Raw genomic sequence first — 115343 nt, 5'->3', positions numbered from 1 at the left:
CAAAATGTCCACATTATCAGCTGATTGCGTCAGTTGGTCGATGCGGAAGCCGCCTGAGAAACTAAGCTTAATTTTGCTCGAACCTTTGAGCGTACCGATACGTCCACCCGAATAGCTGATTTGACCATCGAGGGTTTCTACTTCGCCGATTTTCATTTTGCCAAACTTGTTGTTGAGCGTGATATTCTCCGCTTTTTCGAGTTCGAGTGTTGAGTACGAAATGTCAAGATTTCCGTTAGAAATTTGCTGAATTTCGGCTTTCCCGTACGATACATCTATGTCGTTTTTACTACCTAGCAAATCGTTGGCCATAAAAGTCCCGTACTTAGAAACGACCACCAACGGCGCTTTGAACGTAGGGATGTTGGTATTTCCAAAACGATTTTTAACCGTCAAAGGCGTATTTTTGGGCATCGACACATTGTAGTCGATTTGCACATAATTCTTTTCGTTGTTGGTGTTTTTCCAGCTCCAGCCGTTTGAGTTGTTCGATTTGTTGATAATCGTGCGGACATTGATTTGGTTGCCTTCCCGTTTGTCTTCAATCACTACGCCGTCGAGGTATTCTTGGGCGCGGTCGTCGCTGCTTGAGTTAGCCACAATATGAATATCAATTCGTATCTCGTTTTTGTCCCAAAGGTTGACTTTTACCTGCCCAAACTGATTGTCGAGCAATAAATTGTCTTTGGATGAAGTATCGTAAATCTTAATCACCGATTTTTTCTTTTCGATGGTGCCCCATTCGTGCGCCGTTGCTCCAAAGGCCGAAAACAGACAGAAAGCTACCAAAAAGATACTTACTAACTGCCAATTACATGATTTTATCGTTTGCATGGTTGTTCTTGTTTTTGATGCGCTGGATGATGTCCAACTGTTGGTTTAATAAATCAATTTGCCACTGTAGGTTCTGAATCATGGCCTGAATCACCACTTCTTGGTTGGGGTTCTTCGGAAGGTCGGATTTCAGGTTTTGGTATGAGCGCTCAAGCTGATCCAGTTCTACGGCAAATTCTTTATACAAATTAGGGTTACTTTCGGTCATTTGGCGGAGCTCGCTCCGCTTGTTATCAATGAGTTGGGTATATTGACTGACCTGTTTGGCAAAAGTGGGGTCGGCCATCGCTACTTCGGGAGCTTCTGTGATACCGTAGTTTTGGTTGATGCGGTACCCAAACCATCCAAGTCCAGCGACCAGGGCAATCGACGCCGCTACGCGCCAGTTGAGGTTTTGCCACGTACGTTTGAAGGGGTTGTAAGCATTCCCATTCTTGGCGTCTTCATTGACTGTTTTAGGCGCCTCAGCCACTGGAAGTGGGGGCGCAGTTATTTCTGGATCGCTAGTGGTTTCTCCGACGGGTAGTTGTTGGTTCAACCGATTCCAAAGGTCGTCGGAAGGTTCATATACATCAAACGCCTCTCGGTTGTCTCTTACGAATCGTTGCAATTTGTCTTTCATCTTCTTTGGTATTTAACGCGGCTCTCTTTTCTCTAAAACGGTGTGTCTTTTTTAAGAAACTCAAAGAGGGCGTAACATTTCTAATAATTTTTTTTTCCCCCGCATGTACTGCGTACGCGAGGTGCTTTCGCTGATACCGAGGATCTCGCCGATTTCTTCGTGGTCGTATCCCTCAAACAAATAGAGTGATAAAACAACACGGTAACCTTCGGGGAGCTGCTCAATGCACTTACGAACCCGTTCTACATCCATCTGAATCCCTTCCTCGTCGAAAGGGGCATCGTCGGCTATGTCTTGGTCGTCGCTGCCGTAGCCCTCAATATCAACCAATTGCATTTTACGTTGGCGGAGGTGATTGATGGCTTTGTTGACCACAATCTGCTTCAGCCACGCCCCAAACGTGGACTGCCCCTTGAACGTATGTAAGTGGCAAAAAGCATCCAAAAATGCCTCTTGCAGTACGTCTTCGGCCTCTCCGATGTGATTGACCACCCGCATACAGATGTTGAACATGGACTTTGAGTACAACTTATAGAGTTCGTACTGCGCCTTGCGCTCGCCCTGTCTGCATCTTTCTACGAGTTCGACGTGTTTGTCTATGTATAGTTTAGATTCCAATTGGCTGTAATTTCGTAGTAATGACAAATCTGATTTAAAAGATGTTGCATCTCGCTGAAAAAAAAATCTTGTATTTGAGCAATTTTATAAAAACCTATGAGCTTTACAAGCGTAAACCTTATAGGTTTCATCAACCAAATCACTAACTTTGGCGCAAATGCAGTGAGGTATGGTACGTATTTTTTATCGTGAAGGAAAGCAAATCAAACGCGAAAACGACGTTCGCGAGATTGGGAACATCAAGCACATTTTGTGGATAGACTTGCAGTCGCCTACGCAAGAAGAAGAAGAATGGGTCGAAACTAAGTGTGATATTAGTTTTCAGACGCCCCAAGAAATTGTCGAGATTGAGAGTAGTTCACGGTATTTTGAGCAAAACGATACCATCAACGCCAACTCTAATTTTCTGAAAATCAACGCAGATGGCTACGCGATTTACCCCGTTTCGCTCCTGATTCGGGAAGGAGTGCTGTTTACCTACCGTAATGGCGATTCAAAGACGTTTGCCGATACAGTTCGCAAAATGAAAGTGAGCCAAGAGACCTTTCAAAATGGGGTTGATATTCTCCTCCTTTTGCTCGAAACGCGTATTGAAAGCGATGCCGACGTACTAGAAGGACTTTCGCGAGATATTAGTACAATAAGTAAAGACCTTAATCGAGAGCAAAAAGCGAAACAAGAAATTCTGCTGAAAATCAATATGATGCAGGAGAATACCATGCTTTTGCGCGAAACTATCATTGATAAACAGCGAGTATTATCAGGAATTTTACGAAGCCAGTTTTTCCCAGATGACCGTAAAGAACGTCTTCGTATTGTATTGAAAGATATTAGCTCACTTTTGGAATACAGTACCTTCAATTTTGAACGACTGGAGTATTTGCAAAATACGTTCATGGGTCTTATCAACCTCGAACAAAACCAGATTATCAAGATTTTTACGGTCTTTACCATCATCTTTATGCCTCCTACGCTGATTGCGGGCATTTTTGGCATGAACTACACCATTTTACCCAGTAGCAGCCATCCCTATGGATTTTGGTTCTCGCTGTTGCTGATGGTGTTTTCGATGGCGGCGATGTGGTTCTTCTTCAAACGCAAACATTGGATATAGAAAACAAGGAGGAGTTTGTCTAGCAAAATCGGTAAGCCATCTATCAAAATCAATGATCGGTATAGTTCTTTTTTGAATCATTCAGAAAAGAAATACTTTCGTTTCAGTGATTGTTAGCTACTTACTCTTTTTTTAATCAAACCTTTTAGTAAAATGATGAATGTAAGCGCATTTCTTCCGCTCGTGTTGGTAGGCGTATTGGGAAGTTTTCTCCCAACAGCCACTCCGACGCCCTCCGAAATTGTTATTTGTCACGGTGAAAGTACGCCCGAATTTACAACTTGGGCTCCTACCAATACCAACTTTGCTGTTTCTCCCATTGACCTTGACCCGACAAAAACGTACTCGATGCCCTTGTTGGCCGAAACGACCAAAGGAGAGCTGATGCTATCGTGGACTGAAAAAGATGCTTCAGGAATGACCTCTTTCTGTGTAGCTTTCTCAAAAGATAAGGGTAAAACCTTCTCCGAAAAGAAGACCATTTTTAGCGGTAACGGCATTGGTAATAGTCGAATGATGCGTGCGAAAGTGCTTTCTAAAAAGGACGGTAGCTTCATTGCTGTGTTTTCAAATCGCGGAGAAGCTGGTGCCGCACCTGCTTCGGGGCGCGGCGGAGGACGTTCTTCTAACATTGTGTATTGTATTTCAAAAGATGGTGGCAACACTTGGACTGCCCCCCAATCGGTGGATTCTGACCCAAAACAAGGAATTGTTCGCGGCTTTTTTGACGCAGTGATTCTTCCCAATGATGAAATCGCGGTGGCTTATTTGAAGGATGTGGCCAATAGCACCAAACACGAAGAACGGGATTTGCGCTTGGTCGTCTCAAAAGATGGCGTAATGCAGCCTGAACGTTTATTGGATGCTGTGGTGTGCGATTGCTGCCCTATCAATTTGTCGGTGGATGCAAGCGGAGCTTTTACGGTAGTGTACCGCGACAACAACGATGATATTCGCGACATGGCTCGTTTGATTTCGACAGATAATGCGACCACGTTTTCAAAGTCAGCGATTGTCTATAACGACAATTGGAAAATCATGGGCTGCCCTCACAGCGGTGCGATTTCTGCCCAATACGGCAAAAGTGAGCTTTTGGCGTGGTTTTCGGGTTCAGACCAAGAAAAAGGCATTCGCCTGACGACCAGAGAAGGTAAAAAATTCTTTGTCTTGACGGATGCGTCAGCTAAAAACCCTGCTTTAACTAGCGGTGCCAATTCGGCAGTGATGCTTTGGGAGCAAAGCAAAGGCGAAGGTACGCCTACGCAACTCGCGTATCGTAAAATTGCGGAGGGGCAAGTGTCGGAAACGACGTGGATAGCCGATGCTACCAATGCGACCAATTCAACTGGGATTATTCTTGGAAATCAGTTGGTTGTGGCTTACGAAGCAAAGCAAGCCGATGGTAAAAACAGTTTAAAATTCAGCTACGTATCACTATGAAAAATAAAATCTTGATTGGATTGGGCGCTGTTTTGGTTGTCATCCAATTTATCAGACCTGAGAAAAATATTTCTGACGACCGTACCTACGATGTATCGACCAAATATGCCGTTCCTGCGGACGTAAAAAGCCTTTTGAAAGTGGCTTGCGACGATTGCCACAGCAATAAAACCGAATATCCGTGGTATTCAAATATTCAGCCTGTGGCTTGGTTTTTGGATCACCATGTCACTGACGGAAAACGCCACCTCAACTTTTCAAACTTTACGTCGCGCTCGGTGGCGTACCAAAATCACAAGTTTGAGGAAACCATCGAGATGATTAAAGAAGGAGAAATGCCGCTGGAGTCTTACACTTATTTTGGACTCCATTCGGGAGCTAAATTGACCGAAGAGCAAAAACAAACGCTTATCAACTGGGCACAAACCAACATGGACTCGCTCAAAGCACAGTATCCTGCCGATAGCCTCGTGTTGCGCCGCCCGCAAGGAAAATAGTGAGCGCCGTGCGGCTTACCGTGCGGAGGGTTGCTCACAACCCGATGATAACGTGTGAAAGGCTGCCCATAACCCGATTGTCGTGCCGAGGGTTGCTCACAACTCGACTATTACGCAAAAAAATAGAATCAAAACCCCTGTTTTCACCCTAAAAGCCTCGAAAAATTACATTTTCGGGGCTTTTTAATGAGTACAAAACCGTCATTCCCTTCTTTAACACAGTATGATGAAAACGATTATCCCCACCCCCTTTTTTGTAAAAATTGTTGTTTTAATTAGCCTATCATGGCTAAGCCTCACTTCTGTTCAAGCCCAGAATGCCCAGAAATTGGCGAAAGTCAAGGGCACCGTGACTGACGCACAAACCAACGCGCCGTTGTCTTATGCAACCATTAGAATCCTAAAAAGTACGGACAGTACGCTCATTTCGGGCGCTATCACCGACGATAAAGGCCAACTGACAGTGGATGTACCCTATGGACAATTCTATGCTGTAGTCGAGTTTATTGGTTATAAACCGTTTAAAACCAGTGTATTTGCGCTTTCCAAAGAACAGCCTTCACACGACTTAGGAACGCTGAAAATAGCCGCTTCGGCCCGAACGTTAGATGAAGTGGTGGTACAAGCCGAAAAGAGTTCGATGGAATTGGCATTGGATAAAAAAATATTCAACGTTGGTAAAGACCTAGCCAACGCGGGTGGAACAGCAATTGATATTTTGAGCAATGTTCCTTCTGTGTCGGTCGATACGGAAGGAAATGTGAAACTACGCGGAAGCGATGGGGTACGGATTTTGATTGATGGAAAACCGTCGGGCTTGGTGAGTTTTAAGGGGGGAGCGGGTTTGCAGCAATTGCAAGGAAATCAGATTGAACGGATTGAAATTATTACGAACCCCTCGGCGCGGTATGAGGCAGAAGGCTTGTCGGGGATTATCAATATTGTTCTTAAAAAAGAGCGGAAACAAGGCATCAACGGTTCCTTTGAAGTCGTGACAGGTTTTCGACCTAACTACGGAGTGGCGGCCAATATTAATTACCGCAAAAACAAGCTTAATTTATTCCTCAACTACGGCATTGCGTATCGTGTGCCGATTTCAGCAGGACGGTTATATCAGGAGGTGTATGGCAAGGATACCACGGCGATTTTGCAACAAAACACCAGCGGAAACGTAAAAACCATTGCCAATACCATCCGTGGGGGGTTGGATTACTTTTTCAACGAAAAGAACATCCTGACGGCCTCGTACCAATTCCGTCGAACGGACGTGCTGCGGATTACTGACAATACGTACAAAGACTACATCAATTCGTTGTCGAACTTGCGCACCATCACCGACCGCCAACAACGTGAAACCGAAGCCGAGCCTTATTCAGAGTATTCGGTGTCGTACAAAAAAACGTATAATCGCAAAAATCAGGAATTGATTGCGGATGTGCGTTATTTGACGTACTGGGAGCGCTCCGATCAAACTTATACCCAAAACAGCAGATTTGCCGACGGAACGCCTAATGCTAATGGCTCATTACTCCAAAAATCGCTGAACGATGAGTACGAAAATCAACTCATTGCGACCTTGGACTATGTGCAGCCCATCGGGAAAGATGGTAAATTTGAAACGGGGATTCGTTCTAGTTTTCGCGATATGGTCAACGACTACATCGTGACCCAACAAAACGCCCAAGGCGGATTTGACGCCTTGCCAGGCTTGGACAACTACTTCATTTACAAAGAAAACATCCACGGGGTTTACGGGATTTTGGGAAATAAAACCAAGAAGTTTAGCTACCAAGCGGGTTTGCGGGCAGAGATTACGGACGTAACCACCATTCTGCGGGAAACCAACCAAACCAATCCTCGTAAGTACAGCAATTTGTTCCCAAGTGCGCATTTTACCTATAACCTCAACCAAGACAATGCGTTTCAGGTGAGTTATAGCCGCCGCGTGCGCCGCCCAACTTACAACGATTTGAGCCCGTACGTGACGCTATCGGACCAACGTAACTTTTTCTCAGGAAACCCCGATTTGAACCCAGAGTTTACTAATTCGTTTGATTTAGGACATATTTATTACTTTGAAAAAGGCTCGTTTACGTCGTCGGTCTATTACCGTCATACCAACGGGAAAGTACTTCGGATTCGTCGGGTGGATGCGCAAGGCATTTCAAACACTCGTCCCGAAAACTTGGCCACGGAAGATGCCTACGGAGCAGAGTTTACGAGCAACTACACGCCGTTTAAGTGGTGGAAATTAGACTTGAACTTTAACTTCTTCCGCGCCATTACCAACGGTCAAAACCTAGATGCAACCTTCAAAGCGGATACTTACAGTTGGTTTGCCCGCCAAACCTCTCGTTTCAATTTAAGCAAAGGAACTGACTTACAAATCCGTGCCAACTACGAAGCGCCTCAGCAACTTCCGCAGGGTAGCCGCAAGTCGCGCACGTTTGTGGACTTAGCCTTTAGCAAGGAGATTTTGAAAGGTAAAGGTACGCTTACTTTTAACGTCATTGACGTGTTTAACTCGCGCTACATGCGTACGATTACCGAAGGGCTTAACTTCTATTCGGAGGGAACGTTTGGAATGCGCGCTCGCCAAATCAACCTGACCGTCATGTACCGCCTCAACCAAGCCGCAGGTGCCAAAAAACAAAAAAGCTTGATTAGCGGCGAGGAAGGGTAGGAGAAGACGAGATAATTACGCCAAAAAAGAAAAAAGACCTGCGACGCGTGATGCCTTTTTGGTACGTATTTTTTTGGAGTTAATAGCAATCTCTAAGCTGACTGAAAATTCCTTTTCCGTTTGATGAATCAGTAAATGATGGCGATTGGGGTAAAGAAGCTCTAATCGTTTGCGGACATTGACCAATCCGATGCCCGAGGAGTATTTTTCGGGGTCTTGGTCGCTGCGGGGGTGTAGGCTGTTATTGACCGTAAAATGGAGCTTTTCGGTGTCGCAGTGCAGCTTGACAAAAATCCACGAATGATTGCGCAAACTAACCCCGTGTTTGAAGGCATTTTCCACAAAAGGAATGAGCATCATGGGCGCCACCGAGCGCAAACACAGCGAGTCGTCGAGTTCAATTTTTAACTCAAATTTGTCGGATTCGCTGATTCTAAGGCGTTGTAAATCCACGTAATTGCGGAGGTACTGTACCTCCTGTCGAATGTCGATTTGGTCTTGATTGTTTTCGTGCATCATAAACCGCATCATGTCCGACAGTTGCTGAATTCCCTGCGACGTGCGTTCGGCATTTTCTTCAATAGACGTGGCGTAAAGGGTATTCATGGCGTTAAATAAAAAGTGTGGGTTGATTTGCGCCCGTAACGCCGACAACTCCGCTTGGTTGCGATTGAGGCTGGTTTCCAATGGTTTCACCATCACCTGCCGCATAATGGTGACCACAATCGCCCCTATCCAAGCAATCAGACTTAGCAGGAAAACATCATCTACTTCCACAGGCCATACCATGTAGGGGTCGTAGATGTGGAATAAAAAATAGGCAAGATTTCCAATGAAACTTGCTACCAAACTGGCTCCAAACAGAAGCAGTACTTTTTTTACCGCTGCTCGACTTTCGGGGTAGCGGTAAAAGCGAAAACCTCTCCAGCGCAAAAAATGATGGTGGTACAAATAGGTGTGCAGGTACGAACCAATCACCCACATAGAACTTGGAATAATAAAGAAGTCGTTGATCAGAATTTGAAAACTTGAAAAAGCGAAAAACCCAACCAATGCCAAAATGCTTCCTTCTTTGATGATTCGATGAGTGAGTGCGTTTTCCTCGTCGGGCTCGTGTTGTAATACCCACTGGTACAGCTGTGAAAGAGTGACGTAAATGGATGTAGAAATAAAAAGCCCGCTCGAAATCATGGCCACGTTGCGCAGACGAAACAGGTTGTAGAGTTTAGCCCCGATGACGTTGTAGTTTTTGTCGTGACGAAACTCCAATTCATCATGCAAAAACAAATAACTCCAAACCCCTGCCAACAGTACAATGCCTGCGGCAGTAAATGCCAAGAGCGCTTTAAGTTGCTCATCCCGTTGCCATAGCCTGACGACGTACTGAGATTGGATAAACCAACAACTCCAAACCCCTATGCCAAGGTTTAAAAAAGGCAAAAAGCCGTTGAGCCACCAGTTGTAATTCAGAAAAATGCGGTGTTCTTCGTCAGCATTGATAACGCGCAATACGTTGATATACTGGCTGTAATCGGTAGAAACGGAAATGAGTACATAAATGCCAGCTAAAAGGCTGAGTCCCCAAAGTTCTAAAGTGCGAAAACGTTCGATGGTCATAGCGGTGATTGGTTAAGAAAAAAATGGCTGTTAATTGGTTAGACAGCTCAAAAGTAGAACCAGTAAGCACGTTGGGGCAAAATCTGTGACGAATCCTGTCAAATTTGGGGCAGAAAGGGGAAAAACCAAAACGGTACTTACTTTATGACGTAAAATTCCAACGAAAGAGCCCTCTCAAACGTCCTTTAAGAAAAGAGACGAAACCCGATGAGATCATTTATTTTTTTGCTGTTGATTGTGGTTTTGGGAAGCTGTAAGCCCAAAGCTGTTGTTCCCGAAACCATCGCACCCTTGGTAGGGAAGTGGCGTTTGGATGCGTATGAAACGACTGTAAACGGGAAAAAAGAATGGACATTGACCAGTATCAACGCTTCGACGGCGAACTATATTCAGATTCGAGAAGATGGTGTGCTACTGACAGGCAATGGCCTGCAGCTCTGCTGTGCCCCTTCGTCGTTGACAGTCAATGGCAAACGTTTTGAAATTATCCCCAAAAGTACGATTCCCGACAACCCTATGTGTGCGTTGGTAGATTGTATTGGTTGTGCTACGTGGGATATTGAATGGACGGCAGATACGTTTGTTTTAAGCCTGTGTATTAATTCTAGCCGAAGTAGGTACGTGCGAGAGAATTAGTCTAGGCCAATGGAATACCTGTTTCTTGGGCTATTTTCATGATAAACAACCGCGCTTCGTCGTATTCCTCGGGTGTGCGTAGGTGTTCTAACATGAGCGGAACGCGCTGTGGAAGTGCGGTTACGTTGCGTAGATAAGTTACGTAATCCATTCCACCCCGACCTGGCAAGGTTTCTGCGAAATGGACATCTTTTCCTACCACGTCTTTTGCGTGGCAAGAGACAATCCATCGCCCGAGTTTGCGGAATGTATCGTTAATGAGTTGGGTATTTTGGTAAAAACGCTGGGGGGAATTGATGATATTGGCAATGTCGATGTGGGCAGCAAACGCGGGGCGGTCGATGGCTTTAATGAATTTTAAGCATGAATCAGCATCGTTGGGTAAGCTCCACCCCATCATTTCTAAGGCAAATTTGGCTTTTTTAGGCTTGACGGCGTCGATGACCTTACGACAATTTTCGATGGTTGCGTCAACGTATTCTTTGGTAAGGTTGCGGGCGTCGGGGCCATCCCACTGTTTGGGATTGTACGAACCCGCGATGTTGATGCAGGTCAACGCCCCAATTTCTTCGGCCAACGCAAGACGCTCAATGACGTAATCCATGTTTTTCTTACGTTTTTCGCTATCGGCGTCGAGCATATTTACCCATGCTCCAACTTCGGCAATCACGACTTTTTGTTCAGCAAACGCTTTTCGCAGTGCTGTGATTCTAACAGTATCTTTCAGTTCTACCTTGGGGACGTAAGCAGCACTGTAGCCTAAGCGTCGATGCTCCTTCGCTAATTCTACGGGGTCTTCGCTTTTTAGAAAAATAGGTCCACCAAGGTACAGTGGTTGTGTGCTTTTTGGAAACGAAAAAAGAGGCTTCATAAGCGCGAAACCACCCGCAGACTGCAAAAAACGACGACGCGAAAGCATTTTGAATGTGTATTTGGGTGTTATTTAGTTTAAGCCAATTTCTAAAGTGTGGTATCAAGTTTCTATACGCATCATTGATAATAAATTTTAAGTTTAATCGTTTTATTTACGTATCCCTTACTTACTCAAAATGAAAAAGATAGCTTTTATAATGTTATTGTTTGTATGTTCTTTTAGGGGTAATACACAAGAACGTTTTTTTGTTGCGCGTAATTCAATTCAACTGGAAGGCCCAAGCCGTACAATTTATTCTTTAAGCTATGAGCGTATTTTGAGTGAAGGTAAAAAAATAGCGTGGAGTAGTAAAGTAGGCTTAGGAGTCAAAGGAGGGAAACCACTGCGTCAAGGTATTTATGTTGATTTTGGAGGGATTACTACAAGAAGTAAGCATCATTTTGAAGCGGGCTTACAACTTGCTTATTTTAGAGAAAAAACACCACTGCCTACGCCGCAGTTCACCACTGCAAAACCCTTTATTCCCAGTATTTCGGTTAATCCTCGGTTAGGTTATCGTTTTCAAAAACTTAATTCAGGTTGGATTTTCAGGGCTAATGCTGTGTTTGATCTTGTACATAGTGATTATATTGAAGGCCGTATAAAACCTCAAATTTCTGTTCCTATTCCATGGCCTCTTTTAGCTATCGGTCGAAGTTTTTAAATAGTGTTATACTACTATGTTTTAGTTTTTCTTAAGATGGATGGGTTCAAATTTTGAGATAGAACTACTGCTAAAAAAAATCCCCTATTCGCCGAGGCAAATAGGGGAGGGTATGGTTATTTCTAAAGTAGGTTAGTATGCTCTTACTACACCTCGTCCTTCATAGAAGTTAACGTAGGCTTTGTTCACAACGCGGTTACCCCCTGGAGTTGGGTAATTTCCTGTGAAATACCAGTCCCCGCTGTGGTTGGGGCAGGCTTTGTGCAGGTTTTCTACCGTTTGGAAAAGAATAGTCAGTTCGGCTTTGAGATCTTTGGGGCGAACGATTTCGGCTACTTTGCGCGAAACTTCGTCGTCCGTAAACTGATCAAAAAGGGCTTTGACGTAGTTTTGTTGGGTGGCATTACCTGTTTCAAGGGCGGCAACGCACTGGGCATACACTTCTTCACGAAGGTTGTCGAGCCCACGTTCTTTGAGTAACTGCAATGCCGCACGGAAAGCCACAAAATCTTTCACCTTCGACATGTCGATACCGTAGCAGTCGGGGTAACGGATTTGCGGCGCCGACGATACAATGATGATTTTCTTCGGTCCAAGACGGTCGAGCAAACGTAAGATACTCTTTTCGAGGGTAGTACCTCGGACGATAGAATCATCAACAACGACGATTGTATCTACGCCTTTTTTCACCACCTCATAAGTCATGTCATACACATGCGACACCATTTCGTCGCGCGCTTCGTCGCTCGTAATAAAAGTCCGTTGTTTAACGTCTTTTGAGACTAACTTCTCGATACGCGGGCGGAACGAAAGAATTTTATCCAGCTCTTCGGGGGAAAGATTGCCATCGGCAACGGCCTTTTTCCGTTGTTTAGCTAAGTAATCTTCCAAGCCTTCGATTAGACCAAAGAAAGCGGTTTCGGCCGTATTGGGTATGTAAGAGAAGACGGTATTTTCGAGGTCGTAATCTACCTCTTGCAAAATTTGAGGAATCAGAAGTTGGCCAAGTTGTTTACGCTCGTGGTAAATATCTGGATCCGAGGCCCTAGAAAAATAAATCCGCTCAAAACTACAAGAACGTTTTTCGAGCGGCTTTAAAATTTGGTGCTGATCGTACTCGCCATATTTGTCGATGATGAGCGCATGACCAGGTTTTATTTCTTGAATATCGGCATAGTTAGCGTTGAATGCGGCCTTGATGGCAGGTTTTTCGGACGCAACTACCACGACTTCATCGTCGGCATAAAAATACGCAGGACGGATACCCGATGGGTCGCGAACAACAAACGCTTGTCCTGAGCCTGTCATGCCACACATGGCAAAACCACCGTCAAAATCGCGACATGAGCGGTGAAGAACGCGCACCATGTCCATGTTGTCTTCGATGACGTCCGAGAGATCAGGGTTTTCGTAGATTCCTTTGAAACGGTCAAAAACGCGTTGGTTTTCTTCGTCCAAGAAGTGCCCGATTTTTTCCATCACCGTCACCGTGTCCACGCGGTCTTTGGGGTGCTGTCCCAGCGAAACAAGCTTATCAAAAAGCGTGTCAACGTTGGTCATGTTGAAGTTTCCTGCTACCACCAAGTTGCGGCTACGCCAGCTATTTTGACGGAGCATGGGGTGGCAGTTCTCGATTTCGTTAGCCCCGTGGGTACCATAGCGAAGGTGTCCGAGCCAAACCTCACCCGTAAATGCCACGTTTTCTTGTAGCCATTTAGCGTCGTAGCGAAGGTCTTTATCGTCGCCTTTGAGTTCTTTGAAAGCCTTTTTGAATTTCTTCTGGACTTTCGAAAAAATCTCTGCTACAGGTTGTTGATCGACCGAACGGTAACGGCTAATGTAGCGGTGCCCAGGTGGAACTTCGATTTTGATGTTGGCCACGCCCGCGCCATCTTGACCGCGGTTGACCTGTTTTTCCATCAAAGTGTGTAATTTGTAAACTGCGTAGAGGGGTGTGCCGTATTTGTCAATATAATATTGAAACGGCTTCCGGAGGCGAATGAGGGCAATGCCGCATTCGTGCTTGATTACGTCGCTCATCAGAGGGTATGAAGTGTGTGACGGATTGTTAACACAAAGTTAAGAAATCAGATTCCAAAACCTTGTGTTAAATTACAAGAAAGTTGAAAAATATAAAAAGGTAGCTGATTAATGCAATTTAACGGACAGCGTAATCTTCAATCAACGGGCGACGGTAAGGAGCATGAAATGCCAAAACAATATCCTTTTTGGGAATTCCATGTTCTTCTAACTCTAGGGCTATACCTCTTTCAGTCCAGTCCTGCTGAATATATACTTTGTCCCCAATAACATCTATGTGCAAATTAATACCGTGTAAGCGCTTGTATTGCTGCCAACCTACTCCCATAAGTAAGTAATGACCACGCTCGTCATCAACAATTAGTTGTTCGCTATATTCCTCTGTATTCGGCATTTGATACCCAGATGCGTGTTGATGGAGTACTTTTTTTATGATTGCTTTGTATTCTTCTATTTTATCCATTTTGAAATATCTTTTTCTAGTGGTCTGAATAAAATTAGTTTGAGGTTCTCTTCTTCAATAGTCAAACGACCGAAATCATCGTTGAGAAGGACATTATAAACGTCTTCGGGCATCGCCAAGTAAAGTGATGATGTTTCGCCTATGAGCTTGAGAATACGGCTATAGTTTTTGTATTGACCTAATGCTCCATGAAATTCATAAAAAGCAGAAGCAGTCAGAAAACTTTTAACTTCTACTAAGATACGCTCAATTCCTTTTTCTGCCAAAATCATTTCTGCTTCTAAATCAATTTCAATTTTACGCTCACCATAACGAGCTATAAAAGGGTCGTTTTTTATAACCCATCCGTCGTTTTCAAGAGCTTCTCTAACTATAAAGTGAAACTTGTCGCGTGCCATATAGGTATGATTTAAATCAAAAACAACTGCCTACAAATACGGAACAACGGTCTCCAATCCCATTCCTCTTGAGCCTTTGATAAGCACATGGGTGTTTTGTTGAGGATGGTCAATAACCCAGTTGTGTAATGAGAATTTATCTGGAAAATAATAGGCTTTTGGTAAAGCAGACAAGGCATCTTGCATGAGTTTCCCCGCCAAAATGACAATGTCAAATTTTTGTGCTGCTACCAATTTCCCTAGTGCTAAGTGTTCCGCAGGTGATTCGTCGCCTAGTTCGAGCATATCACCCAAAATCACCATTTTACGCTCGGCTTTGAGTTTACCAAAGTTCTCAATCGCGGCGGCCATCGACGATGGATTGGCATTGTAGGCGTCCATGATGACTGTATTGCTCCCTTTTTGGATAATTTGTGAGCGGTTGTTGGTCGGATTGTACTCCGCAACGGCGTCGTTGGCGTCTTGGTCCGAAACGCCAAAATAAGCGCCAATTGCCAAGGCTGCGGCGATGTTTTCAAAATTGTACCGACCCGTCAGGTGAGTATGAACGGTTTGTTGGTGAGCATCTTTATAAATAACCAAAGGAGCATCTTCCAACAGTTGAGGGGCAGTCGCATCGGCTAGGTACAAGACTTTCTGACTAAATGTGCGCTCGTTGGCCATTTCTTGGAGGGTAGCGTTGGCTTCGTTGACAAAAACCGTACCGCCTGACGCTGAAAGCCAGTCAAATAGTTCTCCTTTGCCTTTACGCACCCCCTCGATGCCGCCAAAACCTTCCAAATGGGCTTTGCCAATGTTGGTAATCATGCCGTGGGTAGGCTCGGCAATACTACTGAGTAGCGCAATTTCTTGTTGGTGGTTGGCTCCCATCTCCACCACCGCGATTTCATAACTTTTGTCGATAGCCAATAAAGTGAGCGGGACGCCAATATGGTTATTAAGGTTGCCCTTGGTGGCGTAGGTACGGTATTTTTTGCTTAGTACAGCTGCAATCAGCTCTTTGGTAGTAGTTTTTCCGTTGGAACCTGTTAAACCCACAACAGGGATGTTGAGTTGACGACGGTGGTGGTTGGCCAACTGTTGCAGTGCTTCCAAACTATTTTCCACCAATAGAAAACGGTTATCCACAGCGTATTCGGAGTTATCCACAATGGCGTATTTTGCTCCTTTTTCTAGGGCATCTTTGGCATAGACATTTCCATCAAACTTATCACCCCGCAGGGCTACAAACAAACAACCTTCAACAATCTGTCGAGTATCGGTTGAAATGCCATTACAGGCCAAAAAGCAATCGTATAATTGAGAAATCGTCATTTGAGTTTAACTTCATTTTATGTTTTTAAAAAGGGCTGCTGCGCGGAGGGTCGGGTTTTGAGAAACCCTCTGCACGCTTGCGCGGAGGGTCGGGTTGTGAGCAACCCTCTTCACAAAGGGTCGGGTTTTGAGAAACCCTCTGCACGCTACATTTGCCTTTTGCTTATTGCTCCTTACTCCAGACTTCATAAATTTTAGCTCCTGCACTGCTTAGGCCACTGTGGTGCCAATCTTTACCGTCTTTGAGTTCGTAATCAAAGGTGAGGGATGCACCTACACGGCTGTTGTCACGACTGAAAAATTCGATGGTTTCGGTGTATTTACCATCTTTGATGACGTAACTACCACCTCCTGTACCCGAAAACTGCTTGGTTTCGGGGTTGATGGCAGCCCATTGAAAACGTGTTCCTGTGAGCATTTTGAGGGTTTTACGAGGGCCGCGTTGCATTGGCGAAATGTTGCCGTCGTTGCCCATGCGTCCAGTTATGCGATATAAAGCTGAAGCAGGGGTGCTGCCATCGTCCATTTGTTGCCATTCCCCTACGTTTTCAACCGATAATTTTTTCCCCGAGATTGTTATTTTGAAATTTAAGGTCTTGCCAACTCTGGAGGTATCCGCAGAATTAAATTCACTTTTGTAAGCAATGGTGCCGTTGGTGATTTTGTAGGTTCCGCCTTCGGTATAAATAAACTCTTTTTCTTTGTAACGGGTCATCATCAAGTAGTCATCCGAGCAGATGAGCGAAGTGATGGTTCCATCGTCACCTTTTTGCTGCCAAGTGCCTTTTAATTGGGCAAACACGGGGGAGCTGAGCAAAAGCCCCAAACCTAACATCCAGCAAGAGAAGCGAAATAGTGTTTTCATACGAGTGAGAGGGTTTTTTATTTTGAGCAAAGTTAATCCAAAACCTCCCAGAAACAATAAAGCAACCCTCACGAATGAAAGTTGCTTTATTGGGGTAATTTATTTTTTCACTTGTATTGTCAGCGATGAAAGCGCTTTGAAAAATTAGACGTTCATGAGTGATTCGCGGCGGCGCATTTTACCCGCAGGAATACCAAACATCATTTTGAAACGGCGACAAAAATACGCCGTGTCTTTGTAACCTACTTCGGCTCCAATGGCGCGAATACTTTTCTTCGACGTACGAAGCAAGTTAACGGCTTCTTCCATGCGCTGGTATTCGATGTAGTCTTGTGGGTTGATTTGGGTCAACATTTTGAAATACTGACCTACGTAGTCTTCCGAGACGTTGGCGACGTTGGCCAACACCTTGTTCGACAAATCGCCTCCCAAGTTGTCTTTGATGTAGGCAAAGATGTCAATCAAACGAGGATCTTTGAAGTAGGTGCTGTTGGTGACCAATTGTTCAACAAACAGACGGTTTTTCAAAATGTAGCGAATAACCTCAATGGCAAGCTCTTCGGTTTTGATTTTGATAATTCGTCCGCGACCAGCAACGTCGTTGAAATCTTCTTGTAAGATTTCACCAATCAATCGACCAAGGTAGGTGTTGTGCTTGATGATGAATGGCGGAATGTCCAACGACGTAAAGAAGTTGACCGAGTCGAACACCTTGGCGTCGAAGGCTACCAACCCAAACGAGTGCGGTATTTTGCCCACTTGCGAAGAGTCGCGGAGCGTATCAAAATACAATTCGCGGCGGGTTAAGAACTCTTCATTGCTAACAACCTTTGGCTGAACGTTATCTCCGCTGCTGTAAGTAACAGTGGCGTGCTTTCCTCCAGGTATAAAAAGCATGTCCCCAACGTCGATTTTTTCATTGCCAAAAGATACCTCTCCGTCATAGAGAATCATGAGTGAGTTCTCTACGTCGTAAAAGTTTTTAATGGTAATAGTTTGTAACATCCGAATGTGACGAGCCTTGATAAACTTCACACCCAGTGATTCGATGATTTTATTATAATCTTCCATTTGAAAATGGGTTAAGTGCTTCCCGATTAAGTAAATGCAAAATTAGCGTTTTTCTGAAAATTTGTACAAAAATTGTAATTGTACAAATCTAATACAAGTGTGGAATTTTTTTCAATATAAAAAAAAGTGCGCGAATCCTGCAAGGAAACGCGCACTTTTTTTTTGAAAAACCCCCTAAAATTGGATTATTCAGGCTTTTTGCAATTCTCGGGCTATTACCAATTTTTGTATTTCTGAGGTACCTTCGTATATCTGAGTTATTTTTGCATCGCGCATTAATCGCTCTACGTGGAATTCTTTGACGTAACCATACCCTCCGTGAATCTGCACGGCTTCGGTCGTGGCCCACATCGCTACATCCGAAGCAAAGAGCTTGGCCATCGCGGCGGCTTGGACGTAGTCTTTGTGTTCGTCTTTGAGGCGGGCGGCTTTATATACCAATAAACGAGCCGCTTCGATTTTAGTCGCCATTTCGGCTAGTTTAAACTGTATCGCTTGGTGTTCAAAGATAGGTTTGCCGAAAGCCTTGCGTTCGTGGGCGTACTTGAGTGAAAGCTCCAGCGCTCCCGCCGCAATGCCGAGGGCTTGGGCCGCAATGCCAATTCGCCCACCGTTGAGGGTACTCATGGCAAATTTGAACCCAAAACCATCGTTTCCAATGCGGTTCTCTTTCGGCACTTTCACGTCAGTAAACATCAATGAATGCGTATCCGATGCCCGAATCCCCATTTTGTCTTCTTTTTTGCCCACTACAAAACCATCCCATCCTTTTTCCACAATAAGGCAGTTGATGCCTTTGTGCTTGAGTTCGGGGTGGGTTTGGGCCATCACTAAGCATACTGACGAAATGTTGCCGTTGGTAATCCAGTTTTTTGTACCGTTCAACAGATAAAAATCGCCTTTATCCTCGGCAGTGGTATGTTGCGACGTCGCATCAGAGCCCGCTTCAGGTTCAGAGAGGCAAAAAGCCCCAATGATTTCACCCGCTGCGAGTGGAGCTAGGTATTTGCGTTTTTGTTCTTCAGTACCGTAAGCTTCTAAACCATAGCATACCAAAGAGTTATTGACCGATACCATGACCGAAGCCGACGCGTCCACTTTCGACAATTCTTCCATCGCCAGTACGTACGAAACGGTATCCATTCCACCTCCGCCGTATTCGGGCGAAACCATCATGCCCAAAAAGCCCAGCTCACCCATGCGTTTGAGGAGTTTGGGGTCAAACTTTTGTTCGTTGTCGCGTTCAAGAATTCCAGGAAGAAGTTCGTTTTGGGCAAAATCGCGTGCCGCTTCCTTAACCGCCAAATGCTCTTCGGTCAAGTTGAAGTTGAGTCCTTCTAATACCATCGTGCGTTACTGTTTGTGAAGTGTAAGAGTTTGTTTTGACTTTGGGTCAAAAATACAATTTTGAAAAATAGTATGCAAGCATACTTTTAAGCAACTCCACCATTTACACTCAACGTATGTCCATTGACATATCCAGCTTCATCGGAGGCCAAATAAAGGTAGGCGTTGGCGATGTCTTCGGGAAGTCCCATCCGTTTTACTGGAATGCCCGCTACAGTTTGGTTGCGGACTTCTTCGGGAATCAGATCAGTCATTTCGGTTTTGATGAAACCAGGCGCCACGGCATTGGCCGTGATGTTGTATTTACCGAGTTCTTTAGCCCACGTTTTCACCATTCCAATAATGGCCGATTTGGTAGCTACATAGTTGGTTTGGCCAAAATTGCCCGTTTGGCCTACTACGGAAGAGGTACAGATGATGCGGCCGTATTTTTTTTCTACCATGTACGGAACAATGGTTTTGGTACAATTGAAGACCCCGTTGAGGTTAATATCAATCACTTGTGCCCACTCTTGGTACGACATTTTGAGCAACGATTTGTCGCGGGTAATGCCTGCATTGTTGACCAAAATATCAATTTGTCCGTAGCGTTCGTAAATATCGCGGGCGGCGGCTTCAATGGCAGGTACATCCGTGACGCTGATTTTTGTAAATTCGGCAGAAAAGCCTTTACCCCGCAGTTCTTCGGCGGTTTGCTCGCCTGCGTCGAGCATATCCCAGATAATCACTTTGGCGCCTTCGCGCGTAAAAATTTCGGCAGTGGCTTTACCGATTCCTCGGGCACCTCCCGTAATGATGGCAACTTTATCTTGTAAACGCATGACGATTGGAAGCCCCCCGCCCCAATGGGGAGTTATTGGGTTGATATTACACCGACTTTTTGGGGTAAAGCCGTTTTAACAGTTACTCAAAGGCTAAACTTATCATTTCGGCGACACAGGCAGGTTTGGAATGTCCTTCTATTTCAAAGACAAGCGCCATGGTAGATTTTACGCCGTTGGGTTCTTGGTCTTCGACTTCTTTGAGGGTGGCGTGCATTCGCACGCGGCTGCCTGTGGGTACGGGCGAAGTAAACCGAACTTTGTTGGTGCCGTAATTGAGCCCCATTTTTGCCGATTTGACTTGGTACAATTCATACATGAACTTGGGCGCTAACGATAGCGTCAAAAAACCGTGGGCAATGGTCGTTTTGAACGGGGAGTACTTAGCGGCCATGTCGGTATCTACGTGAATCCATTGGTGGTCGCCAGTGGCTTTGGCAAAATCATTGACCATTTCTTGGGTAATTGTCACCCATTCACTTGTGCCAATTTCTTGGCCTACGTGAGCCCGAAATGCGGCGAGGTTTTCAAAAGTCAGCATGTGTCTTTAAGGTTTATTGCTATCGACTTTAATTCGTTCATCGCGGTTAGAAAGCTCCCACGCAGTATGAAAAACAAGCTGAACAATTTTTGACTGCTTGTCAAACATAATCTTCTCGACATCATCGCCTGGGCGGTGGTAGTCTTCGTGAACCCCCGTAAAATAAAAGATAACGGGTACTTTGTTTTTGGCAAAGTTGTAGTGGTCGGAGCGGTAATAAAAACGATTGGGGTCGGTGGGGTTGTTGTACGTATAGTCTAGTTTGTAGTTGGTATATTTTTCGTTGGCGGCTTCGCTGATGGCGTGAAGCTCCGACGAAAGTTTATCAGAACCAATCAGATAGACGTATTTTGGGTCACTTTTGTGAGCGGCATCCACGCGACCAATCATGTCGATATTGAGGTCACAGACAGTATTGGCCAACGGAATAACAGGGTTAGAAGTGTAATATTCGGAGCCCCAAAGTCCTTTTTCTTCGCCCGTTACGGTCATAAACAGAATGCTACGGCGGGGGCCATTTCCTGCGGCTTTGGCTTTAGAAAATGCCTCGGCCAATTCAAGAATAGACACTGTCCCTGAGCCGTCGTCGTCGGCGCCGTTGTTAATTTGTCCATCCGACGAAATGCCAATATGGTCTAAGTGCGCTGAGATGACGATGACTTCGTCTTTTTTGTCGGTGCCTTCTAAGAACCCAAGGACGTTCTCGGTCATTATGATATTGTCTTTGCGTTCGGCTTTGAGACGAATGGTTTTTTCAGAAATAGCGTTTACGGGTGGTTGGCCCGTTTTCGTAATTCCCTGTTGAATTTTTGACCATTTTTTTTCTTTGATTCCCAGTAAATCAAGCGCCATTTTTTTTGAAATGGTAAAGGTGGCGTAGCTGCTAGGGGTTTCGGTATAGGGCTTCATCGAAAGACGGTTAAAGCGTTGGCTCATCAACATTCGACGGTTGAGTTCTTTGGTAAAGTCGTCGCCAGTGAGTTCCGAAACAATCAACACGTATTTGGCTCCTTTGCTGCTAGCGAGGTTGGCTTTGCGCTGCCACGCCATGTTGTCGTTGCTCCATTTAGTGGCTTTATCGTTGCCCGAAAGCAAAAAGTTCCCTTTGCTGTCCTTCGGCTCGCCTTCCCAAATAAGCACAGCTTTTCCCGTTACATTGAGGTTGGCGTAATCGTTGTATTTTTCAGATTCGATGCCGTAACCAGCAAAAACAACGGGGACTTTTTCTTCCGAAAGTACATTAATGATGCCGTTGAGGTAAAAATCGTCTTGGAGTTCATAGCGTTCTTTTTCAGTGGCTAAATACACTTCGCCCCAGCTTTTTTGGTAGAGGGCATAGGGTTGAAAGTACGATTTTGAGCCGTCAACGGCGGTAACAATCGGCTGTAGGCCGACGGATTTGAAGAAATTGGCGACATAATTGGCCGCTTTTTTTTGTCCTGGCGAGCCCGTATCGCGTCCTTCGAGGCTATCGTGCGCAATGACCCTCAAATGGCGTTCGAGGTCTTGGGCCGTGATGGTTTGGGCAAATTGGGTAGAGGCGTCTTGGGCAATTGCCTGTGTAAAACACAGTGCCAATAGAGGTACTGCTTTCAAAAAAAGTTTGTTCATGGTTTTTGGCTTGGATGAATGAAAATATCAACTAAAACAACCGCCAAGAGGCTATTTGGTTGATAAAATTAGGAATAGATTCGGGCAGAAGGAAGGCCATAAATACGATGCCGAAAAGCGCACCGTACAGGTGGGCGTCGTGGTTGATGCGGCCACGATTTTGGCGAGATTCGTAAAACGAATAAGCCATGTAAATTCCTCCAAAAATGAAACCAGGTACGCAAATCGCGAAATAGAGGCACACTTTTTGGAGTGGAGCCAAAAGAATAAACGCAAACAAAAGCGCCGACACGCCGCCCGAAGCGCCAAGGGAATTGTAATTACTGTTGTTGCGGTGCTTCAAAAATGTGGGAATGTCAGACACCACAATTCCTGCCAAAAAGAGAAGGAGGTAATAAATGGTTCCGTTGCCGCCAAAATACCCCTGCAAAAACATCTCCATCGCTTCCCCAAAAAAGTAAAGGCTGAACATGTTGAAAATGAGGTGCCCCACGTCGGCATGAATAAAGCCCGAAGTAAGAAAGCGGTAGTATTCGTTGTATTTAGAAACACGAACGGGGTTAAAAACCCATTTGTCGAGCAACGAAGGGTTTTGCCAAGCGTACCAGCTTAGACCAATAGAAACAAGAATGATGACGATAGTAAGCGACATTACAGCGAGGGTAGTTCAAAAAGGTGTTGAAATTGATAACATTACAACACAAACATAATGGAACTACCGTAAACCGCCAATGTTTCGTTATTTATTGCGTCGTCGCCAGAGATAGACCCTACTTTCGCTGCCGTTGAAGAGCCGAACGATGTTTTTTTGGTGGGTTAAGACCACAATCGCAAACAAAAGAAACCCAAAAACGATTAAAAGAGTACTGGCTTGCCCAAAGACTCCCAAGACCAACATCATTGGGAAGGCAAAAGCGGCGACGATGCTGCTCAAAGAAACGTAGTTGGAAGCCAATAAGACCAATACAAATATGGCAATACAGACGGAAGCAACTTGCGGGTCAATCGCAAGCACCATTCCCAACGAAGTCGCAACCCCTTTTCCACCTTTGAAACGCGTGAAAACGGGATATAAATGGCCTAAAACCGCCATTACACCGAGTAAAAGCTTGAATGTCAGAATTTGGGGGCCGTCGATTACCTCTAAGAAAAAAAGAATGTTGGCGAGCATCGTCGCTGTCCAACCCTTTAAGACGTCAATCAAAAGAACAATGGTTCCTGCGCGTTTCCCCAAAACTCGAAATGTATTGGTGGCACCTGCATTTCCACTACCAAATTTCCGAACATCAATCCCAAAATACGCTTCACCGTACCAAATGGCAGAGGGAATAGATCCCAACAGGTAAGCGGTCACAAAGGCCGAACACACGTGCCAGAAATTCATGAAAGAAGTGTAAGTTTTTTAAGTTGAATCAAAATCGTATTTATGAGCTAAATATTGCTTTTTATTCTAAAAAAGCCAACAAAAGTAAAACTTTATCTTAACCTTTGTTTAACGAAAATAACATTTTTTTAAGATGACCCCTATTGTAATTGTCAGTGGAGGAACAAAAGGAATCGGGCGGGCAACCATAGAACGCTTTATGGAAGCAGGATTTGACGTGGCCACTTGTGCACGCCGCGAAGCCGATTTGGTGCAACTCCAGCACGAACTTCAAACTAAATTTCCCCAACAACAACTATTTTATAAAACGACTGATATGGCCATAAAGTCTGAAGTAGAGGCATTTGTGGCATATATTCATAGTTTGGAAAGGACTATTGCGGTTTTGGTGAACAACACGGGCTTGTTTGCTCCAGGGCAAATTCACAACGAACCCGAAGGTACGCTCGAAAGCATGATTGATACCAATTTATACAGTGCCTATTACCTGACGCGTGGGGTGATTGAAAAGATGATTTCAGCCAAAAAAGGCCATATTTTTAATCTCTGTTCTACGGCAAGTATCACCGCGTACACCAACGGCGGGTCATACTGCATTTCAAAGTTTGCCCTTTATGGCATGACCAAAGTTTTGCGGGAAGAACTGAAGCCGCACGGGCTCAAAGTAACGGCTATTTTGCCAGGAGCTACCCTAACGGCAAGTTGGGAAGGAGTAGAATTGCCAGAAGAACGCTTTATTCAAGCGAGAGACGTGGCAGAATCCATTTGGTCGGCCTATAACCTAACTCCTGGAGCGGTGGTTGAAGAGATTTTGATACGCCCGCAATTAGGAGATATTGGATGATTTTAGGAATTTTGGGTCGAAAATTGGTAACTTGCGCACTTAGTCTCCTTTTTTATTATCATTCACCGATAACGATTTACACGCACTGATGGAACAATACTTGGGTATAGACGTTGGTGGCACCAACGTTAAAATGGGCGTTGTTGACACCGAAACGGGTCGAATTTCTAATTTCTACAGCCACGATACGGCAAGCTGGAGAGAAATGGGACACTTCGAAAAACATTTAGGTGACGCTATTGCGATTCAATTGCACGAATACCCCAACATTAAAAAAGTAGGTATAGGTCTCCCTGGGATGATTAACCGCAAACGTACCGTACCGTTAGAAATTACAGCTATCCCCGAAATTGATAATGTTCCGTTGGTAGATTACCTTTCTGGCCGTTTTGAAGGAGTACAGTTTTTCCTTGAAAACGATGCCAATGCGGCGGCACTTGGGGAGTTTTATTTTGCCGAAGAAAAAATCGACGAAAATTATATTTTCATCACCCTGGGAACAGGCGTAGGCGGAGCAGCAATCATCAACCGCAAGGTATTTGTGGGTGGCGATGGCAACGCCATGGAGCCTGGGCACGTTCCGTCGAAAAACGGGAAAGTGTTGGAGCGGAACATTGGTAAAAAAGAACTGCTCGACCTTGCCAATGACATGCGCCGCCGTTACACTGGCGAAACTCAGTTGCCAGGCGATGGGTCTATTTCGACAACAGGTTTGGTAGCCGCTGCCGCAGAAGGCGACGAATTGGCCCTGAATATCTGGAACGAAGTAGGCGAAATGCTGGGCGATGGCTTGGTGGCGATGATTCGCATTTTGGATATTAAGTTGATTTTGATTGGTGGTGGCTTGTCCGCGTCGTTTGAGTATATCCTCCCAGCCGTGGAGCGCCGTCTCAACTACTGGCTGACGCCATATTATTTGAAAGACCTGACGATTAAACGTGCTACATTGGGCAATGATGCGGGCCTTTTGGGCGCGGCGTCTCTTTGCTTCGACTAAGTACGTTTTTATACTTCTTCAAATCCCGTAGAAAAGTCAAAGTGCTGGCTTGCTCTACGGGATTTTTGTGTTTTAGTAGGGTAAAAATGCGAAAGAAAGATGTTTGTGGAAATATCAGGTTGTGAGCAACCTGATACACAACGGTGAGCAACCTGATGCACGAAAATTCGACACGTAAAACCATGAAACAGCTATTACTTGTTCTGAGCCTAATAAGCTCATTGTCATTTGCCCAAAAAACACAATCGTGGATGATTGGGCCTTTCCAAAAAGCGGATGCCGCCAATCCTATCTTGGAGGCCAAAGCAGGTACTACTTTTAAATGTCCTGTGCGAAACGAGGTAGTTAATTGGGAAGAAAAGGATGTTTTCAACCCAGCAACGGTGGTGCGAAATGGCAAAGTGTATATGGTGTATCGGGCTGAAGATAAAGTGGGCAAATATGCGGGCACGTCGCGTTTGGGGTTGGCCGTTAGTACGGATGGTATCCATTTCAAACGAATGCCCGAGCCCGTTTTTTATCCTGACAACGATTTTATGAAAAAGTACGAATGGGAAGGAGGATGCGAAGATCCGCGTATCGTTGAAACCGAGGACGGGCGCTATGTAATGACTTACACTTCTTACGATGGTAATTTGGCGCGTTTGTGCGTGGCTTCATCGGCTGATTTAATTCATTGGCAAAAACATGGATTAGCTTTCGGAAACTTTATCAAATCAACCCGCGATTTTTGGTCGAAATCGGGGTCAATCGTTTGCCGAAAAGTAGGGGATAAAATGATTGCGACTAAAATCAATGGTAGGTACTGGATGTATTGGGGAGATCAAGCACGTTTGTACGTGGCAACCTCCGACGATTTGATTAACTGGTATCCTGTTACGCGTCCTTTTCAACCAGATTATAAACCATTGGACGTCTCGGATGTCAATGGCGTACCCGTGGCTACTACTCGTAACGGTAAACACGATTCTCGGTTGTTGGAGTCGGGGCCGCCTGCATTTTTAACCAAAGATGGGATTGTGTTGATTTACAACGGAATGAATTATAACCAAACGGGAGACGCTAGCTTGCCCGAAGGTACCTACGCCGCAGGACAATTCTTATTTGACCCCGAAAACCCAACTCAGTTGAAAGACCGCTCGGAGAATTACTTTTTAAAACCCGACAAACCTTACGAAATTACGGGGCAAATCAACCAAGTGTGTTTTGTGGAAGGTTTGGCGTCGTTTAAAGGAAAATGGTTTTTATATTACGGCACGGCCGACTCAAAAATCGGGGTGGCTGTGAGCAAACAGAAATAAGTTATGTTCGTTTTCTGGATTTTTGCATTCATTTTTGGGTTATTCGGCTGGCTGGTGTATGGCAGCAAAAAACTCATTGAAGGAGTAGAAAAAGACTACGAACTGGTGGGGCAAGTAAAAACCTATGATATTTCGGATAAACAGTATTGGATATGTTTTGATACCATCGCTGGGGGACTTTTCATTTGTCTGGGCCTTGTATTCATCGTGATGTTTCTGACCCATCTCCCAAGGAACAATAGCACTGAAATAATGATAGTCGCAGGCTTCGTTCCACTGATGTTGTTTGGCGTAGCTGTATTGCTTATTTACCCGAATTACCATTATCGGGTATTGACCAAAAACCGCCCCGTCACTTTTGATCCCATCCATAAAATGATGGGAGTGGGGGAGGCGGATAGGGAGCGTGTTTTTTCGGTGAACGAAATCGAAAAAATAATCATTCATGCAACCGATTCACGCCTTGCTCTCAGTTACTTGGAAGTGAAATTAAAGAACGGTGAAACGCTTTTGCTCGACCCCCGCTTTTGGATGGGAATGGCAACCGAAAAGTTTTTTGAGGGCGTTCCCCAAGAAAGGGTAAAGTCTTGGATTCCGTGGTTTTACCAAAAAAGCGAGTAAAAGAACTTATAATAGTAACTTTAGCAGAAAACTAAAACCCAATTCATACGAAAGATGAAAAAGAGTCGTATTGCATTATTCCTCTCATTGATGATTGTTGGGGCTACTGCGCAGGCAACAAAGCCAGGGCCTTGGAAAAATTTGTTTGATGGAAAAACTACCAAAGGTTGGCATACCTACGGGAAACAAGGAGTAACGGGCTGGATGGTCATGGATGGTTCGTTGATGACCCACGGAAAATCGGGTGATTTGGTGACCGATGAAGAGTTTGAAAGTTTTGAGCTAGAATTTGAATTTAAAATTCCAGCGAAGATGAATAGCGGGGTAATGTACAAAGTCATTGAAGATCCTAAACATCCGCCATATTACTCAGGCCCAGAGTTTCAAGTGATTGACGATGAAGGGTATCCGCCATTTAACGATAACGGTAAAATGGTGAAAATCAACGACAAGCAAAAAACGGGGGCTAACTACGACATGCAAGCGCCGAGTAAGTGGGTGGCAAAACCTGCGGGTCAGTGGAATAAAGCTAAAATTGTAATTAACGGAAATCACATCGAACACTGGGTAAATGGCGTAAAAGTGGTTGAATACGAGTACGGTGGCGATGCGTGGAAGGCGCAGTTGGCCAAAAGTAAATTTACAAAATGGGCCTACGCGACTCCGCACGCCAAAGGTAAAATCGCGCTCCAAGACCACGGGGATGAGGTTTGGTACAAAAATATGCGCATTAGAAAACTTTAAAAAATGATAGAAACCTTCTTACAACACCTGACGTACGAAAAGCGGCTCAGTCAGCATACGCTTACGGCGTATGCTAAAGACTTGGAGCAGTTTAAGGAGTTTTTGGAGAAAACCTACCAACTGCAAGACTTGGCCAAGGCCGATTTTCGAATGATTAGAGGGTGGGCAGTAAGCATGGTGGAAGCCGAATTACACCACCGCAGCGTGAACCGAAAATTGGCCACGCTGCGGTCGTTTTATGGGTATTTGTTGCGATGTAAAGCCATTACGATTAATCCCATGCTGCGGGTGTCGTCGCTCAAGACTGATAAACCATTGCCGCAGTTTGTGGAAGAAAAAAGCCTACAATTGCTTTTTGATGAAATGACGTTTCCGCTCGATTTTGAAGGCACGCGCGACCGCTTGGTGTTGGAGTTGTTGTACGGCACAGGAATGCGTTTGGCCGAGTTGATAACCCTCCGCGACGGCGATGTCAATGCCTATGACCAAACGTTGCGGGTCTTTGGAAAACGTAGCAAAGAGCGTGTGGTGCCGATTTATAAAGGCTTGGTCGAGATGATTAAGCAGTACCAACAATTTAGAAACGAGCAGTTTTCGAATCCTCCAGGTCAAAGCCTGATTTTGACCAACAAAGGCGAACCCGCCTATCCCGTGCTGATTCAGCGCATTGTGAAAAAATACCTATCGGCGGTGACGTCGCTCCAAAAACGTAGCCCACACGTGCTACGGCACACCTTTGCGACGCACTTACTCAACAACGGCGCTGATCTCAATTCGATTAAAGATTTGCTTGGGCATAGTAGCTTGGCGGCGACCCAGGTTTATACCCACAATTCGATTGAAAAACTCAAAAAAATCTACAAACAAGCCCATCCCAAGGCATAAATCTCCCGTTGCTATGCTTGCGCCTCCCAAAAACCTCTTTCAGCGTTTTCGTTATTTAGGCCCTGGTTTTATTCTTTCGGCGGCTATTGTGGGGTCAGGCGAGCTGATTGCGACGACGGCGTTGGGAGCCAAAGCGGGTTTTGTTACTTTTTGGGTGGTGTTGGTGAGTTGTTTGGTCAAAGTAACCTTGCAATTGGAGTTTGGAAAGAATGCGATTTATACGGGTGTGCCTACCATGCAATCGCTCAATCGCCTTGATGGTAAAAAGTGGGGAAAAGCGCACTGGAGTATTTGGCTGTGGTTGTCGCTGCAAGGCTTAAAACTGCTCCAAGTGGGTGGTATAGTAGGGGGCGTTGCCATTGTTCTCAACATGGCGTTTCCGTTTTTGGGAACAAACCTTTGGGCGGCGATTGCAGCACTCGTTACGGCCGTTTTGGTCTATCGTGGTTTTTACAAACCCGTTGAGCAAGGGGCTTTAATCATGATTATTCTTTTCACTATAACGGTTTTAATTTCCCTCGTTTTGCTGCAATTTACTCCTTACGCCATTAGCTGGGAGCAGTTGAGTAGTGGGTTATCATTCTCGCTTCCTCCTGCGGTGACAGGTGTGGCGATTGGCGCTTTTGGAATCACGGGCGTAGGAGGCGACGAAATCATGTTTTACAATTATTGGTGCATCGAAAAAGGCTACGCGGCTTATGCAGGCCCCAACGACGGCACGCCCGAATGGGCCGACCGAGCCAAAGGTTGGATAAAAGTGATGTACTTGGATGCCGTGTGTTCGATGGTGGTTTATACCCTCGTTACGGCCGCTTTCTATCTGTTGGGAGCGGCATTGCTGCACCAGCACGGCGAAGTCCCCGAAGGCTACGCCATGGTCGAAACCCTTTCAAAACTTTTTACCCAAACACTGGGCGAATGGGCCAAAGTGATTTTTTTGATTGGTGCTTTCTTTGTGCTTTACTCTACCCTCTTTACGGCTACGGCCAGTTGGTCACGGATTTTTGGCGATGCGTTTGGGCAATTAGGCTGGGTCAAATTCGACGACGAAGCCTCGCGCAAACGCGTGATAGGAATGCTTTCGTGGGCTTTTCCTATTATTTGGTGTTTGCTTTTTTTGGTGATTCAAATGCCTGTGACGATGATTCTTTTGGGCGGAATTGCCACTTCTATTCTGCTGCTATTGGTGCTTTGGGTGGCGTTGGTGTTTCGCTACCGAGAACTGCCCGCGTCTCTTTTCCCCACATCTACCTACAATTTTTTCTTTTGGCTAAGTGTCTTGTCGATTTTGATGGTGAGTGTGTACGGCGTTTGGCAAATTTTGAAATAGGTCAAAGTACTTCTTCTAGTTCTTGTTGGTCTATTTCTGCCAATTGGCCTTGCAGTCAATCCGCTTCTACGAAGTGCTTTTGATTTTTTGACAAATTATGAATGCTCCAGTCGATGTCTTTTTTAAAGGCTTTACTCCGCACGGGGCAGCCTTCGAGGCGGCAATATTTGCAGCAGTCGGGGAGACAAGGGTCGGCATGGATAAAAAGCTCGACGTTGCCAACGTAATTGGCTTCAAGTGCGTCTTCAAATTCGTGAACGGCTTGGTGTACTTGTTGCAAATCCCAGTAATAAGGCAGCGTTAAATGGCAGTCGATGTGGAGGTCTGAGCCATACTTTTGAATCCGCATGTTGTGTACGTCCACCCAATAGTCTTGTTTGTGGTTGCGCAGAATATCTACGGCGTGTTCAAATAATTCGGGGTCAGTTTCGTCCATCAATGCTCCTACTGAGGTACGAATGAGTTTAAACCCGTTATAAAAAATTACCAATGAAAGCACTAACGAGGCGGCGCTGTCAATCCACTGGATTTTGGTAAGCATCAATAATCCCAATCCTACCAAAATCAGAACGCTACTCAAACTATCAGTAACAAGGTGTTTGCCGTCGGCAATGAGGGCTTCCGAGCGGGTTGTTTTTCCAACTTTTTGTAAATAATACCCCAAAGCCCCGTTGATGATAACGGTCAACAAAATAAGTAGAACGCCCCAGTCGAGGTGTTCTACGGGCTGAGGATGAAGTAGATGTTGAATGGCTTCGACGGCAATCCACGCCCCCGCAATGATGATAAGTGCACCTTCAAAACCCGACGAAAAGAACTCAATTTTCCCATGGCCATAGGGGTGGTCGTCGTCTTTGGGTTGAGAAGAAAGGTAAATACTATAAAACGCAAAGGCACTCGCAATGACGTTAATGATGGATTCAAGCGCGTCGCTAAGAATGGCGTTGGAATGAGTTAAATAGTACGCTGCGAACTTGATACTCATCAAGATTATGCTCAACACAAGGGAGACGATAATCCAGCGAAATTTAGAATTTTGGCTAACTTGCACGACTTTTTCAAAAGTAATTGGCCGCAAAGGTACGAGTTTCGGGGGAAACAATTGCCCTGCCCAATACTAATTCGACCATTAAAACTTGTTAATAGACCAATCGTATGTCTTTACCTAACGAACTTATTAACCCTTGGAAAACCCTTAAAAGTCAGGTAGTTTATGACAATAAATGGATTCAGGTACGGCACGAAGACGTGATAAATCCAAGTGGGGGTGAGGGGATTTATGGGGTAGTTCATTATAAAAACAAAGCCATTGGGGTAATTCCTATCGATAGTGAAGGCTACACTTATTTGGTGGGGCAGTACCGTTATCCATTAGACGAATACTCGTGGGAAATCCCCGAAGGTGGTGGCCCGATGGACGAAGACCCTATCGAAGGCGCTAAACGAGAATTGCTGGAAGAAACGGGCTTAATAGCGGCCAAATGGACCAAAATCGCTCGGGTTCACTTGTCTAATTCTGTAGGCGACGAAGAAGGTTTTCTGTACATAGCCGAAGAACTCACCCAAGCGCAAGCCGAGCCCGAAGATACCGAACAGTTGCACGTTCGGCGAATACTTCTTACCGAAGCCATTGAGATGGTCATGCGCTCCGAAATTACGGATTCACTCAGCGTGATGGGTTTATTAAAAATAGCCCGACTGCGAGGAATTTAGAAAGTAGATATTCAACAACAACTAAAAACGAATGCTTATTGCTGCACTTTATGGCCTCGTCACGGGGATTTTACTCTGTCTTACTTTTGGAACTGTTTTTTTTTCATTGATTCAAACCAGCGTTGAGCGCGGCTACCGAAGCGGAATTCAAATCGTTTTAGGTGTGGTGGCGAGCGACGCTTTTTTTTGCTTTACAGCCATTTTCGGAACATCATTTTTACCCCAAATTGAACATTTTGACAAATGGGTAGGGGCCATTGGGATTATTTTTTTGGTGGTTTTGGGGGTGAAAAACTTCTTTCGAGTCCCGACCATTGCGTCGGAAGATAAAGAAGACGAACCGCGTAGTAAGCGTTCGATGGTAAAATTGTTTTTAAAAGGCGTGGCCCTCAATGCCCTCAACCCCGTCAATTTTATGTCGTGGGCGGCCATTGCTACGTACCTTCGCACCAAAGGTCGTTATGATCTGACCGAAATGGTTATCTTCTTCAGTATGAGTCTCGTAGGGGTGTTTGGTACCCAGACAGCCCTAGCTGTTTATGCTCAACGCCTTCGTCAGTTTATTACGGTTAAGCGGATGAAGTACGTCAATGTCATTACGGGCGTGGTATTTTTGGGTGTAGCGGCCAAGTTACTTTGGGAGCAGTTTTTGAAATAACCATACCTTCCCGAAAGTTCAAAACTTTCGGGAAGGTAAAGAACTTTCGGGAAGGTGCAATTCTATCTCTTTTTCACCCAATTAGTTACTAAATCAAGGGCTTCGACGGAAAATGTTTCTTCCAAAAGACCGTATTCGGCGGAGGTACACTTGGTACATTTTTGGAACAAATGGTTGAGTCCAGGCAGTTCAATCGTCTCAAACTGTTTATTGCCAGCAGCCGTCAAACCGCGTTTAAAACCCTCTAAATTGGGTTGAGAAGCCACCTGAACGTCCTTGCTGCCGTTGATGGCAAGGACAGGAATCGTGATTTTCGACAAAACAGGCTGCGGGTCATATTTGATAAAATACCGATACCAAGAGGAGTTCATGGCTTCGATTTGCTTCAGAAAACCCTTGCGACCTTGTTCAGTTCTGTAGCCAAGTTGCCCCAACACACGCTCGGGTTGGGTTTTCACCCATTGGTCAAAAGTGGCTTGGAGACTATCTTTGATGTCGCCTTCCAGCGGTAGCCGAGCAACCGTTGAGTAGATGATTTCGTTAAGGCTACGCACTTGATTTCGGTAGGTTTCATTGCTGCCCATTTGTTTCAAAATATCGTCGCTCTGGCGGAGAAGTAGTTCTTTTCCACTCATTCCCAAACCCGCCAAGGAGACAATAAACGCCACGTCTTTTGATTGTACCGCTGCAAGAGGTGCAATGACACCGCCTTCGCTGTGGCCGATTAAACCTATTTTTTTATGATGAACTTCTTTCCGCGTTTTGAGGTAACGAATGGCATTTAAAACATCTTGGGCGTAGTCGGCCGACGTTCCTATCGAACCCGTCGTTTCGCCTACACCTCGGTCGTCAACGCGCAACACGGCAATGCCTTGTCGGGTTAAGTGGTCGGCGATGACCCAGAACGCTTTGTGCCCAAAAAGGCTTTCATCACGGTCTTGCTGGCCAGAACCTGAAATAAGTACCACGGTTTTGAATGGGCCTTTTCCTTGGGGCAAAGTGAGCGTTCCGCCAAAAGTAATTGAACCATCATTGTTCGTAAATTTGACCTTTTCATCGCGGTACGGAAAAGGTGCTTTAGGCATTTGGGGGCGTTTAAAGAACGATAGTTCTGCTACCCGTTTTAGATGCAACGGTGTAGGAAAACCATTTTGTTTCCACTGACCTTCAAACGACAAAGAATCCATTTTTCCACTCAGCAAAACATTGGCACTTTTTAACTCACCTTGCAAACTATCTCTCTGAAATACAGTGTTTTTTAAGGGCTGTTCAAACATGCCTTGCTCAGGAATAAAAACCTGGATGGTTTGGGGATTCATAGTTATTTTGAGCCCAAATTTGAGCGTTGAGATTGTACCCTCGTACCACGTTTGCGAAAAACTCGTGTGTCCAATTCCTAAACACAAGAGTACTTTTATCCACTTTTTCATTTTTTTTCTTGTTGATATACACGGTATGAATACGCCACAATCCAGATTGTTGAGCCAAAAATTAACCCTAGCGTCCAAAAAAGTTTCCACAATTCGGGCAGCCAGATTACCACGAAAGCCCCTAATAGCCCCATCCCAAAGTACAATTTGGCGGCCAATTGGTGGGTTTTACGCCACACGGTTTCGCTTTCGAGCGTCCATGGAGTACGGAAGCCTACAAAATAATTGGACTTGATGGTGTTGAAGTAATTCCCAATCCCTGCAAACAATAAAAATACCCCGACCAGCAAAATCGTCGTAAAGCTCTCACCTGCCATTTCGGAAAGGGAGGCGCGAATAACCAAGCAATGTACCAAGGCCAGAAAGGTCACAATGAGCAGTACTAATTTGGGATAATGTTCTGATAAACTAGCTTTGTTGAGACGAGGATCAAGCTGAGGAACGTACCGCAACAAAAAATATACGCCAATAGAAACCGCGCTTAATATTGTAAGCGTCCATTTGGGTCCGTAAGCATCGGGTTTACCACTTGGGCCAAAGTGCGTTGGGACGATGTCGGGAAGTTGATTCCACACCAAAAACAGATAAACAAGGGGAAGCACAATAGCGACCCAGGCGAGGTATTCTAAGGTCTTTTTCATTGGTTTTTAAGGGTGAAAATCCAGGATAATAATTCGTCTAAAACGGTAGTATTGGGGGTGTAAAGTAAGTTGAATGGCGGAGAATTAACGATTTTTAACAAACAAATAGCACTAATCTTTTTTCAGAGACGTTATTCGGGCGAGTAAAAAGAATCTTTGCTAAGACCATGAAACGACTACGCTACACTTTTTTATTATTCTTATGGGTTTCATTTGGGGCGATGGCTCAGAAAATTACCACGTTAAGCCCCTACGTTGAAGAACAATCGCAGCCCGAAGTGGCGCTTACCAAGGTGGAGCTGACCGATGACTACACGATATTGCATTTTAGGTTTGAGTTTACACAGCGCACTCCCTCCCTTCGCGATTTTTTTGGCGAGCGTCAAGGAAATTTAGACAGAAACTACATTGAGGTTGACCCTAAAAGCCGCTTGTACGAACCTAAAAATACAGCAAAGAAGTTCAAATTTATCAAGGCAGTAGGGATTCCCGTAGCCCCAGAAACCCGCACGGTTTACCCAGGCGATGTGGTGAAATTTTCGGTCTATTATGAAAGATTAGACCCTGGTATTGAGGTATTTGATATGTTTGAGGGAAAAGATTACGGAACAAAACGGTATTGGAATTACTTTGGTGTACACATTCGTAACCCAAGGAGAGTGCCGCCTAAACCCAAGCCTGAACCTAAAAAAGAAGAACCGCCCGTTATTGCCAATACACCCACACCCGTGCCGCCAATTGGGAGCAAACCAGAAGCTCCTGTGGCCAGAGTGGTCACATTGCGGGGAACGGTGATAGATGCTAAAACGAAAAAACCTATTGCCTCAAAAATAAGCTACGTCGTTCCGAGCGAAGACAATGGGCTGGATTCGATGCAGTTGGCTGCGTCGTCGGGGAAATTTAAAATTAGCTTGGATGCGGGAAACAAGTACGCGTATGTAGCCGCCGCTAAAGGGTATTTTCCTGCCAGTGGTGCATTTGATTTGACCCAAGCTAAGGCAGGAGAAGAAATCACGAATGAAATTGTGCTCAATCCCGTAGCGGTAGGAGAAAGCATCACGCTCAACAATATTTATTTTGATACGGGTAAGTATGATTTATTACCTGCTTCTTCTTCAGAGCTTGACCGCCTTGTTCAGCTCATGCGCGATAATACCAACATGGAAATTCGAGTGGAAGGTCATACCGACAACCTTGGTGATTTTGATAAAAATGTAGAATTGTCGCAAAACCGCGCCAACGCCGTGAAAAAGTATTTGGTAGCCAAAGGAATTGATTCCGCGCGGGTGGGAGCAAAAGGCTTGGGTTCTACCAGACCCGTTTCCAAAGGAACATCCGAAGCAGAGCGCCGTCGCAACCGTAGGGTTGAGTTTATCGTAGAGAAACTTTAAGCTAATATTGGTAGGCACTGGTACTGTTTGTAATAAATTCACACAATATTTTTGGAAACTTTAAATAACTTTTCTAAGTTTTCCAAAAAATACACATCAACATGCTCGCTGAAGAACTTATTAACGCTACGACACCCGTGTTACGACCGTATGATTCGGTAGGGCAGGCGGTTGACTTAATGGACGAGTATGGCCTACGTCAGTTGGCCTTGGTGGAAGAGGAAGTATATAAAGGCTTGCTCAGTGAGGACACGTTATTGAGTTTACCTGACGACGAAAAGCAGCTTTCGGACTTAAGCCTTCCGCCAAACCCAGTTCATGCCACATCATTTCAACACATTTTTGAAGTAATGGGAATTGCTACCCATTATCAATTAGATACGGTTCCCGTACTGGACGAAGACAATTTGTACGCAGGTACGATTTTGGTAAGCGATATGATTTCTAAGTTTGCCAACTTACTTGGGGTCCAAGAAAAAGGAGCCGTGGTTGTGCTTAAAATGGCCAATCGAGATTATTCATTGACCGAAATTAGCCGATTAGTAGAATCCAATAGCACAAAAATTATTAGCAGCTTTTTTTCGGGAGCTGAATACGGCGCGCTTGATGAAGCCACGCTGACTTTGAAGCTAAATCGTACGGAAGTGTCGGCCGTAGTAGCCACCCTAGAGCGCTTCGGCTACACGGTAGAGAATGTCTTTGGCAATGCACCCGTGGAAAACCCTGACCGTCATCGTCTTGATTTATTGTTACGTTATTTAGAAACCTAATCGTAGAAAGTTCTACCTTTGCGTCCTTACATATTTGAGAAGCGATACCCATGAAAATCGCCATTCACGGACGTATTTTTACCACAGAAACGCAGCCTCACGTACAGGCTTTATTTGATATACTTCAACAAAAAGGGGTAGATTTCTCAATTTCTGCGTCCTTCTACACGCATCTTCTTCAAGCAGGAGTAGCGCCACATACGCCCAAAACCTACCCCCATCCGCACGGGGCGCCCGATGCTGATTTTATTTTTAGCATAGGTGGTGATGGTACGTTGTTGGAGTCGGTCATGCAGTCTCGTTCGCGTCAAATACCTATTTTGGGGATAAATACGGGGCGTCTAGGCTTTTTGGCAACGGTTTCACCCGAGTGTATTCCTGCCCAATTAGCAGCGCTTTTTGAAGGAAATTACCAAATCGAAGAGCGGGCATTGGTTAGTGTAAATTCGGACAACGATTTATTTGAAGATTATAACTTTGCCCTAAACGATTTTACTATTACAAAAACCGATACTTCGTCGATGATTACCATTCACGCGTATTTAGACGGGGAGTTTTTGAATTCTTACTGGGCTGACGGTCTCATTGTTTCTACACCTACGGGCTCGACTGGTTATTCGTTGAGCTGCGGTGGACCTGTTGTATTACCAACCAATGATGTTTTTGTCATCACTCCCATTAGTCCGCATAACCTGAACGTTCGCCCCATGATTATTCCTGATGGGAGCCAATTGACTTTTCGGGTAGAAAGCCGTAGTAATAATTTCCTTGTTTCGCTCGACTCGCGGTTTCGGATTGTGGATTCTACCATTGCTTTGACCGTAAAAAAAGCTGTTTTTAAAGCGCGCCTTGTCAAGTTTAAACAAGATAATTTTGTACAAACCCTACGCACAAAACTCCACTGGGGGTTAGATGCCCGCAATTAATCTTAGGCGCGATTTTTGTGGAGATATTCAATAAAAAGGTTCATTTTTGCGTTGAACACAAAGTCACGCATCAATCAGTAAAGCGAATGAATTATAAGATAATTGTTGGAACCGTGTTGTTTACGCTGTTTGTGACGCTCCAATCGGAAGCACAACGCCGTCGTCGAACGCCATTTGAGCAGTACGCTACCGTGAGTTTTGGGGCGGGGACGTCTAGCTATGCGGGTGATTTGGCTCCCTATAGAAGCCCAGTAAATACGTTGTTTAAAACCATGCGTTGGAACATCAATGCCGCTTATACTAAGCATTATACTCCGCATTTGGCAGCGCGTTTGGGGTTTACATGGGCACAAATTTTTAGCGATGATGAGTACTATAACCGAGGAGGAACGCCATTTTCAGGTGCTTATGTTCGGAACTTGCACTTTCGTAACAACCTCAAAGAATTTAGCTTAGTAGGTATTTACAAATTTTGGGGAGATGGGCGTAGCCCCAATCGTCGTGCAAAGTTTACTCCCTACATTTTTGCAGGGATTGCTTTACTGGCGCATAATCCGAAAGCAATGGTTCCTGATTCAACATCTTATGACAGGTATCCTAAAAATAAACGTTGGGTAGCCCTGCAACCGCTTGGTACTGAAGGGCAAGGGCAACCAGGCTTTGAGAAACCTTACTCATTGGTAACATATTCTATTCCTTTGGGATTGGGCTTTACTTGGAAAATCAATGACCAGTGGAACGTTGGGGTAGAAGGTGGCTTTCGTTTTTCTGGGTCAGATTTTTTGGATGATGCAAGTGGTTTTTATCCAAATCCTGACATTCTTAAAAATGACATGGCACGGGCCATGTCAAATCGTACACTAGAACGAATTGCAGCACGCACTGGGCGTGATAGAACCTCTACGGTAGCACAAATAGTAGATCCGAATAATCCGACCGCTGATCCATTTGCGGGAGGCCCTTTGGGCGGTTGGCAACAAGGGGACTTCAGAGGAAACCCTGTTCGAAAAGACACATACATGCTTTCGAGCATCACAGTAACCTATGTGTTACCAACTAAAATTAAATGCCCGCCGCTTCGTTAAGTTATTGGACTTCGTTAAAAGTTAACAAGGGCAAAAACCAAGAATTCATCATACGTGGATAGCAAACTGCACACTTATTTTATCGGCTTCCTTTTGGGAGCCTTTTCTTTACAGGCCGAAGCTCAGCGGTGGAATGTTGGCGCTGGACTAGGAGGGTTTAATTACAAAGGAGACTATGCTCCCTTTTTTAACCCTAAGAACTATTTGCCTGGAGGTCATGCTTTTGTGCGTTACAATGCGTCGCCAGCAGTTTCGTTGCGACTAGGTGGAAACATGGGAATCATTGGGGCAAAAGACAGTCGCTCATCTGATCCTTTCAATCAGGCACGGAATGGCTCGTTTCGCTCTAGGGTAACTGAAGGAGACTTAATACTTGAGTATAACTTCCTGAATTACTCGCAACGCCGCAAAGACGTCAATTGGACGCCCTATCTGATGGGCGGACTGGGTTTTTATAAATTTAAACCGCGCACAAAAACAGCTGACTACAAAACAACCCAAATGAATATCCCTTTTGGGGCAGGGGTCAAGTGGGAGTTCAAACGACCGTGGAGTTTAGAGTTTGAGTTTGGAACTCGGGTACTCTTTACCGATTATTTGGATGACTTAGGAGATAATGTACCTTTAGCTCAAAAAATACAACTCGGAAACCCAACTACCCGCGATAAATATTACTACACGTCGATTACGCTCAGTTACACGTTTTATAGTATTATTTGTCCGCCAGGATTTTCAACGGACTAACCAACGCAAAGAGGAGAGAAAAGAGTTACTTTTGTCTCCTCTTTTGTTTTTAGACGTATGCAGTTACACTTTCATCGCTTCGACTTACGGCTTCGCCATACTTTCACCATCGCACACGATTCGCGCGATGTACAGCCGACCCTCATTGTAGAACTCCGCGAAGGAAATTTTCGTGGCTTTGGAGAGGCTACTTCCAACAAATACTACGGCATCACCATCGATGGAATGATAGGCCGCCTTGAGCAACTAAGAAGCGTGATTGAGAACGATGCGTTACAGTCTCCTGAAGCGTTTTGGCAGTTGACAAATCAATACCTGCACGATATGCCGTTTGCGCAATGTGCTTTGGATGAGGCGGCTAACGACCTTTGGGCAAAAAAACAAGGTAAAAAGCTCTACGATGCTTGGGGGCTCTCGGCCGACGTAATACCGATTACCGATTATACGATTGGGATTGATACCATTGATAAAATGGTGGCAAAAATGAAAGAATTTCCGTGGCCATTGTACAAAATTAAATTAGGTACCGCCGAAGATTTGGAAATAGTCCGAACCCTACGGAGCCATACCGACGCAGTGTTTCGGGTAGATGCGAACTGCGCTTGGACGGCCACGCAAGCCATTGAGTATAGTCACGAATTGAAAGCACTCGGCGTGGAGTTTATTGAGCAACCGTTGAAAGCGGACGATTGGACGGGAATGAAACAAGTTTATGCCGAAAGTGCCTTGCCTTGCATTGCCGACGAAAGTTGCATTGTAGAAGCAGATGTGGCCAAATGCGCGGGTTACTTTCACGGAGTAAATGTGAAACTGACCAAATGCGGTGGCCTTACGCCCGCACGGCGTATGCTGACCCAAGCCAAAGCCCTTGGCTTGAAAACGATGGTAGGCTGTATGAACGAAAGTAGCGTTGGAATTTCGGCCATTGCGCACTTGCTGCCGATGCTCGACTACGTGGACATGGACGGTACGTTGCTTATCGCTAACGATCCTGCAACGGGGGTTCAATTTGATTTTGGAAAAATTATTTTTGCCACCGAAAACGGTACAGGTGCGCAATTGCATGAACACCAATGTTGATTTGTTTTGAATTCTGCTAGTTATCACCAAATCACCCATCTGCCTAATCGGACGATTGAGCTTGAGGGAAAAATGTACCTCTTTTTTAGCGGTACGGCGTACTTAGGTTTGCCGCAGCATCCTACTTTTCAAACACTGATTCAAGAAGGATTGCGCGAATACGGTAGCGTGTATGGAAGTTCTCGCAATGGTAATCTTCAGTTGGGTATCTACGAACACGCTGAAGTCAAATTGGCTGCTTGGACAGGCGCTGAGGCAGCCTTGACGTTATCGTCGGGAATGCTGGCAGGACAGGCAGCGATTCGGCAGCTGATATTGGATGGGTATGAGTTTGTGTATTCACCCGATGTACACCCTGCGGTGTGGCATGTACCTCAGGTGTCGATTCCAGCGGTGAGTTTTGAGGATTGGGTAGAAAGCTTAGTGAAATCATCGTCTTTTCAGGATACTGCTAAGGTATGCTTAGTCACTAATTCCGTGGATGCTTTACGCGGGAAATTATATGCGTTTGATTGGATAACACGCCTTCCGCAAGACCGAGAATGGGTCTTGCTCGTTGACGATTCGCACGGATTAGGGGTGATTGGTGAAGAGGGGAAGGGTATTTGGGGGCAAATTCCGTCGTTACCCCACGTTCGGGTCATCGTTACGGCGTCTTTGGCCAAAGCGATGGGGTTGCCTGGCGGGGTCATTTTTTCGGACAAAATTACGCTGCAAAAAATTCGTTCGACGGCTTATTTTGGTGGTTGTTCCCCCATCGCTCCCGATCACCTGTACGCGTATTTACACGCCACCGACCTCTATGCAGATGCCTACCAACGTTTGCGCAAAAACGTCTATCACTGCGCTGAGCAACTTGCTTCTATAGGACTTTTTAATGCTTCCAACGGGTTATTTCCAGTGTTTTATACTCCCTACGACGAGTTGTACCCGTTTTTGCTTCAGCGGGGTATTTTTGTGTATAGTTTTGCTTATCCCAAGCCAACCGACAGGGCCAATACCCGCATTGTATTGAGCGCTTGGCATACCGACGAAGACATTGAAACCTTAGTAAAAGCTTGTCGGGCGTTTGCGGAGACGAAACGCTAATTTCTTCATTCTTTTGGGATGACACTTCACGCTCAAGATGCGACGCTTCGTCGTGTTTTGCTACCCTTGTGCCTGATTTTGTACGAGTTTTGGTTCATCAATCAACCAATAACCAGTCAGGCCATGAAAACTTTTTTCCTTATCACACACATTGCTTTTGGTTTTTTAGCACTTGGCGTGGGCATTGTTCCGATGTTGTCCAAAAAAGGTAATACCCTGCATAACCGAACTGGATTAGTGTATTATTGGTCAATGGTGATTGTGGCGTTTTCTTCGGTGGGTTTGGTTTTAGTAAGCCCTTTTACAGATGGACGCTTGTTTTTGACAGGCATTGCTGTTTTTAGCTTTTACATGTGTTTTACAGGAAAAAGAGCCTTGCAACAACGTGGAAGTGAGCCCGTTCGGTGGTATGATTGGGCGATTTCGTCGGTCATGGGAGCGGCGTCATTGATAATGATGGCCTATGGGTTGTATTTTGTGCAGCGCTTGTTTCAAACGGGGCACTTTTCATCGATGAGTATATTATTTTTAGCATTTGGTTTTTTTAGCGGTACCAATGCGTTGTACGATATTCGAAAGTACCTTGCTCCCGAAAAAGCAAAGTACGGTGCCAAAGAATGGTTTTTTATTCACATTGAACGAATGGGTGGGTCGTACATTGCTACGTTTACCGCGTTTGCATTGGTCAATATTCGCTATATTTTTCCCGAAGCGCCTCAAGCAGTCTATATTGCAACTTGGATTATGCCAGGTCTGATTGGTGGGTTATTTATTGGCCGTGCCGTTCGTAAGTACGCTACTAAATTTCGTTTGGCAGTATAATAAAAATAGTATGCAAGCCTACTACGTTAAAGATTAACTTCTATATTTGCCTAAACTGATACCAACTCACAATAGGCAATGCGCAAGGAAAAAACGGTGGATTTTCATATTAAATGGGCTTGGCACGCCATTTCGAGAATGTACAATACCTATGCGTCTCGTCGCTACGACATGACGATGGCCATTGGATATGTGCTGCTAAATATAGACCTCGATCACGGGACGCCTGCTACCAAGATTGGGCCGTCGATTGGGATGGAACCCCGAAGTCTGACCCGAACACTAAAAGCGCTCGAAGAACGCGGTTGGATACGTCGGGAGACCGACGAAACGGATAAGCGGTTTGTGAAAGTGTTTTTGACCGATGTGGGCAAGCGCAAACGCGAACAAGCCCGCGAAGGAGTTATCTCGTTTAATACGATGTTGCGTGATCAAATTCCTTTGGACAAGTTGGTTGTGTTTTTTGATGTAATTAAAGAAATCAATCGGTTGGTTGAAGAAGAAAATAACAAGCTCAAGGCGGAAAATCTCCTAAACGAAGAATTGTAAACGCAGGTTTATCCTTGTTTTCTTCCCTTTCGTCCCTGTTTTTACCCACTTTACGTAGTTTTTGTACACTACCGTAAAGTGGGTTTTTACTTTTGTAGCGGTTGATTTTTCAGGACATCATCCAATTTTTGAAAAATAGATATGGTTAAATTTATTATTTAAAAAGTACAAAATTTCTTTTTTGTGTATCACCCCAAAATTTCATAAAAAAAAGTTAACCCTACTGACATAGGGTTGTCACTAGCGTCCTTTTATTTTGTATTATAGATAATAATCAACTTACTAGCTACTTAGAGCCCAGAAATACAGCCATGAAAATTTTAAAAAAACTTTGGAAACTTTGAACTTTCATTGAGTTTCCAAAGTTTCGTATTAAAAAAGTGAAAAACTAAGTACAGTAAGAGTGAGAGAAAGAATCTTAGATAAAGCCCAAGAATTGTTTTTTCGGTACGGGGTAAAAAGCGTAACGATGGACGACATCGCAAGAGAATTGGGCATTTCTAAAAAAACCATTTATCAGCACTTTGAAGATAAAAACGCAATGGTGTATGCAGGAGTTGAGCACCATTTTGCCTGTGACCGCACGATAGCGGAACAACTGCAAAATGAAGCCCCCGATCCAATTGCCGAGGTGGTAATGACCTCCGAGATGATGCGCCAAACGATGGCAGGGATGAACCCAACGGCTATTTTCGATATCAAGCGATACTATCCGCAAGCGTGGGATTTGTTCTCAAAATACAAAAAGGAATTTGTATTGGAAATGGTCAAAAAAAACCTCTTAAAGGGGGTTGAATTGGGATTATATCGCTCTACTATTAACGCAGACATACTGTCGCGTTTGAGACTCGAACAAATCGAAATGGGCTTAGATCCGTACCTCTTTCCACTGGGACAGTTTAACCCATTGGATACTCAATTGGAACTGCTCGATCACTTTTTGCGCGGCATCGTGACTTTTGAAGGACTAAATCTGTATGAGAAATACTTAACAAAACAGCTTTCAACGCCTATATCCACCATGGCATTTTTTAGCCAAAAGAATACCTATTAACAGCTCATTTTTTAATAACCCCACAATTTTATAATCAATAACTATTCTATATGCCACAATTTCGACAGCAATGGAAATGGCTGGTACTGCTCATGCTACCACTCTTTCCGACGTACAGCCAAACGCGTTATTCACTTCAGGAAGCCATTCAGTACGGACTAACGCACAACATCAATGTCAAAAATACCCAAACTGATGCACAAAGCGCCGAATCTCGTATCGGTGAGATTCGTTCAGTGGGTTTGCCACAAGTGAGTGCTTCCGTCAACATTTTAGACAACCTAATCATTCAAAAGGCGATTTTACCAGCGGCCTTTGTTGGTGGTTCACCTGATGATCCTCCAGTTGCGATTCCTTTTGGTGTAAAATACTCGGGTACTGCAGCTGCACAATTGAACCAAATCATTTTTAATGCCCAGTGGTTGCTTGGTCTAAAAGCAGCGCAGGCGTATCGTGAGTTGGCGGTTAAAAACGTAACGCAATCAAAGATTCAAGTAGCGGAAAATGTCTCGAAAGCCTATTACAGTGTGTTAGTAGCGGAAGAAAGAGCCAAACTTTTGGACTTGAATATTCAGCGTTTGGACAGCCTCACCCGTGAGATGAGCGCCATGAACCAAAAAGGTTTTGTAGAAAAGTTGGATGTTGATCGTTTAGAAGTATCACTCAACAACCTAAAAACGGAACGCTCAAAAGTGCAAAACCTAGTGGACTTGAGTTATTACATGCTAAAGTTTCAGATGGGTATGAAACTCGACGAAGCTATCGTACTGACCGACCGTATCAACGAAAATGAAGTGGCTCGCATCGAAGCGGATGTCAAAGCTGAAAACAGTGCTTCCTTTAGCTACGACCAACGCATTGACTACTCCATTCTCAAAAGCAACTTGCTTTTATCAGAAATGGATGTAGAGAACAATAAGCGAGGCTATTATCCTACAGTAGCGGCGTTTGCGGGTTATGGATACAACACTGGTCGTAACAAGTTTTCGGAACTCTTTACTTCCCCTTGGTTTAATAACTCTAACATTGGTATAAGCGTCAATATCCCTGTCTTTGATGGATTTGCGAAGAAGTACAAAATCCAGCAAGCTAAGTTTACGGTGGATAAGGTAAAACAAAGCCTGAGCTTGGTTGAGCAATCAATAGATTTACAAATTCGTAGCGCCAACATTACCATTATCAATGGCCTCGAAACCTTGAAGAGCCAAAAACGTAACTTGGATTTAGCCCAAGAAGTGGTGCGGGTTTCCAAAATCAAATACCAATCAGGGACTGGGTCAAACATTGAAGTAATCAACGCCGAGTCGGCCTTGAAAGAAGCTCAAACCAACTATTTCGCTTCGTTGTATGATTTGCTACTTGCCAAAATCGACCTCGACAAAGCAAAAGGAAAATTATCCTTCTAATCTTTAAAAACTTTATTATGAGTACGTTGACAACATATACTACCAATAAAAAAACTCCTTTCAAAACAGGGCTTCGCGCGGGTGTAGCGGTGATGTTCCTCTCGGTTTTTGTAACTGCCTGTGGTGGTGGAAAAACCGATAATTCGTTGGCAGGTAAAAAAGAAGAACTTGCCAAATTGAAAGCGGAGTCAAAGACATTGACCGAAAAAATTGCCAAGTTGGATGCCGAAATCAAGGCAGCTGACCCAAGCATGAAAGCGGCTGAAAAAGTATTTCCTGTGATTACAGAAGCGCTTCAAGCGCGTAGTTTCAGAAGCTTTATCGAAATTCAAGGAACGGTTGAAACCAAAAATACGGCAACAGCTACGCCTCGTATGGCGGGTACTTATACCACGGTTTACGTAAAAGAAGGGCAAACGGTGAAAGCGGGTCAGTTGTTGGCTAAAATAGACAACGCTATTTTGCGCGACCAAATCGCGGCTTTAAAACAACAGATGGAATTGGCGAATACCGTTTTTGAAAAGCAAAAAGGGCTTTGGGATCAAAAAATCGGTACCGAAATACAGTATTTGCAAGCCAAGAACAACAAAGAAGCCTTGGAGAAAAACTTGACCGTTCTCGAAACACAAGTGGATTTGTACAACGTTTATGCCCCTATCAGTGGCGCAGTGGAACGTGTGATGGCCAAAACGGGTGAAATAGCTGCCCCAGGAATGCCGTTGGCAAGCATCGTGAACTTGGGAAGTCTCAAAGCGACTGCCAACGTACCTGATGTGTATATCAGCCATGTCAAAATGGGAGACGCTGTAAAGGTAGTTTTGCCTGATTTGAACCGTGAAATCAACGCTCGAATTACGTTTATTAGCAAGTTGGTGAATCCTGCCAACCGTACTTTCAAGATCGAAGTAGCGATTCCGACTAGTGCAGACATTAAGCCAAATATGCTCTCGGTGTTGAATATCGCGGATATCAACAAGTCGAACGTGTTGGTAATCAAGCAGAACTATATTCAGAGTACTGAATTTGGAGATCTGGTATATGTAGCCACTACCGAAGGCAACAAAAAAGTAGCCAAAGGGCGTAAGGTGAAAATGGGGGTAGCTTACAACGGTGACGTCGAAATTTTGGAAGGACTCCAAGCAGGCGATTTAATCATCACAGACGGCTATCAAGACTTGGTCGATGGTCAGGCAATCAGTTTCTAAAAACTGTTAATTGTTATTCGTTAATGGTTAACCGTACTGATGTTGGTAACCAATTAATTGACAACGATTAACCTAAACCGTAAGGTTATGACAACCCTAAAAGACTTCAAAGTGACGCGTTGGTGCTTAGAAAATAAAACCACCGTCTATCTTTTTACAGCTATAATTTCACTAGCGGGTTTGTTCGTGTATTTCACGATGCCCAAAGAACAGTTTCCCGAAATTGCCGTTCCGACGGTTATTGTATCGACGATTTATCCTGGCGCGAGCCCCTCGGATATTGAAACTGTTATTACCAAACCCATCGAAAAGCAAATCAAAGCGGCGAGTGGGGTAACAAAAATTAAGTCGAACTCGATTCAAGACTTCTCTCTGATTACGGTAGAGTTTTCGACGGGAATCAAGGCGCAAGAAGCCAAGCAGCGCGTAGCGGATGCGGTGGACAAAGCGTTGGTGGACCTTCCGTCTGACCGCAAACAAGACCCTTCGGTGCAGGAGGTTAACTTCTCGGAGTTTCCGATTATGAACATCAACTTGGCGGGGAATTACTCGTTGAAAAAGTTGAAGGATTATGCCGAACAACTCAAAGACGAAATCGAGTCGTTGCCAGAAATTACGCGGGTGGACATCGTAGGTGCGCTTGACCGCGAAATCCAAATCAACCTCGACTTGTACAAAATGCAGGCTGCGGGGGTATCGTTTTACGAAATCCAAAACGCGATTCAGGGCGAGAACATCAACGTATCGGGTGGTGAACTTAACGTGGACAACGTACGTCGCAACTTGCGCGTAGTAGGGGAGTTCAAAGATGTGCGTCAATTGGAGAACATCATTGTTCGCTCTTCAACGGGTGCTACGCTTCGTTTGGCCGAACTGGCGGAGGTAAAAGACGGGTTTGCCGAAAAACAAAGCTACGCTAGCCTGGATGGTAAGACGGTAATTACGCTTAACGTCATCAAACGTGGAGGCGAAAACCTTATTTCGGCAGCGGACGAAATTAAGGCGATTTTGAAAAAATACGAGGAAACCAAGTTTCCAGATGGCTTGAAAGTAAGTTTGACCAACGATAGCTCAGAGCGTACCAAAGTAGAGTTGAATGACCTACTCAACACTGTTATCTTGGGCTTTATTTTCGTGGTATTGGTATTGATGTTCTTTATGGGGGTTCAGGATGCGATTTTTGTGGGACTTTCAGTGCCTTTGTCCACTTTGGTAGCGTTTGTGCTGTTCCCCGTCATTGCTTCGGCAACGGGTATTACGTTTACGCTTAACACAATTGTACTCTTTGCGTTTTTATTGGGACTCGGGATTGTGGTGGACGACGCGATTGTGGTGATTGAAAACGCCCACCGCGTATATAACGACGACAAAAAACTTACCCGTACTGAAGCCATTTCGTATGCGGCTGGTGAGGTATTTATCCCAGTATTGTCGGGTACCCTGACGACCATCGCGCCGTTTTTGCCATTGCTGTTTTGGCCAGGTATTGTGGGTGAATTTATGAAATTCTTGCCATTGACGCTGATTATTACCTTGTTTGCGTCGTTGTTTGTGGCTTACGTAATGAACCCTGTTTTTGCCGCGTCATCACTAAAACGTGTCGAAGAACATGCCAATGAGGACAAATCATTCAAGTCGATTCGTACTCCACTATTTGTATTGCTAGGACTCGCGGCAGTAGGATATTTGATCAACTTTGGAATTGGTAATTTACTTTTATTCATTGCCATTCTATATGTATTTAACCATTACATTCTGACACCAAAAATCATTGTTCCTTTCCAAGAAAACGTGTTTCCACGTCTCAAAAACGGCTACCGTAAAGTGATTGCGTGGGTAATTACGGGTCGCCGCCCTTACGGCGTATTTGCGGGGGTTATTGGAATCTTGATTGGCACGTTTGTTTTGATGGGGGCTTTCCCTCCAAAATCGGTATTCTTCCCAAGTGGTGACCCTGATTTTGTGTATGTGTATTGCGTGATGCCCCAAGGAACGGATGCTTCTAAAACCAACGAGGTAATGAAGCAATTGGAAGACCGGGTGTATAGCGTTATCGGGAAAAATAGTCCAGTGGTAGCCTCGGTGATTACGAACATTGGTATCAACGCTGGGGATCCTTTTAACCCCGATCGGACCGTTGTGCCTCACAAGGGAAAAATCACAGTGGCCTTTAAAAGTGTAGAAGAGCGTATTCACCACGGCGTTTCTACGGCTGATATTTTGGCAAAAGTTCGTGAAAAAGTAAAAGGTATTCCTGGGGCACAAGTAACAGCAGAGCCAGAAAGTAACGGGCCGCCAACAGGTAAGCCAGTAACGATTGAGATTGCGGGTGAAGACTTCGGCCAACTTGTGGATGTGACGGCTAAAGTAAAGTCGGCTATCATCAAATCGGGTATTCAGGGTATTGAAGAATTGAAATCGGATTTGGTGTTGAACAAACCTGAAATTGTGATTGACATCAACCGCGAGCAAGCAGCTCGTGAAGGTATCAGTACGGCGCAGATTGCGTTGCAAATTCGTGGAGCGTTGTTCGGAACGGAAGTGTCTAAGTTCCGTGATGACAAGGATGATTATCCCATCATGGTGCGTTTGAAAGAAGGAGACCGCAACCAGATTGAGAAATTGTTGAGCATGAACGTGGTCTATCGCGATATGAACCTTGGTGGTGTGCTGCGTCAGGTTCCTTTGAGTACATTGACCAACATTCGTTATGCAACTACCTACAGTGGTATCAACCGCAAAGACCAAGAGCGCGTAGTGACGTTATCGTCGGATGTGCTTGGTGGGTTCAACGCCAACGAAGTAAACGTACAAGTGCAAGAAGTGGTGGACGGCCTAGACCTTCCACAAGGCTATACGATTCGTTTAGGTGGAGAGCAAGAAGAACAAATGAAATCAATGCAGTTTTTAGGGGTAGCCTTTTTAGGAGCTATCTTGTTGATCTTCTTGATTTTGGTGACGCAGTTTAACTCCACCAGCAAGCCAATTATTATTTTCTTTACCGTATTGTTTAGCTTGATTGGGGTGTTTCTTGGGTTTATGATTACGGGCAAAACCATGTCAATCATCATGACGGGAGTAGGTATCTTTGCCTTGGCAGGGATTGTAATCAAGAACGGTATCTTGTTGATTGAATTTACGGACGAATTAAAAACCCGTGGCTACCCTACACGCCAAGCGTTGATTGAAGCGGGTGCCGCTCGTTTGACGCCCGTATTATTGACGGCCTCAGCTTGTATTTTGGGCTTGATTCCGTTGGCATTGGGGATGAACATCAACTTCGTGACGTTGTTCACCGAGTTCAATCCACAAATTTTTATCGGTGGTTTCAGTGCCTTGTTCTGGGGGCCATTGGCTTATACCATTATCTACGGTTTGTTGTTCAGTACTACACTTACGTTGATTGTAGTTCCAACCATGTACTGGATTGTGGAGCGTTTGAAATACCGTTTGGGCAAAAAGCCAGCCGATGAAGCGGTTTATGTTTTCAATAACGGTACCTCAAACGGCAACGGCCACCACGTGGAAGAAGAAGTAGAACATTAATTATTTTGAAGGTTTAGAGAAGCTTGTTAAGAAAAAAGCCGTTCCACTGGAGCGGCTTTTTTTGTGGATAGTACATAAAAATTTGAGGAGCTTTTGATATTTCCACAAATAAACCTACTTTCGATAACAGAATTATAGCAATACTATGACCACTATTCAGATTAAAGTAAGTGAAGCACTGGTGACTCGGTATGGTGTAAAAGCATTACAGGAACGCGTGCAACGTGAAATGGAATGGGAAGAAATGCGCCTTTTGGCGGAAGTACATCAACAACATTTGCAAGAAATAGGTATTGATGCTGATACAGTTGTTGAAAAAGCGAGACAGAAGGCTTGGGAAAAATTCAAGGTTGAAAATACTAACCTTTTTCAACCTTGAATCAGTTTATTACAGATGCTAATGTTATTTTCAGTTGTCTCATCAGCGGACGTGATCAATATCTGCATGTTGTAGCTGAAAATAAGTTTTATTTGCCTGATTTTGCCCTAACTGAGATTCAGATTTACCAAGAATTAATTACAGCAAAATCACCAATGGCAGGCCAACAGCTTCGCGATTATACCCTGCACTTATTTGAAAAGTTGATAGTTGTTCCTAATTTTTTAATCTCAACTCAAAGTTATTATCAGGCATTTATGCTTTGTAAAGAGATTGATGAAAAAGATACTGTTTATGTAGCTCTTTCACTAGAGTTTGGATATCCTCTACTTACAAAAGACACAGAACTTGTTTTGGGGTTACGCCAAAGAGGCTTTGTAAACGTTGTTCTTCTTTCAGAATTCTTAGATGAAAAAAATAATACGGGAAAGGTATAACCTATCACTTCGTTGTATTTGCTACAAACTTCAGCGCCAACGAATTCATACAATAACGCTGCCTAGTAGGCGCGGGGCCATCGTAAAAAAGGTGGCCTAAATGCCCATTGCACCGCCGACACCGTACTTCAATGCGTTCTTCTCGCTCCGAAAAATCACGTTTGAACAAAAGACAACTGGGCGTAGCAGGTTGCCAAAAACTGGGCCAACCCGTACCGCTATCGTATTTTTTGGTCGAATGAAAAAGCAAATTGCCACAGGCGGCGCAGTGATAATCTCCTTCCCCTTTAAAATCATGGTATTCGTTGGTAAAAGGAGCTTCGGTAGAACCTTCCCGCGTGACAGTATAAACGCCGTCGTCCAGAACTTCTTCCCAAACACTGTTTGGTACCCGTACTTCTGAGGTGTCCGTCAACGAAAAATAGGGGTTGTGTTTGGGTACTTTGCTGGCTCGCTGACAGCTAGACACAATCAGTAAGCCTACTAATCCTCCCCAAAGTAGTTTCATACGATTTAGGAAATGTTAGAGATTCGGTAGTTTGTAGATGTTTGATTAATATCGCCAACTCTTCAAATCTGCTCCTGCGGGTGCGCCTGCTTCAATACGCTTCAGGATTTTCGGAATGTACATGGTATTATAACGAAGCCGCGATACGTAGTTGGGTACGTTGGGGTCGCCGTTCCAGCAGTGTTCAAAGCGGTCGCCGTATTTTACTTCGCCATTATAATGTGGATTCTTGGTCGTTTTTAAGAAATCTTCCATCAAATAGACCGCGTTGTTGAGGTAATAATTGTCCATGTCGCCGCAGTAGATGTGGATTTTTCCTTCTAGTTTTTTACCAACCGTAGCCCACCGACGTTTGAGGATGTGCATCAAATCATAGTTTTCTGACCAATATTTAGCTACGCTATGGTCGATTTTACCCGTTTCTTTGTCCCAGATGGGCTTTGGATACCCATTTTCACCCATTGGCGAGTAAGTTGCCTGCCAAATATCCCATTGGTCGCCCGAACGTGAGTTATCGCCAATAGCCAGTTCACGTTGATTGATTTCTTCGATGGTGCACTTGACTTGACCGAGGTAGTTGCGCATCCCTGGGCGTGCCGTTTTCTTGAAGTCGCCAGGCAAAAAGTAGGCGTTTTCGTCTTTGTAAATATTAACAACGGTATAGGCTTCAAACGTAATGGGGTCGGGGCAAGCCGCAAAACAGCCATTAAACTCATCAGGATAAAACACTTGGGCCGCAAGAGCCTCCCAGCCTCCCGTGCTGCCGCCGTAGAGAAAACGCGCCCAACCTTGTCCAATGCCTCTGAATTGTTTCTCAATTTCGGGAATCAGCTCGTACATGATGGCATCCCCGTATGGACCCATATTGGCCGAGTTTACGGCGTACGAATCGTCATAGTAAGGGGTCGCGTGCTGGATTTCAACGATGAGCATTCGCGGAAAATCCTTGCTTGTCCATTGTTTGTAAAAATTGTAGGCTTCTTGCCAAACGAATTTTTTGTACCCATATATCCCAAAACGAGCGATGTAATCGGTCGTGTCCATGTCGGCTGGGGGAGGTGTTTCTTTGAAGCCATCAAAGTCAGCGGGGAAGTGGCCGTGGTTGATACAAATGGGGTATTTTGCTTCGGGGTGTTCATCAAAGCCGTGGGGCAAAAGTACGTGGGCACCTAAGTACATCGGGCGTCCCCAAAACTCAGTCAATAGTTTGCTCTGAATTTTGATGTGTTTGATGTACTTCGTGTCTTTGGGTTCAGGCAGAAGCGGATTTTCTTGGTCAAGTACAATTTTTACGACTTGTTTAGCCTTGGGGTCGTACTTGATTTTGAAGGGCTTTGAAAACAAGTTGCCTGGCGCTGTGCGATAATTTTGGCCTTCGCCTCGGTCCATCGGCAGTTTTACGGTATGACCCGTTTTAAGTTTAAACGTTTCATATTTGTGCAAAAGCGCTTGTACCCAATATTCTCCAGCAGGAAAATCTTTGAGTGATTTGACAGGATAGCCATAAGCAGTGGCGCTTACCAAAGCAGGCTTGTCGGCTTGCCAAGCATCCACGTTTTGTCCAAAAAGCTGTTGGGAGTTGGCCTCGTCACTCACCTGAAAACGTGGCTCAGATTTGTTGTCTTTGGCCAGAAAAAGCATCAAGCGCCCGTCGAAAGTACTTCCCTTTGATTTGGGAAAACTGACCGAAAACTGCGTTTGAGCTACGGTAACGTAAGCACAGAAAAGTAGTAGAAATAAAGGTACGGTTCTCATAAGTTTACTTTTTAAATACCCAGTGATAAAAACGTTTGTGAAATGAACGCTGGAGTTGAAGAAGCTTTACTGCCCACGTTGGCGGTAAGGCAAAAAGCAAAACACTCCACCCGAGTAAAATACTACTTTTTCGTTCAATAGACAAGTAAAATGCTTCGCGTATCGCAGCCATACGCCCTTCACGTTCGAGGGTTAAGATACATTTTTCAACAAAATCATTATTTAATAACGTTTCGTTGAGCTTGACTAGCTGAGGGGTGGGTAAAATTGGGCGTAACCGTTGCCGAACTTCAATAAAACTGTTGACCATAACGATGCGGTTACGGGTCATGCTGGTATGATGCAAGCGCATGAGCGGCAAGGTATTTGGCAAGTCTAAAAAAGTAAATTGGACGTTTTTATAACAGCACCGAATCCAAAATTCCCAGTCTTCGCAAGAAGGTAAATCTTCCGTAAAAAGCCCAGTTACTTTTTCTATTGTCGTTCGCCGCATCACGGGCATGGGAGGCATAATGACGCATGAAATTACTAAAAATGGCAAAAGAGCTATTCCAGCGCCCGACTTATCGAGGGTCCAAGGGGTGCTTTTATGTTGGGGAGAAAAAATGAGCTCAGACGTGCCGTCATAAAAATAGCGTAAACCGCCATAGACAAGTTCAACCTCGGCATGTGTTTCCAAATACGCCGTATGGTGTTGAAGTTTTTCGGATTGCAATAAATCATCGGAATCCAAAAACTGAATATATTTCCCCGTTGTTGCCCGAATCCCTGTATTGCGAGCGGCAGGAAGCCCCTGATTTTGCTGATAAACGTAACGAATACGGGGGTCGCTTTCTACAAATTTTTGTATAACCTCAGCACTATTGTCGGTAGAACCGTCATCCACAACGACGCACTCCCAATTTTGAAGTGTTTGATTTTGAAGACTTTCTAATGTTTCGGCAATAAACCGACCGTAATTATAACAAGGAACAATGACTGAAACCAATGGTTGATTCATTGGGCATTAATTTTGAGATGGATACGACAAATAAGTGACATTTTCGAGGTAAAAACTCGGCAATAAATGGCCAAAACTTTTGAAAACGGGCTGGTCTTGGCAACAGATTTTGTAGATACTCACAACCTCCGCACCAGCCAAATGAGCATAAAGTCCAACGCTACTGATACACACATAGATAACAGGACGCTGACTTAGGGAAATTTGTTCGATAGAGTCAGAGGAATCTAGCGTATGTAGGCTGGCTTTCCCAGCGACTTTTTGTTGCATAAACGCTTCAATGGCCTGCAATGAGGCTTGCCCTTGCGCGGGGTGAAATTTTTGGTGAATACTCGTAAAACCACGTTTGAGGACATCGCTCACAATCACCTCAATCCATCGAAGGTAGGTGTTGGGTGTTAAGCCATGGTGGTCATAGATATTGTCATGAACAATAACGCACTGGTACTTCTCATCAGATTCAATCTTAGGAAAAGGTAAACCAACTATTTGGCGGTTGGTAAGCGTAGGAAATGAGTGTTGTGATACACCAAATGCACCCAAATAGCGTCCCAATTGTGTCGTAAAAAAACTACGATTTGGACGGTTTCTTTGACCGAAATTGAGAAAATAAAGTACCGAACGAAGCGGATTAAAGGGCTTTTGAATGTCCCAATCGGCAGGAGGTCGATAAGCCACTAGCCCTTCTTCAATATAATAATAGCCCCGACACAGCGGATGCGTCACCATGAGGTGAAAAATACTGCTGTAAGCATGAGCAGCGTAGAGGGTAAAGGGTTGTTGTTGCGTTATTGTTTCAAGCCACTGGTCGAATGCTCTCACCTTGTCCCAAGATTTCCAAAAAGCGATTTGAACAGCAAACGAATCTATCGGATAATGCGAAAAAGGCAGTGCTATGGCTTGGTAGGTGCCGTCTGGAGGCAAGAAATTACGGCTAATGAGAAGTGTAACTGCTTCGACGGGAATTTTTTCGATGCGAATCACTTCCAAAGCCATAAAATACGTAATCGGACTATGGACGTTGAATAAATGTCGAGCCATGAAAATGGTAGCGCTTAGTCACAAAATAGGGGTTCACTAATTCTCAAAGGTAGGAATAAATGTAGCCTAGGCCAAAAAGGACTGCTATTTGCTTTATCTTTGTACTTTCTTTCAACTATTCACTTAAAGAAACATTATGTCGCTTATCGGGAAGATATATCGCCAATTTGAACCGCTCATTGAGGTCTTTTTTCGAACAACACGTCAGTCTAAAACTGCTGCCGATCCGAGTAAATGGAAAGCGGAGGCACAAAAAGGAGAGTTTGCTTTTCACAAAAACGACACATGGCGCCAAACGGAAAGCTTCCTACAACAGACAAGTGTATTATTCAAATCTTGGGGCTTTGATGCCGATGAGTTTGAGGGCAAGGTCGTTTTGGATGTGGGAGCAGGCAGTATGTTGCGTGGTAAATACTTTAAAAATGCCAAATTGGTAGCTTTAGAACCAATGGCTGACGACGTATTGCGCGAAATTCCGTGGACGGATTTACGAGATGCGTGGAAAGTTTTTTCTACGCCCGCCGAGCAATCCATTCCCGAATTGGTAGGGCAAGTTGACTTTATCTTTAGTATCAACGTTCTCGACCACTGTTATAATTTTGACGAAATTATCGCCAATTTATATACCTATCTAAAACCTGGTGCAAGGGCATTTTTGTCGTTTGATGAGCATTACGTGACCAACAAAATGCACCCGTTAATTCTAACCGAAACCATTTGCCCACCGATTTTTGAAAAGGCTGGCTTTAAAATTGAAAAATTCAATAAAGGTTTTGAAGGAAAAGCCGCGGAGGTAATGAAAGTGTCAACCTACGGTCACGGACAAACTTGCCTCAATTATTGGTTAAGAAAACCATAAATTATCATTTAGGTTTACCCACTATTCCCCAGAGTTTTTGATAAATAGTAGTGCACTGTTGGTTAAATTCTGGGGAGTAGCCACTCACATAAAACCCGCCCACAAACAACAACGTAATGGTAATAGAACGGTAAGCCATGTCTCCAAGTATGGCAATTGGGCTCCCTGTTAAACTTGGCAATAAACTTACTAGACCAAAAGCGGCAATTCCCATCCCTACAACAATGGCGTTTTTAGAATTAAAAGGCTGAAATCCAAATAAATACCAAAGAAGGCCATAACGGCAAAGGTTGTAGATGAATACTGAAACAACTGCCCCAATCGCAGCCCCTTCAATCCCGAAAGTAGGAATCAATTGGTGGTTTAATAACACGGTACAAAAAATAAGGACGATAAAGAAAATCGTATCGAGGTAGTAATACTTTGACGTGTTGAGAATCGTACCGTTGATACCCGTTGCCATGTCCAATACTTTTGAAAGGCCAATCCATACGATTACCCAGCGACCTGCTTCGTAGGCAGGCGGTAGAAACTCGAAAATATTGTCGAGATTAACGCAAATTCCGAGAAATACCCACAGCCCGACGAAAAGCTGAACCAAACAGCTCTTTTGGTAAATTTTGGCGATGTTTTCGTGGTCATTATTTTTCCAAGCTTCTGCTACTATTGTGCCCGCAATAAGCTGCATCGCAATCATTGGCATGGCGATTACCGTCCCAAAAAAGGAGGCTGTACTATATACTCCTACTGCATTCAAATCAATCATATCGGTAATCATGATTTTGTCGATGTAGAGGACAATTTGGGAGGATAAGGACGCAATAATTGAGAGCGCACAAAATTTAAGAATGGGAACCAATAACTGGGATTGTTTCAAAAAACCAAAATCAGGGCGTAACGAAAACCGCCCTTCTCGAATGGTTTTGAGCACAATAAGTATCATTGGAAGCGAAATTCCCGCGCACCAAATCATCATAAACTGGTCGAAATTTATCCAACGAAACGCATATAGAAGTGCTACTACTAAATTGTTGAGACGCAGTACAAATTGGCTTAAAAAAGTACCTGTTACCGAATCATAGTGCAGACGGGAGTAAACGTCAAACACGTTGAATATCAGCATAAAAGCGACGATAGGTAACAGATAGGGGTAATACCTGACCAGTAGAAGAGACTTCTTTTGGTATTCTTCGATAAGCCCATCTTTGAAAAACCAGAGCGCAACAACGACGATAATAAAACCAATAAAGGAAAACAGTAGAGCTAAAAATACGTAGCCATGGTCATTGGTTTTTGCATCACGAAAATAGGGGAAATAGCGCGTCCCTGCCCCGTTAAAACCGAGGTTAGCAAATAAGGGCAGCAGTAGCATCAACGACAGAAACAGGCTGATGAGCCCATTTTGGTCAGTTGCAAAGAAATTAGGGATCACATACCCCTGAGTTACCAAGCCAACTGCTGCGCTTAGATAAGAAAAAATGGTACTTTGAAACGTCTGTTTTTTGATTTGGGCCATTCCTATGATGAGGCAACTAGCCCCCATTCTAATGCAGTACCTGCTTCAATGTCGCGCGAAGCATGGCTTTGTAAAATTTGATCATAATAACGTGTGTGCAATCCATTGGCAGGACGAATACTGCGAACATTCTCGGCCGTAAACGCTTCACCTGCTTTGATGTCTTTGACCACATAAAGCGAGCGTTTGAATTGTAGGCTTTTTTGTTCTTTGGGCGATAATTCGTAATTGACTCGACCCATTGCTAAAAACGCCCGCTCCGATTCAACCACCAAAGCGTTAATTTCTTCAGGTTCAAGCGAAAAAGCGGAGTCAACGCCACCATCTGCTCTACGTAACGTGAAGTGTTTTTCAATCACCCGTGCGCCCAATGCAACCGAAGCTACTGCCGCCCCAATGCCCATCGTGTGATCTGAAAGCCCGACAGGACATCCAAAAAGCTCTCGCATGTGCGGAATGGTCAGTAAATGCGTATTTTCAGGGGTTGCGGGGTAGGTGCTGGTACATTTGAGAAGTATCAATTGGGTACAACCATTGTGCTGTAGTACTTTGACGGACTCTTGAATGTCAGCAATGCTGGCAACTCCCGTGCTCATAATGACAGGTTTACCCGTTTGAGCTACTTTTTTGAGAAGAGTATGGTCGGTATTCTCAAACGAGGCAATTTTATAGCAAGGTACTTCCAGCGACTCTAAAAAATCAACGGCAGAAAGATCGAACGGGCTACTGAAGGCAATCATTCCGAGGGATTTAGCACGGTCAAAAATGGGCTTGTGCCATTCCCAAGGGGTATATGCTTGTTGGTACAGTTGGTGTAAGTTTTGATTTTTCCAGAGAGAATTATCATCGCGAATATAAAACTCGTCCGATTTACCATTAAATGTGATGGTATCGGCCGTGTAGGTTTGAAGTTTAAGCGCATGGGCACCTGCTTTGGCCGCGGCATCCACCAGCTCAAACGCCCTTTCGAGCGATTGATTATGATTACCCGACATTTCGGCAATAATAAACGGCCGATGATTGGGGCTGATGGTTACGTGACCAATTTGAATTTCGTTGGCAAACATTATCGTTTTTTTAATTTTTCGATTTCTTTTTGAAGCTCTTTGATCTGTGAAGCTTGCTGTTGAAGAAGCTTTTGTTGTTCTTTAATAGCTTCTACTAAAACGGGGGTAAGGCCGTCATAGTTCAGAAACTTGGTACCACTTTCATTGTGCGATACTAATTCAGGTAAAACATTCTCAACTTCTTGGGCGATTAATCCTACTTGTTTTTCGTCGGAAGTATTCCAGTTGTAGTAGTAGCCATTCAATTGGTTCACTATTTGTAACGCATTAGAAATAGGAGCAATGTTGCGTTTGGTGCGGGCATCAGAAAGAGCATTTATGACACCGTAAACGGTCACTTTGGCATTTGGAACAGGGACGCCACCAATACCTATGTTGGTGCCGTTGTCATACAGTTGACTATTAACCAGTACGTTAGATTGATTAAATCTTGGCAGACTATTGACGGCAGGAGCGGTAGTGGCTATCGCAACGGTTGAATTGTTTGGTAAGAAGTTCCTTAATAAAGTTCCTTGAGCGTCAGTCGTAAGAAGTGCACTTCCTAGTCCTCCCTGTACACCCTCAAACCGAACAGAACCTGTGGTATGTAATTGGGCTTGAGGGGTTATTGTACCAATACCTAGTGAACCATTGGCTGATAAAATCATCTTTATCACGTTTAGGTTTGTCCACGAAAATAAAGGTCGGTTTGTAACAAAACCAGGCCCTAAAAGCGCTTCTCCATTGGTGTATGTTCGAGCATCAAACTTGACAATAGGCTCATCGCCAAAATCATTTTCAGGGGTTGTTGAAACGCTGAAAGACATCGAAAAACGTCTATCTGTTTCATTGTGCGCAAGAATAGAAGGCATAAAGCGCCCATTTAAAATAGTAGAATTGGTAAATGCCAAGAAGTCTTTGGGGGCATCTGCCACTTTGATTTTAAGGATTTGTTCTAACGTAGAATCACTAGGTGTTTTAAGAATAGATATTAACCCTCTTAAATTGCTACCTATCCCCAAGTTTGGAGGTAAAGTAATGGCCGTATTTGAATTGTCTTCCACCCAAGCGTCTGGTGTAGGGTCTTGTCCTTTAACAGTTAGGTGTAGAACTATAAAAACGAAAAAAAAAAGCATTTTTTTCATGGCTGACGCTTGGTTTGTAGTTTGTATAGGGCTTTCTCATAAAAATCTAATTGTCTTCAAATCTTGAATTAGGAGGTCAAAGTTATCCTGAAATTTTTCCATTTGAGCGATGAGGTTTTTTGGGTTGACCCGACGTAATAAATCCAAGACCAGGGTTCTCATAGAGGCCATACTCCTAGTGATAGCTTTTTCTTTTGTGCGAAATTGATCTTCTTTAAGACTAACATCTCGATAATGGTTGTTGACCTCAATGCTCCAATGATTGCGGACTGCCTGGAAATATTCCAAGGCATTTTCACTTTTTCCGTTGGAAACATAGTAGGACACCTGCTGACTTGAGTCATTATTTTTCAATATCCTACGAGTTCGCTCAACCCTAATCAAGCTGCTCAATCCTGAGTTAGCCCAGCGGCTTTCAACATATTCCCCACTTATATCGAAACAAGCATACTGGCGAATTTCTAAGCGGCCATGAGCTTTGTCTAGCGTCTTGTGCTCCACTCTTGGGGCAAAGACTTGGCTATGATTAACCATGTCTTGAAACAATTGCTTTTGATTCTGCTTCAAACCAATCACAAATACGCCGCCCGCTTGCGCTACCATTTCCGTCATTAAGGGGGTTAGATGTAAGGCATCAGCGGTGATTTTCTGAGATTTCACGCCCGTAGTATCCACCAGTTGCTGCAAACAAGGCTTTTCACTCTCTTTTGTGCCGTTATAGAAGGCCTGACCAACTACACATCGCTCATCATGGCTCACCAATTGAACCGATACCTGACCGCGTTTGTCCCCTTTGGGGATACTGCCTCGTAATTCTTTCCCATCTCCCGAAAACCATTTGCGCTCTTGCTGACTTAAATCAACCTTGGTGAACTTCAATAGCAAGACCTCAAATAGCTCCTGATTCACCCTTTGCAATATTCTGGGTAATTGAGCTCGTGACACCGCTTTTGTTATGTCAACTCCTAATAGTTGGCACAATCGTGAATGAGTGTTGACCATGCCTCGATGGATACTCGATAGTTTCCCATCTCGATTCCGAAGTAAACTAATCATCACCCCCACCAAAATAAAGGCTAAATCATGCTTCTTACCACGACAATCTCGTAAATCTAATCCTAATTGTCCTTGTAGTTCTTGGTAAAATGTCGTTTCTTGCTCCAATGTCTGAGTGAGGTTTGTTGGAAAATCTAGTTGTGGAAAACCAAATTTACAACTTTCTCTCACTCTTACATTTTTTATGAGAAAACCATTGTAGTTTGTAATAATCGGCTGTGTTTTCTAATTCATGAAATCCTGCTCGTTCAAAGGCTTTTTTAGAAGCAAGATTAGCGAGCTTGATGTAAGCAATGATACTAATTTCGGTTTCAAATGTCTTAAAAAATGCTTGAATACTTTGTTCTATCATGGAGGTGGCAAATCCATTACCTCGAAAATAGTTAGCAATTGAAATGCCAATTACGGATTCATCGTCGTTTTTGTCAATTCTAACTTGTCCAACTGGCTGTTTTAAATGGTTCTCAAATACCAACATCAGGCTATTAGGTGCTTGTATTTTTTTCAAAAACCAATCAACGTGTTTATCGTACGGAATGGGTTCAGAATTGAAAGAATTTTGACGGGTTACGTCATCATTGGCCCATTCAAAATACAAATCAACATCGGTTGCCGTCGCCTTTCTAAATGTGATTGTTCTATTCAATTTTGAATGAATAAGCACGTCAACAAATCGTCCATCAAAAAAACAATGTTCTTTCAATCGGGCTTCAAGTTGAAAGCCTGCCTTTTGAAGAACAGGATATAAGTGAGGTCTTACATCAAAAGCATAGGTGAATAGCTTGTGAAAGTTGACTTCGGTAAAACCTACTTTTTCAATTAATTGTAGATAATTTAGCCAAAACTCCTCGAAATAGTCTTTTTCAAGACTTGTGTTCATCAGAAAAGAAATTTCGGCGTATTTGTCAACCCAGCTAATATGAACCAAACCACCATAGGCAACAAGTTGGCCGTCTTTAAGCAAGGAAAAAAGTAGCTGAGAAGGTTGATTTTGTTCAAACAATGAGCTTACTACCGTTGAAAAATAGGCTTCCTGTGCTTCAAGGGTAAGTGGCTTTGACTGGCGTAAATGATAAATTTGCTCATTTCGCCATTGCCTGATTAAATATTTGTCTTCGTCTCTTAGAGGTACTAGCTGGTACGCTTCATTTTCAAAAATTTGACGAGATAAACATTTATAACTTCTCATATAATAGTTGGTATTTCAACTCCGCCAATTTCCAATCTTGTTCATTATCAATATCTTGAGCTTCTAGTTCTGAAATTTCAATGCAGCTTGTATTATCGGTCATAAGGCGCTGATTGATGAAAAAACGAGCAACGTCAAAGAAATAAAATTGCCCTGCATCGTGGTAGCATGGTTCTAAATCTTGCGAACGAGCACTAAAATACTGTGGCTCACGAAGTACAAAACGCTGGTCAGTTTTTTGGACGAGGCATCGTTGTATAGGATACGAAAACCGCATGACAGGAAACACCGCGTCGAATTCTCCCTCTTTTAATGTTTGAAAAGCCTTTTGAAGCAGTTCTTTTGTTACAAAAGGTGCTGTTGGGTAAATACAACAAGCTGTGCTGAAATGGTGACCCATTTGTTGATACGCTTCCAAGACCTCATTGATTACATCCGCCGTTGTTGCAAAATCATCAGATGCTTTTTCAGAGCGCTGAAAAGGCACTTTTGCGCCGTATTTTTGGGCAATTTGGGCAATTTCAGCGTCGTCTGTCGATACCATTACTTCGTCAAAGAGATTACTGGCAAGTGCCGCTTCAATGCTGTATGCAATGATTGGCTTTCCCAAAAAATCTTTGATGTTTTTACGGGGAATTCGCTTGCTGCCTCCTCTGGCCGTAATGATGGCAATACAACTCATCGGCTATTGTTTTTCCAAAAGATACATATAGTCCACATTTCCTTGCTGTGAAGCAGAAACGTATGGGTACATTTTACGATAAACTTCTTGGAGCTGAGGGAAATTTTCTTGGAAAATTTTGCTGTAGTCCGCCTTCCAAAGAAACCCTTCGTTGCCGCGGTAGTTGATGTTAACCAAAGCGCTGGCGAAGTACTCAAAACCCCAAACGTATTTTTTGCTACAACGCACCATTTCTGACATGATTCGCGGTAGGTCGTCGGGAGCGATGTGAATAAGCACGCCGTTTGTTACTACCACATCAAAGTAGCTGTCCTTGAAAGGAATATCAAAACCAGACGCTTGGATGATGTTTACGTTTTTAACGATTTCTTTGGCTTTTTCTACTGCGTAATGTTGTAACTCAATTCCGTACAAATTGGTGAAACCCATTTCTTGGAGGCACCGTAATTGTAGCCCAATGTTACAGCCCACTTCTAAGATTTTGGCATCTTTGGGAAGATCACGGAGGCAGTCCTCGTTCATCTGAGTCTTTGTAATTCCCCATTCGTGCCGATAAAAGTCGTCATATTGAGCTGACGTCCAGTTGTTTCTATCGGAATAGGCTTTGCCAAACTCTCCGCTCCAAAACGCTTCCTGTGTGGTTGTTGACATAATGTATTTATGAGTGATAAAAATCAATAATAGTTTGAATAACGAATGCTTGTTGTTCCTCCGTGAGGGTAGGGTACATCGGCAAACTCAAGCAGTGACGGTAATAGTTTTCGGCGGCGGGGAAATCGCCTTCTTTCCATCCTTGAGCGCGGTAATACGGCATCAAATGGCACGGAATGTAGTGAACTTGGGCGAAAATTTGGTGTTCGCGTAAGTGGGTATAAAGCCCCAAACGGTTCTCTATCTCTACCACATAAAGATGGTACGCATGGCCTTCAACCACGCCCGATTGACCTTTGATAAACGATAAACCCTCAAAAGCTTTGCTGTAAACTTGCGCAATTTCGCGACGTCGGGCAAGCCCTTCGTCGGCCCTCGCCAGCTGAGAAATTCCCAATGCTGCCTGAAAATCGGTAAGGCGGTAATTATAGCCTAGCGTTTGCATTTCCATGTACCAGCCTGGGTAGTTGGTGGCTTGCTCTTCGCCTGCGGCAAAAGCAATGGAGTTTTGGAAACCATTCGCATCGCGACTGATGCCGTGGGTACGAAGTGTCAGCAGTTTTTGATAAAGTGAAGCATCATTGGTAGTAATCATGCCTCCTTCACCGCAAGCAATGTGCTTAACGGGGTGAAATGAAAAAATGGCCAAATCGGCAAATTGTCCGTTTCCGCAGCGCTGCATTTGTCCTTGACTATCGTTGAAATAGCCTCCTGGCGCGTGGCAAGCATCTTCAATAATCCACAGGCCGTATTCATCAGCAAGAGCCCGAAAAGCCTCTAAATCAACCGCGCGCCCCGCAAAATCAACGGGGACAATCCCCTGATATGTCCCTTTGGGAGCGGAAGCTAGCAGGTTGCGCACTGCGTCGATGTCCAATAAATACGTCTCAGGGTCAATGTCGGCAAAAACCACCTCCCCGCCGCAGTAGCGGACACAATTGGCCGATGCCGCAAATGTAATGGGCGTGGTAATCACTTTTTGGCCTTCGGTTACGTCCAATGCCAGCGCACACAAGTGCAACGCGGCGGTTCCGTTGGCCAGAGCCACGGCATATTTAGCCCCGACGTATTCTGCAAATGCGACTTCAAATTGATGAATAGTAGGGCCTTGCGTCAGAAAATCAGCGCGTAAAGCCTTGGTTACTACCTCAATATCTTCGTCGGTAATATTTTGTCTTCCGTAAGGAATCATACTTCAAAATTGGGGTCAACGTGCTGCTTGATTTGTTGGCGTAAATCATCGACTGTAAGCCATTCGTCATTGGTGCCCGAGTTATACTCAAACCCGTAAGGGACTTTGCGGCCGTTGAAGGCTTCTACGTAATCGTCCATACTCCAAATAGGCGTACTGGGGCAAATAACGTAGTATTTATCAAGCTCGATGGTATTGAGCGAATCGGTTTCGGTAATCATTTCCTCGTGGAGTTTTTCCCCAGGACGAATCCCCACAACTTCTTGGCGTGCGTTAGGAGCAATGGCTTCGGCTACGTCTGTGATGCGGTAAGAAGGAATTTTTGGCACAAAGATTTCACCTCCCCAAGCATTTTCGAGCGCAAACAAGACCATTTTTACCCCGTCTTCGAGCGAAATATTAAAACGAGTCATGTCAGGGTGAGTGATAGGCAAAACTCCCTCTTTGCGCTTTTGCAAGAAAAAAGGAATCACCGAACCGCGCGAGCCAATGACGTTTCCGTAACGCACGACTGAAAAACGAATATCGCGCGCGCCTTTGATGTTGTTGGCCGCCACAAACAATTTGTCGGAACAAAGCTTGGTCGCGCCATATAGGTTGATGGGAGCGGCGGCTTTATCGGTCGAAAGAGCTACCACTTTTTGGACACCCGTAGCTAAGGCCGCCGTGATGACATTTTGACCGCCTAAAATGTTGGTCTTGATGCACTCCATCGGGTTGTACTCTGCCGCAGGAACTTGCTTGAGTGCTGCTGCATGAATGATAATGTCTATGCCTTCGCACGCCATCGTGAGGCGGGCTTCGTCGCGAACGTCACCAATAAAATACCGTATCACGGGGTATTTGCTGTGGCTAAATTCTTGTGACATTTCAAACTGCTTCAATTCATCGCGCGAATACACCACCAAACGCTTAACGTCAGGGTATAGCTTGAGAATTGTTCTAATAAATTCCTTGCCAAATGAGCCTGTTGCGCCAGTTACAAGGATTGATTTTCCGTTTAACATTATTTAATCAAGAGGATTATTCGGTGGTTGATACCTGCACGCAAACTGCGTTAGGCTTGTTTTTTGGTACGAAAATCTAGGAACAAAGCTCCGCCGATGAGCAGTAGCCATGCAATAGAAGCGTACAAATCTATTTTTTGACCTTGACTAACCGTTTTTGCATCAAATTTAAATTCGATGGTGTGTTTTCCTGCTGGAACAACCATCGCTCTGAGTACGTAGTCAGCTCTAAAATGAGGGGTTTCTTTTCCATCAATGTACGATTTCCAATCTTCGTTCCCTTTGTAGTACATTTCTGAGAAAACAGCTATTTGAGGGCTCGATGTGTTGGATTCATACGCCAATTTTGTGGGGTGATAACTCGTCAGACGAATCGTCCCTGTGCTGTCAGACGATGGTTGTGCTCCTTTTAGAGTTTCAGCAAAACGTTTATCTACAACGGCGGTTTTACCTGGGTTGAAATTATCTAACGCGGCCATTTCTTCGTCAGGATTGTTGACCATTTTCAATTCACGCACAAACCAAGCGTTTCCAAGTGCCCCAGGGTTTTGTTGTACTACAGGCTGTTTTTTCTCGTCAGGTACAATGAAGTATTTTGTATTGAGCATGTTGAAAACAGCCATGTTGTTTTTAACCATCTGGCGCTCAATCAGGTCTTGTGTACGACGCAGTTTTGAAGCGCTATAACCTCCCACCGACTTGTGGAATGCCGAAGCTCTTGGGTCGGCAAAAGGATTACTGGTAACATCCAACACGCGATAATTAGGGTCGGTATCGCTCAAAATTTGCTGATCCGCAGCGTTAGGTTCTACGTTTTGAGCCGATTCAAATTTAGGACGGAAATCGTCATTGTTGAGGTAACGCTTGTTGACGCTCCACATGTCTATCAACGTCAGCGCCGAGATAATTCCGACAACGGCCGTGGTGTTTTTGAGTTTATTAGTAACAAAAGCCCAAAGAACCGCCGCCGCCAACAGAATGAAAAGCACAGTGCGCAAGGCGTCCGAACGAAGCATAGAAGCACGGTCATCGAGAAGGGCATTGTAAAGGTCATTCGCCGCTGCTTTATTGTTGCCAAAACTTTGAGCAATTTGCTCAATAAACGCGGTATCGTTGGCGCTTCGTAAACCGACTAAACTAGGAACAATCGCTAAAATAAGGGCAAGTCCCGCAGTAGCTCCTAAACTTATGAACAATGGCTTTTTGAATTCTTCCCATGAAGGACGGTTCTCAATGAGTTGCTTTACCCCGAGCGAAGCGATGATAATCATACAGAACTGCGTCAGTGAAAGAATCATGCTTACCGAACGGAACTTGTTGAAGCCTGGAACGTAGTCAAATAAAAAGTAATTGAGGGCCGTGAAATTTCCTCCCCAACCGAGCATTAAGGTGAAAATGCCTGCAATCAGGAACGGAATGCGGTAGCGTTTTTCGGCATAAAATAAGCCCAGTACAAACAAGAAGCAGATGATAGCCCCTGAATATACCCCGCCACCTACGAAAGTCTGGTCGCCCCAGTAGGTAGGTAATTGATAGGCAAATTGAGCGGCATTTTGCCCGTCCACGCCGTAGCGAGTAAGGGTTTTGTACGATTCTGAGTTGGTATCTAACTCACCACCCGAACTACCACCCGAAAAGTCAGGAATCAAAAGCGTTAGTGATTCAAGCTTACCATAACTCCACCCAAAAGCGTATTCTTTGGTGAGCCCTTTGCTATCGTTGTTGCCTGCGCTTGAAGCCTCTCCTTTGGCAGGAGTAAGTTCTGACCCGCCGCGAATGGTTTCTTTGGAGTGGTCATAAAGTGTCCAAAGCCGTGAGGTATTGGTCGCTAAAGCCAATGCACAAAAGACCGCCGAAGCACCAAAAAAGATAAGAAGAGATTTTACTGCACCATTTTTTACCGCTCTAATGGTTTCAAAAATGGCTAAAATACCTAAAACAATGGCTGAATAATACGTAATCTGAGGGTGATTTGCATGAATTTGTAACCCAAGCCCCAAACTAAGAAGTACCGCTCCTAGCCAAGGCCGTTGGTTAAACCCAAAAATAACCCCAGCAGCCATCAAGGGAAGATACGCCACAGCATATACTTTGGCGGTGTGCCCAGCTTCAATGATTTGAAAGTTATAAGTAAAAAATGCGTATCCTATTGCCCCTAAAACACTTGTCCAAAGGTCACACTTAAACCCCCTCAACATCAAATAAGCGCCAATTAAATACATACCGATGAAGGTCGCTTTGATGTTAAATAGGGTATAAATCAGTCCGTGAATTTTGATAAAAATACCGTTTGAATAATCGCCTCCCACCAAAAAAGTAGGCATTCCCCCGAATAAACTGTTGGTCCAGCCAATGTATTCGCTGGCGTATTTGCGTATTTCGCTCTGAAGGGCTATGAAACGATCAACATCGCCCATCGCCAATTGCTGCCCTTTCAAAACAGGGCTCATGTACATAATGGCAAGTGCTAAAAAGCCAATAATGGCAAGTAGGTGTGGTAAAAGACGACGGAAGTCAAACTGGTTTCTCATATAAAGGTTTTATAGATTGCACAAAATTATAAAAAAACTCCAAAGGTGGTTGTTTCAAGGCTTGGATGGCTGAAATTGGGAATGATTCTCTATCTTTGCTCAACGAATGAGAGATTCCTAATTGATAGCAACCCATGCTGATTCCATTGCATCTTCCTTCTCGCGAGCAATTTACTGATGATGAATTGGTAAACTTCTGCCTTTCAAACCCCGATTTGATGGTAGAGCGTAATGAGTTTGGACAAATTTTTATCAATATGTCTCCTACCCATCTGCTAACCAGTTCTAACAACAGCGAATTGAATGGCGAGTTTGTTATTTGGAATCGTCGAACAAAAGCTGGGAAAGTAATTGATTCTAACGGCGGTTTTTTCTTGCCCGATCGCTCCATGCGTGCGCCTGACGTGGCGTGGATTCGGAAAGAACGTTGGGCTGAATTATCAACCGCTGAAAAAAAATCGTTTCCGTATTTAGCCCCTGATTTTGTGCTTGAGTTAGAATCTGACACGGATAATTTGGAGGATTTGAAACAAAAAATGCAAAAATGGATTGACAATGGCGTGCGATTAGGTTGGCTGGTAGCCATGAGTGAACAACGAACGTACATCTATCGGCCGTATGCGGCTATTGAAACTAAATTATTTAGTGAAACCCTAACAGGCGAGGAAGTTCTCGTCGATTTTGAAGTAGTATTGACCAATATCTTAGAAATACCGTAGTAATGAAAAAACAAGTTATCTGCACAATCACCTCCCTTTTACTGAGTTTAGGCGTATCCTTTGCGCAAGAGTCCCCTTCGGAAGAAGATTTTTACAAAATTGTTACCCCACCTGTTCCTGAGGGTATTTTGCTCGAAGTAGGAGGGATGACGACCCTTCCCGACGGCCGTTTGGCCATTGGAACGCGCCGAGGCGATGTTTGGTTGCTCGAAAACCCGACAGGCTCAAAGCCGTACTACAAAAAATTTGCTTCAGGTTTACACGAAATCTTGGGTCTTGTTTACCAAAACGGCGCTATGGTTTGTGCGCAACGTGGAGAATTGACAAAATTGATTGACAAAGACCACGATGGCAAAGCGGATGTTTATGAAACAATCTATGCTTGGCCGTTGTCTTCGCACTACCACGAGTATAGCTTTGGGCCAAAGATTGCGCCTGACGGGTCGTATTTTGTGTCGGGGAACGTTGCTTTTGGTGACGAAGAATGGTGGGCAGGAGAAAGCCGCCGTCCGTTGCGTGGTTGGATTTTTAAAATTACCCCTGATGGCCAAATGGAACCTTGGGCAACGGGTGTTCGCTCACCTTGCGGTTTAGGAATGGTTGACGGGGAGTTGTTTTATGACGATAACCAAGGCGATTGGATGGGCTCGGGTGGTATTTGGCACGTGAAAAAAGGTGCTTTTATGGGACACCCAGCAGGGCTCAAGTGGGCCAACAGCCTTACTAATTCTCCCATAAAAATTACCCAAGAAGAAGTATATGCGATGGTTGACCCGCGCAAAACGCGTGACAAAAACGGCAATGCCATCAAGCCCGAAAACGTACAAAACGAGAAGTTCTTGACGTTGGCTGATATGAAGAAAAAATATCCTGAAACGCAACTTCCAGCGGTGTGGTTACCTCACGGTATCTTAGGGGTTTCAAATGCTGAGATTTTAGCGGATCAAACGGGCGGGAAGTTTGGTCCTTTTAGCAACCAACTTTTTGTGGGAGACCAAGGGCAAAGTAAGGTAATGCGCGTTTTCTTAGAAAAAGTAAAAGGTGAGTACCAAGGCGCTGCGTTTGACTTCCGTTCAGGATTCCAGTCGGGAGTTTTGCGTATGGCGTGGGCGAATGACGGCGGGTCGCTTTACATCGGTGAAACCAACCGTGGATGGGGTTCGTCGGGTGATGCCAACCAAGGATTGCAGCGATTGGTATGGAACGGAAAAACACCGTTTGAAATGAGAGCAGTTCGTGCGATGCCTGATGGATTTGAAGTAGAGTTTACACTTCCAGTAGATAAAAAATCGGCTGAAAACTTAGCTTCGTACGCGGTTCGTAGCTTTACGTACAAGTATCATCCAGTATATGGAAGTCCTACAATTAACGAAGCTAAATGTGCTATCAAAGGCGTAAAAGTATCAGAAGATGGCTTAAAAGCACGTATTGTGGTGGACAACTTGCGTGAGCACTACATCCACGAATTGAAACTTGACGGAGTGCGTGCTTCTACGTCGTACTGGTCTTTGGTACACCCAACGGCTTTCTATACGTTGCATAATTTGCCTGATGGCGAGAAGTTGAAAGTTGCTGAAATGAGCACAAAGTCATCAGCTACGACAACTGCGACGAAAACTACAGAAAAGAAAACCGCAACGGCATCGGGTAAAGCACCAACGTTTGAGGAAATTAAGCCTTTATTGGCCAAAAACACGTGTTTGGCTTGCCACGCGGTTGACAAACGTCAAGTAGGGCCTGCTTATACAGAGGTGGCAAAACGTAAGTATTCAAACGAAAAAATTGTAGAGCTTATCTATAATCCTAAGCCTCAAAACTGGCCAGATTATGCCACGCCAATGGCTCCTATGCCGCAGGTACCGCGTGATGAAGCGCTCAAAATTGCAGCTTGGATCAACTCGTTAGCGCCAAAATCAGCGCCAAAGCCGTAAGTAAAAACTTGATTCGATAGACCACAAAAAAGCGTAACCTCACATAGCAAGAGGTTACGCTTTTTTGTTAACGCCCAACTTGGGAATTTATTCAGGCTTTACTAGGTTGCATCACGACGTGGACTTCGGCGGGTGCGGGTGCTAGGATATTATCGGAGGTAAATTGTTTGCTAATGTGTTCGTGTATAAAATAATAAACATCCCAGTAACGGTCTGGGTGTGTCCAAACGCGAACATCGAAGAAAATAGCATTTTCGGTTAATTTTGTTACCAAAACATCATGTTCGGTTTCTTTGAGCGCCTGAGGGCAACTGGCAATAACTTTCTGAATAGAAGTTCTGATTTTATCGACTCCGTTTGGAGCGCCTGCGGCAAAAACCATGTCCACCCGAATCTTACCTTTGCCAGAAATATTGGTAATTGCCCCTGTCGATAGTCCGCCATTGGGTAGAGTAATGGTTTTGTTATCGGGAGTAAGCAAAACGGTATCAAAAATGCGAATGGCTTCTACGTGCCCAGTGAAGCCTTGGGCGGAAACTAAATCTCCGACACGGAATGGTTTAAAAATTAGAATTAATACGCCACCAGCAAAATTGGCCAAACTACCCTGAAGTGCTAATCCAACGGCTAATCCAGCTGCCCCTAAAATGGCGACAAATGAAGTAGTTTGAACACCGAGTATCCCTGCACAACTCAGTAAAAGCATGATATTGAACGTGACAGCCGTCAGGGAAAGTAAGAAAGGCTGAACATCACGGTCAATCTTTGCATGAGTCATTCGAGTGCTTAAAAAACGCATAACCGTTCCGATAAGCATTCGCCCAATCATAAACGCAAAAATAGCGAGCAACACTTTGCCACCGTATTGGGTGACGGCTGCCATCATTTGATTTTTAAACGTGGTTAAATCTAGCATGGTAGTAAGGAATTGATGGAAAATTTGCCTTTTGACCGCTTTACTGTCTATTAGTCACGTTACATTTGTGCTGTTACAGATTAACCAGAATCAAACTATGATTACATCTATGATTGTTGCCGTTGCCCAAAACGGGGTAATTGGGCGTAATAATCAGCTTATTTGGCATTTACCCAACGACCTCAAACAGTTTAAACGACTAACGACTGGTCACCCAATCATTATGGGGCGTAAAACGTTTGAGTCTATTGGAAAACCCTTGCCAAATCGTATTTCTATTGTTATTACTCGAAGTAACGAATGGCAGCATGAAGGCGTAGTGGTGGTGCATTCTGTGGAAGAGGCCATCGCAGTGGCACAAAAGATGCAAACTGATGAAGCTTTTGTCATTGGTGGTGCCGAGATTTACCGTAAAATGTTGCCTTTGGCGGATAAACTTTACCTGACCGAAGTCAAAGCTGATTTTGAAGGAGATGCGTATTTTGAAGCCATTTCTAACACCGAATGGGAAGAAATTAGTCGGGTTGCTCATTCGGTTGATGAAAAGCATTCGGTACCGTTTGATTTTGTGGAATTAGTTCGTAAATAGCGCTGAATACGCTTTATTATCAACTAATTACCTCTAACGCCCAATGAAAAAGGTCTTCCTTGCGCTTGCAGTTTTGCTTTTAGCGCTGATTTCTGTGTTGGTTTTTAATACGCTTCGACTAAGCTCCAAACAGATGCAAGGAATCGCGCCTTTGCCCGCGCTTACGCTTAACGATTCGGTCGTGAGCCACTTGTCAGAAGCTATTCAATTTCGAACGGTTTCGTACGAAGATTTGTCGTTGATGGATAGTACGCAATTTGAAAAATTTGTGGGGTATTTGGCAAAAACGTATCCCTTGGTACATAGCCGTTTGAAGTTAGAAAGAGTAAATACTTACGGGTTGTTGTATGAGTGGAAAGGAAAAAATGCTTCCTTGAAGCCCGCGCTTTTGATGGGGCATTATGATGTTGTTCCTGTTGTGCAAGGCACCGAAAAAATGTGGAAACATCAGCCTTTTGCGGGCGACATTGCCGAAGGGTTTGTGTATGGACGCGGAACGCTCGACGATAAAGTGACGGTGATGGGGGTGCTCGAAGCCGTCGAATATTTACTTAAAAATAACTACACGCCTGAGCGAACGTTTTACTTGGCATTTGGGCACGATGAAGAAATATCGGGAAGAAACGGCGCGCAGCAAATCGCGGCTTTGTTGGAAAGTCGTAAAGCGGAGTTAGAGTACGTAGTTGACGAAGGAGGAGTGATAAAAATTGACGGTGTTTCGGGAATTAATCAACCTATCGCGCTGATTGGGGTGGCGGAGAAAGGATATACAACCTTACAATTAAGTGCGACGGGCGACGGAGGCCACTCGTCCATGCCTCCCGCTCAAACCAGCATTGGAATGCTCGCGGAGGCCATAGATAAATTACAGAAACACCCGTTTCCAGCTCGATTGGGTGGGGCGGCGGGGTATATGCAGGACTATTTAGCCCCGGAAATGCCTTTTTCCACCAAATTGGCGATGGCCAATCGTTGGCTGTTAAACTCAGTAATCATTGGTATATTGGAAAAAACGAATGCAGGAAATGCCATGGTACGCACCAGCATTGCACCTACGGTGATTCATGCGGGGGTGAAAGATAACGTACTGCCCGTAGAAGCCATTGCCAAAATCAATTTTCGGATTTTGCCTGGAGATTCAGTCAAAACGGTGATTGATTACGTAAAAAAGACCATTGGCAATGACCGAATTACGGTCGAATCGCTCAAACAATTTGATTCAGAACCCTCTCCTGTTTCTGATACCGCTACGGTGGGTTTTCGTTCGCTTCACCGAACCATCAAAGCATGTTTTCCTAATGCAATTGTTGCACCGTATTTGGTGGTAGGGGCCACCGATGCACGTTATTACCGAAAAGTGTCGAAAAACTTGTACCGTTTTATGCCCGTACGCATGAACGACGAAGACCTCAAACGCCCCCACGGCACCAACGAACGCATAAGCGTTGAAGATTTCAAGAATGTGGTACGGTTTTACATTGAATTGGTGAAAGCAGGTTAGGTCATTGTTGGTTATTAACCATGAAAATTGTAAATTTGATTTTCAATTTTCATGGTTAATGATAATAGACCGCCATTTAACTACCCGAATCTTAGAGGATTCCACGTTTTTTCCTGCCGTAGCCATTATTGGACCTCGGCAAGTAGGAAAAACAACGCTGGCAAGAAACCTACAATCTCAACTCTCTAAACCAAGCCTTTTTCTTGATTTAGAATCTGATAGCGACCGCCAAAAGCTAGAAGATGCCGAAACTTATTTGAAAGCTCATGCTGAAAAATGTGTTATTATTGACGAAATCCAGTTGAAGCCAGAGCTATTTTCTTTATTACGGCATTTGATTGATATTCGCCGTGAGCCCATGCGTTTTTTACTATTGGGGTCGGCTTCTCCTGAATTAATTCGCAAAACTTCGGATTCATTGGCTGGGCGCATCGCTTATCACGAGCTGGCGCCATTGTCATTGTTAGAGATAGAAAATAGTGATAAAAACTGGCAAAAGCATTGGTTTCGAGGTGGTTTTCCTGATGCTTATTTAGCCCCAACGGGTACAATGAACCAACGTTGGTTGGGTAATTTTGTACAAACTTTTGTGGAACGCGATTTGAGAGCACTGAGTTATAATTTCAACTCAAATACAATACTGAGTTTGCTTCGTATGCTGTCGCACTTACACGGAGGAATACTCAATACCAGTGATTTATCTCGCTCCTTGGATTTGACTCATCCCACGGTTAAGTCTTACATTGATGTCTTGGAAGGAGGATTTATAATCAATCGCTTACTTCCTTATTTTGTCAATGTGGGTAAACGACTCACCAAATCCCCTAAAATTTATATTCGAGACAGTGGTATTCTTCATAGTTTGGTTCGAATTAATCAATTTGAACTATTGCTGGAAAACCCACTTTTGGGGGCATCATGGGAAGGTTATGTGATTGAGCAAATAAAAAGAGTCGCAGGAACGGAATGGGAGTACTACTTTTATCGTACTCATAACGGTGCTGAAATTGACTTGCTACTGATTGCCCCCAATGGTAAAAAAGTGGCGATTGAAATAAAATATTCTAATGCGCCAGTGGTATCGAGAGGTTTTTATGAATGTAATGAAGATATTAAGCCCGATTTTAAATATGTAATTATCCCAACGGGAGACTGTTACATTAAGAATCATTCGGTTAAAATAATAAACCTTTATGAGTTTTTAGCTGTAGAGCTCAAGGTTATTTTAGCATAACTGTGAATCTCTTGGTAGAAGTAGAGATTCATTTTTTATATATCAACCATGAAAACTGTAAATTTGATTTTCAATTTTCATGGTTAATGGAGAGCAGACATTTTACTAAGCCTTTCCAAAAACATCAAATCCCTGAATAGGTACCCTTGTCAAGGTTCAAAACCTTGACAAGGATTACCTAATTCTATTTTTTTCCCTCCACCTTCGGCGGAATAAGTCGATACAATACGGGCGTTACAATCCGAGAAAGCAGCGTTGAACTGATTAAACCTCCAATCAGTACCCAAGCGAGAGGCGAATAAAGAGGGTTACCTTCAATGGCCAGCGGTATCAAACCTCCAATGGCCGTAAGTGACGTTAGAACAATGGGTACAAAACGAATTTCGCCTGCTTCCTGAATCGCTTCCAACAACGGCCTACCTTCTTCTCGAAGCTGGTTGGTGAAATCCACCAGCAAAATGGAGTTTTTTACCTCAATTCCAATCAAGGCAATCAGGCCAATGACGGCCACAAACGAAAGCGGATAACCCACAATCCAAAGCATCGTGAAAGCCCCAATAATACCCAACGGAATGACAGAAAGCACGATAAGTGAGCTCTTGAACGTGCCAAATTCAAGAATTAACACCCCTAAAAACCCAAAAGCGGTAATCAAAATGATGGTGCCGAGGCCGCCAAAGGATTTCTCGCGTGCTTCCAATTCGCCCGCTGCTTTGTAGCTAAAGTCTTTCGGGAAGGGATGTTTTTCAAGTTTGGACAAAATATCGTTATAGACATTGTCCACCAAAAAACCACTTTTTACAAAAGCGGAAATCGTCACAAAACGGTCACGGTCAAAGTGGCGAATTTGGTTGGTTGAGGTTTCAAATTGCACATCCGCAATTTGGCGAAGTGGTATCGCCGAGCCCGTCAATGTGTTGATATAGAGATTGTTTAAAACATCAGGCGTGGTGGTTTTTCCTTTGGGCAGCGTCACATTAATGGCGTAGTCGTCACCGTTACTATCTTTGAACGTTCCGATGTTTAAACCTGCAATGGCCAAACGAACCGTACGGTTAATATCGGCAATCGACATTCCTAACAAACCTGCTTTTTCTTTGTTGATTTTTACTCGTAAATCTGTTCGACGTGTGGTAAGCGGATTTTTAACGTAAATGGTGCCTTGGGTATCTTTTAAGATTTTTTCTACGTCTGCCGCCACTGTGCGCAATTGTTCAAGGTCGTCGCCCAAAACGCGAATAGCGATAGGCGCTTCGGTATTAGGACCTTGCTCAAAATCAACTACTTCTACGTTCGCGTTGGGAATGTATCGTAGCTTTTCGCGAAGTTTGTCAATGATTTTCTCTTTTTGAGGAGGGTGAATTTCATCTTGAAGCTGGACAAATACCTCCGCATAATTGCTTGCCTCAGAGCGCTCGATGACGTTGTAATACATCCGAGGGTTTCCGCGCCCAACGCTGGTTGAAAAGTACTTAACCTCAGGGACTTGCTTCAGTTCATTCTCGACCAAGCGAGCTACGCGGTTGGTTTCGTTTAGGCTACTCCCTTCGGGTGTCTCAAACGTAACCCTAAACATGGGTTTTTCCGACTTTGGAAAAAGTGCAAAACCAATTTGTTTTGGAATCAGTAAGGATGCGCCAAAAATGAGTCCTGCAAATAAAAGTGAAGGCAGCGGATGACGCAATGCCCAGTTGAGCAAACGACTGTATGAACCAGAAATTACTTTTTTCAACGCTCTCAAGAAAATATTCCCTTCGGGATTATGGCTATTTTCTAACAAACGACTGCTCAAAAATGGCACAATCGTAAGCGATACAATCATGGATGCGATGATGGTCATGGTGACAGCCGTGGGAAGGCTTCGAATAAAATCTCCTGAAGCTTCGGGTAAAAACATCAAAGGTAAAAAGGCTAATACAAGGGTAACGGTACAGCCAATGACGGCCAGCGTAATTTGTCGGGTAGCTTTGATGGCGGCTTCACGTTTACTAAACCCGTCTCGAATCCAGCGTTCGATGTTTTCTACGACGACAATTGAGTCGTCCACCAAAATTCCTAAGGCAACGATTAAACCTACTACACTCAACTGGTTGATGCTGTAACCCAAGTAGTTGACGGCCGTAAGTCCAATTGCCAGTGAAAGCGGAATCGAAATCATCACCACCAAAGCAGCCCTGAAACCGAGTGGTAGCAAAGTGAGAGCCACCAACAAAATGGCAATACCAAAGTCTTTGGCAAAGCGTTCGAGGCGTCGGTCAACACTCACCGATTGGTCAAAGTACTTTACCATCTTGATGTGCTTCGGCATCGTTTTCTCAAATTCGGTTAGGCTTTGGTTTAGTTTCTTACCCGTTTCCGAAATGTTTTTACCCGATTTTTGAGCGGCTACCACCAACACGGCACGGCGCCCGTTGAGTCGGGTAAAATTGGTTTCTTCTTCGTAGTTAAAATCAACGTCGGCTACGTCGCGGAGTGAAATGATTTTTTGGCCGTTGGTAGCCACCACCGTATTACGGATTTGGTCAAGAGATTCGTAGTCACCGCTGGTTTTTACGTTGAAACGCCGCGCTCCTTCCTGAACACTTCCTGCGGGAATGTTGAGGTTTTCACTTTGTAATGCTCCTAATACTCGGTTGACGGCAATGCCTTCTTGGGCCATTTTTTCAACATTGAGCGAAATCCGAACGTTTTCTTTGGGAAATCCGTAATCTTTCACTCCGCGCAAGTCTTTATTTTTCTCAAGTACTTTTCTCAAACGTTCGGAGTACTGAGCCATTTCTTTATACGAAGCGACTTCCGACACCAAAGCCACTTGTACGATGTTGACCAAACCTGGATCAAACTGAAAATAACGAATATCGAAAATATCATTCGGCAAAATACCCCGCATCGAATTGACTTCACGAGCGATTTCTTGCTTCTTTTCGTCGTTGTCAACCGCATAGTCGTATTCCAGCATAAAAACGGCTAGACCGTCGTCAATGGTTGTACGGATGTTGCGAACGTCCTTTAGCTCATTGAGGCGTTTTTCGACGGGGTCAACCACCAACTCCTCCATGTCTTTGGGGTCAGTACCAGGGTAAATTACGGATATAATGAATGTAGGTGCCTCGAAGGTCGGGTCTTCGGAGCGGGGCATGGTGAAAAGGGAGTTGAGTCCCAGCGCGACCACTCCTACAAACATCACCAGCATAAACTGCCAGTTTTTGACGGAAAATTCGGATAAATTCATTGTTCTTAGCGTCTTTGCGTGATTAAAAAGTGATTCATCAATGGTTATTTTACAATCACGGTAGAGGACTCAGTTAGGAAAGCACTACCAGAAGTGATTACTTCTGAAATGCCTTCTAAACCATTTGTAATCAAAACTTTATCGCCGTCCACAAAGCCAATTTGCACAGGCAAACGCTTCACTTTTTTGCGGGTTTCATCCAACACATAAATGAAAGCTTCTTTGCCATTTCCTTCCACAATTGCTTCTAGTGGCACAACAGTATAAGTGCGACTTTGGACGGGTTTTAATTCAACTTTGGCAAAAAGTCCTGTGGCCAAACGCTTTCCTTTGGGCGCAATTCTCACTTCAATTTCGTACAACTTATTCATGGGGTCGGCGGCAGGGGCGAGTTTGGTAATGCTGCCAGAAAATGCTTCGGAGGGGTAGGCATCAAGCTGCACATTGGCTTTGTCACCTACTTTTAAGCGCGCCCAATCTTTGTCTGAAACTCCCACACGCACCACCCAGTCACCCTGACGATTGGACGTAATGTAAAAAATAGGTGTCCCAGGCCCCGTCAATTCACCTTCGTTACCCATTTTCTTGACAACCGCGCCATCGATGGGCGAAATGATTTGGGCGTAGGAACGGTTAAACTGAGCGATTTGGAGATTCTGTTTGGCAATGTCAAGGGCAGTTGTCACGTTTTGCATTTGCTCCAGCGTGGCGGCGGTGTCCTTTAACATGTTTTCGACGCGCTTAAAGTCTCGTTCAGATTTTTCAACGCCGTATTTGGCCTGATTCACTTGCGCGTCGATTTCAGTAGTATTAAGCGAAGCGAGAAGTTGGCCTTTGCTCACCCTTTGGCCTTCGGTCACATATATTTTTTGGATTATTCCGCCAATTTTAAACGACAATCTCGCTTCTTCTGACGAGGCAACCAACCCAGACGCAACAATACTTTCAGAACGGGTAGCTTGGTCAATTTTAGTGAGCGAGACGGGCACCAATACCTCATCTGTTTCAGGGTTTTTTTGTTGGGTTTCGTCTTTTTTTTGGCAACTTATAAGAAGCAAACTAAATAATAATGAGCTACTTACTAAGCGAAATGTGTTATGTAAAGAGTTCATAGTCAAAGAAGTAGGTTAGTTAGTTGATGGCTGTGATTTTATTGAGAGTAGCTTGTTTAGAAAGTATATCAAACTGTGCCAAAGATTCTTGTAATTGGGCGTTGAGCAATTCGCTTTGGGCTTTGACGTATTCAATAAGTAGGACATTGCCATTACGATATCGACTGTCGATGACTTTGAAATACTGTTCGGCTTTACGGACACCGTCGGCCAATGATTTCATCGATTCTTTGGCGGCTTGAAGCTCAAAATAAGCCTGCGTCGTTTGGAGTTCAATCTGTTTTTCAACTTCAGATTGCTTTGTTTTTAACAACTCCGTTTGAATCTTAGCCTGTTGAATTTTTGATTTTCGCTCGTATCCTTTAAATATATCCCATTGCAAACCTATTTGAGTTACAAGGTAAGCTTGTCCCGAAAATTTATAGCCAAATCCTTGAAAACCACTGTTCCCGCCAATAAAAACGGACGGTCGTTTTGCTGCCTTTTCGTGGAGTGTAATGGCAGTTTGTGAAGCTAAAATAGATTGAGCAAGCTGTTTTAATTCTTGACGATTTTGAGTGGCTAAGCTAGTCAAGGAACTTAGAGCAGGGGAGGGTGCAATGAATTGCTTTTGATTAGCTGCTAAAAGCAATGAATCGATTTTAATATCGCTTCCGAGCTCGCGATTGAGCAAAAAATTAAAATAGGCTTTGGCTACGTTTGAGTTTTTCGCGGCCACAATTGCTTGCTGTTCGAGTTTGCTTAGCTCATATTCAGCACCTACCACGGCATCTTTGGTAACCACATTATTAGAAACAAGCTTTTGGTTGAGCCGTACAAGTTCTTGGAGGGTTTTCTTGGCGTTATCAAAAATCTGCAAAGCCTCCTGCGACTGTAAATACTGAAAATAGGCCGTTTCAATCGTGTATTTTAGCTCATTTTCTACAACGCGTTTACGCGCCTCTTGCGCGGATAGCAACGTTTTCTGAATCAGGTAATTGTACTGAATTTCAGGGTTGTAAATTGAGTATTGGAAACTCAATTTAGTATCATGAAAATGATTAGGAGCCAGCAACTCATTGACATTTTCCACCTGGGGAAAATTGTTGGTTTGCGTGAGCTGGTTGAGAGTGTTATAAACTGGATTCAGCAAGTCTCCCACAGGAAAGGCCAACCGACGCCCACCTGCGGCCAAGGAGTAAGTGGGATTGAAGCTCACTTTTGGATAAAAAAGTGATTTAGCTTGTACGATGGCTTCATTCACTTTTTGGATTTCAAGCCCTTCTTGTTTGAGTGAAAGGTTGTTTTGTAAGCCTTCTTGTATGTACGTTTCCAAAATGGCCGATTGTTGGGCTACTGCTCCTAAACTACAAAGAATCAGTAACCACAGGTGAATAGTTCTAATCATATATTATTTAATAAACAGTGTTCAGATAATAGGCAAAAAAACGAATTTAGTCGAGTGTCTAATCTTACGTTATTAAAGGGTCTCTTTAATCATTTTAGTAAACAGCACAAACGACTGCTGCATTCGTTGCAATTGTTGGTTGTCTTGAAACATGCTCATGCGGTTTTTTAAGTAAATAGATACCAAACCGTGCATATAAGACCAAATAGTAATAGCCGAAACCTCAATATCCGTATTTTTAAAATAACCCGCCGTTACACATTCTTGAATCGCCCATTTGAGTAATCCGAACGATTTTAGTCCATCTTCCCACACCTCATCGCGACAAGCTAAGGCTTCAATGGGGGCTTTCATGATAAACATAAGGTCATATAACTCAGGATTTTCGACGGCAAACTTGATGTACCGATGCCCCATTTCAATCAAGCGTGCAAAGGAGTCTTGGATGGTTTGTAGCGAACTGAGTTCCTCCATCAGTTTTAAGAACGCTTCTTCATGGAGGGCAAAAAATAATTCGTTTTTGTCTTTATAGTATAGATAAATGGTGGCTGGACTGTATTCTATGACGTCTGCGATATTTCTAATACTTGTTTTTTCATACCCTTGCTCCAAAAAAAGCTCCCGTGCGGCGTTCAAAATGAGTCGTCGCATGTCTTCTCTCTCTCGTTCTTTTCGCTCTAGTATTCCCATGAAATAGAATAAATGTTTGATTGATATTGCAATTTACTGAACAGTGTTTAGTAAACAATAGGTGTTTATAATTTTGTTCCAAACCTGCTCTGAAAAGTTTTCTCGTAAGAAGATTATGTTAAGATATTGGCTGAAAGAGAGATTATTACCTTATATTTTTTTATATTGCGAAAACCTAAAAAACTTGATGTCGGTATGGGTAGGAAAGTCTTAATTTTGAATCAAGATTACTCCGCTTTAGGCATTTGTTCGGTTCCTAAAGCCTTTTTACTCGTCTATTTAGACAAGGCCGAATTGGTTGCTGCATCTTCGGTGTTTCAATTACATACTGTAAGCACTTCATTTCCGCTGCCAACAGTTATTCGCCTCAACCGTTACATTAATCTTCCCTACAAAGGCGTGATGCTCACGCGGCAAAATATTTTCAAACGTGATGGGCATCGGTGTGTATATTGTAGTTCGACGGAAGACCTTACGTTAGACCACGTGATGCCAAAATCTAGGGGAGGGCGAACAAGCTGGGAAAATCTGGCTACGGCCTGCAAGCGCTGTAATGCCAAAAAAGGGGATTGCACCCCGGAAGAAGCTTCCATGCCCATGCGTCATCGACCCTTTAAACCTTCATTTGTGCTATTTTTGCGCGATTATTCTGGGGCTGTAGAAGAATCATGGATGCCTTTCCTAACAAAGAGAGAAAAGGTGTATTAAAAATTGCATTTTTTTTGGAAAACATCTACCTTTGCACTCCGTTTTGCAAAAGGCGGACGTTTGTTTCACCAAATTTCAACCTAAATGCCGATAGGTTGATGTACAAAAGGCAATTTTAAAACTTATCATGAGTAAAGCTCAATTAGCTGATTTTGATTGGGATAGAATTGATAACCGTGGCTTTGGTAGCGGTTACTCAGTAGCTGAAAAAGCCCAGCTAGAACAATTGATTAACGGGACTCTTGCACCCGTCGCCGAAAAAGAAGTAGTTAAAGGTGTCGTGGTCGGTATGAATGACCGCGAAGTGATTTTGAATATTGGTTCAAAATCGGACGGTATCGTACCGCGTTCAGAATTCCGCGATTTGTCGGATTTGAAAATCGGCGACGAAATTGAAGTATATATCGAAAACCAAGAAGACCCTAACGGTCAGTTGGTTCTTTCTCGCAAAAAAGCACGCGTTATTACAGCTTGGGATAACATCCAAAAGTCATTCGACGAGGATTTGGTTATCGATGGTTTTGTGAAGCGTCGTACAAAAGGTGGTCTTATCGTGGATATCTACGGTATCGAAGCCTTCTTGCCAGGTTCACAAATTGACGTTAAGCCAATTCGTGACTTCGACATCTTCGTAGGTAAGAAAATGGAAGTGAAAGTTGTGAAAATCAACCACGCTAACAACAACGTGGTCGTGTCTCACAAAGTTCTTATCGAGAAAGACCTTGAAGCACAACGTCAACTTATCCTTACAAACCTTGAGCGCGGTCAAGTACTTGAGGGTGTAATTAAAAACATGACTAAGTTCGGTGTGTTCATCGACTTGGGTGGTGTTGATGGTTTGTTGCACATTACAGATATTTCTTGGGGACGTATCAACGATCCTTCGGATTTGTTGAGCCTTGACCAAAAAATCAACGTAGTAGTACTTGACTTCGACGAAGATAAGAAGCGTATTTCACTTGGTATGAAGCAACTCCAGCCTCATCCTTGGGAAGCACTTTCTACCGAGGTTGAAGTTGGCTCGAAAGTAAAAGGTAAAGTAGTAAACGTAGCTGACTACGGTGCTTTCCTTGAAATCATGCCAGGCGTAGAAGGTTTGATTCACGTTTCAGAAATGTCGTGGTCACAACACCTACGTAACCCACAAGATTTCTTGAAAATCGGTGACGAAGTAGAAGCAGTTGTATTGACATTGGATCGCAACGAGCGTAAAATGTCTCTTGGCTTGAAACAATTGACCGCTGATCCTTGGACACGCCAAGAAATCATCGAGAAATATGCAGTTGGTTCAAAACACAAAGGTGTAGTTCGTAACTTGACTAACTTTGGTCTTTTCCTTGAATTGGAAGAGGGTATCGACGGTCTAGTTCACGTATCTGACCTTTCATGGACAAAGAAAATCAAGCACCCAAGTGATTTCATCAAAGTTGGTGAAGAACTTGAAGTAATGGTACTTGAACTTGACGCTGATAACCGTCGTTTGTCTTTGAGCCACAAACACCTTGAAGAAAACCCATGGGATACTTTTGAATCAGTATTCGCAGTAGGTTCAGTTCACAAGTGTACTGTCGTTGGTAAAGGTGACAAAGTAGCTACGCTCGAATTACCTTACGGTATCGAAGGCGTTGCAGTGTTGAAAAACCTTGCTAAAGAAGATGGTTCGGTTGCGGAAGTAGGTGAGTCACTTGATTTCAAAGTAACTGAGTTCTTGAAAGAAGAAAAACGCATCGTTCTTTCTCACGCCAAAACTTGGCAAGATAAAGAAGAGCCTAAAGTAGAAGAGAAAGCGGCGAAACCTGCTAAGGTTGAAAAAGCAAAAGACGCAGAGAAAGCTACACTAGGTGACCTTGAGGCACTTTCGGCATTGAAAGAACAATTAGAAGAAGGCGAAAAAAAGAAAAAATCGACTACTTCTAAGAAAGTTTCAAACGAAACAGACGCTGAATAGTGAATTATTCAAAATAAAACACTATATTTGCACTTGGATATGAGTTAGCGATTTCGCTAACACTTTTAACAAAGTTTAGTATTTATCTAACACATTATCCAAGTGTTTTTGGTCCTGTGGCCGAGTGGCTAGGCAGAGCTCTGCAAAAGCTCGTACAGCGGTTCGAATCCGCTCGGGACCTCACTAAAATACATATTTCTAAAAAAAAGTACCATTCAGCTATGATAACCATTTCACAAGCTGAATGGTATTTTTGTTTTTAATTCTACCTGTTTTTCCTCAAATACAGAATAAAATTAGGTTTTAGGTGGGTTCTGCTCTTTAATTAGAAGAAGTCTAAATAATTAAATTATTGCAAATTAAGAATAGAAATACTTTGGCACGTACCTATTAGTGCATTACTTTTGTAGGGTCAAGAAGTATCATGTTTTTGTTAATTCATACACGAATGAAGAGTAGTTTATTTTTCAAAAAAATGCGCAACATCAGTCGGCTATTAGTAGTAGCAATGTTGACTACTGTTGGATTCAGTGCAGTAGCTCAAGATGGTGATGCAGCCAATGGCGAATCACTATTTAATAACAACTGTAAAGCTTGTCACTCAGCAAAAGACGAAGTAGTCGTCGGGCCAGGATTGAAAGACATTCAGAAACGTCGGGACTTAGCTTGGCTTGTTAAGTGGGTAAAAAACCCGAACGGAGTAATCCAGTCAGGTGACGAATATGCAGTTGCTTTGTACAACAAATTCAACAAAGCGCAGATGACTGCCTTCCCAGCATTTGGTGAGACGGAAGTAAAAGACATCGTAGCTTACATTGAAAAAGCAAATACAGCAGTGGCGGCAGCTCCTGCAGCGGCGGGTGCTACTGCGGCAGCGGGTGGAGCAGCAGCTGAGTCGTCTGATTTGTTTACGTACATTTTGGTTGCATTATTATTAGTGATGCTACTTGTTCTTGGAGTATTGCTGGCAATTGTATCTATTCTCTCAAAAGCAGTGAGCGGAGAAGTAGGTGCTGGTGATGGCGGTTCTTTTGGCGACAAACTTCGTAACGGTTTGGTAGCCATGAGCAAAAACTCAGCTATCCGCAGTGCAACAGTATGGTTCTTTGTATTGATGGTGACGAAAGCTACCCTTGATGGCTTGTATGGCGTAGGTATCCAACAAGGATACGCTCCAAAGCAACCAATCGCTTTCTCGCACAAACTGCACGCAGGTCAATATAAAATTGACTGTAACTACTGCCACACAGGGGTTAACCGTGGTAAGTCTGCGACAATTCCTTCGGCAAACATTTGTATGAACTGCCATGGAGTTATCAAAAAAGAATCTCCTGAAATTCAAAAAATTTACTCGGCTATCGAGGAAAACAAGCCAATCCAGTGGGTACGTGTTCACAACCTACCTGATTTGGCGTATTTTAACCACGCCCAACACGTAAACGTGGGTGGTCTTCAGTGTCAGCAGTGCCACGGTGAAATCCAAACGATGGAGGTTGTTCAACAACGTTCAACCTTGACAATGGGTTGGTGTATCGACTGTCACCGCAAGACAGACGTTAACACAAAAGAAAACGCCTATTATGACAAGCTAGTTCAGCTTCATGCTGAGAAAAGCGATAAGCCATTGAAAGTGGCTGATATTGGCGGCTTGGAATGTTCAAAGTGTCACTACTAGAACTAGAAAATATAAGAATCCAGAATCTACATTCATAAATATATGGAAAACCAAACGAAGAGGTATTGGAAAGGACTAGAGGAGCTTCGGAATGATGAGACTTTTGTAAAAAACGCCCATAACGAATTTGGTAGCTTTGAACCTACTAATTCCAGTGAAAACAAGAGCATCGTCGATGGTATTGGTTCAGACCGTCGCGATTTCTTGAAAGTGCTGGGATTTGGCGTTGCTGCCGTGTCGTTGGCTGCGTGTGAAGCTCCCATAAGAAAAGCTGTTCCTTATCTCAACAAGCCAGTAGATACCTTCCCGACTATCGCAGATTGGTACGCATCGACGTACGCTGAGGGCGGAGATTATGCTAGTATTCTAGTAAAAACTCGCGAAGGACGTCCAGTCAAAATTGAAGGGAACAAACAATCGAGTGTAAGCAGAGGAGGGGTTAGTGCTCGCGCACATGCCTCTTTGTTGGCGTTATACGATATTGAAAAATTGAAAGGCCCTAAAAAAGGGGATGCTGATGCTGACTGGGATGTAATTGACAAAGAAATCTCAGCTCAATTGGCAAAAGGCGGACAGATTCGTATCGTTTCTTCTACCATTTTAAGCCCTTCAACAAAAGCTGTTATCGGCGACTTTGCTGCAAAATATCCTACAACAAAACACATTTCTTACGATGTAAATTCAGCATCTGGCTTAATCAAAGCGAACGCTGAGTCTTTTGGCAAAGCAATATTGCCATCGTATGATTTTAGTAAAGCAAAAGTAATTGTAGGTTTAAGTTGCGACTTTTTAGGTACTTGGGTTGCTCCAGATGCGTTCTCAACCCAATATGCCAAAGGCCGTAAAATAAGCAGTGCAAAAGGCGGAAATAAATCAATGTCGCGTCACTTCCAGTTTGAGACAACATTGTCACTTACTGGTTCAAACGCTGACTATCGCACAGCCATCAAACCTTCACAAGAAGGTCTTGTAGCGTTGGCGTTATATAATAAGATTACTGGCAACGGAAGCGCTTCGTTAGGTGCTGAGGTTGACAAAATGCTTGATAAAGCAGCGAGAGAATTAAAAGCTGCTCAAGGGGCTTCGTTGGTCGTATCTGGCTCAAACGATGCGAGTGTTCAAGTTGTAGTAAATGCTATTAACCAAACACTTGGTTCGTATGGCGCTACGATTGATTTGGGCACACCAGCGTACTTCCGTCAAGGAGATGACGCTGCCATGAACACGTTGATTGATGAAGTAAAAGGTGGTTCAGTAAGCGCCGTGATTTTCTACGGTTGCAACCCTGTCTATGATCATCCACGTGGAGCTGAATTGAAAGAAGGACTTTCTAAAGTAGCGCTTTCGGTTTCATTTGCTGATCGTGCCGATGAAACATCTTCACTTTGCAAATACATCGCACCTGCTCCTCATTATTTAGAAAGCTGGGGTGATGCACAACCAGTTGCTGGATTCTATAGCTTACAGCAACCTGCCATTTCACTGATTTACAAAACGCGCCAAGCACAATCAAGCTTATTGAAATGGGCTGGTTTGAATCCTGACTTTTACGCTTATTTGCGTAACTACTGGAAAGCCAACGTAATTGGTGGGGCAGATTTTGAAAATGCTTGGACAAAAGCATTGCATGACGGTGTTTATGAAAAAGGAGCCGTAGCAGCTAGTGGTGCTGGAACAGTGGCAGGTGTAGAAGCCGCAGTCGCTGCAATCAACGGTGCATACAAAGCAAATGCTTCTGGCCTTGAAGTGGTTCTTTATGAAAAGGTAGGAATGGGAACAGGGGCATTAGCCAACAACCCTTGGTTGCAAGAGTTCCCAGATCCAATCACAAAAGCTTGCTGGGATAACTACGCATGTGTTTCTCAAAAAACAGCAAAAGAACTAGGAATAGCGCAAGACGACGTTGTTAAGGTAGAAATAAAAGGTAAATCTGTTGAATTACCAGTCGTAATTCAGCCAGGTCAAGCCAACGGAACCGTCGCTATTGCGATTGGGTACGGTCGCGAGAAAGCTGGAAAAGCAGGTAATGGTGTAGGGGTAAATGTATATCCTCTGGCTCAACTGAAAGGCGGAGCTGTTAGCTTCAGTGCAGGTGAAGGTACCCTAACTAAAACTGGAAATACACACAAAGTTGCGCAAACACAGACTCACGACACCGTAATGGCGCGTAAGTCGGTGCTTCAAGAAGCTCGTCTTGCTGAGTATCAAAAAGATAGCAAAGCAGGTCGTTACTTCCCGCACGTTGTTACTTCAGAAGGGGTGAAAGCACCAGGAGAAATTTCATTGTGGAATGGTTATGAAAAACCAAACCATTCTTGGGGATTGGCGATTGACCTTAACTCATGTACAGGTTGTGGTGCGTGCGTAATTAGCTGCCAAGCAGAAAATAACGTTTCGGTAGTTGGCCGCCAAGAAGTAATCAACCGCCGTGAAATGCACTGGATTCGTATCGACCGCTATTACAGCAGCGATGCACCAGTGGATGATTTGAGTGGTTTGGAAGTTGCCTCTGAAAACCCAGAAGTAACATTCCAGCCGTTGATGTGTCAGCACTGTGGAAACGCTCCTTGTGAGACGGTTTGTCCAGTATTGGCCACAACCCACAGCACAGAAGGTTTGAACCAAATGGCTTATAACCGTTGTGTAGGTACACGTTATTGTGCAAACAACTGCCCATACAAAGTACGTCGCTTCAACTGGTTTAAGTACTTCGATAACGATAAATTCGATTATCACTTCAATAACGACCTTGGTAAAATGGTCATCAACCCAGACGTAACTGTACGTTCGCGCGGGGTTATTGAAAAATGCTCAATGTGTGTGCAACGTATCCAAGAAGGTAAGTTGAATGCGAAGAAAGAGCGTCGTCGTCCAATTGACGGAGAAATTGAAGTAGCATGTTCGCAATCATGCCCAACAGAAGCGATTGTGTTTGGTGATATGAATGATCCAAGCAGCCGTATCTCTAAGTTGTTGGCAGAAGAGAAAGAAGGACGTGCATTCCAAATGTTGGATGAAATCAACGTCAAACCGCAGATTTCTTACTTGACTAAGATTCGTAACAAAGATGTGGATACTTCTAAAGCTACGGCTCACGAAGGGCACCAACATGCTGAGCACGGAGGTCACTAATAAATCAAAGCCACTGCTTTTCGGAGCAGTGGCTCTCGATAAAATAGTCGAGCTATTTTGTCAAAATACATAGAGAAAAATCAATAAAATAACTATTAACTCTTAAAAATATGCACGTTACTTCACCCGTAAGAACCCCTCTTGTAACAGGTGGCAAGACGTACGCTGACGTAACAGAGGATATCTGCAAGCAGGTGGAAGGTAAACCAACCAAAGAGTGGAAAATAGCATTTGCCATTTCTGTTGTGGTTTTACTGTATGGTACTTGCTGTCTCTTCTGGACTTGGTGGGAAGGTTTGGGCGTTTGGGGCCTTAATAAAACTGTAGGTTGGGCATGGGACATTACCAACTTCGTATGGTGGGTAGGTATCGGTCACGCTGGTACACTTATCTCCGCAATCTTGTTGTTGTTCCGTCAAAAATGGAGAACTTCTATCAACCGTGCTGCTGAAGCGATGACGATTTTCGCCGTTATTTGTGCGGCTTCGTTTATCTTGATGCACATGGGCCGTCCGTGGATGGCGCACTGGGCTTTGCCTTTGCCAAACACATTCGGATCATTGTGGGTTAACTTCAACTCTCCATTGGTTTGGGACGTATTCGCGATTTCAACGTACTTTTCAGTATCTTGTTTGTTCTGGTATGTAGGTCTTGTGCCTGATTTGGCTACTATCCGTGACCGCGCTCAAAACAAAGTATCTAAATTTATTTATGGTACATTGGCAATGGGCTGGAATGGTTCAGCCAAAACTTGGGCACGTTACGAGTACATCAGCTTAATCTTGGCTGGTTTGTCAACACCACTCGTACTTTCAGTACACACGATTGTATCCATGGACTTTGCAACCTCGGTTATTCCTGGTTGGCACACGACCATCTTCCCTCCTTACTTCGTAGCTGGTGCGATTTTCTCTGGTTTTGCCATGGTACAAAACTTGATGCTTATCGCTCGTGTCGTATATAAGTTGGAAGATTATATCACATTTGAGCACATCGAAATGATGAACAAAATCATCACGTTGACGGGTTCGATTGTGGGGGTAGCTTATTTGACTGAGTTCTTTATCGCTTGGTATTCAGGCGTTGAGTATGAAAGCTACGCATTTATCAACCGTGCTACGGGGCCATACTGGTGGGCATACTGGGCGATGATGACGTGTAACGTAATCTCTCCACAGCTTTTCTGGTCACGTTCACTTCGTCGTAGTGTTAAATGGACGTTCTTCATTTCCGTTATTGTAAACATCGGTATGTGGTTTGAGCGTTTCGTAATTATTGTGACGTCACTTCACCGCGACTATATTCCGTCGAGCTGGGCAATGTTTTCACCAACAATGTTTGACATCGGTGACTATATCTTCTCATTTGGTTTGTTTGGCACTCTTTTCTTATTGTTCTCTAAGTATTTGCCAGTAATCAACATGGCAGAGGTGAAGGGTGTATTGCGGACAACTTCTGAGCAATTGCCCAAAAAAATCGCAGGCGTTTCTAAAGCAGACAGATTAGCTTCTCCTGCCTACAAAAAAGATGCAGAATAAGAGAGTAAGGGAAGTTAAAATTGAGTTTTCAAAAAATAATTGAGACAACAATGACGGACGCAAATAAGAAGTTTTTGGTAGGTGTTTATGACGATGATGACGTAGCACTCGCCGCAGTAAATAAAATTAAAAGCGCTGGGGTGAAAATCTACGAAGTGTATTCACCTTTTGCTATTCACGGAATGGACATAGCAATTGGCCACCCACGGACTCGTATCGGTATTGCGGCATTTTGCTTTGGTTTGACTGGGTTTTTATGCGCAATTACGTTGACTACTTGGACAATGGGAATCGATTGGCCGATGGTAATTGGTGGAAAGGATCCCCTTTCTTTTCCAAACTACATTCCAATTATGTTTGAGCTTACGGTACTTTTTACGGCTTTTGGTATGACAATTACCTTTTTCCTGTCAAATGGATTAGGGCCAACCGTTGAGCCACTTTTGTTTGACCCACGTTGTACTGACAATAAATTTGTGATGGCGATTGACCTAAGCAAAAACAAAATGTCAGAAGCTGAAATCGCTAGTTTGGTAAAAGCTTCAGGAGCAGAAGAGGTGAGTGTTAAACAGGTTTAATGTTTTTAAATGAAGATGAAAAAAATTAATACATTAATTGCTGGTACGTTTGCTGTCGTCGCTGCTTTGAGTTCTTGCCAACGTGGTCACGATGATGCAGGTTTAGAATATGCTCCTAACATGTACAACTCGGTTGGTTATGAGCCATATACCCAAATTGAGAAAAACCCCATCAATGCTGATGGTAAAAACATGCGTGAGCCTGTAGCAGGAACGGTATCTCGCCGTAACTACAAAACTCAATTTGACAGCTCAAGCGTGGACTTGATGATTTACCACATCGGTAAAGATGAGCTCGCTACTGCGGAAGCCGTTTTGAAAAACCCTGTTCCAAATACTGCAAAAACACTTGCAGAAGGAAAAGCACTATATGGCAGATATTGCCAACACTGCCATGGTGAAACAGGGGCAGGAGATGGCCCAGTAGCTGACATGTACAAAGGGGTACCTAATTACAAAGCAGATGCTTACCTCAATATGAATGATGGACATATTTTCCACGTAATTACGCACGGAAAAGGTCGCATGTGGGCACATGGTTCACAAGTGACTCCCGAAGAGCGTTGGAAAATTGCTCACTATATTCATAAATTACAGAAAGGCTAGTACTAAGTTACTGTAATAAACCGAAGCGGCAAACCGCTAATTACGAACAAGTTAGCGGTTCGCCGCTGCGATAACCAACAACAACTTAAAGATAAAGATTTATAATGGGCGCACATCATCACGAAGTTGTTTCTGTCGAAGAACAATTTGAATTTACCGCCGAATCAAAACGCAATTTGCTCATTGGGATGGGTATTGGCGCTGCGCTGGTATTGATCGGAGCATATATGTTATCTCAAGGTGGTGGACATGGGCACGAAGCTCATGGGGCTGCGGGTCATGCTGCTGAACATGCACACGACCATGCCGAACACGCTTACCACTGGTCACAACGTATCATTTCTAACCTTTGGGTAAATAGCGTCTATTTTGCTGGTATTTCTGTCATTGGCTTATTCTTCTTAGCTTATAATAACCTTGCTCAGGCGGGTTGGTCGGCCGTATTTAGAAGAATCCCAGAGGCAATGCCTGCATTCTTGCCAGTACCAGCTATTATTATTTTGGTGCTTGCTGTAGGCTTTGGAGATAAATTATTCCACTGGATGCACGAAGGTATTATGGATCCCAATAGTCCACACTACGATGCCATCATCGCAGGTAAAAAAGGATTTTTGAACAAACCATTTTATTTCATCCGCCTCGTATTGTATTTCGGTTTGTGGTATGGCTTGTGGAAAGTATTGAGAAATTTGTCGCTTCAAGAAGACGAAATTGGTGGAACTGAGAATTATGAAAAAGCCATCAAATTCGGAACGGCGTTCTTGCTAGTTTTTGGTGTAACTTCATCTACTTCAGCTTGGGATTTTGTGATGGCAATCGATACTCACTGGTTCTCAACCATGTTTGGATGGTACACACTCGCTAGTTGGCACGTAGCAGGTTTGGCAACAATGACGCTTACCATTGTTATGTTGAAAGAGCGTGGCTATTTGAAAGCAGTAAACGAAAGCCATCTACACGACTTAGGTAAATTCTGTTTTGCCTTCTCTATTTTCTGGACATACGTTTGGTTTGAGCAGTTCTTGCTTATCTACTATGCTAACCTTCCAGAAGAAGCTATCTACTACCGTGAGCGTTTTAGTGGTTATGGTGGTATTTTTAAAGCACCATTTTTCATCAATCTTTTCTTAAACTTTGTTACCCCTTTCCTAGTTTTAATGACAAGGGATTCGAAGCGTACGCCATTGATTTTGAAAATCGCTTGTTGGTCAATCCTTGTAGGTCACTACTTCGATTTTTATACCAACATCATGCCAGGTACGGTAGGCGAACATGCTGGTTTTGGGCCTGTTGAGTTTGGCTTTATTTTATTGTTTGCTTGTGCGTTTATTTGGTCAGTTTCAACTCAGTTGACGAAAGGCAATCTAATCCCTCGCAACCATCCAATGTTAGAGGAGTCTCTTCACCATGATGTTGCGTAATTTGTAGAAATTGATTTTGTCGTAACTAGCAAAATCTCTAAATCAATATAAAACGACACAATAACAATGATTTATTTAGTTGGATTACTACTGGTTGTGCTGCTTGGAATTGCAATAGCCGTAGCAGCAAAATTGCAAAAGGTAATGGGTAGTACTCAATCAGAAAGTGATGCTCCTGTACCAAACAACAAAGTCAATGCCGCACTTTGGATGGTGTTTTTGGTTGCAGGTTCAGTAGCAATGGTATGGTCTTACCTCGCATCGAGAGATGCTTTTTTGCCAGAAGCGTCTTCCCCACATGGTCGGGAAACAGATAGCCAATTTTGGCTTGATATGGGTTTGTTAACGATTGCGTTCTTTATCGTAAACTTTTTGCTTTTCTTCTTCTCTTGGAAATATCAGTACAAAAAAGGCTATAAAGCTACTTTTTACCCTGAAAACCACAAGTTGGAGTTGATTTGGACTGCAATTCCTGCCGTAATCATGGCATCATTGGTATTTTTAGGATTCCGTTCATGGACTAAAATTATGGCCGATGCTCCAGCTGATTCTCAGGTGGTCGAAATTATGGGAAAACAGTTTGGTTGGATTGTTCGTTATGGAGGTGTTCAGGACAATAAGCTTGGAGCCTATAACTACAAGTTAATCACTTCAGATAACGAAATGGGCGTTGATTATTCAGACGAAGCATCAATGGACGACTTTATCAATCCAAGTGAAATGCACGTGGAAGTAGGTAAGCCTGTCTTGTTGAAAATCCGTGCTCGTGACGTTTTGCACAGTGTGTATATTCCTCACATGCGTGTTAAAATGGATGCAGTTCCTGGTATGCCAACAAAATTTTGGTTTATTCCAGATAAGTCAACGGAGCAAATGCGTGCAGAATTAAACAATCCTAATTTCGATTACGAAGTTGCATGTACGGAGGTATGTGGACGTGGTCACTTTGCAATGCGCTTGCGCCTGATTGTTGAAGACAAGGCTTCTGCTGATGCTTGGAAACAACAACAAAAACCTTTGCTATCGACTATTTTGGAGGCAAACCCTAAGTTTATCTCTAAAATCCCTGAGAAATTGCGTGCAAAGGCAATGAATTATGCTCCTTACGTAGAAGAAGCTGATAGTACCACTGCTTCTACAGGTTCGGCTGCGGCTGCAAGTGCATCGATGCGTTAATAGAAATTATAACTTTAAAATCTAAATAAAAATGTCAGTAGTAGAGGCTAACTTGGGACATGATGTCCACTCTCACGATGAACATGAGCACCACGAGTTAAACTTCTGGCGCCAATATATCTTCTCTGAAGATCACAAAGTGATAGCCAAACAGTACATGATAACTGGTATTTTTTGGGCTATCATTGGAGCTGCGATGTCGGTTATCTTCCGTTTGCAACTAGGGTTTCCTGGTGCAGACTTGAGCTGGCTAAAGCCATTTCTAGGTGATTGGATTACTGAAACAGGCGCATTAGACCCTAACTTTTACCTTGCCCTTGTAACCATGCACGGTACCATCATGGTATTCTTTGTATTGACGGCAGGTTTGAGTGGAACTTTCAGTAACTTCTTGATTCCATTGCAAGTTGGAGCTCGTGATATGGCATCAGGGTTCTTGAACATGCTTTCGTTTTGGTTGTTCTTTGTTTCAGGTTTATTGATGTTTATCTCTATCTTCCTTGAAACAGGGCCAGCAGCAGGTGGTTGGGTAATTTACCCGCCGCTAAGTGCATTACCACAAGCCCACATGGGTTCTGAAATGGGGATGACGCTTTGGTTGTCAAGTATGGCGATTTTTATCATGTCTTCGTTGTTAGGAAGTTTGAACTACGTTACAACCGTAATCAACCTTCGTACACGTGGTATGACTTTCACTCGTCTTCCATTGACAATTTGGGCGTTCTTAATCACGGCCGTATTGGGAATTATCTCTTTCCCTGTATTGCTTTCAGCAGCTTTGTTGTTGATTTTTGACCGTCACTTCGGAACAAGTTTCTACTTATCAGAAATTTATATCAACGGTGAAGCTTTGCCAAACGTTGGTGGTAGCCCAATCTTGTTCCAACACTTGTTCTGGTTCTTAGGACACCCAGAAGTATATATCGTATTGTTGCCAGCCCTTGGTATCACGTCAGAAGTAATTGCAACGAATGCCCGTAAGCCAATCTTTGGTTACCGTGCGATGATTGCCTCTATCATGGCGATTGCATTCCTTGCCTTTATCGTATGGGCGCACCACATGTTCGTAACAGGTATGAATCCATTCTTGGGCTCAATCTTTATGTTCTTGACGTTGATTATTGCGGTTCCATCGGCGGTAAAAGCGTTTAACTACATCACAACTTTGTGGCGTGGAAACATCGTCTTTACGCCAGGTATGTTGTTCTCAATCGGTCTGGTATCGTTGTTCGTATCAGGTGGTTTGACGGGTATCATTCTTGGAAACTCGGCATTGGATATTCAATTGCACGATACTTATTTTGTAGTAGCTCACTTCCACATTGTAATGGGTGCTGCTTCTGCCTTTGGGTTCTTCGCGGGTATTTACCACTGGTATCCAAAAATGTTTGGCCGTATGCTTAACAGCACACTTGGTCAAATTCACTTCTGGCTTACTTTTGCTGGGGTATATTTGGTATTTATGCCAATGCACTACATCGGTATTGCAGGTTTCCCACGTCGTTATTACCAATTCACAAGCTTTGACTTTGGTAAGTCGTTCACTGATTTGAACATGTTTGTTTCGATAGCTGCCATCTTTACTTTCTTTGCTCAGTTTATATTCCTTTGGAATTTCTTCTACAGCATGTTTAAAGGTAAAGTAGCACCTCAAAACCCTTGGAATTCAAATACTTTGGAGTGGACAACACCAGTAAACGTAGGTCACGGAAACTGGGTAGGAGAAATTCCTGCGGTATATCGTTGGCCATACGATTATAGCAAGCCAGGATCTGACGTTGATTTTATTCCTCAGAATATTCCTCACTCTCAAACGCTCGAATCTAACTTCCCGCATGAGAATGAGTATATAGCGCAGGAAAAAGAAATTGAGGCTCAAAATTATAATGACCAGTTTGCGTCACACTAATTCTGATACAAATAATCGCTTATTTCAGAAGCTAGCACTTCTAACAGTAGTTGTCGTTTATGTTTTGATAGTAATCGGCGGTATTGTTAGAAGTACTGGCTCTGGGATGGGTTGCCCCGATTGGCCAAAATGCTTTGGTTCATGGGTTCCTCCGACAGAAGTTTCCGAACTACCTGCCAACTACCAAGAAGTTTTTGGTGCTAAATTAAAAGGAGAGGTAGAATTTAATGTATTTAAGACGTGGACAGAATACCTTAATCGGCTTTTTGGGGTATTTACCGGACTCTTAATTTTTGCTACTCTTCTCGCTTCTATTCCTTTTCTTAAACGCGACCGACCGATTTTTTACATGAGCTTACTGGCGTTCTTGCTAGTAGGGTTTCAAGGTTGGTTGGGTGCAAAAGTGGTTTCTTCGGAACTTGCGCCTGTTATGGTCACTTTGCACATGTTACTGGCTATAGTCATCGTATTTGTACTGATTTATACCATGGCAAGGTCGTATGTTGGGGATGTTCAACTCGGTGAAATAAAAAAGAAAACGTTCATAAATAAGTGGCTCATTTGGACGTTGATTTTATCACTCATACAAGTTTTGTTGGGTACGCAAGTAAGGGAAGTAATGGACGTAGCGATGAAAGAACTTGGGGAAGCTGGCAGAAATCAGTGGATAGAGCACTTAGGAGTGAAATTTTACATCCACCGTTCTTATTCAATTTTGCTCTTTGGGTTGCACGTAGGTTTACTTTACTGGCTACGCAAAGCGGCCTCGCAAAGCGGTCTCATTTACAAATTGACGCTGGCGTTGTTGGTGATGGTCATCATTGAAATAGCCACTGGGATTATCATGGCGTATTGGTCAGTCCCGGCATTTGCGCAACCTCTCCACTTGACACTCGCTACGATTGCACTGGGATTACAGTTTGTGCTTTTGTTGCTAATTAATGCTGAAGTAGTCTTCAACAAAAGACAATTATTCACTACTGAAAATATTAACGCCTAACAATGACATTGTCAATCAATTTATTTATTGAAAAAGTACGCAGCTATTTGGAGTTGATGAAACTTCGCTTGGCCTGGTTAGTGGCTTTTTCGGGGGCGTTTGGATATAGCCTAGCGGTCGAAAAAGTAAACTGGTCTAGCCTATTACTTTTTATTTTGGCGGCTTTTTCAATCACTGGTGCGGCAAATATCATCAACCAAATCATTGAGAAAGATTTGGATAAATTGATGAAAAGAACCCAAAATCGACCACTTCCTAGTGGCCGTGTTTCAGTGAATGAAGCTACTATGTTTGCCTTAGCCTTATTCGCCTTTGCGACGTTCATATTTTTGATGGAATTCAATGTAAGAGCGTGTGCTTTGGCCATTCTTTCCACGATTTTATATGGGTTTGTTTACACACCTCTCAAACGCGTGGGGACGATAGCAGTTTTTGTAGGAGCTATTCCTGGGGCATTTCCGCCAATGATTGGCTGGGTAGCTGCCACAAATCAGTTTGGATTAGAACCAGGAATTTTGTTCGCGATTCAATTTTTCTGGCAATTCCCACATTTCTGGGCTATTGCTTGGGTATTAGACGAAGATTACAAAAAAGCTGGTTTTAACCTTTTACCTTCCAAAGGAGGAAAAGACCTAAATACGGCGATTCAAATGATGATTTATACCTTATTTCTTTTGCCAGTAGGGTGGTTGCCATACGAACTTGGAATGACAGGAATTAACTCAGCGCTGGTCGCTATGCTGTTTGGAGTGTTGTTTTTGGCACAAACGTTTCATTTGATGCAGAAGTGCTCAGACAAAACAGCCCTACAGCTTATGTTTGGCTCATTTGCGTATTTACCCATTGTACAAATCGCTTATTTGCTGGATAAGGCTTAGTTGTTGGAAACTAAGTAATGACTTAAAACAATTTTTAAAACTATGGCAAAGGTTGAAAAACTAAGGATAGAGGAAGCGCCAGAAACCTTGTCGATGGATCCCAAGAAGTTTATCTTGTGGGGTTTTATCGTAACAATTATCATGCTTTTTGCCTCGCAGACAAGTGCCTACTTGGTGCGTAGAGCGGAAGGAAACTGGGTTGAATTTGAGGTGCCTCAAATTTTTTGGTATAGTTCTGTTGTATTGATTATTAGCAGTATTGCCATGCACTGGGCATATTTAGCTGCAAAAAAAGACAATTTCAATACGCTCAAAATCGCAATTTCTATTACTTTTGTGCTTGGACTGGCGTTTTTGTGGATGCAAGTAGAAGGATGGAAAGACCTAGTGGCCCAAAACATTTATTTCGTTGGTAACCCCTCAGGCTCGTTCTTTTATGTTTTTACGCTTCTTCACGGTGTTCACTTGGTAACAGGTCTGATTGTGTTGTGTGTTACTTTTATCTCAGCAATGCGCTTAAAAGTTCACGCAAAAAACTTGAGAAGAATTGAGATTTGTACCACATATTGGCATTTTCTTGACATTCTCTGGCTTTATTTGTTTGCATTTCTTTTGTATTTCCGTTGATTAAACATTTTACTTAAAACCTGAATTTTTAATAGAATAACGATGGCTGCTACTGCACAACCGAATGTGAAAAATGTATGGCTAGGTGGAGTTGAGCCCATGAAGGCTAGCTACGGGAAGTTGATGATGTGGTTCTTTTTAGTATCAGATACATTTACTTTCTCGGCCTTGTTGGTTTCTTATGGCTTAGTTCGCTTCAGTTATCCTGCCTATGCGGGTAAGGTCGCTGATTTTGTATCATCACCAGCCTATTGGCCAATTCCTGAAAAGGTATTTGATGCCCTGCCATTTATGCACGGCCTTCATGCCCCACTCGTTTTTGTAGGGATTATGACCTTCATTTTGATTCTTAGCTCGGTGACAATGGTACTTGCAGTAGAAGCAGGTCACCGTATGGATCGCGCTGCGGTTGAAAAATATATGTTGTGGACAATCCTCGGTGGCGCTACTTTCTTGGGCTGCCAGGCATGGGAGTGGACGCACTTTATCCACGGAACTGATAATGGAACCGTTATCAAAGAGTTGGTTGATGGCTCTTGGGTATCAAAAACAGTTTTTGGTGCAAACTTGACAGAAAATCAGTATGGCCCACCAGCATTTGCTGACTTGTTTTTCTTCATTACAGGATTCCACGGTACACACGTGTTCTCAGGAGTAGTGCTTAATTACTTGATTTTCTACAGAACGTCAACTGGTTTTTATGACCGCCGTGGTTCGTATGAAATGGTAGAAAAAGTAGGTCTTTACTGGCACTTTGTTGACTTGGTGTGGGTATTCGTATTTACATTCTTTTACTTGGTATAATTTACTACCTAATCTCTAATTTCCTTTAATTAAGAAAAATATGGCACACGTTCACGAACACGACGAAAACGCTGGCGCAGAACAACGTAAAGCAATCTGGCGCACATTTTGGATTTTACTTATCCTTACGGCTTTAGAGTTCTTGATTGCATTTACATTGAATGCTGGTACGCTTAAAACAGCTATCTTCGTTGGAATGACGATTGTAAAAGCGTTTTATATCGTAGGCGAATTTATGCACCTTAAACACGAAGTAAAGTCGTTGATTTGGGCCGCTTTGCTTCCATGTATCTTCGTCGTTTGGTTGCTCATAGCATTGATGACAGAAGGTGGTTCTATTTTTGATTTGAGATAGTTCTATGCAAAAGTATATAAAAGCCGGAATGCTGACTTTGGTGTTGGCATTACCGGCTTTCATTGTTTTATTCTTACATAGCTTTGGTGAAAATCACTTTGAGCTGCCCTATTTTGTCCCTGCAATTGATAGCTCAGGAAAGCCAATTTTAAACGGAAAAGATACCGTTTTTTATCAGGTTCCATCAGCCGTCCAAGGTACGATTAAGGTTGCTGGCTTCTTCAATCCAGATAGTGATGCGGTGGTAAGGCAGCATTTTGATAGGGCAAAAAAGCTATTTGATAAAGAAGCAAGCTTTAGTGTGGAGAAAGGAACTCCCGAACTACTGATAGATACGTACAAGCTTAGCAATTTGAAAAATGGGAAATCAAAACAAACCATTCCCTACAACGAACAGTTGGTATTGGTAGATAAACAAGGCTATATCCGAGGTTTTTATAATGGAAAAGACGAGAAGGATGTAGAGCGTTTGGTCACCGAAATAAGCGTACTGTTAGATATCTATCAAAAAAAGGAAAAATAATCATGTCAACAATTACTGTTCCGCAAAATAAAAAATTCAATCAGTGGATCAATATAATCGCCGTTGCGATTCCCGTGGTCGTTGCTATTTTGTTGAATCCGAATATCCCTAAAGTGAACCTGGGAGAGTGGACAAAAGCACTTCCGCACGTAAATGGAGTCATCAACTCTCTGACAAGCGTGTCGTTACTTGCTGGTTTTTATTTTATCAAACGTAAAAACATCGCTGCGCATCGGGCAATGATGACCATCTCCTTTTGCTTGGGGGCAGTTTTCTTGGTGAGCTATGTGTTGTATCATTTATCGAATGAATCAACCGCCTTTGGAGGCGAAGGAATCATTCGTCCAATTTATTATTTCTTGCTTATTACGCACATTACACTTTCGATTGGAGTGGTTTGGTTTGTATTACGCGCGGTATATTATGCGTTTAGCAATCAAATAGACCTGCACAAGAAAGCTGTTAAATGGGCGTTTCCTATTTGGCTATATGTCAGTATAACGGGCGTCATCGTTTACTTGATGATTTCTCCTTACTATCAATAATCTGATTTTAATCAACAACACTATGAAAAAGTATGGTATTCTTGCATTGGTGATGCTACTGTTTGTGGTAAGCTCAGAGGGAGTGTTTGCACAATGTGCAATGTGTAAAGGGGCGGTTGAAACCAATATGAGCACTGGAAAAAACGTGATTGGTAACGGTATCAATGTAGGTATTGCTTATCTGTTTGTTTTTCCCTATCTAACAGTGGCTGTGATTGCTTATTTGTGGTACCGAAATAGTCGTAAAGCCTTAGAACAAAAAATGGCGCTACAGGCACGTATGCGCGAAGTGCTTAAATAAAACCAACACGTGTCGAAGAGCTCTATGTATTCCTCTGCCAAACCTCTTTTTGATTATATCGTTCAAAACATAACTGCGTATCCTCACAAGGAAGCGAGGGCCATGGCATTTATGATGATGGAGCATTTTTTACGGCTTCGCAACGTGGACGTGCTTGTAGATAAACCTATCCCTGCCAATGCCTCACAGCCTGACTGGGATGTAATCATTGAACGTTTAAACCAAAGTGAGCCTGTACAACACATCATCGGTTCGACGTATTTCTGCAATTTGGAGTTTAAAGTGTCGCCGTCGGTGCTGATTCCTCGTCCAGAAACCGAAGAGTTGGTACGGTTAGTAGTGAAGGATTGTTATTGGGAAGAAAACCCTGTCAAAATCGTTGATATTGGCACAGGAAGCGGCTGTATTGCGATTGCCCTCGACCGATTTATGTCGTTTGCTAAGGTGTGGGGTTGGGATGTATCGGAAGATGCCTTGGCGATTGCGCAAGAAAATGCCCACCGTTTGTTGTCAGAAGCAACGTTTGAAAAATACGATATTTTAAAAGAAGATACCTTCACGGGTGAGTTTGATTGTGTGGTAAGTAACCCGCCCTACGTGACTTATTCCGAACAGTCGAGTATGGAGCCCAATGTATTGCGTTTTGAGCCGCATTTGGCACTGTTTGTGGAAGATACTGATCCGTTACTTTTTTATCGCGCTATCGCCGACTTTTGCCTAAAACATCTGAAAAAAACGGGTGCTTGCTACGTCGAAATCAATGAACATTTTGGACAAGCAACCAAGCAGCTTTTTGTAGAAAAAGGCTTTGTCAAGGTTGATGTCATCCAGGATATGTACGGAAAAGACCGCATCGTGAAAGCAAAGCTGTCGATAGAGGGTCTGTAATACTACATCGGTTTTTGTTTAAAAATGAGTATCCCAGTGAGTTATTGGAAATTATTTGTAGCGTTTTTCGTTGTAAATCAGCTTATTGCCCAAAGCGTACGTAAAGTTAGTGCAACGATGACAATGCGCACGGCCCACAAAGGAAAAACCATCAATACCCGTGCTGAATTGTGTTACGCAACTTCTGGGCGGATGGTGACGCTTTTTCCTAAACCCGCTGAATTGTACGTCTTTAACAATTCCAACGGCGAAATTAAGGTTTTTGACCCCACTAAAAATACGGTATTGCAGCAGCAAAACGCGACTTACAGTACTGAAACAACCCAGTTTTTTTATTTTTTGCATAATAGGAAAGCAGACCTAGGCTTATCGAGCATGGGTTTTTCGCTGAGCCAAACAAAGTTTGAAGATGGCCTAATGATTTCGACTTGGAAATCGCCTACACCGATGGCAAAAAGTATCAAACGCGTTGAGCTGGTACACAAAGGCCAAAATCCTATTTTTATGAAATACATAGACCCCTCCGAACGGACGATAAAGAAGGTCTATTACTACGAATACACAAAACTAGGGAGCGTTGATTTTCCGCAGACAATCACGCAGATTGATTACGTAACCGCTAGGGATTCGATTATCACCAAAACGGCTTATGGCGCCTTAAAAATCAATGAGCAAGTAACCTCTACTTTGCTTGATTTTGTGATTCCTGCTAACGCTAAGATTCTCAAATAACGTTGTTGGATGGCTAACAAGACCAGAAATATACTCCTGTGCGGAATGCTGTTATTGGGCTGCACAATGGGTCAATTGCGGGCACAGGTGTCAGACCTAGAGCTGCTGGCTGAATCTGGATCGGCCCCAACGGTTTCGTTTGGGAAGGTAGAGAAGCCTAAACAATCCCCTTTCTTGCGTTACAATCCTGTCTATTGGTTGCTCAATGGCGCATTGACAGGCTATCAAAAAGTAATTTCACCCCAAATATCAGCCGATTGCCTTTACGAATTGTCCTGTTCGCGTTTTAGTAGGGTGGCGATACAAGAGTTTGGTATTTTTAAAGGAATTGCCCTCACTGCCGACCGAATTTCACGCTGCAACCGCGTGGCTGCCACAAGTATTGAATTGCTCCGTATCAATATGCAGACAGGCAAAGTGGTAGATACGCCCGCGATGTATCGGATAACCCCCAAAAAAACTCCATGAGGTATTTGAAAGAATGGATATGTATTGGGTTGGTAATATGGCTAGGCTTGCCAACAAGTGCGCAGCAAACTCAATCGTCGGATTCACTTTTTTTGGAATATTTGCTGGAAAAAAAAGCGTATAACGATGTCCTCAACTGGACAAAATACCGAAAGGCATTTCCCTATTATCGGGGTTTGGCTTATTACAATCAGCTTCAGCTTGATTCTGCTATTTCTTGCTTTCGCCAGCTTCCTGTAATACATCCCAATTTTGAAAAAGCCCGCTTTTTGGAAGGGATTGGGCATACGTTTTTAAAACGTTATGACAAAGCACAAGCGGCATTGACAGATTTTGTACCCAAAGATTCATTGTTTATTGCTTTGCAAAATTTCCAGTTGGCAGGGGTTGCATTGTTGAAAAGAGACACAATAGGCTTTGTAAGGCGTCAAAAGTCTTTCACAGGGCATTATTTCGCATTTAGTCAAGAAGAAGATAACCTCGAAAAAAACTACCGCCAGATTCGGACGCATCGGCGTAAGTCTCCTTGGGTTGCTGGAATGATGTCGGTGGTGATTCCTGGAAGTGGAAAAATATATGCTGGTAAAACAGGCCAAGGAATCATCACGTTTATCCAAAATGTGGCGCTGGGGGTGCAAGCCTACGAAGCATATCGCCGCGATGGTTGGAAAAGTCCTCGTTTTTTAATTTACGGAGGATTGTTTTCTTTCTTCTACGTGGGCAATGTGTGGGGAAGTGCGTTAAGTGTGCATGTACGACGACAAGAATTTAATGATAAGGTGAATGAACAGATTCTATTCAATATGCAAATTCCTATTCGTACTGTGTTTAATCAGTAGGGAAGGACTAACGCAGTCGCCTGATAGCCTGATGGCCCAACAAAACTATGGGCTGGCGGCGGTATTGTATGAGAAACAAATTTTTGAATTGACTAAAACAGCCTTGTCGGAAGATTCACTTCGGCAAACGTATAATCAATTGCTTACCCGAAAGATTCAGGCGCAAAAATCTGAGCGTAGTTTTGAAGATGCTTGGCAAACCGCCCAACGTTTTGATTTGAGTGAACCAAACAATGCCGTCGCTTTTCGGATGCGGTATGAAACTATTTTGTGCGGGTATTTGTCCCAGCACTACAACGAAACGTACGGGCTGCTGCAACAAACCAAGTTTTATACCCAAGATTCACTGCTTTCCGAATCGCTACAGGTAGTAGAAATCTTCACGTTGAATGAACTGGAACGGTGGGCGGAATCTAAAGCCGTATTTCAGCAATATGCCGCGCGTAAGGGTTTAAACGTAAATGCGGATGAGCTGTATAAGTTTTTGAAGAAAAAGCCTAAGAATCCAGATAGAGCCCAACTGCTGTCGTTTTTGATGCCAGGGCTGGGGCAGGTGTATGCAGGGTATCCCAAAGAAGGCATTATTTCGTTGGGCTTACAAGCCATTGCCCTTGGATTTGGAGTGTATCACGTCTGGCACAAATATTATTTTATTGGCTTTTTTACGGGCGCAGGAATGTTTCAAACGTTTTATTTTGGAGGAGGACGCAGGGCAGCTATTATGGCAGAAACAACTAATAAAAAGCGAAAAGCCGCTAATAACCAGCGAATACGAACGGTGGTGATTGGGGCAGAAACAAAAAAGGGAAGTGAGTAACTCACTTCCCTTTTTTGTTAACTTGTTCTGGCTTGCTTAGTTGGCAAACATGAAGAACTTCTTGTTGTTGACGTACTTGTCAAAATTCTTCTCTTCAATTACTTCTAAGAGAAGAACAATCCAGTCAATCAAGGCCACAATACCCAAACCACCACAGGTAAGGATATATCCAACGATAACACCACCCGCAGTTCCAAGGTAAGCACGGTGGATACCTAAGAAACCAACTACCCATGCCAAAATAAATGCAACAACTGGTTTTTTGTCGCCTGCCATTACTTTAGTCATTTCGTTTCCTTGGCCCATTAAGCTTTCCAATGCTGTAGCGGCTTGTTCAACGTTTGCTACGTCCAACTGATCACCTGAGTTAAGTGTTTGTTCAACAGAAACTGCATCGATGAAATACTCAGCAGTAGTAGCGTGGCTTTTTGTAACAAGTAGTACAGCAAAGCAAAAAACAAGTGCAAATAGTTTTTTCATAAAATTATTTTGAGGTTTAAAGTTCGATTACGTCCCAAAAATACGTTATGAGACGTAATCAACAAATGGGAACGAAAGATTTTTTAAAATTTAAACGAAATACCTGCTTGAAGCCATGAACCACCCGAGCCCAATTCAGCAAAACCAGATAGATTATCACTAAATTGGAAACTAGCACCTACGCGAGCGAGAAGAGATAAGCCACTATCTGAACCTGATAAGCCTACACTTTGTCGGTAAGCACGATAATCTGATCCGTAAGAATCATTGCGATAAAGAATACCACCTGCTACGTACAAATCAAAATTCTCGTCTTTCATATTTAAAACTCTGTTAAGGTGATAGGCAGCACGAGGCCCAATACTTATTTGATTGTATCCATAGTTTACACCTGCGAGAGCTCCTATAATTCCAGTACTGGGGCGCTCATAAGAGGCAAACAAACCTACGCCGAGGTCGTCCATGATACCGTATTCTACCGATGCGTTGGCACCAATAGAACCAAGGCCAACGCCAATGTTGACTTTCTTATCACCTTTTGAGAATTGGGCTAGTGAAGATGTGGAGGCACAAAAGAAGGCTGTGAGTGCCAGTAATGAAGATAATAACACCTTTTTCATGGTAAATTGTAATTTATGGTTGTAAAACGCTTCAAAGAAAATACAAAAAAAGTTTGCTTGCATAAATAGGATACCGAAAATTATTATTCGGTATTTTTTTATGCTTTTTACCGAGCAAAGAACGTAAATGTACAAAAATGAAATACGTAAATACAATGACCTTTGTAATTTTAATGTACAGAAAATTAAGCAATATGCCCAAAAATGTACCGATGAAAAGAAAAGGAAACTGACAAAATTCATTTTACCACAAAACGGTGGAGTGGGATAGGGCATTCTGCGTATCTTTGCCCCAACTATATTAATTTGTTTCATGCCAAAAATTATTATTGCTGTTGACGGCTATTCGAGCTGTGGAAAAAGCACTACGGCCAAAGGGGTAGCCGCCTATCTGGGCTATGCGTACATTGACACGGGCGCGATGTACCGCGCCGTTACGCTCTATTTTATGACACAACATGTCTCATTGACCAACCCAAAGGAAGTAGCTAAAGCACTGGAAAATATCAAAATAGATTTTAGACGAAACCCCGAAACTGGCCGCAATGAAACCTATCTGAACGGCTTGAATGTGGAGGATGAAATTCGTAAATTGTACATTGCCAACTGGGTAAGCGAAGTAAGTGCGGTGTCGGAGGTGCGCCGTGCAATGGTGGCACAGCAGCAACGAATGGGTAAAGCCCGTGGTGTAGTCATGGACGGGCGTGACATAGGCACTGTGGTATTTCCTGAGGCTGAGCTGAAAGTATTTATGACTGCCGAGCCTGAAATCAGGGCGGAGCGTCGTCAAATTGAATTATTGGCCAAAGGTGAAATGTTAGACCTTGATGACATTCTTCAAAATATAAAAAAACGGGACCATATTGATACCACGCGAAGCGATAGTCCACTCCGTCAGGCATCGGATGCCGTAAGCGTTGATACGTCGTTTATGACGCTTGACGAACAAATAGATTTGGTAACACAATTGGCGGATGAACGCATAAGCCGTTCGATGCGAAAAAGAACAAACGCTTCATGAAAGCCGATTACTTAATTGTAGGGCAGGGGATAGCTGGTTCGGTCTTGGCTTGGACGTTGGAGCAACGAGGCTACCGAGTGGTGATTATTTCGAGTGCTGATTTGCCAACGGCATCTAAGGTATCAGCAGGAATCTTCAATCCAATTACTGGAAAAAAATTGGCACGTACTTGGAAGGTCGAGGAGATTTTTCCGTATGCCCGTACTTTTTATCAGGAAATGGAAGAAACGCTCCAAACCGAGTTAGTACACTTGTGTGATGTGTATCGCCCGTTTCGCTCCATTGAAGAACAAAATACGTATTTGGCCCAAACCGCCGATCCTAACTTGGCGAAGTACGTAGCCGCGGAGGCAAATGATGAAAAATTTGCCCCATTTATCGAAAATCAGTACGGAGGACTCCAAATTACGCATTCGGGCTGGGTCGATTGTCCTGAGATGCTTGAAAAAGTAAAAGCGTATTTTGTTGAAAAAAGTCAATATGTGGCCAAAAATTTTGATTATAACAGTATTGTTTTTCAGGAAAATAGTGTTATTTATAAAGAGTGGGAGGTAAAAAAAATACTATTTTGTGAAGGCTATGAAGCGCTTCAGAATCCATTTTTTAATTGGCTGCCGTTCAATCCTGTAAAAGGACAAACGCTGATAACGCAAGTAGAGGGCTATTCGATTGAAGAAATAGTCAACCAAGGAACGTTTATTCTGCCCATCGATAAAAAAGGAAAATGTCGATTTGGGGCAACTTATACTTGGCATGATTTGAATTGGGAAACAACTGAGGACGCTCGTCAGTTTCTAGTAAATAAGATAGGTGTGTATTTCAAAAAACCATACACCATTCTTGAACAGCAAGTCGGGATTCGTCCGTCCACCAAAGACCGTCGGCCATTGGTGGGGCTACATCCAGATTATCCTCAATTGGGGATTTTCAACGGGCTTGGAACAAAAGGCGTAACCCTCGCTCCCTTTTTTGCATCCCAATTTGTGAATTTTTTAGAATTAGGTGAAGAATTGGACGCAGAGGTGAATATTACGCGCGTTTTTTCGTTATATTTTCGTTCTAAATCAAGTCAATAATTGACTAACCTGAAAGTTATTGGCAGATAACAGTTTCGATTCTATGAAAAGGTGTTCTATTTTTCGGATTTTTTGGATTGGACTTATCCTTTGTGGAGCAATCGCACAAGGCCATGCCCAAAACTATCCTTCGCAAGAGCAATTTGGTAAAAACCGAGTTCAGTACCAGAGATTTGAATGGAAAGTACTCAAAACCAATAACTTTGAGATTTACCATTATGGAAATGGAACGCCCTTGGCGACCTTGGCTGCCCAATATGCGGAGTCAGAAATAGATCGTATCACGGAGGTGTTAGGTTATACGCTTTATAACCGTATCAAAATATTTTTGTATAACTCCCCACAAGAGCTTTTGCAAAGCAATATGGGGATGGCCAATAGCTCCGATTTGAGTGAAACAGAACTAAATCTCGCCAAATCTCGCCTAGAAATTGCATTTACGGGTGACCAAATTAGTTTCAAAAAACAGCTAATTCGAGAAGTATCGAGGCTAGTCGTATATGATATGTTGTACGGTGGAAGCCTCAAAGATGCCCTACAAAGCTCGCTGTTGTTGACCCTGCCAGATTGGTTCATGTCAGGAATCGCTGCCTATATTGCGGATGGTTGGAGTACCGAATTGGATGATTACATGCGCGATGCCATCGTGAATCGCCAGATGAAAAAACCTTCTTTATTGACTGGAACGGAGGCAACGATTGTCGGGCAATCTATCTGGAATTACATTGCCGAACGATACGGGAAAGACAATATTTCCAACATTTTAAACCTTACCCGTATTATTCGTACTGAGCAAACAAGTGTAGCCAGTACCCTTGGGGTCTCGTTTACGAAGTTTCTGAAAGATTGGCGTGATTTTTATGCCAACATGGCCACGACAGTGAGTGCAACAAGCAAAGAACCAACGGGCGATTGGCGGGAAGAATTGGATTTGCCACTTGGTGGACTTGCAAACTCTGTGCGGTTAAGCCTTGATAACCAGTATGTAGCGGTTACGAACCGAAAAGAAGGGAAATATACAGTAGAGGTTATCAATGTCGAAACAAAAGCAAAAACAATCATTCTCAAAGGGAAATATTCGCTAGAGAAAAAATCATATTTGAGCCGTGTTCCGCTCGTCGCTTGGAGTCGCAATAATGGGTTGGCCATTATTACGGAAGAAAATGGACGCGTATTTTTGGAGATTTTTGACATCCTAGAAAAAGGAAAATACAAGCTTCGGATGAGCCGCGAAATTAGGGGTATCAACCAAGTCACCGACTTTGATATTTCTAACGATGGCTCAACATTAGTCCTCAGTGCAGATAGCCGTGGACAAAACGACTTGTATTTGTTTAACGTGGGGAGGGCTTCTTTGCTTCCGCTTACCAGCGACCTGTACGACGATAGAACGCCTCATTTTGTGGCAGGATCTTCAACCAGGGTCGTGTTTACTTCTAACCGTATGAAAGATTCCCTTGTAACGTCTGACAAAGGCTCATACAAAACGGTAAAGGATAAAATGGCATTGTTTGTTCATGACGGCAACCCGCGTGCGCAAACAGTATCCCGTATTGTTGATTCTTTGGGGATAATTTCTAGCCCACGTACATCAGATGAGAATACTTTTTATTTCTTGTCTGATTATAAAGGTATCACAAATTTATATCGCTATGAGTCAGATATAAAGAAACTGACTCCCCTTACCAACTTCAATCAAAACATTCGGGATTACGATTATTTGCTTACATCGGGGGCGTTTACGAGTTTAAATTGGACCAAAGACCACGAATCGGTCATCTACCAAAAAACACTGTCGCCGTTGTCAAATGACTTAGCGCCAACGCCCCGAATGCAAAGTATGTCGGGGATGTCGGTATATAAAACTGAACTTCGTAACAACCCTGCGGCGGATGCTAGCTTGATTGCTCAAATGGCCAATCCTCGTAAAATGCAACTAGACTCGGGAGAGGTAGATACCGATAATTATGAGTTTGATGCAGATGTGTTAAAAACCTTTGAGTATCGTCAACGTAGGGGGACCGCTGTGACGAGTGCCGCCAACTTACCCGTGCGCAATAGAAGACGCGAGAATATTTCCATCAAAGGCCCGATTACGTACAAGAGTTTGTTTATCAGTAACGATGCTACCTCCGATTGGCGAATAGACCCTATCCGTGGTTTTGGGTTTTCACAATCCCTGACGATGAATGATTTGCTTGAAAATCATATTGTTAAGGCTGGATTTTTCTTGGGACTACTCAATTTTAGAACCAATAATCTTTGGGCAGAATACAGTAATTTGGCACACCGAATTGATTTCACCGCTCGGGTTGATCGGCAAAGTTTGTACGTACAACCACCCGCAAGCCAGAAGTATAGATACAATCGTGTGGCGGTGACGGCGGCTTATCCGTTTAATAATTTTGCCAGAGTAGCAGTGACTCCTTTCTTTGCCGAGTCTCGATTATTGGACGTGAGTAATATTGCAGCAGCGGATGTTACTTCTACTTATTTGGGCGCAAGGGCTGAGTTTGTGTATGATAACTCTCGCATCAATGGAATGAACATGATGGAAGGCACGCGCTTTAAAGTTCGGTACGATTGGTTTGGCGGAGTTTCGGGCACGAAAGGTTTTAATCGCCTAGCCATTGATTTACGGCATTATCAAAAAATTCACCGTGACCTCATTTTTGCGACCCGCCTTTCATTTGCCCATTCGGGTGGGCGCTCACCCAAACAAAGTGTCATGGGTGGAATGGAAAACTGGACGGGAAATAATCAAGAAGGAAGGTCGGTAAATCCGCTAGCAGTGGGGCTCAGTAGCTCGTTGATTCCAATTGATAATAGGGATATATTTTTTGTAGAATTGGCTACAAATTTAAGAGGGTTTAATTTTAATAAAGTGTCAGGCACTACCCATGTACTCTTTAATGGAGAGCTACGAATGCCGCTTGTGAAGTACTTTTATCGTGGGCCAATTACGTCCAATTTCCTTCGTAATTTCCAACTTGTCGGATTTACTGATGTTGGTACTGCATGGACAGGAAAATGGCCCTTTAATCGCCAAAATAGTTTAAATACCGAGATAGTTCGCCTAGATTTCTTCAGTGCTACTGTCAACAATTTCCGTAACCCTTTTATGGTTGGATATGGTTTAGGGGCAAGAACGATGTTGTTTGGTTTCTATGTTAAATTCGACTACGCATGGGGGTTAGACAACGGAGAAGTAAACAAAGCGATTCCTTATCTGACACTTGGTTATGATTTTTAGGATAATAATTCCAACAACAAAAAAGCCGGGCGAGAAGCCTGGCTTTTTTGTTGTTGAGAGGTAGTTAAAAGGCATATTTTTGTGGCTAAATAAGCCAATTTGGTGCATTTGAGCCGTTTTGGAGTAGCAAAAAAACGGTTTTGTTGGCACGGTTTTAGCTAAACTCAGCGTATAGTTCTAAAATTGAAATAATTATTTAAAATATAAAAAAAACACAATATGATGGCGTTTGCTTTTTTTTGCAATTTTTATTGTTAACTGCCTGTAAAACAAATACTTATTGTAGTAGTTTAAAACTCTTCTGTGCGATTGTTGACTTTGGCATAATTTTAGATACTTTCTGAGTGGGATAAACCCCCAATTGTAGTTAGTTCAGAGGAGTTATTTTCTGGCGGTAGTATTCTACTGTTATACCACTTACTTCAGGCTAATTATAATATACCGAAATCACATAATCACCGTGACCGATGAGTGCAACATTTACTAAAGTCCAGCACCTAGCTACGCTTCCCATTCAGGTGGGAATGAGTCGCATTCTGAGTACTTTTTTAGGCAACACAATGGTTTGCCTAGAGATGCTTACTTTCAGAAGAAAAAAGGAGAATGGGCATAAAGTGACAGATTGGAGGACTTACCGTCCTAAACTCTCAGCGGGAGGACAAGGTGCTGTATGGGTTAATTCTGTAAGGATAGATCAGTACTACCATTTACCAGGCGCGTCGCCACCACCCTAAAGTATTTTCATTAAATTAATAGTAAATACCCCAAAATTTTTATACTTTCAATCAATTATTTTGCAGACTATGAGTCAGTTATCCATTTCTCCTCCTCAGAATAAGCAGCGTGTTCTGGGGACGCGTTTCGACGAAAAGTCGAGACGATGGGTATCTACCTCCCCGCCACTGACGGAGGAGGAGGTAAAAGGCTATGAACCAATAGGATATGTTGGTTCGGCTGTCCCGAAAAATCGCATGCTGAAACCCATTAAGTCTTTAATGGGAATGCTTATGTTAGTGCTAGTTACTGCCATTTCAGCAGTAGCTCAGGTAGCACAAAAAACAGTAGATGTTAAACTTACCAAGCTGGTTAGTGTTTCTCAACCTACCATTGGTCAATCTATCAAGTTTACAATCTACGCCAAAAACGACGGACCTGACGCTGCTACGGCTGTCGTGGTGAAGGACATCTTTCCCTCGGGAGGTGCAACCCTCACTGGAAACTCTCCTGCTGCAGGAACAACATTCGACGCTGTAACAGGGTTGTGGAGTATTCCCACCATCAGTGCTGGAGATTCTGTTAAACTTGAATTAACAGGAACAGTTACTGGTCGAGGTGTTTACTTCAACATCGCGGAAGTGATGTCAATGGGTGCTAATCAGGAAGATGCTGATTCAGACCCAGGCAACGGTGTTTTAGGCGAAGATGATTATGCAACGGCCTGTTTCTCAGTGCCGCTTTTATGGTATCCGGGCGATGAGTACACAGTCGCTCTCGCTGTACCAGGGTATTCAAACCTAACATGGACAAAAGTAGGCAAAGGCCCAGTTACTGGCGCCGCTGCTGATAGTGCCTCTGTAAGTGGTGATACCTTAATTATTACAGGTACAGGACGTTTTGCGTTTACGGCACAGGTAAATACTTGTCCCGCTACTGGATGTTGTGAAATTATCGTGATTCCAGGGCCACTTGGAAGCATTGGTGATTTTGTATGGAAAGATGTGAATGATAACGGTGTTCAAGATTCGGGCGAAGCCGGTGTAAACGGTGTTCGTGTGATTCTTTGGAGCGCCGTAAATGGTGTGCCAACAACACCACTTGATTCAACCCTGACAACGACAAACCCTGCCGATAACACAAAAGGCGGGTATTATAGTTTTACAGGATTGGTAGCTGGTGATTACATTGTTCAGATTGATAAGTCAACATTACCAACAGGTTGTATTTTAAGTACTAAAGTTAACTTGGGTGGCGATGATACCAAAGACAATGACTTTAACGCAACGACAGGCATTAGCCAAGTTGTTACGTTAGATCCAGAACAAGGTGGCATATTAAAGGATAACCCAACTATTGATGGTGCATTGTTTAGCCCACTCGGTAGCCTTGGTGATTATGTATGGAAAGATACTGATAATGACGGTATCCAAGATGTTTCTGAAACTGGCGTAAATGGTGTTAAAGTAGTTCTATTCCAAAGAAACCAAACGGGAACTTTGGTAGCTGTTGATACCACAACTACGGCTAACAATCCATCGGGAGGAAATCCTGGTTGGTATTCGTTTGAAGGTTTGTCAAAAGGAGATTACCAATTGAAAGTATTGGTAGGTACGTTGCCAGCAGGTTGTGTGTTGAGCGACTCTACGAATAAAGGTGGTGATGATACAAAAGACAGCGACTTCAACCCTACAACAGGACTTAGCCCAGTCGTTTCACTTGACCCAACGTTGGGTGGAATTAATAAGGATAATCCAACGATTGACGCTGCATTGCGCAACTTGTTAGGTAGCATTGGAGACTATGTTTGGAAAGACACAAACAATGACGGTATCCAAGATGCTTCTGAAACAGGAGTCAATGGGGTGAAGGTTATTTTGTGGAGTGCCAACGCAAACGGTCTGCCAGTTTCTAAATTAGATTCAATGGTGACTGTTACAAACGCTGGCAAGATGGGTTATTATACATTTAATAACTTAGTCAAAGGTGATTACATCGTTCAGATTGTAACAAGCACCTTGCCTGAAGGTTGTGTGTTGAGTACTAAAGTTAACCAAGGTGGTGATGATACTAAAGATAGCGATTTCAATCCAACATCAGGCTTGAGCCCAGTTGTGAAGATTGATCCTGCTTTGGGCGGAATCAGCAAAGACAATCCTACAATTGACGGTGCATTGTTTAGCCCACTTGGCAGCATTGGTGATTTTGTATGGAAAGATTTGAACGACAATGGTCAGCAAGACAGTGGCGAACCAGGAGTGAAAAATGTACGCGTTATATTATATAAAGGTAGCGGCAATACATTCTCACCAGTAGATACGGTTTACACAGGAATTAGCGGAGATTACCTCTTCACTAATCTCGCTGGCGGTTCTTATCAAGTAGTGTTTGACCCAACTAGCTTGCCTGATACTTGTCAGTTGAGCTTGAATCAGAATGTGGGTTCAGATGTAACGGATAACGATGCCAACCCTGTAACGGGACGCACAGTAACCATTGTGATTGACCCAACCAAAGGTGGTATTGAGAAAGACAACCCAACGGTTGATGCAGCAGTTACATCGTTCGACTTAGCGTTGACGAAGTCATTGGCATCAGGTCAAAGTGCAAATATAACTCCAGGGGATTTGGTAACGTTTACCTTGACAGTGAAGAACGAAGGTTCAATGACAGCGACAAATGTCGTATTGTCAGATTCATTGCCAGTAGGAATGACGTTGGCAGATGCAGATTGGACAGCAGCGGGTCAGATTGCGACGTTGAACACGGCGATTGCAGGCCCATTGGCACCAGGCCAAACAGCTTCGGTTGATATTACGGTACGTGTAAATGCAAACTTCACGGGCACAAGCTTGACGAACTACGCTCAAATTAAAGATGCGAAAGATAAGAATGGCAACACTGTGAAGGATAAGGATTCGACGCCAGGCAACGGCTTCACACGTGGTGAAGATGATGACGACGACGAGCCAATTCAAGTGACACCACTTGGTAGCATTGGGGATTTTGTGTGGAAAGATCGCAATGACAATGGTCAGCAGGATGCAGGAGAGCCAGGCGTACAAAACGTGAAGGTGATTTT

General features: G+C 43.6%; 105 protein-coding genes and 1 tRNA gene (1 of these 106 cut by a window edge). 65 read left to right on the top strand and 41 right to left on the bottom strand.

Translation table 11 applies throughout. The features are described 5' to 3' along the window. The 3 genes in view from AC23P2_RS01475 to AC23P2_RS01465 are tightly spaced (at most 60 nt apart) and all read right to left on the bottom strand, a layout consistent with a single transcriptional unit that may run on beyond the window. Window positions 1–834, bottom strand: the 5' portion of a protein-coding gene (locus AC23P2_RS01475; RefSeq protein WP_487771546.1) for a hypothetical protein. Its footprint begins 246 nt before the window's first position; only the first 834 of its 1080 coding nucleotides appear in the window; it begins with the start codon at window positions 832–834; the stop codon falls past the left edge of the window. Beyond that, window positions 812–1456, bottom strand: coding sequence for a hypothetical protein (locus AC23P2_RS01470; protein ID WP_487771545.1), 645 nt, complete (start codon window positions 1454–1456; stop codon window positions 812–814). Before AC23P2_RS01470 ends, AC23P2_RS01475 begins: the two co-directional genes overlap by 23 nt. 60 nt (window positions 1457–1516) lie before the next feature. After that, a complete protein-coding gene (locus AC23P2_RS01465) occupies window positions 1517–2074 on the bottom strand; it encodes an RNA polymerase sigma factor (protein ID WP_487771544.1) in 558 nt (185 codons plus the stop codon). Window positions 2075–2243: 169 nt separating this feature from the next. On the opposite strand from AC23P2_RS01465, the gene corA reads away from it, so the two are divergent. The 4 genes from corA to AC23P2_RS01445 all read left to right on the top strand — a co-directional run bounded on the left by corA (window position 2244) and on the right by AC23P2_RS01445 (window position 7808). Beyond that, on the top strand, window positions 2244–3188 hold the full coding sequence (gene corA / locus AC23P2_RS01460; RefSeq protein WP_487771543.1) for a magnesium/cobalt transporter CorA: 945 nt from the start codon (window positions 2244–2246) through the stop codon (window positions 3186–3188). 153 nt (window positions 3189–3341) lie between these two features. Then, window positions 3342–4628: a sialidase family protein gene (locus tag AC23P2_RS01455; protein WP_487771542.1), complete on the top strand. Its 1287-nt coding sequence runs from the start codon at window positions 3342–3344 to the stop codon at window positions 4626–4628. After that, entirely contained in the window at window positions 4625–5125 is a 501-nt protein-coding gene (locus AC23P2_RS01450) for a heme-binding domain-containing protein (protein ID WP_487771541.1), read from the top strand. Before AC23P2_RS01455 ends, AC23P2_RS01450 begins: the two co-directional genes overlap by 4 nt. A gap of 226 nt (window positions 5126–5351) precedes the next feature. Beyond that, on the top strand, window positions 5352–7808 hold the full coding sequence (locus AC23P2_RS01445) for a TonB-dependent receptor (protein ID WP_487771786.1): 2457 nt from the start codon (window positions 5352–5354) through the stop codon (window positions 7806–7808). Between the two features lie 15 nt (window positions 7809–7823). Here the strand turns inward: AC23P2_RS01445 and AC23P2_RS01440 are convergent, their stop codons facing one another. Beyond that, window positions 7824–9425 carry a sensor histidine kinase gene (locus AC23P2_RS01440; protein WP_487771540.1) on the bottom strand — a complete coding sequence of 534 codons (1602 nt, stop codon included), beginning with the start codon at window positions 9423–9425 and terminating at the stop codon, window positions 7824–7826. Between the two features lie 207 nt (window positions 9426–9632). Between AC23P2_RS01440 and AC23P2_RS01435 the strand changes: the two genes are divergently transcribed. After that, complete coding sequence (locus AC23P2_RS01435; RefSeq protein WP_487771539.1) at window positions 9633–10061, top strand: hypothetical protein; 429 nt, start codon at window positions 9633–9635, stop codon at window positions 10059–10061. 1 nt (window position 10062) lies between these two features. Here the strand turns inward: AC23P2_RS01435 and AC23P2_RS01430 are convergent, their stop codons facing one another. After that, on the bottom strand, window positions 10063–10980 hold the full coding sequence (locus tag AC23P2_RS01430) for a sugar phosphate isomerase/epimerase family protein (RefSeq protein ID WP_487771538.1): 918 nt from the start codon (window positions 10978–10980) through the stop codon (window positions 10063–10065). A gap of 130 nt (window positions 10981–11110) precedes the next feature. Here AC23P2_RS01430 and AC23P2_RS01425 point away from each other — a divergent pair, with 130 nt between their 5' ends. Further along, a complete protein-coding gene (locus AC23P2_RS01425; RefSeq protein WP_487771537.1) occupies window positions 11111–11638 on the top strand; it encodes a hypothetical protein in 528 nt (175 codons plus the stop codon). A gap of 132 nt (window positions 11639–11770) precedes the next feature. Here the strand turns inward: AC23P2_RS01425 and AC23P2_RS01420 are convergent, their stop codons facing one another. From AC23P2_RS01420 to plsY, 12 genes are all read right to left on the bottom strand, one after another. Further along, window positions 11771–13678: an amidophosphoribosyltransferase gene (locus AC23P2_RS01420; RefSeq protein WP_487771536.1), complete on the bottom strand. Its 1908-nt coding sequence runs from the start codon at window positions 13676–13678 to the stop codon at window positions 11771–11773. Window positions 13679–13796: 118 nt separating this feature from the next. Further along, the gene (locus AC23P2_RS01415; RefSeq protein ID WP_487771535.1) at window positions 13797–14141 is read right to left on the bottom strand and encodes an element excision factor XisI family protein; all 345 of its coding nucleotides are present in this window, start codon (window positions 14139–14141) and stop codon (window positions 13797–13799) included. Then, entirely contained in the window at window positions 14129–14539 is a 411-nt protein-coding gene (locus tag AC23P2_RS01410) for an element excision factor XisH family protein (protein ID WP_487771534.1), read from the bottom strand. Before AC23P2_RS01410 ends, AC23P2_RS01415 begins: the two co-directional genes overlap by 13 nt. 30 nt (window positions 14540–14569) lie before the next feature. Then, window positions 14570–15853, bottom strand: coding sequence for a UDP-N-acetylmuramoyl-tripeptide--D-alanyl-D-alanine ligase (locus AC23P2_RS01405; protein WP_487771533.1), 1284 nt, complete (start codon window positions 15851–15853; stop codon window positions 14570–14572). Window positions 15854–16016: 163 nt separating this feature from the next. After that, window positions 16017–16718 (bottom strand): membrane or secreted protein, encoded by a 702-nt coding sequence (locus AC23P2_RS01400; protein ID WP_487771532.1) that lies wholly within the window; start codon window positions 16716–16718, stop codon window positions 16017–16019. Between the two features lie 144 nt (window positions 16719–16862). Then, window positions 16863–17789, bottom strand: coding sequence for an AraC family transcriptional regulator (locus AC23P2_RS01395; RefSeq protein ID WP_028524107.1), 927 nt, complete (start codon window positions 17787–17789; stop codon window positions 16863–16865). 189 nt (window positions 17790–17978) lie between these two features. Continuing rightward, the gene (locus tag AC23P2_RS01390) at window positions 17979–19136 is read right to left on the bottom strand and encodes an acyl-CoA dehydrogenase (RefSeq protein WP_487771531.1); all 1158 of its coding nucleotides are present in this window, start codon (window positions 19134–19136) and stop codon (window positions 17979–17981) included. A gap of 86 nt (window positions 19137–19222) precedes the next feature. Beyond that, complete coding sequence (gene fabG / locus AC23P2_RS01385) at window positions 19223–19957, bottom strand: 3-oxoacyl-[acyl-carrier-protein] reductase (RefSeq protein ID WP_487771530.1); 735 nt, start codon at window positions 19955–19957, stop codon at window positions 19223–19225. A gap of 82 nt (window positions 19958–20039) precedes the next feature. Beyond that, a complete protein-coding gene (locus tag AC23P2_RS01380; RefSeq protein ID WP_472489011.1) occupies window positions 20040–20498 on the bottom strand; it encodes a MaoC family dehydratase in 459 nt (152 codons plus the stop codon). A 6-nt stretch (window positions 20499–20504) separates the two neighbouring features. Beyond that, complete coding sequence (locus tag AC23P2_RS01375) at window positions 20505–22109, bottom strand: M28 family peptidase (RefSeq protein ID WP_487771529.1); 1605 nt, start codon at window positions 22107–22109, stop codon at window positions 20505–20507. A 31-nt stretch (window positions 22110–22140) separates the two neighbouring features. Beyond that, window positions 22141–22761, bottom strand: a complete 621-nt coding sequence (locus tag AC23P2_RS01370) for a rhomboid family intramembrane serine protease (protein ID WP_487771528.1) — start codon at window positions 22759–22761, stop codon at window positions 22141–22143. Window positions 22762–22848: 87 nt separating this feature from the next. Then, window positions 22849–23493, bottom strand: coding sequence for a glycerol-3-phosphate 1-O-acyltransferase PlsY (plsY, locus tag AC23P2_RS01365; RefSeq protein ID WP_028524113.1), 645 nt, complete (start codon window positions 23491–23493; stop codon window positions 22849–22851). A gap of 133 nt (window positions 23494–23626) precedes the next feature. On the opposite strand from plsY, the gene AC23P2_RS01360 reads away from it, so the two are divergent. The 7 genes from AC23P2_RS01360 to AC23P2_RS01330 all read left to right on the top strand — a co-directional run bounded on the left by AC23P2_RS01360 (window position 23627) and on the right by AC23P2_RS01330 (window position 30215). Next, window positions 23627–24337 (top strand): SDR family oxidoreductase, encoded by a 711-nt coding sequence (locus AC23P2_RS01360; RefSeq protein ID WP_487771527.1) that lies wholly within the window; start codon window positions 23627–23629, stop codon window positions 24335–24337. Window positions 24338–24425: 88 nt separating this feature from the next. After that, on the top strand, window positions 24426–25334 hold the full coding sequence (locus tag AC23P2_RS01355) for an ROK family protein (protein WP_487771526.1): 909 nt from the start codon (window positions 24426–24428) through the stop codon (window positions 25332–25334). A gap of 182 nt (window positions 25335–25516) precedes the next feature. Continuing rightward, window positions 25517–26635: a glycoside hydrolase family 130 protein gene (locus tag AC23P2_RS01350; protein WP_487771525.1), complete on the top strand. Its 1119-nt coding sequence runs from the start codon at window positions 25517–25519 to the stop codon at window positions 26633–26635. A gap of 3 nt (window positions 26636–26638) precedes the next feature. Then, window positions 26639–27256: a PH domain-containing protein gene (locus AC23P2_RS01345; RefSeq protein WP_487771524.1), complete on the top strand. Its 618-nt coding sequence runs from the start codon at window positions 26639–26641 to the stop codon at window positions 27254–27256. Window positions 27257–27310: 54 nt separating this feature from the next. Then, window positions 27311–28000 carry a 3-keto-disaccharide hydrolase gene (locus AC23P2_RS01340; protein WP_487771523.1) on the top strand — a complete coding sequence of 230 codons (690 nt, stop codon included), beginning with the start codon at window positions 27311–27313 and terminating at the stop codon, window positions 27998–28000. Window positions 28001–28003: 3 nt separating this feature from the next. Then, entirely contained in the window at window positions 28004–28885 is an 882-nt protein-coding gene (locus AC23P2_RS01335; protein WP_487771522.1) for a tyrosine-type recombinase/integrase, read from the top strand. A gap of 13 nt (window positions 28886–28898) precedes the next feature. Then, the gene (locus tag AC23P2_RS01330) at window positions 28899–30215 is read left to right on the top strand and encodes an Nramp family divalent metal transporter (protein WP_487771521.1); all 1317 of its coding nucleotides are present in this window, start codon (window positions 28899–28901) and stop codon (window positions 30213–30215) included. Between the two features lie 55 nt (window positions 30216–30270). Here AC23P2_RS01330 and AC23P2_RS01325 read toward each other — a convergent pair whose 3' ends face one another. After that, on the bottom strand, window positions 30271–31266 hold the full coding sequence (locus tag AC23P2_RS01325; protein WP_487771520.1) for a cation diffusion facilitator family transporter: 996 nt from the start codon (window positions 31264–31266) through the stop codon (window positions 30271–30273). Window positions 31267–31370: 104 nt separating this feature from the next. Between AC23P2_RS01325 and AC23P2_RS01320 the strand changes: the two genes are divergently transcribed. Beyond that, a complete protein-coding gene (locus AC23P2_RS01320) occupies window positions 31371–31928 on the top strand; it encodes an NUDIX domain-containing protein (RefSeq protein WP_487771519.1) in 558 nt (185 codons plus the stop codon). A gap of 31 nt (window positions 31929–31959) precedes the next feature. After that, the gene (locus AC23P2_RS01315; protein WP_487771518.1) at window positions 31960–32586 is read left to right on the top strand and encodes a LysE family translocator; all 627 of its coding nucleotides are present in this window, start codon (window positions 31960–31962) and stop codon (window positions 32584–32586) included. A gap of 62 nt (window positions 32587–32648) precedes the next feature. Here the strand turns inward: AC23P2_RS01315 and AC23P2_RS01310 are convergent, their stop codons facing one another. Both AC23P2_RS01310 and AC23P2_RS01305 read right to left on the bottom strand, forming a co-directional pair. Further along, window positions 32649–34016 (bottom strand): alpha/beta hydrolase family protein, encoded by a 1368-nt coding sequence (locus AC23P2_RS01310; RefSeq protein ID WP_487771517.1) that lies wholly within the window; start codon window positions 34014–34016, stop codon window positions 32649–32651. Further along, the gene (locus tag AC23P2_RS01305) at window positions 34013–34657 is read right to left on the bottom strand and encodes an SdpI family protein (RefSeq protein WP_487771516.1); all 645 of its coding nucleotides are present in this window, start codon (window positions 34655–34657) and stop codon (window positions 34013–34015) included. Before AC23P2_RS01305 ends, AC23P2_RS01310 begins: the two co-directional genes overlap by 4 nt. Window positions 34658–34824: 167 nt before the next feature. Here AC23P2_RS01305 and AC23P2_RS01300 point away from each other — a divergent pair, with 167 nt between their 5' ends. The 15 genes from AC23P2_RS01300 to AC23P2_RS01230 all read left to right on the top strand — a co-directional run bounded on the left by AC23P2_RS01300 (window position 34825) and on the right by AC23P2_RS01230 (window position 51140). Then, a complete protein-coding gene (locus tag AC23P2_RS01300; RefSeq protein ID WP_487771515.1) occupies window positions 34825–36048 on the top strand; it encodes an OmpA family protein in 1224 nt (407 codons plus the stop codon). 101 nt (window positions 36049–36149) lie between these two features. Beyond that, on the top strand, window positions 36150–36818 hold the full coding sequence (locus AC23P2_RS01295; RefSeq protein WP_487771514.1) for a CBS domain-containing protein: 669 nt from the start codon (window positions 36150–36152) through the stop codon (window positions 36816–36818). A 50-nt stretch (window positions 36819–36868) separates the two neighbouring features. Further along, complete coding sequence (locus tag AC23P2_RS01290; RefSeq protein ID WP_487771513.1) at window positions 36869–37744, top strand: NAD kinase; 876 nt, start codon at window positions 36869–36871, stop codon at window positions 37742–37744. A gap of 86 nt (window positions 37745–37830) precedes the next feature. Then, window positions 37831–38829, top strand: a complete 999-nt coding sequence (locus AC23P2_RS01285) for a DUF6089 family protein (RefSeq protein WP_487771512.1) — start codon at window positions 37831–37833, stop codon at window positions 38827–38829. Window positions 38830–38883: 54 nt separating this feature from the next. Continuing rightward, window positions 38884–39573: a type IX secretion system protein PorG gene (gene porG, locus AC23P2_RS01280; RefSeq protein WP_487771511.1), complete on the top strand. Its 690-nt coding sequence runs from the start codon at window positions 38884–38886 to the stop codon at window positions 39571–39573. A gap of 57 nt (window positions 39574–39630) precedes the next feature. Next, window positions 39631–40653, top strand: a complete 1023-nt coding sequence (locus tag AC23P2_RS01275; protein WP_487771510.1) for a dipeptide epimerase — start codon at window positions 39631–39633, stop codon at window positions 40651–40653. A gap of 6 nt (window positions 40654–40659) precedes the next feature. Beyond that, entirely contained in the window at window positions 40660–41742 is a 1083-nt protein-coding gene (locus AC23P2_RS01270) for an aminotransferase class I/II-fold pyridoxal phosphate-dependent enzyme (protein ID WP_487771509.1), read from the top strand. A gap of 123 nt (window positions 41743–41865) precedes the next feature. Further along, window positions 41866–42564, top strand: a complete 699-nt coding sequence (locus tag AC23P2_RS01265; RefSeq protein WP_487771508.1) for a DUF2306 domain-containing protein — start codon at window positions 41866–41868, stop codon at window positions 42562–42564. A 78-nt stretch (window positions 42565–42642) separates the two neighbouring features. Beyond that, on the top strand, window positions 42643–43113 hold the full coding sequence (locus AC23P2_RS01260) for a MarR family winged helix-turn-helix transcriptional regulator (protein WP_487771507.1): 471 nt from the start codon (window positions 42643–42645) through the stop codon (window positions 43111–43113). A gap of 403 nt (window positions 43114–43516) precedes the next feature. Continuing rightward, the gene (locus tag AC23P2_RS01255) at window positions 43517–44167 is read left to right on the top strand and encodes a TetR/AcrR family transcriptional regulator (RefSeq protein ID WP_487771506.1); all 651 of its coding nucleotides are present in this window, start codon (window positions 43517–43519) and stop codon (window positions 44165–44167) included. Between the two features lie 50 nt (window positions 44168–44217). Then, entirely contained in the window at window positions 44218–45573 is a 1356-nt protein-coding gene (locus AC23P2_RS01250) for a TolC family protein (RefSeq protein ID WP_487771505.1), read from the top strand. A 17-nt stretch (window positions 45574–45590) separates the two neighbouring features. Then, on the top strand, window positions 45591–46778 hold the full coding sequence (locus AC23P2_RS01245; protein ID WP_487771504.1) for an efflux RND transporter periplasmic adaptor subunit: 1188 nt from the start codon (window positions 45591–45593) through the stop codon (window positions 46776–46778). A gap of 87 nt (window positions 46779–46865) precedes the next feature. Then, complete coding sequence (locus AC23P2_RS01240) at window positions 46866–50324, top strand: efflux RND transporter permease subunit (RefSeq protein ID WP_487771503.1); 3459 nt, start codon at window positions 46866–46868, stop codon at window positions 50322–50324. A 145-nt stretch (window positions 50325–50469) separates the two neighbouring features. Continuing rightward, on the top strand, window positions 50470–50703 hold the full coding sequence (locus AC23P2_RS01235) for a hypothetical protein (protein WP_487771502.1): 234 nt from the start codon (window positions 50470–50472) through the stop codon (window positions 50701–50703). Beyond that, window positions 50700–51140 (top strand): PIN domain-containing protein, encoded by a 441-nt coding sequence (locus tag AC23P2_RS01230; protein WP_487771501.1) that lies wholly within the window; start codon window positions 50700–50702, stop codon window positions 51138–51140. Before AC23P2_RS01235 ends, AC23P2_RS01230 begins: the two co-directional genes overlap by 4 nt. Window positions 51141–51144: 4 nt before the next feature. Here AC23P2_RS01230 and msrB read toward each other — a convergent pair whose 3' ends face one another. From msrB to AC23P2_RS01210, 4 genes are read right to left on the bottom strand one after another with little or no spacing between them, the layout of a single operon-like run. Continuing rightward, complete coding sequence (msrB, locus tag AC23P2_RS01225) at window positions 51145–51648, bottom strand: peptide-methionine (R)-S-oxide reductase MsrB (RefSeq protein WP_487771500.1); 504 nt, start codon at window positions 51646–51648, stop codon at window positions 51145–51147. Between the two features lie 45 nt (window positions 51649–51693). Beyond that, window positions 51694–53403, bottom strand: a complete 1710-nt coding sequence (locus AC23P2_RS01220; RefSeq protein ID WP_487771499.1) for an alpha/beta hydrolase — start codon at window positions 53401–53403, stop codon at window positions 51694–51696. A 4-nt stretch (window positions 53404–53407) separates the two neighbouring features. Beyond that, complete coding sequence (locus AC23P2_RS01215; protein ID WP_487771498.1) at window positions 53408–54403, bottom strand: glycosyltransferase family 2 protein; 996 nt, start codon at window positions 54401–54403, stop codon at window positions 53408–53410. A 6-nt stretch (window positions 54404–54409) separates the two neighbouring features. Then, a complete protein-coding gene (locus AC23P2_RS01210) occupies window positions 54410–55444 on the bottom strand; it encodes a hypothetical protein (RefSeq protein WP_487771497.1) in 1035 nt (344 codons plus the stop codon). A gap of 136 nt (window positions 55445–55580) precedes the next feature. Here AC23P2_RS01210 and AC23P2_RS01205 point away from each other — a divergent pair, with 136 nt between their 5' ends. Further along, window positions 55581–56303 carry a class I SAM-dependent methyltransferase gene (locus tag AC23P2_RS01205; RefSeq protein ID WP_487771496.1) on the top strand — a complete coding sequence of 241 codons (723 nt, stop codon included), beginning with the start codon at window positions 55581–55583 and terminating at the stop codon, window positions 56301–56303. 4 nt (window positions 56304–56307) lie between these two features. Here the strand turns inward: AC23P2_RS01205 and AC23P2_RS01200 are convergent, their stop codons facing one another. Genes AC23P2_RS01200 through AC23P2_RS01155 form a run of 10 tightly spaced genes read right to left on the bottom strand, consistent with a single transcriptional unit; the run spans window position 56308 to window position 68318 of the window. Next, window positions 56308–57819, bottom strand: coding sequence for a lipopolysaccharide biosynthesis protein (locus tag AC23P2_RS01200; protein WP_487771495.1), 1512 nt, complete (start codon window positions 57817–57819; stop codon window positions 56308–56310). 2 nt (window positions 57820–57821) lie between these two features. Continuing rightward, the gene (pseI, locus tag AC23P2_RS01195) at window positions 57822–58886 is read right to left on the bottom strand and encodes a pseudaminic acid synthase (protein WP_487771494.1); all 1065 of its coding nucleotides are present in this window, start codon (window positions 58884–58886) and stop codon (window positions 57822–57824) included. Further along, on the bottom strand, window positions 58886–60010 hold the full coding sequence (locus tag AC23P2_RS01190) for a tail fiber domain-containing protein (RefSeq protein ID WP_487771493.1): 1125 nt from the start codon (window positions 60008–60010) through the stop codon (window positions 58886–58888). Before AC23P2_RS01190 ends, pseI begins: the two co-directional genes overlap by 1 nt. Before the next feature lie 36 nt (window positions 60011–60046). Continuing rightward, window positions 60047–61174, bottom strand: a complete 1128-nt coding sequence (locus tag AC23P2_RS01185; protein ID WP_487771492.1) for an ISAs1 family transposase — start codon at window positions 61172–61174, stop codon at window positions 60047–60049. Between the two features lie 46 nt (window positions 61175–61220). Next, window positions 61221–62255 (bottom strand): GNAT family N-acetyltransferase, encoded by a 1035-nt coding sequence (locus tag AC23P2_RS01180; RefSeq protein ID WP_487771491.1) that lies wholly within the window; start codon window positions 62253–62255, stop codon window positions 61221–61223. Next, window positions 62242–62937 (bottom strand): pseudaminic acid cytidylyltransferase, encoded by a 696-nt coding sequence (gene pseF / locus AC23P2_RS01175; protein WP_487771490.1) that lies wholly within the window; start codon window positions 62935–62937, stop codon window positions 62242–62244. The genes AC23P2_RS01180 and pseF overlap by 14 nt, the downstream gene beginning before the upstream one ends. A 3-nt stretch (window positions 62938–62940) precedes the next feature. Further along, complete coding sequence (locus AC23P2_RS01170) at window positions 62941–63588, bottom strand: pseudaminic acid biosynthesis-associated methylase (protein WP_472488950.1); 648 nt, start codon at window positions 63586–63588, stop codon at window positions 62941–62943. A gap of 7 nt (window positions 63589–63595) precedes the next feature. Beyond that, window positions 63596–64780 (bottom strand): UDP-4-amino-4,6-dideoxy-N-acetyl-beta-L-altrosamine transaminase, encoded by a 1185-nt coding sequence (gene pseC, locus AC23P2_RS01165; RefSeq protein WP_487771489.1) that lies wholly within the window; start codon window positions 64778–64780, stop codon window positions 63596–63598. Beyond that, window positions 64777–65787 (bottom strand): UDP-N-acetylglucosamine 4,6-dehydratase (inverting), encoded by a 1011-nt coding sequence (gene pseB / locus AC23P2_RS01160; protein ID WP_037300354.1) that lies wholly within the window; start codon window positions 65785–65787, stop codon window positions 64777–64779. The genes pseC and pseB overlap by 4 nt, the downstream gene beginning before the upstream one ends. A 50-nt stretch (window positions 65788–65837) precedes the next feature. Further along, the gene (locus AC23P2_RS01155) at window positions 65838–68318 is read right to left on the bottom strand and encodes a hypothetical protein (RefSeq protein ID WP_487771488.1); all 2481 of its coding nucleotides are present in this window, start codon (window positions 68316–68318) and stop codon (window positions 65838–65840) included. 134 nt (window positions 68319–68452) lie between these two features. Between AC23P2_RS01155 and AC23P2_RS01150 the strand changes: the two genes are divergently transcribed. Next, on the top strand, window positions 68453–69037 hold the full coding sequence (locus AC23P2_RS01150) for a Uma2 family endonuclease (RefSeq protein WP_487771487.1): 585 nt from the start codon (window positions 68453–68455) through the stop codon (window positions 69035–69037). Between the two features lie 2 nt (window positions 69038–69039). Continuing rightward, window positions 69040–70968 carry a c-type cytochrome gene (locus AC23P2_RS01145; RefSeq protein ID WP_487771486.1) on the top strand — a complete coding sequence of 643 codons (1929 nt, stop codon included), beginning with the start codon at window positions 69040–69042 and terminating at the stop codon, window positions 70966–70968. A gap of 91 nt (window positions 70969–71059) precedes the next feature. On the opposite strand, the gene AC23P2_RS01140 is transcribed toward AC23P2_RS01145, so the two are convergent. Beyond that, entirely contained in the window at window positions 71060–71884 is an 825-nt protein-coding gene (locus tag AC23P2_RS01140) for a mechanosensitive ion channel family protein (RefSeq protein ID WP_487771485.1), read from the bottom strand. 97 nt (window positions 71885–71981) lie between these two features. On the opposite strand from AC23P2_RS01140, the gene AC23P2_RS01135 reads away from it, so the two are divergent. From AC23P2_RS01135 to AC23P2_RS01125, 3 genes are read left to right on the top strand one after another with little or no spacing between them, the layout of a single operon-like run. Further along, window positions 71982–72473, top strand: coding sequence for a dihydrofolate reductase (locus tag AC23P2_RS01135; protein WP_487771484.1), 492 nt, complete (start codon window positions 71982–71984; stop codon window positions 72471–72473). Between the two features lie 43 nt (window positions 72474–72516). Then, window positions 72517–73974: a M20 family peptidase gene (locus AC23P2_RS01130; protein WP_487771483.1), complete on the top strand. Its 1458-nt coding sequence runs from the start codon at window positions 72517–72519 to the stop codon at window positions 73972–73974. A 58-nt stretch (window positions 73975–74032) separates the two neighbouring features. Then, the gene (locus tag AC23P2_RS01125) at window positions 74033–75208 is read left to right on the top strand and encodes an ATP-binding protein (RefSeq protein WP_487771482.1); all 1176 of its coding nucleotides are present in this window, start codon (window positions 74033–74035) and stop codon (window positions 75206–75208) included. 184 nt (window positions 75209–75392) lie between these two features. Here the strand turns inward: AC23P2_RS01125 and AC23P2_RS01120 are convergent, their stop codons facing one another. The 4 genes from AC23P2_RS01120 to AC23P2_RS01105 form a co-directional block, all read right to left on the bottom strand. Then, window positions 75393–78440 (bottom strand): efflux RND transporter permease subunit, encoded by a 3048-nt coding sequence (locus AC23P2_RS01120; protein WP_487771481.1) that lies wholly within the window; start codon window positions 78438–78440, stop codon window positions 75393–75395. 44 nt (window positions 78441–78484) lie between these two features. Continuing rightward, entirely contained in the window at window positions 78485–79552 is a 1068-nt protein-coding gene (locus tag AC23P2_RS01115) for an efflux RND transporter periplasmic adaptor subunit (protein ID WP_487771480.1), read from the bottom strand. A 19-nt stretch (window positions 79553–79571) separates the two neighbouring features. Further along, window positions 79572–80939 carry a TolC family protein gene (locus AC23P2_RS01110; protein WP_487771479.1) on the bottom strand — a complete coding sequence of 456 codons (1368 nt, stop codon included), beginning with the start codon at window positions 80937–80939 and terminating at the stop codon, window positions 79572–79574. Between the two features lie 72 nt (window positions 80940–81011). Further along, window positions 81012–81629, bottom strand: coding sequence for a TetR/AcrR family transcriptional regulator (locus AC23P2_RS01105; protein ID WP_028524161.1), 618 nt, complete (start codon window positions 81627–81629; stop codon window positions 81012–81014). Between the two features lie 195 nt (window positions 81630–81824). Between AC23P2_RS01105 and AC23P2_RS01100 the strand changes: the two genes are divergently transcribed. The 24 genes from AC23P2_RS01100 to AC23P2_RS00985 all read left to right on the top strand — a co-directional run bounded on the left by AC23P2_RS01100 (window position 81825) and on the right by AC23P2_RS00985 (window position 105097). Further along, a complete protein-coding gene (locus AC23P2_RS01100) occupies window positions 81825–82337 on the top strand; it encodes an HNH endonuclease (RefSeq protein WP_028524162.1) in 513 nt (170 codons plus the stop codon). A gap of 127 nt (window positions 82338–82464) precedes the next feature. Continuing rightward, entirely contained in the window at window positions 82465–84285 is a 1821-nt protein-coding gene (gene rpsA / locus AC23P2_RS01095; protein ID WP_183972070.1) for a 30S ribosomal protein S1, read from the top strand. Window positions 84286–84395: 110 nt separating this feature from the next. Then, window positions 84396–84466 (top strand) — tRNA-Cys (locus tag AC23P2_RS01090). Window positions 84467–84733: 267 nt separating this feature from the next. After that, entirely contained in the window at window positions 84734–85960 is a 1227-nt protein-coding gene (locus tag AC23P2_RS01085) for a c-type cytochrome (RefSeq protein WP_487771478.1), read from the top strand. Between the two features lie 42 nt (window positions 85961–86002). Beyond that, window positions 86003–89092: a TAT-variant-translocated molybdopterin oxidoreductase gene (locus AC23P2_RS01080; RefSeq protein ID WP_487771477.1), complete on the top strand. Its 3090-nt coding sequence runs from the start codon at window positions 86003–86005 to the stop codon at window positions 89090–89092. Window positions 89093–89202: 110 nt separating this feature from the next. Next, the gene (nrfD, locus tag AC23P2_RS01075) at window positions 89203–90630 is read left to right on the top strand and encodes an NrfD/PsrC family molybdoenzyme membrane anchor subunit (protein WP_122932272.1); all 1428 of its coding nucleotides are present in this window, start codon (window positions 89203–89205) and stop codon (window positions 90628–90630) included. A 50-nt stretch (window positions 90631–90680) separates the two neighbouring features. Beyond that, window positions 90681–91208 carry a DUF3341 domain-containing protein gene (locus AC23P2_RS01070; RefSeq protein ID WP_122932271.1) on the top strand — a complete coding sequence of 176 codons (528 nt, stop codon included), beginning with the start codon at window positions 90681–90683 and terminating at the stop codon, window positions 91206–91208. 15 nt (window positions 91209–91223) lie between these two features. Next, complete coding sequence (locus AC23P2_RS01065; protein WP_084332209.1) at window positions 91224–91814, top strand: c-type cytochrome; 591 nt, start codon at window positions 91224–91226, stop codon at window positions 91812–91814. Between the two features lie 104 nt (window positions 91815–91918). Beyond that, window positions 91919–93235, top strand: coding sequence for a quinol:cytochrome C oxidoreductase (locus AC23P2_RS01060; RefSeq protein WP_487771476.1), 1317 nt, complete (start codon window positions 91919–91921; stop codon window positions 93233–93235). Between the two features lie 66 nt (window positions 93236–93301). Then, window positions 93302–94411 carry a cytochrome c oxidase subunit II gene (locus AC23P2_RS01055; protein ID WP_183972066.1) on the top strand — a complete coding sequence of 370 codons (1110 nt, stop codon included), beginning with the start codon at window positions 93302–93304 and terminating at the stop codon, window positions 94409–94411. A 31-nt stretch (window positions 94412–94442) separates the two neighbouring features. Then, the gene (locus AC23P2_RS01050) at window positions 94443–96320 is read left to right on the top strand and encodes a cytochrome c oxidase subunit I (protein ID WP_028524171.1); all 1878 of its coding nucleotides are present in this window, start codon (window positions 94443–94445) and stop codon (window positions 96318–96320) included. Next, window positions 96298–97320 (top strand): COX15/CtaA family protein, encoded by a 1023-nt coding sequence (locus AC23P2_RS01045; protein ID WP_487771475.1) that lies wholly within the window; start codon window positions 96298–96300, stop codon window positions 97318–97320. Before AC23P2_RS01050 ends, AC23P2_RS01045 begins: the two co-directional genes overlap by 23 nt. 2 nt (window positions 97321–97322) lie before the next feature. Beyond that, window positions 97323–98198: a heme o synthase gene (gene cyoE, locus AC23P2_RS01040; RefSeq protein ID WP_487771474.1), complete on the top strand. Its 876-nt coding sequence runs from the start codon at window positions 97323–97325 to the stop codon at window positions 98196–98198. Window positions 98199–98240: 42 nt separating this feature from the next. Next, window positions 98241–98825 (top strand): cytochrome c oxidase subunit 3, encoded by a 585-nt coding sequence (locus AC23P2_RS01035; RefSeq protein WP_122932264.1) that lies wholly within the window; start codon window positions 98241–98243, stop codon window positions 98823–98825. 42 nt (window positions 98826–98867) lie between these two features. Continuing rightward, window positions 98868–99629: a cytochrome c oxidase subunit 3 gene (locus AC23P2_RS01030; protein WP_472488907.1), complete on the top strand. Its 762-nt coding sequence runs from the start codon at window positions 98868–98870 to the stop codon at window positions 99627–99629. Window positions 99630–99669: 40 nt separating this feature from the next. Further along, window positions 99670–99984, top strand: a complete 315-nt coding sequence (locus tag AC23P2_RS01025; protein ID WP_487771473.1) for a cytochrome C oxidase subunit IV family protein — start codon at window positions 99670–99672, stop codon at window positions 99982–99984. Between the two features lie 4 nt (window positions 99985–99988). Next, window positions 99989–100507, top strand: a complete 519-nt coding sequence (locus tag AC23P2_RS01020; RefSeq protein WP_487771472.1) for a hypothetical protein — start codon at window positions 99989–99991, stop codon at window positions 100505–100507. 2 nt (window positions 100508–100509) lie between these two features. Beyond that, entirely contained in the window at window positions 100510–101052 is a 543-nt protein-coding gene (locus tag AC23P2_RS01015; protein ID WP_487771471.1) for a DUF420 domain-containing protein, read from the top strand. A 22-nt stretch (window positions 101053–101074) separates the two neighbouring features. After that, window positions 101075–101353: a hypothetical protein gene (locus tag AC23P2_RS01010; RefSeq protein WP_487771470.1), complete on the top strand. Its 279-nt coding sequence runs from the start codon at window positions 101075–101077 to the stop codon at window positions 101351–101353. A gap of 24 nt (window positions 101354–101377) precedes the next feature. Next, the gene (gene prmC / locus AC23P2_RS01005; protein ID WP_487771469.1) at window positions 101378–102241 is read left to right on the top strand and encodes a peptide chain release factor N(5)-glutamine methyltransferase; all 864 of its coding nucleotides are present in this window, start codon (window positions 101378–101380) and stop codon (window positions 102239–102241) included. A 24-nt stretch (window positions 102242–102265) separates the two neighbouring features. Beyond that, a complete protein-coding gene (locus tag AC23P2_RS01000; RefSeq protein ID WP_487771468.1) occupies window positions 102266–102973 on the top strand; it encodes a LolA family protein in 708 nt (235 codons plus the stop codon). A gap of 9 nt (window positions 102974–102982) precedes the next feature. Further along, window positions 102983–103441: a membrane protein insertion efficiency factor YidD gene (gene yidD / locus AC23P2_RS00995; protein WP_487771467.1), complete on the top strand. Its 459-nt coding sequence runs from the start codon at window positions 102983–102985 to the stop codon at window positions 103439–103441. Beyond that, window positions 103438–104280: a hypothetical protein gene (locus AC23P2_RS00990; protein WP_487771466.1), complete on the top strand. Its 843-nt coding sequence runs from the start codon at window positions 103438–103440 to the stop codon at window positions 104278–104280. The genes yidD and AC23P2_RS00990 overlap by 4 nt, the downstream gene beginning before the upstream one ends. A gap of 31 nt (window positions 104281–104311) precedes the next feature. Further along, complete coding sequence (locus AC23P2_RS00985) at window positions 104312–105097, top strand: hypothetical protein (RefSeq protein ID WP_487771465.1); 786 nt, start codon at window positions 104312–104314, stop codon at window positions 105095–105097. 36 nt (window positions 105098–105133) lie between these two features. Here AC23P2_RS00985 and AC23P2_RS00980 read toward each other — a convergent pair whose 3' ends face one another. Continuing rightward, window positions 105134–105577 carry a TM2 domain-containing protein gene (locus AC23P2_RS00980; RefSeq protein WP_028524182.1) on the bottom strand — a complete coding sequence of 148 codons (444 nt, stop codon included), beginning with the start codon at window positions 105575–105577 and terminating at the stop codon, window positions 105134–105136. Between the two features lie 83 nt (window positions 105578–105660). Next, window positions 105661–106197: a hypothetical protein gene (locus tag AC23P2_RS00975; RefSeq protein WP_487771464.1), complete on the bottom strand. Its 537-nt coding sequence runs from the start codon at window positions 106195–106197 to the stop codon at window positions 105661–105663. Window positions 106198–106510: 313 nt separating this feature from the next. Here AC23P2_RS00975 and cmk point away from each other — a divergent pair, with 313 nt between their 5' ends. From cmk to AC23P2_RS00950, 5 genes are all read left to right on the top strand, one after another. Further along, window positions 106511–107218 (top strand): (d)CMP kinase, encoded by a 708-nt coding sequence (cmk, locus tag AC23P2_RS00970; protein WP_487771463.1) that lies wholly within the window; start codon window positions 106511–106513, stop codon window positions 107216–107218. Continuing rightward, complete coding sequence (locus tag AC23P2_RS00965) at window positions 107215–108294, top strand: NAD(P)/FAD-dependent oxidoreductase (protein ID WP_487771462.1); 1080 nt, start codon at window positions 107215–107217, stop codon at window positions 108292–108294. Before cmk ends, AC23P2_RS00965 begins: the two co-directional genes overlap by 4 nt. A gap of 43 nt (window positions 108295–108337) precedes the next feature. Then, window positions 108338–111547, top strand: a complete 3210-nt coding sequence (locus AC23P2_RS00960) for a hypothetical protein (RefSeq protein WP_487771461.1) — start codon at window positions 108338–108340, stop codon at window positions 111545–111547. Window positions 111548–112014: 467 nt separating this feature from the next. Further along, window positions 112015–112281, top strand: a complete 267-nt coding sequence (locus tag AC23P2_RS00955; protein WP_487771460.1) for a hypothetical protein — start codon at window positions 112015–112017, stop codon at window positions 112279–112281. Between the two features lie 69 nt (window positions 112282–112350). Beyond that, a partial coding sequence (locus AC23P2_RS00950) for an SdrD B-like domain-containing protein (RefSeq protein ID WP_487771459.1) occupies window positions 112351–115343 on the top strand: 2993 nt, incomplete at its 3' end.

This window comes from Runella sp. R0.1_18 (assembly GCF_057652155.1).
Note: the sequence above shows the minus strand (reverse complement) of the source record. Positions and strands in the feature narration are given on the sequence as shown.

Bases quoted from the DNA above. Each gene is read 5' to 3' on its own strand.
- AC23P2_RS01335 (WP_487771522.1), top strand. From the start codon at position 28,004: ATGATAGAAACCTTCTTACAACACCTGACGTACGAAAAGCGGCTCAGT.
- AC23P2_RS01265 (WP_487771508.1), top strand. From the start codon at position 41,866: ATGAAAACTTTTTTCCTTATCACACACATTGCTTTTGGTTTTTTAGCA.
- AC23P2_RS01125 (WP_487771482.1), top strand. From the start codon at position 74,033: ATGATAATAGACCGCCATTTAACTACCCGAATCTTAGAGGATTCCACG.
- AC23P2_RS01015 (WP_487771471.1), top strand. From the start codon at position 100,510: ATGTCAACAATTACTGTTCCGCAAAATAAAAAATTCAATCAGTGGATC.
- AC23P2_RS01245 (WP_487771504.1), top strand. From the start codon at position 45,591: ATGAGTACGTTGACAACATATACTACCAATAAAAAAACTCCTTTCAAA.
- AC23P2_RS01020 (WP_487771472.1), top strand. From the start codon at position 99,989: ATGCAAAAGTATATAAAAGCCGGAATGCTGACTTTGGTGTTGGCATTA.
- AC23P2_RS01065 (WP_084332209.1), top strand. From the start codon at position 91,224: ATGAAAAAAATTAATACATTAATTGCTGGTACGTTTGCTGTCGTCGCT.
- AC23P2_RS00975 (WP_487771464.1), bottom strand. From the start codon at position 106,197: ATGAAAAAGGTGTTATTATCTTCATTACTGGCACTCACAGCCTTCTTT.
- corA (WP_487771543.1), top strand. From the start codon at position 2,244: ATGGTACGTATTTTTTATCGTGAAGGAAAGCAAATCAAACGCGAAAAC.
- AC23P2_RS01200 (WP_487771495.1), bottom strand. From the start codon at position 57,819: ATGGCCCAAATCAAAAAACAGACGTTTCAAAGTACCATTTTTTCTTAT.
- AC23P2_RS01455 (WP_487771542.1), top strand. From the start codon at position 3,342: ATGATGAATGTAAGCGCATTTCTTCCGCTCGTGTTGGTAGGCGTATTG.
- AC23P2_RS01470 (WP_487771545.1), bottom strand. From the start codon at position 1,456: ATGAAAGACAAATTGCAACGATTCGTAAGAGACAACCGAGAGGCGTTT.
- AC23P2_RS01420 (WP_487771536.1), bottom strand. From the start codon at position 13,678: ATGAGCGACGTAATCAAGCACGAATGCGGCATTGCCCTCATTCGCCTC.
- AC23P2_RS01110 (WP_487771479.1), bottom strand. From the start codon at position 80,939: ATGATTAGAACTATTCACCTGTGGTTACTGATTCTTTGTAGTTTAGGA.
- AC23P2_RS01080 (WP_487771477.1), top strand. From the start codon at position 86,003: ATGGAAAACCAAACGAAGAGGTATTGGAAAGGACTAGAGGAGCTTCGG.
- AC23P2_RS01445 (WP_487771786.1), top strand. From the start codon at position 5,352: ATGAAAACGATTATCCCCACCCCCTTTTTTGTAAAAATTGTTGTTTTA.
- AC23P2_RS01370 (WP_487771528.1), bottom strand. From the start codon at position 22,761: ATGTCGCTTACTATCGTCATCATTCTTGTTTCTATTGGTCTAAGCTGG.
- AC23P2_RS01410 (WP_487771534.1), bottom strand. From the start codon at position 14,539: ATGGCACGCGACAAGTTTCACTTTATAGTTAGAGAAGCTCTTGAAAAC.
- pseF (WP_487771490.1), bottom strand. From the start codon at position 62,937: ATGAGTTGTATTGCCATCATTACGGCCAGAGGAGGCAGCAAGCGAATT.
- pseC (WP_487771489.1), bottom strand. From the start codon at position 64,780: ATGATTCCTTACGGAAGACAAAATATTACCGACGAAGATATTGAGGTA.
- AC23P2_RS01115 (WP_487771480.1), bottom strand. From the start codon at position 79,552: ATGAACTCTTTACATAACACATTTCGCTTAGTAAGTAGCTCATTATTA.
- AC23P2_RS01190 (WP_487771493.1), bottom strand. From the start codon at position 60,010: ATGAAAAAAATGCTTTTTTTTTTCGTTTTTATAGTTCTACACCTAACT.
- AC23P2_RS01030 (WP_472488907.1), top strand. From the start codon at position 98,868: ATGGCTGCTACTGCACAACCGAATGTGAAAAATGTATGGCTAGGTGGA.
- AC23P2_RS01060 (WP_487771476.1), top strand. From the start codon at position 91,919: ATGGGCGCACATCATCACGAAGTTGTTTCTGTCGAAGAACAATTTGAA.
- AC23P2_RS01035 (WP_122932264.1), top strand. From the start codon at position 98,241: ATGGCAAAGGTTGAAAAACTAAGGATAGAGGAAGCGCCAGAAACCTTG.
- AC23P2_RS01380 (WP_472489011.1), bottom strand. From the start codon at position 20,498: ATGCTGACTTTTGAAAACCTCGCCGCATTTCGGGCTCACGTAGGCCAA.
- fabG (WP_487771530.1), bottom strand. From the start codon at position 19,957: ATGCGTTTACAAGATAAAGTTGCCATCATTACGGGAGGTGCCCGAGGA.
- AC23P2_RS01405 (WP_487771533.1), bottom strand. From the start codon at position 15,853: ATGACGATTTCTCAATTATACGATTGCTTTTTGGCCTGTAATGGCATT.
- AC23P2_RS01305 (WP_487771516.1), bottom strand. From the start codon at position 34,657: ATGAAAAAGACCTTAGAATACCTCGCCTGGGTCGCTATTGTGCTTCCC.
- AC23P2_RS00960 (WP_487771461.1), top strand. From the start codon at position 108,338: ATGAAAAGGTGTTCTATTTTTCGGATTTTTTGGATTGGACTTATCCTT.
- AC23P2_RS01240 (WP_487771503.1), top strand. From the start codon at position 46,866: ATGACAACCCTAAAAGACTTCAAAGTGACGCGTTGGTGCTTAGAAAAT.
- AC23P2_RS01145 (WP_487771486.1), top strand. From the start codon at position 69,040: ATGAAAAAACAAGTTATCTGCACAATCACCTCCCTTTTACTGAGTTTA.
- AC23P2_RS01130 (WP_487771483.1), top strand. From the start codon at position 72,517: ATGAAAAAGGTCTTCCTTGCGCTTGCAGTTTTGCTTTTAGCGCTGATT.
- AC23P2_RS01375 (WP_487771529.1), bottom strand. From the start codon at position 22,109: ATGAACAAACTTTTTTTGAAAGCAGTACCTCTATTGGCACTGTGTTTT.
- AC23P2_RS01395 (WP_028524107.1), bottom strand. From the start codon at position 17,789: ATGGAAGATTATAATAAAATCATCGAATCACTGGGTGTGAAGTTTATC.
- AC23P2_RS01285 (WP_487771512.1), top strand. From the start codon at position 37,831: ATGAATTATAAGATAATTGTTGGAACCGTGTTGTTTACGCTGTTTGTG.
- AC23P2_RS01345 (WP_487771524.1), top strand. From the start codon at position 26,639: ATGTTCGTTTTCTGGATTTTTGCATTCATTTTTGGGTTATTCGGCTGG.
- AC23P2_RS01350 (WP_487771525.1), top strand. From the start codon at position 25,517: ATGAAACAGCTATTACTTGTTCTGAGCCTAATAAGCTCATTGTCATTT.
- AC23P2_RS00985 (WP_487771465.1), top strand. From the start codon at position 104,312: ATGGCCCAACAAAACTATGGGCTGGCGGCGGTATTGTATGAGAAACAA.
- prmC (WP_487771469.1), top strand. From the start codon at position 101,378: ATGTATTCCTCTGCCAAACCTCTTTTTGATTATATCGTTCAAAACATA.
- rpsA (WP_183972070.1), top strand. From the start codon at position 82,465: ATGAGTAAAGCTCAATTAGCTGATTTTGATTGGGATAGAATTGATAAC.
- AC23P2_RS01155 (WP_487771488.1), bottom strand. From the start codon at position 68,318: ATGAGAAACCAGTTTGACTTCCGTCGTCTTTTACCACACCTACTTGCC.
- AC23P2_RS01425 (WP_487771537.1), top strand. From the start codon at position 11,111: ATGAAAAAGATAGCTTTTATAATGTTATTGTTTGTATGTTCTTTTAGG.
- AC23P2_RS01310 (WP_487771517.1), bottom strand. From the start codon at position 34,016: ATGAAAAAGTGGATAAAAGTACTCTTGTGTTTAGGAATTGGACACACG.
- AC23P2_RS01290 (WP_487771513.1), top strand. From the start codon at position 36,869: ATGAAAATCGCCATTCACGGACGTATTTTTACCACAGAAACGCAGCCT.
- AC23P2_RS01220 (WP_487771499.1), bottom strand. From the start codon at position 53,403: ATGAGAACCGTACCTTTATTTCTACTACTTTTCTGTGCTTACGTTACC.
- AC23P2_RS01360 (WP_487771527.1), top strand. From the start codon at position 23,627: ATGACCCCTATTGTAATTGTCAGTGGAGGAACAAAAGGAATCGGGCGG.
- pseI (WP_487771494.1), bottom strand. From the start codon at position 58,886: ATGTTTGCCAACGAAATTCAAATTGGTCACGTAACCATCAGCCCCAAT.
- AC23P2_RS01320 (WP_487771519.1), top strand. From the start codon at position 31,371: ATGTCTTTACCTAACGAACTTATTAACCCTTGGAAAACCCTTAAAAGT.
- AC23P2_RS01415 (WP_487771535.1), bottom strand. From the start codon at position 14,141: ATGGATAAAATAGAAGAATACAAAGCAATCATAAAAAAAGTACTCCAT.
- AC23P2_RS01135 (WP_487771484.1), top strand. From the start codon at position 71,982: ATGATTACATCTATGATTGTTGCCGTTGCCCAAAACGGGGTAATTGGG.
- AC23P2_RS01100 (WP_028524162.1), top strand. From the start codon at position 81,825: ATGGGTAGGAAAGTCTTAATTTTGAATCAAGATTACTCCGCTTTAGGC.
- AC23P2_RS01045 (WP_487771475.1), top strand. From the start codon at position 96,298: ATGACCAGTTTGCGTCACACTAATTCTGATACAAATAATCGCTTATTT.
- AC23P2_RS01355 (WP_487771526.1), top strand. From the start codon at position 24,426: ATGGAACAATACTTGGGTATAGACGTTGGTGGCACCAACGTTAAAATG.
- AC23P2_RS01210 (WP_487771497.1), bottom strand. From the start codon at position 55,444: ATGGCTCGACATTTATTCAACGTCCATAGTCCGATTACGTATTTTATG.
- AC23P2_RS01085 (WP_487771478.1), top strand. From the start codon at position 84,734: ATGAAGAGTAGTTTATTTTTCAAAAAAATGCGCAACATCAGTCGGCTA.
- AC23P2_RS01000 (WP_487771468.1), top strand. From the start codon at position 102,266: ATGAGTATCCCAGTGAGTTATTGGAAATTATTTGTAGCGTTTTTCGTT.
- AC23P2_RS01260 (WP_487771507.1), top strand. From the start codon at position 42,643: ATGCGCAAGGAAAAAACGGTGGATTTTCATATTAAATGGGCTTGGCAC.
- AC23P2_RS01430 (WP_487771538.1), bottom strand. From the start codon at position 10,980: ATGCTTTCGCGTCGTCGTTTTTTGCAGTCTGCGGGTGGTTTCGCGCTT.
- AC23P2_RS01330 (WP_487771521.1), top strand. From the start codon at position 28,899: ATGCTTGCGCCTCCCAAAAACCTCTTTCAGCGTTTTCGTTATTTAGGC.
- cyoE (WP_487771474.1), top strand. From the start codon at position 97,323: ATGACATTGTCAATCAATTTATTTATTGAAAAAGTACGCAGCTATTTG.
- AC23P2_RS01070 (WP_122932271.1), top strand. From the start codon at position 90,681: ATGACGGACGCAAATAAGAAGTTTTTGGTAGGTGTTTATGACGATGAT.
- AC23P2_RS01180 (WP_487771491.1), bottom strand. From the start codon at position 62,255: ATGAGAAGTTATAAATGTTTATCTCGTCAAATTTTTGAAAATGAAGCG.
- AC23P2_RS00965 (WP_487771462.1), top strand. From the start codon at position 107,215: ATGAAAGCCGATTACTTAATTGTAGGGCAGGGGATAGCTGGTTCGGTC.
- msrB (WP_487771500.1), bottom strand. From the start codon at position 51,648: ATGAAACTACTTTGGGGAGGATTAGTAGGCTTACTGATTGTGTCTAGC.
- AC23P2_RS01440 (WP_487771540.1), bottom strand. From the start codon at position 9,425: ATGACCATCGAACGTTTTCGCACTTTAGAACTTTGGGGACTCAGCCTT.
- AC23P2_RS01025 (WP_487771473.1), top strand. From the start codon at position 99,670: ATGGCACACGTTCACGAACACGACGAAAACGCTGGCGCAGAACAACGT.
- yidD (WP_487771467.1), top strand. From the start codon at position 102,983: ATGGCTAACAAGACCAGAAATATACTCCTGTGCGGAATGCTGTTATTG.
- AC23P2_RS00990 (WP_487771466.1), top strand. From the start codon at position 103,438: ATGAGGTATTTGAAAGAATGGATATGTATTGGGTTGGTAATATGGCTA.
- AC23P2_RS00980 (WP_028524182.1), bottom strand. From the start codon at position 105,577: ATGAAAAAACTATTTGCACTTGTTTTTTGCTTTGCTGTACTACTTGTT.
- AC23P2_RS00955 (WP_487771460.1), top strand. From the start codon at position 112,015: ATGAGTGCAACATTTACTAAAGTCCAGCACCTAGCTACGCTTCCCATT.
- AC23P2_RS01400 (WP_487771532.1), bottom strand. From the start codon at position 16,718: ATGAAAACACTATTTCGCTTCTCTTGCTGGATGTTAGGTTTGGGGCTT.
- pseB (WP_037300354.1), bottom strand. From the start codon at position 65,787: ATGTTAAACGGAAAATCAATCCTTGTAACTGGCGCAACAGGCTCATTT.
- AC23P2_RS01435 (WP_487771539.1), top strand. From the start codon at position 9,633: ATGAGATCATTTATTTTTTTGCTGTTGATTGTGGTTTTGGGAAGCTGT.
- AC23P2_RS01450 (WP_487771541.1), top strand. From the start codon at position 4,625: ATGAAAAATAAAATCTTGATTGGATTGGGCGCTGTTTTGGTTGTCATC.
- AC23P2_RS01215 (WP_487771498.1), bottom strand. From the start codon at position 54,403: ATGAATCAACCATTGGTTTCAGTCATTGTTCCTTGTTATAATTACGGT.
- cmk (WP_487771463.1), top strand. From the start codon at position 106,511: ATGCCAAAAATTATTATTGCTGTTGACGGCTATTCGAGCTGTGGAAAA.
- AC23P2_RS01105 (WP_028524161.1), bottom strand. From the start codon at position 81,629: ATGGGAATACTAGAGCGAAAAGAACGAGAGAGAGAAGACATGCGACGA.
- plsY (WP_028524113.1), bottom strand. From the start codon at position 23,493: ATGAATTTCTGGCACGTGTGTTCGGCCTTTGTGACCGCTTACCTGTTG.
- AC23P2_RS01250 (WP_487771505.1), top strand. From the start codon at position 44,218: ATGCCACAATTTCGACAGCAATGGAAATGGCTGGTACTGCTCATGCTA.
- AC23P2_RS01275 (WP_487771510.1), top strand. From the start codon at position 39,631: ATGCAGTTACACTTTCATCGCTTCGACTTACGGCTTCGCCATACTTTC.
- AC23P2_RS01010 (WP_487771470.1), top strand. From the start codon at position 101,075: ATGAAAAAGTATGGTATTCTTGCATTGGTGATGCTACTGTTTGTGGTA.
- AC23P2_RS01170 (WP_472488950.1), bottom strand. From the start codon at position 63,588: ATGTCAACAACCACACAGGAAGCGTTTTGGAGCGGAGAGTTTGGCAAA.
- AC23P2_RS01120 (WP_487771481.1), bottom strand. From the start codon at position 78,440: ATGAATTTATCCGAATTTTCCGTCAAAAACTGGCAGTTTATGCTGGTG.
- AC23P2_RS01150 (WP_487771487.1), top strand. From the start codon at position 68,453: ATGCTGATTCCATTGCATCTTCCTTCTCGCGAGCAATTTACTGATGAT.
- AC23P2_RS01205 (WP_487771496.1), top strand. From the start codon at position 55,581: ATGTCGCTTATCGGGAAGATATATCGCCAATTTGAACCGCTCATTGAG.
- AC23P2_RS01235 (WP_487771502.1), top strand. From the start codon at position 50,470: ATGACCACTATTCAGATTAAAGTAAGTGAAGCACTGGTGACTCGGTAT.
- AC23P2_RS01315 (WP_487771518.1), top strand. From the start codon at position 31,960: ATGCTTATTGCTGCACTTTATGGCCTCGTCACGGGGATTTTACTCTGT.
- AC23P2_RS01055 (WP_183972066.1), top strand. From the start codon at position 93,302: ATGATTTATTTAGTTGGATTACTACTGGTTGTGCTGCTTGGAATTGCA.
- AC23P2_RS01390 (WP_487771531.1), bottom strand. From the start codon at position 19,136: ATGGTATTAGAAGGACTCAACTTCAACTTGACCGAAGAGCATTTGGCG.
- AC23P2_RS01340 (WP_487771523.1), top strand. From the start codon at position 27,311: ATGAAAAAGAGTCGTATTGCATTATTCCTCTCATTGATGATTGTTGGG.
- AC23P2_RS01050 (WP_028524171.1), top strand. From the start codon at position 94,443: ATGTCAGTAGTAGAGGCTAACTTGGGACATGATGTCCACTCTCACGAT.
- nrfD (WP_122932272.1), top strand. From the start codon at position 89,203: ATGCACGTTACTTCACCCGTAAGAACCCCTCTTGTAACAGGTGGCAAG.
- AC23P2_RS01140 (WP_487771485.1), bottom strand. From the start codon at position 71,884: ATGCTAGATTTAACCACGTTTAAAAATCAAATGATGGCAGCCGTCACC.
- AC23P2_RS01300 (WP_487771515.1), top strand. From the start codon at position 34,825: ATGAAACGACTACGCTACACTTTTTTATTATTCTTATGGGTTTCATTT.
- AC23P2_RS01295 (WP_487771514.1), top strand. From the start codon at position 36,150: ATGCTCGCTGAAGAACTTATTAACGCTACGACACCCGTGTTACGACCG.